We start from the raw sequence: 112,035 nt of genomic DNA, 5'->3' as shown, positions 1-112,035 counted from the left end.
ACACGCCACCGGAGGCCCCGATGGCCGAGGCGGCCACGGGACCGAGCATCTCGCGCCAGGAGAGCGTCCCGGAGCGCAGGAACTTCCCCGCCGCCATGGTGGCTCCGGTGACTGCCACCACTTTGTTGGTCCCGAGCAATGTTGGCAGCGGCGTGCCGGAAGGCAGGGCGATCATCAGCGCCGGGATCGTGATCAGGCCACCCCCGCCCACGATGGCATCAACGAAGCCCGCCAGCAGGGAGGCGAGCATGAGGAGGAGCAGGACGGGAAGACTGAGCACGGGCTCAGACTTTGAGGATCTCCGCCTCTTTGTGCTTCATGGCCTCGTCGATCTCCTTGATGTGGGCGTCCGTCAGCTTCTGGATGTCGTCCAGGCACTTCTTGGCCACGTCCTCGGAGATGTGGGCCTCCTTGGCCTTCTCAAGTTTCTTTACGTCCTCGTTGGCATCGCGGCGGATGTTGCGCACGCCGGTCTTGATCTCTTCGCCCAGCCGATGGAGCACCTTCACCAGGTCCCTTCGACGTTCCTCGGTGAGCATGGGGATGGGCAGGCGGATCACGTTGCCGTCGTTACCGGGGTTGATGCCCAGCTCGGACTTGAGGATGGCCGTCTCGATGGCCTTGATGCTGCTCTTGTCGAAGGGCTGGATCACGAGCATCCCGGCCTCGGGGACGGAGATCGTGGCCATCTGGTTCACAGGCACCACCGAGCCGTAGTAGTCCACGTGGACGTTGTCCAGCAGGCTGGCATTGGCCCGGCCGGTGCGGATGGTGGCCATCTCCTTCTTCAGCGCCTCCACGGACGCATGCATGCGGCGCTTCGTCTCCTGCAGGATGGCATCGGGGGTCTGGGCGGTCATGGGCACCTCGAAAGCACGTGAATCTCTCCTTTATACCCCATGAAGCCAGCGGTTCCATGCGTGCTAGAGTGGGGGCACTTTCCCGAGGTCCCCATGCGCATGCTCCGCCTGTTGGTCCCCTTGGCAGCCCTGGCCTTGAACGCGGCCCCGTCCGACATGGCGCTCGCCAGCGCGGATGGCTATGCCCTCAGGGGCACCCTCACCCTCCCCGGAACCAAGGGCAAGGTGCCCGTGGTCATTCTCGCCCATCAGTTCGGTGCCGACCGCACCGGCTGGGCGCCCCTGGCCGAACGGCTCGCGGCCCGTGGCATCGGCACCCTGGCCCTGGACCTCCGTGGGCATGGCGCCAGCACCAAGAAGAACGGCGTCGATGTGGCCGTCACCAGCGACTTCATGGCCTCTGCCAAGGCCGTGGGTTTCACCCAAATCCCCGCCGACCTGGCCCAGGCCGCCGCTTGGCTCCGCAAGCAGCCCGGCGTGGACGGCCGTCGCATCGGCCTTGCGGGCTCCAGCGTGGGGGCCTTCTCCGTGCTCCTGGCCGCCCCCGAGGTGAAGCCCGTGGCAGTGCTCAGCCTGAGCGCCGCCGGCACCGGCGCCTTCGGAGCGGATGCCCGGGAGGGGCTCAAGGGCGCCACCCTGCGAGGCAAGGCCTCCACCCTGGTACTGGCCTCGAAGGGTGACAAGGACGCCTTTGAGAATGCGCAGGCCCTGAAGGACCTGCCCGGCGTCTCCCTCAGCCTCAAGGAAGGTGACGAGCACGGCTTCGACTACTTCAAGACCCGCGCCGACCTCATGGCCGTCTTCTTCGGTGAGTACCTCACCTACCACCACACGGGCAAGGCCTACGTCCCCGCCGCCCCGAAGAAGCCCACCACGCCAGGCAACGTCATCAACGACCAGACCGTGGCCAGCCAGAAAGCCCAAGCCCCCAAGTAGGCTCGATCCGGAGGTCCCATGACCCCCACTCGACGCTGGGTGGTGCACCTCCTGGGCGGCATCCTCATGCTGTGCCCCCTTGCCTGCTCAGGCCCCCGGCGGCTGGAGACGCGCCTGGGCGGTCGGTCGATGGAGGACCTGCGCGCCGAAGCCCGGAAGTTGGAGGGCCGCTGGCAGGTGGAGCTGTTGCTGCCAGCCGGCACGTGGATGGTCGAGACCGGGGAGGGCCAGACCTTCGACATGATCCCCAACGAACCAAGGGCGACCCTCCGTTGGACGGTCGCCCCTGATCGCTGGTCCCAGCAGGACCGCCCTTTGCGCTTCGACCTGGTCGGAGCGGGAGGTCTGCGCCTCTCCTTTTCCGTGGTCTACCCAAACACCCTGCCAGGTGGAAATGTCATGGTGGACGTCTGGCGGGTGCTCACCAGCGTGAAGTAGCCCAGGCCCTAGTGGAACTGCTGAGCCTCGGTGGAACCCGCCAAGGCCAGCGTGGAGGCGAGGCCGCCGCTGATGGCCTGGGCCACCTCGTCGAAGTAGCCGGTGCCCACTTCCCGCTGGTGCTTGGTGGCGGTGTAGCCCTTCGCTTCGGACGCGAACTCGGCCTCCTGCAGGCGGGAGTAGGCGGTCATGTGCTCGGTGCGGTAGGCGTTGGCCAGCTCAAACATGCCGTGGTTGAGGCTGTGGAAGCCAGCCAGGGTGATGAACTGGAACTTGTAGCCCATGGCCCCCAGTTCGCGCTGGAACGTGGCGATCTCCTCATCGGAGAGCTTCTTCTTCCAGTTGAAGGAGGGCGAGCAGTTGTAGGCCAGCAGCTTGCCGGGGAACTCGGCATGGACACCCTCGGCGAACTCGCGGGCCTCTTTCAGGTCGGGCGTGGAGGTCTCGCACCAGATCATGTCGCAGTAGGGCGCGTAGGCCTTGGCCCGGGCGATGGCCATCTCGACGCCGCCGGTGATGCGATGGAAGCCCTCGGGGGTGCGCTCGCCCGTGAGGAAGGGCTGGTCGCGCTCGTCGATGTCCGAGGTGATGAGGCGGGCGGAATCAGCGTCCGTGCGGGCGATGACCAGGGTGGGCACGTCCATGACGTCCGCTGCGAGACGGGCCGCCACCAGGGTGCGGATGAAGTGGCCGGTGGGGATGAGCACCTTGCCGCCCAGGTGGCCGCACTTCTTCTCGCTGGAGAGCTGGTCCTCGAAGTGGACGCCCGCGGCGCCCGCCTCGATCATGCCCTTCATCAGTTCAAAGGCATTCAACGGCCCGCCGAAGCCCGCCTCCGCATCGGCCACGATGGGCAGGAACCAGTCCCGGGTGATGCCACCTTCGCCATGCTCGACCTGGTCCGTGCGCTGGAGAGCGTTGTTCAGCCGCTTGACCAGGGCCGGCACAGAGTTGGCCGGGTAGAGGCTCTGGTCCGGGTAGGACTGGCCCGAGAGGTTGGCGTCTGCCGCCACCTGCCAGCCGGAGCAGTAGATGGCCTTCAGCCCCGCCTTGGCCATCTGGACCGCCTGCCCGCCCGTCATGGCGCCGAGGGCGCGGGTGGGCTCCTCGTTCTGGAGCAGCTTCCAGAGCTTGCGGGCCCCCAGCTTGGCAATCGTGTGCTCGATGCGGAGGCTGCCGCGGAGCTTCTTCACGGTCTCGGCCGTGTAGGGCCGGGTGAGGCCTTCCCAGCGGTGGGCCGAGAAGTCGTCTTCGATGGGGGGGATGGGGAACTGGGGGGTCATGGGGCACCTCGGAAAGGGTTATGGGTGGCGTGATGTCAAAGATTGACCTATTCTGGTTCAAGTCAATGAACAGCTGATTTGATAGGGGTTGAATTGAAAATTTCAGTCAATTTTCTCCATTGATTCTGTAAATTGATGTAAACGAGGTCCCCATGCCATCCGCCGCGCCCACCAAGTCCGCCGCCCGTCTTGGCGCCAAGATCCGCCTCCTCCGCCGCCAGGAGGGCCTGAGCCAGGTCCAGTTGGCCGAGGCGCTCGGCATCAGCCCCAGCTACCTGAACCTCATCGAGGGCAACAAGCGGCCCCTCACCGCCCCCCTCCTCATCCGCCTGGCCCAGCAGTTCAAGCTGGACCTGAAGGCCCTGGCCCCGGAGGAGGACCAGCGCCTGTCGGACGATCTCATGGAGGTCTTCGGCGACCCTCTGTTCGAGCCGCTGGGACTGCAGGCCCAGGACGTGCGCGAGCTGGTGCAGAACAGCCCTGACCTGGCCCGCGGGGTCTTCGAGCTCTACCGCGCCTTCCAGCATGCCCAAGACAGCCTCGGCACACTCTCCTCCAAGCTCAGCGATGGCCAGGGCTTCGATCCCGAAGCCACGCGGCTGCCCTCGGAGGAGGTCGGCGACTTCATCCAGCAGGCCATGAACCACTTCCCGGAGCTGGAAGCCGAGGCGGAAGCGCTCTGGGCCAGCGCCAGCCTGGATGTCGATCACCCCTACCCCGGGCTGGTATCCGTGGTCGAGGCGCGCGGCATCACCGTGAAAATCCACCGGGTGTCCGACGGCCCGGGCCTGCTCCGCCGCTTTGATCCGGACCGCCGCACCCTCAGCCTGTCCGAGCTGCTGCCTCAGCGCAGCCGCACCTTCCAGCTGGCCCACCAGCTGGCCCTGCTCGAGCACAGCGACCTGCTGGAGCGCCTCACCGCCCACCCGCTGCTGCGCACCCCCTCGTCGAAGGCCCTGGCCCGGGTCGCGCTGGCCAACTACTTCGCCAGCGCCGTGCTGATGCCCTACGAGCGCTTCCTCAAGGCCGCCAGGTCGGAGCGCTATGACATCGACATCCTGGCCAAGCGGTTCCAGGCCAGCTTCGAGCAGGTGTGCCATCGCCTCACCACCATGCGCCGTCCCGGCCTGGAGGGCGTGCCCTTCCACTTCCTGCGCATCGACATCGCCGGGAACATCTCCAAGAGCTTCTCCGCCTCGGGCATCCGTTTCGCGCGCTTCTCCGGCGCCTGCCCCCGCTGGAACGCCCACGCCGCCTTCCTCACGCCGGGTCTCATCCGCACCCAGATCAGCGAGATGCCCGATGGCCGCAAATACTTCTGCATCGCCCGCACCCTGCAGAAGGACACCGGGGGCTACCGCGGCCAGCACGCCATGCAGGCAGTGGGCCTGGGCTGCGAGATGGGCCACGCCAAGGACCTCATCTACGCCGACGGCCTGCGCCTCGATCAGCCCCCCGTGCCCATCGGCGTCACCTGCCGCCTCTGCGAGCGCACAGACTGCGAGCAACGCGCCTTCCCGCCCCTGCAGCAGGCCTTCAAAGTCGAGGAGAACCTGCGCCGGACCAGCTTCTACGCCCGCATCGAAGGCTCTTGATCACCCCTTGGCGAGCCGCCCCGCCGGTTCCTCGATCCAGCGATGGACCGCCGCCGCCGCGAGGACGGCGAGACCCAGTGACAGCAAGAACCCGAGGCGCCCCTGCACGTGCGGCGCTACCAGCTTCATGGTGAATGGGTGGAGGAGGTACAGTCCGTAGCTCCAGGCGCCCAGGCGCGTGAGGACCTTGCCAAACCAGCCTGGCTTGCCATCCCGGGTGAAAGCCGCCAGAGCCACCAGGACGGTGATGATTAGCAGGTAGCGGTACCGGAGCCAGCCGGTCAGGGCCACCAGGTGGTCGAAGAACTGGGGGGTGGGCCGCAGCAGCAGCCACAGCAGCGGCAGGGCGATGAGCAGGGCGACCTTGGGATCCAACCGCTCCTCTGTGCGGGCGTGCAGTCCCGCCAGCAGGCCACCCCAGGCCAGCAGGAAGACCTGGTTGGGTGCCTGGACATAGGTGTGGAACTGGTTCCAGCGCGGCTGGTCCATGACGCCGTAGAGCGTGGACGGCAGGCTCCACAGCCAGAGCCCCACGGCCAGCGTCGCCAGGAACACCAGACCGCCGCGAGGGCCTGCCTTCTCCCGCAGCCAGGCCAGCGCCGGGTAGGCGTAGTAGAGCAGCGAGACCAGCCCCACGTACCAGCCGCCGGTCACCAGGGCGTGGTTGGGGTGGAAGGCGCCGAAGGTGAGCGTCAGGTTCTCGAGCAGGAAGCGGGGCGTCGGACCGGGGCCCATGCCCAGGCGGAAGGCCACATTCAGCGCGCAGGCCAGGTAGAACACTGGTGCCAGCCGCAGGAAGCGCCGGAACCAGAAGCGCCAGACCCCCTCCTTCTGAATCCGCTCCCAGGTCGCAGTACGGAAAAGTAGGAATCCGCTCAGCACGAAGAAGGCTGAAACGCCGTAGTTCCCCAGTTTCGCCAGGGCCATGTTCTGGCCTGAACCCGACTGGGTCAGGTCGTACCACACGCTGAGGTGGTAGACCGCCACGCAGAGTGCCAGGATGCCGCGAAGGGGATCCAGGAAGCCGAGGCGGCCCTTGGGCCTAGCGGTAGCGGACAATGCCCGAACCGGCGGTCAGGCGCCCCAGCACCCAGGCAGGCTCTTCGGCGGCGTGGAGCTCGTCCAGCACCTCCTGGGCCCGGTCGGCCTTCACCACGAGCACCATGCCCACCCCCAGGTTCAGGGCCTGACGGGCATCGTCGATACCAAGGCCACCCTTCTCCATGAGGAAGGTGAATAGCGCCGGAATTTGCCAGCTGGCGGTGTCGATCTCGGCATCCAGCGTTCCGGGCAGCACGCGGGGGATGTTGTCCGTGAGGCCGCCCCCCGTGATGTGGGCCATGGCCACCAGCTTGTGCGCCTTCACCAGGGGCATGACCTGGCTCAGGTAGCTGCGATGGATGGCCAGGAGGGCCTGGGCGACGGTTTGCGTGGTGCCGGGCAGGGTGTCGGCCACGCCGAGCTTCTCCAGCTCGAAGCAGACCTTGCGGGCCAGGGAATAGCCGTTGGTGTGGAGGCCCGAGCTGGGCAGGCCCAGCAGCACGTCGCCGGCGGCCATGGCGTCCAGGCGCGGCAGGAGGTCCGCCTCGTCCACCACGCCCACGATGGTGCCGGCCACATCGACCTCACCCTCGGCGTAGACGCCGGGCATCTCCGCCAACTCGCCGCCGATGAGGGCCGAAGCCGAGTTCTTGCATGCGGTGGCCATGCCCTTCACGATCTGCTCGATGACCTCGGGCTCCAGCTGCTGGGCCGCGATGTAGTCCAGGAAGAACAGGGGTCGGGCGCCCTGGACGAGGATGTCGTTGATGCAGTGGTTCACCAGATCCTGCCCCACGGTGTCCCAGATGCCAGCGCGGCGGGCCACCTTCATCTTGGTCCCCACGCCGTCCATGCTGCTGACAAGGATGGGCTTGGCCTCGGGGAACCGGGCGTCGAAGAGCCCGCCGAACAGCCCGATGTCACTGCGGACGCCGGGGGTCTTCGTGGCCTTCACGAGGGGCTTGATGCGACGCAGGGCCTCGTCCTGGCGGTTGATGTCCACGCCGCTGGACGCGTAACTGACCTTCTGGCTCATCGCCCCTCCCGAATCCACCATGATCCCACAGGGATCTTTTCCCTCCGAGGCCAAACCTTCCCGCAGGAACGGCCTATCTTTGAAGGTGTATGGACGCCCTCTCCCTCAGCCCCCTCGGTCCGGCCACCCTCAGCGGCCTGAGCGCCCTTCGCCCCCTTCAGCCCCTGCCCATCCAGGAAGCCAAGGCCCCTGGATCCAGCGCCCTGGCCATCCAGGACGTGGCCCAGGGCCTGTTCCAGCGGGCCCTCCAGGCCAGCACCGCCTTTCCGATCTCTGAACCAGGTGGTGGCAATGTCGGGTTTGGCCAGGCGGCCACGGCCTCCCTTCTCGCCTCCCTGACGGCTCCCCAGGCCCCAGCCAGCGCCACTCCCGTTCCCAACGCCACCACCCAGGCCATCTCCCAGGCCGCCCCCTCCACCGCCCCCAGTGCCACGCCCCCGGCGGCCGTCCTGACGGATACCCCCATCACCCAGGATGCCTTTGCCAACAGCTCCTCCCTGGAGTTCGCCCTGCAGGCGGCCCTGCGCTTCGGGGCCGGGGTGGCCGGCCAGGGGTCGCTTGCCGGCCCAAGTGCGGACTTGAGTACCGGTCTGATCCGGGACGCCGCCACCGTGCAACGCCTGGGCAACCTGCAAGGCCAGGCCGGAGCCCCCGGATCCGAGGCCTTTGCCCTGCCCCAGGCCTCCATCGCCCGAGTGCTGAGGAACTACGAGGTCAACCCGATGCCCGCGATCACCTCGGATGCAAGCCGAGTTGACCTCTTCGCCTAAGGTTTAATCAGGCAGAGATCAGGGCAGAAACGCCTCATTTTTCCGGCCAGACCTGCCGATGGTAACCAGGAGGAGGGTCCATGAGCGTGAATCCGATCAGTGCCCTCTCTTCCTATGCCTACCAGAGCGCCCTCGGTCAGACCGGCAGCACCAGCCAGGCCATGTCCAAGGGACTGGCTATGGTCCAGTCGCAGGTGGCGGAGGCCCGCACCCTCCTCTCGAATGCCGGCTCGACCGACCCGCTGGCCGCCCTGGCTGGGAGTTCCAGCCGCTCGGCCCTGGCCTCCTTGACCTACGCTGCCTCGGCATCGGCTGGGAACGGTTCCTCCGCCGTGCAGGATCTCTTGTCCTCCCTCAGTGGAGGCCAGGGAAAGGCCTCCTCGGCCGTCTCCCCCCTTCCCTGGTCCGTGGCCATGCTGTCGCCCTCCTCCGCCCAGGCCCTGGTGCGCTACGCCTACGACCAGAGCCAGAACCCGAATCACACCGCAGCCCAGACCGCCGCAGCCGGCCAGCAGTCACAGTTGGCCTCAGGCCTGAACCTGCTGGCCTGAACTGGAGTCGGGCAAGCGTAGACTGGCGGAACCATGTCCGAGCCGCCCGTCATCCCCTTTGATCGCGCCGCCACAGAGGCCGCCGTCCGCGCGCTGCTGTGCGGTCTCGGCCAGGATCCGGGAGCCCCGGAGCTCCAGGACACCCCCGCCCGGGTCTCGGAGTACTGGGCCGAACGGTTGGCGGGCTACGGCGTGGACCTAGGCTCCGAGCTGAAACCCCTGCCGGGCGACCTGGCACCGGTGCCGGTCATCCTTGAGCGCATCCCCTTCGTGAGCACCTGCGAGCACCATCTGGCCCCGTTTGAAGGCCATGCCACCGTCGGCTACCTGCCGGGGGAGGGTGGCACCGTGGGCCTCAGCAAGCTCGTGCGGGTGGTGCAGGCCTACGCCTGGCGCCTGCAGGTGCAGGAGCGCATGGCCCAGCAGATCGCCGAGGCCCTCCAGACCCACCTCCGACCCGCAGCCTGGGGCGTCCAGCTGGTGGCCGTCCACACCTGCATGGCCCACCGCGGCGTGAAGACTCCGGGCGTGCCCGTACGGACCACCCTGCTGGGGGGAACCTGGGGCATGACTCCACCTCCGCCCTTCCGGTCCTGAGGAGCCGCCGGTGTTTCGAGTCACCTCAGACCCTGAGCGCAACCGGCTCTACATCACCTTAGCCGGGCACATCGAGGGACCTGAGCGCCAGGAGGCCATGAAGGCCTTGATCGCAGAGACAGCCAAGCTGTCGGAAGGCTTCGGCGTGGTCAGCGACATCTCAGCCCTTCATGCTTCCAACGAGGAGGGGTTCAAGGATCTACTGCGCGTGAAGGCCGCCCTGAAGCTCAAGGGCGCCGGGCCCATCGTTCGGGTGGTGAAGATCCCCTTGAGCCGAATCCAGTTCGAGCGGATCACCGAAGCCGCGGGCTACCGCGCGGAAGAAACCCACAGCCTCGAGGAGGCGGATCGCCGCCTGGATGAGCTGCAGGCAGGGACGAAACCCTAGACCACCCCGCCGCCCCGGCCGCCGCAGAACCTCCCGGCCCACGCTTGCTGGAGCATCCAATGCAGTTCAACGAGTTCGGAAGGACGGGTCTGAAGGTCTCGCCTCTCGGGTTCGGCGCCATGCACCTCAACGATGGCCGCGTCACCGAGTCAGAGGCGGCTCACCTGCTGAACGCGGTGCTGGACCTGGGTGTGAACCTCATCGACACGGCGCGCGGCTACGGTCTGTCGGAGGAGCGGATCGGCCGCCACCTGGCCCACCGGCGCCAGGAGTTCCTGCTCTCCACCAAGGTGGGCTATGGCATTCCCGGCGTGCCGGACTGGACAGGGCCCTGCATCAAGGCTGGTGTCGAGGCCGCCCTCAGGCGCCTGCGCTGCGAGCGGCTGGACATCGTCCACCTGCACTCCTGCCCGTTGGCCATCCTCGAACGGGGCGAGGTCATCGAGGCCCTGGAGGCCTGCGCCCGGGTCGGCACCGTGGGTGTGGTGGCCTATTCCGGCGACAACGCCGAGTTGGACTTCGCCACGTTCTCCGGCCGCTTCGGCTCCGTGCAGACCTCCATCAGCCTCTGCGACCAGGGGAACCTCGACCAGCGCCTGCCCACCCTCCAGGCCCTCGGCCTGGGGGTGATCGCCAAACGCCCCATCGCCGGGGCCGTATGGGACCAGCCCCTGCGACCTGAGGCCCAGGCCGAGGGCCAGTACTGGGATCGCTGGCAGACCATGGGACTCGGCGCTCCGCCGGAGGCCCACACCTGGAATGAGCTGGCCCTGCGCTTCACCGCCCACTGGCCCGGTGTGGCCAGTAGCATCGTGGGCACCCGCAGCCTGGAGCACTTCAAGGAGAACCTGGCCTGGATCGAGAAGGGTCCTTTGTCCAGGGAGGAGGTGGAACGCTTCAGGGATGCCTACAGGCGCCATGATCAGGGTTGGCCCGGGTTGATCTGACCGCTCACCCTTACACTGTCCCCATGACCCTCCCCACCCCTGAACTAAAGCTCGGCTATGACCTGTTCTCCAAGCTGCTGAACTGGGCGGCGGGCAAGCGGCAGTCGAAGCGCCTGGAAGCCCTGAAATCGGCGGCCTTCCAGGAGCTGCTGAAGGGCGACGCGGCGAACCTGGACCTGGTGGCCTCGGTCCTCAAGGAGATCCACAAGGCCGCGGACACCTCCGCCCAGGCCATCCGCCTCGAAACCCTCTACGACACCGCCACCCAGCCCCCGGCCAAGCCCCGGAAGCCCGAGCGCCGGCGCGCCACCCCAAAGAAGCCCGCCCCCAAGAAGTCCTGACCCGGGAGTCCCCATGTCCCTCAAGCCGCTGGTAGGTCTTGCCCTCATCGCCCTCGGGGCCGCCTCCCTTGCCTGGCCAGAGCTGAGCTACACCAAGGACAGCCACGACGCCAAGCTGGGCCCCCTGGAGTTCACCCTGAAGCAGAAGGAGACCATCCGTGTGCCGGTCTGGGTTGGCCTGGCGGCCATCGCCGGCGGCACCCTGCTGGTCTGGCGCCGGAAGGGCTGAGCCATGTACAGCCTGGCTGTTCCGGTGGCCACCCCATGACAGGTGCAGGCGAACCGCCAGCCTCGCGGATCTTCGTGGATGCCGATGCCTGCCCAGTAAAGGATGAGATCTTCCGGGTCGCCCAGCGCTGCGGCCTGAAGGTGCTGGTCGTGGCGAATTCGCCCTTACGGATCCCCCGCAACCCGCTCTTCGAGGCGGTGGTGGTGGCCCGGGGCCAGTTCGATGGCGCCGACGACTGGATCGTCGAGCAGATCACGGACCGAGACATCGCGGTGACGGCGGACATCCCCCTGGCGGCCCGCTGCCTGGAGAAGGGCGCCCGGGCGCTGGACGCGAAGGGCAAGGTGTACTCGCCCGACTCCATCGGCGATGCCCTGGCGAGCCGCGAGCTCATGGCCCACCTCCGGGCCATGGGCGAGATGGGGGGCGGCCCGCCGCCCTTCACGGCCCGGGACCGCTCGACCTTTCTCCAGCGGCTGGACGACCTCATCCAGGCACAGAGGCGGGTGAAGCGGTAGACTGCAACACGGGCTGAGTCGGCTTCATCCCTTTTTGCGATCGGATCCACCATGGCCAGAAAGCCCAACTACAACTTCGAGAAGCGCCAAAAGGACCTGGCTCGCATCAAGAAGAAAGAAGAGAAGCTGCAGAAGAAGGCGCTGAAGAAGGACGCCCAGGGCAACGACATCCCCGAGACGGAAGAGTCGGAAGAGTCCACGGAAACCGGCGAAACCTCCGAGTCATAGGTCGCGGGATCTCATGGATCAGCCCACCGAAGCCTCCCTGCAGGCCCTCCTGGCCATCCCCGTCGCCGCGCTGGGGACGCTTCATGCGGGGGCTCCCTTCGTGTCCATGGTGCCTGTGGCCCTGGCTCCAGGCGGGACAGGCTTTCTCATCCATGTCAGCCGGCTCGCCCAGCACACCCGAGACATGACCTCGGACCCCCGGGTCAGCCTCATGCTCATGGCGCCGCTCACTGACCAGGACCCCCTGGCCCTGCCCCGCCTGAGCCTCGAAGGGCGGGCCGAGGTGATCACCCCGGAGTCCGGGGTCCATGCCGCCGCCGCCCAGGTCTACCTGGCCCGATTCCCGCAAGCGGAACTGACCCTCGGGCTCGGGGACTTTTCCTTCTTCCTCATCCAGATCGAGGCCGGACGGCTGGTGAGCGGGTTCGGCAGAGCCCTGAGCCTCGAAGCGAACCAGATCCAGGCAGCCCTGGCCCGGGTCTCCAGGCCCGACACTCTCGACATATCGTGATTTCAGGTCCCGGCCAGTCGTGGATTCACCCCCGCGGGCGCGCGATTAAGTTACAGAATTTGTTCAATGATTTGGTTTATTGCTCTGGCACGGGGATGGCACTACCTTGAGGCCGCCGCTCGCGGCCCACAGGAGATGCCATGTCCTTCACCGAGTCCAAGACCCACCAGAACCTCAAGGCCGCCTTTGCCGGCGAGAGCCAGGCGAACCGGCGCTACACCTGGATGGCCCAGGTCGCGGAGAAGGAGGGCCTGCCTGAGGTGGCCAGCCTGTTCAAGCACAGTGCCGATGGTGAGACCGGCCACGCCCTCAAGCACCTCATGTTCCTGGCCGCGCAGGCTGGCGACCCCGCCACGGGCCTGCCCCTGGGCGATACGCTGACCAACCTGAAGTCCGCCGTGGCTGGTGAGACCTACGAATACACGGACATGTATCCCGAGTTCGCCCGCGTGGCGCGGGAGGAGGGCCACGCTGAGATCGCCGCCTGGTTCGAGACGCTGGCTAAGGTGGAGCGCTTCCACGCAGGCCGCTTCCAGGACGCGCTGACCCGGCTCCAGGCCGGCAGCATCGCCAAGCCCGACGCCGACATCGCCAAGCACATCTGAGCCAGCCATGAACCTAGCCTTCGACCCCGCCACCGAACGAGCCCGCTTTGCAGCGCGGCTGGAGTTCCTCACCCGCCAGGCAGCCCTCCGGCTGGACTTGGCCGAGGGCATCACCTTCCAGCCTGAGACCCTCGAAAGCGTGGAGGACCAGATCGTCGAGACCCTCTGGGCCGAAGGCATTTCCCCGGAGTCGGCTTCCCTCGAGGATCTGGCTGAGGCGCGTTCCGCCTTCGCCGCCCTGACTCCGCGCCGGGAGCCGGGAGGCCAGAGCATCGTCGCCACCTTGTTCCTTGGCTTCCCGGATGAGGTGCGCCATGCACGGCTGGCCGCACTCCATGGATTCCCGGATGACCTGCGCCTGGAGCTCAGCGATGGGAAGGTGGCCGTGCCCACAGTGGACCGCGGTACCGCCGGTCCCGAGGACCGCCTGCCCTCGGTGCTGGCCCTGCGCTACCTGATTCCGGACGGCCTCAGCATTGCCGCCCTCGTCTCCAACCACCCCGAAGTCCAGGGCCGCTGGCCCGCACCTGCCGCCTGGGACTCCTGGCCTTCCTGAGGAGAGACCCATGAACCGTTCCGTCATCGATCATCTCAATGCTGAACTGGCCACCGCCTTCGTGCTGGCCCTCAATGCCAAGCGCTACCACTGGACCGTCACCGGCCCCCACTTCCGCGACTACCATCTGCGATTCGAGGATCTCTACACCGCCGCCGACAGCACCGTGGACGAGCTTGCCGAGCGCATTCGAATGGTGGGTGGCATCCCCCTCCACGCCCCGGGCCAGATCGAAGCCCAGACCAAGGCCGCCATCTCCAACCCGGCCACCCGTCTGGACCCCGAGACCATGTTGAAGGAAGCCCTGGCCAACGAAGAGGCCACGGTCTCGCTCCTGCACGAGGGCATCGAGCTGGCCAACGAAGCGGGCGACCCCGGCACCGCCGACCTGCTGACCCGCTTTGTCCAGGTGCACCAGAAGGAAGCCTGGTTCCTCCGGGAGATGCTGGCCTAGCCTGCTTTCTCCAAATTCCGACTTTTTTGGTAAACTACTGTTCCGCGATTCGCGCACCCAAGGAGAAGACCATGGCCTACACCGCCAAGTCCTATGACCACCTGAAGGGCGGGGCCCTGAAGGGGCTCAGCGACGCCCAGCTCGACCAGCACTTCACCCTCTACAAGGGCTACGTCACCAAGCTGAACGAGATCGAAGAGAAACTCGCCACTGCCGACAACACGAAGCCCAATTACTCCTTCAACGATTTCAGCGAGCTGAAGCGCCGCGAGGCTGTGGCCTTCAACGGCTCCTTCCTCCACGAGCTCTACTTCGAGAACCTGGGTGCGGACAGCGACGTCAGCGCCGGCCTCAAGGCCGCCCTGGACGCTGCCGGCGGTCAGGACAAGGTCATCGCCGACCTCAAGGCCACTGCCATGGGTGGCCCCGGCTGGGCCCTGCTCACCCGCAACCGCCGCGACGGCAAGCTGCACACCTACTTCGTCGCGGAGCACCACCTGGGCCTCCCCATCGAGCAGGACCTGCTCGTGGTGCTGGACAGCTGGGAGCACGCCTTTATGGTCGATTACGGCATCGCCCGCGCGAAGTACCTCGAGACCTTCGTCGAGAACATCAAGTGGAGCGAAGTTTCCACGCGTTTCGGCAAGTAGGAGGGCGCGGGCGGCATCGCTCCGCTCTATGCGTGCTCGTGGCTGGGCCCCCACTCGGGGGCCCGGTTTTTCTCCGGGTTGCGCCCTTGAAGTTGGCGTGACGCCGTGCGCCCGGCGGTCCTACCCTGGAGCCATGTAGCGAGGAGGCCAAGGTGGCGAAGGCAACACCCTCCGGGCAAGAGAATCCACTGGGGCCGGAGTTCTTCCGGTTCCTGAAGGACCTGAAGTCGAACAACGAGCGGGCCTGGTTTCAGGAGCACAAAGCCCGCTACGAATCCGAGACCCGTGACCCCGTATTGCGGCTCATCGCCGGGTTCGGCAGACCCCTGGCCGCGATCAGCCGTCACTTCGAAGCCGACCCGCGCCCCGTGGGTGGTTCCCTCTTCCGAATTTACCGCGATACGCGGTTCAGCAAGGACAAGGCGCCCTACAAGACCCATCTCGGCGTCAACTTCCGGCACCGCTCTGAGGCGGCCGGTGGCGTCCACGGACCCGGGTTTTACCTCCACCTCGACCCCGGCGGCTGCTTTGCCGGCGGCGGCCTCTGGCACCCGGAGCCCGAGGCGCTCTTCAAGGTCCGCCAGGCCATCGTCGCCAGGTCCGCGGCCTGGAAGAAGCTCCGCGCCTCGGGCATCGAGATCGAAGGCGAGGCCCTCAAGCGGGTACCCCAGGGCTTCGACCCGGACCACCCCTGCGCCGAGGACCTCAAGTTCAAGGACTTCTACGCAGCCACGGCCTTCACGGACGCCCAGGTGCTCGCCCCGGACTTCCCCGAGCGCCTCGCCCAGGCCTGCCGGGACGCCGCCCCCCTGGTGACCTTCCTCTGCAAGGCCCTCGACCTTCCCTTTTAATTCAGCCCTGGAGCCCCTGGGCCGACCTCGAGGCCCGCAGGACCGCGCGGAACACCTCCTCCACCCCCTGTGGATTAAGGCCTGAGGTCTCAGCCCAGGCCCTCCGGGCCTGGAGCTGAGCGGCCTCGCGCTCCGGGTCGTGAATGGGAAGGTTCAGCTCCGCCTTGGCGCGGCCGGCGCGCAGCACCAGCCCGGTGCGTCTCGCCAGCAGGGCCACCAGCTCCTGGTCCAGGGAGTCGATGTGATCGCGGGCCTCCTGCAGGGCCGGTGAGCGCGTTCCAAGATCGGGAATGGAGAGCTGCTCACCACCACCGGACTCGGCGGCCTCCGCGAGACTTTGGTGAATGGCGGAGAGCGCCTCCAACAGGCCCTCGCGGGCCCCCAGGGCGAAGGGATTCTCGTTCTGCAGGGCCGCGAAGAGATGCCCAGCGTCCTCCCGCACGGATTCAAGCGTTCGCGCAATGGCGTGGAAGGAGGGTGGCGTGAAGGGCAACTCCGCTCCGGCGCCCACCGCCAGCAGCCCCTTGGCGATGAAGAAGGTCAGGGCATGGGTCGTGGCCATCACGCGGTCATGGTCCTCGGGGCTCTGGCGCAGGACCTCGCAGCCCAGGCTTTGGAAGAGGCTCTCGACGCGCTGGGCCGCGGTCGGATGGTGCGGCGAGGCGCAGAGCACCACACGCAAGGGACGCTCGGCCCGGGCCAAGCTGACGGGTCCGAACAGCGGGTGGGTGCCCACATGGGGAATGGCCGTACCCAGGTGCTCCTCCAGGAGGGCGCAGGGCCCCACCTTCACGCTGCCCACGTCGAAGACGAGGTGGTCGGCCCTCAGGTGGGGGCGCAGGGTCCCCAGGAGACTGCCCAGCGCCGGAATCGGCACCGCCAACACCAGAGTGTCCTGGCCTTCAATCAGGTCGTGGAAACCGGCCGTGCGGTGTTCCGCAGGCACCTCCGAAGCCGGATCCCAGGCCCGATAGGCATGGCCGGCCTCGCGGAGGAGCGAACCCAGCGCCCTCCCGAAGCGGCCATAGCCCAGGATGCCGATGCGCATGAATGCTCCAGAGACAAAGGAAAAGCCTACCGCAGCGGCCCCGCCTTGGCCGCCTTGGGATGAAGGCCCGGATTCGCCCCAGAAGTTGAGCCTAAAAGCGCCGATCCCGATAGCGAAGCTTGCAGCGCACACAGCAGAACGGAGGGTAGGAGTTCCACCATGCCAGCCAGCCCAGTCGGTTCTTCCATATGGAACCGCCACTCCCGTGGCATGGCCTGGGCTTTCCTCGTGTTTACAGTCCTGGCCGTGGGGCTCGTAGGCTGGGGCACCTACTCCTTTCAGGAACGCCAGAGCCGTCGGCGTGCCCAGGAACAACTCTCCCTGGTGGCTGTCCTGAAGGCGGAACAGATCCAAAGCTGGGTGGAGTTCCAGAGGGTCAGCGCCCTGGGCTTCAGCCGCGGCACCGTCATGGCCCTGGAACTGGAAACGTGGCTCAAGAGCGGCCAAGCCTCTGAGGACGGGCAAGCCCGCTGGCTGCGGCGCCTGCAGGCCATCGCCAAGGCTCAAGGCTACGTGGATGTCACCCTGACCCGGCTCGACGGCCGCCCACTCCTGTCCAGCCGGGGCTTCGAGGCCACGCCCAACCTCCCCGAAGCGCGTTACCTGGAAGAAGCCCGGCGGACCCAGGCCCCCGTCTTCACCTCCATTCACCGGGACCTCGAGCTGCCCGGCCGACCGCTTTCCCTGGACCTGGTGGCGCCCCTGATCGCCGTGGACCAAGCAGGAAGTCGTCCGGTGGCCCTCATGCTGCTGCGGGTTGATCCGAATGCCTTCCTGTTCCCCCTCCTCAAGGCCTGGCCCATCCCCACCCTCAGCGCCGAAACCCTTCTGGTGGAGCGTCAGGGCGGGGAGGTGGTCTTTCTCAGCGAGCTGCGCAATCGCCCCAACACGGCCCTGAACCTCCGCTTACCCCTGACACAGTCTGAGGCTCTGGCAGTGCAGGCGGTCCAGGGCCGAGAAACCCTGGAAGGGCGGGACTATCGAGGCCAAGCGATCCTGGGCGCCGCCAGGGCCATCCCGGGCACGCCATGGTTCCTCGTGGCCAGGCAGGACAAGGCGGAACTCTACGGCGCCCTCTGGGGGCGGACGCTCCTGATGAGCCTGGTGGTCCTGCTCTTGCTAGGTGGTGCCTTCCTGGCCTTGCGCGCCTGGAGGAATCCCGAGCGAGCCGAGGCCCCAACGGCATCGGCGGCGGCTGCCCGAGCCCTGCGACGGCGCCTGATGGCGGTGCTCCTAGCCGGCGCACTGCTCGGGCTGTTGGGGGGCATGGTGGTGTATCGGACCTTGGCCTCGGCGGAGTTGGGGCGGCTCCGCGCCCAGGAGGCGACCACGGCACGGCTGGCCGCGGAGAAAACCGAAAGCTGGCTCCGGACCCTAACCGGAGATCTGGACTACCTCGCCAACCACGCTGGGCTCGCCGAGGCGCTTGCCACCCCATCGCCGCAGGCCACCGCTCATTTCCTGGGGGACTGGGAGGCCTTCGCCCGCGCCAAGGGGATCTACGACCAGATCCGCTGGCTCGACCCCCAGGGGATGGAGCGGGCCCGGGTGAACTACGAGGCCGGCCGACCGAAGGCCGTTCCCAAAGACCAACTCCAGAGCAAGGCCGGCCGGGACTATGTCACCGAGACGCTCAAACTGGGCCGGGGGGCAGCCTTCCTCTCGCGCTTCGACCTCAACATCGAGCAGGGCCGCGTCGAGCTGCCCCTCAAACCGATGCTCCGCCTGGCCAAGCCGCTCATCGACGCGAAGGGTGTCAAGCGCGGGGTCCTGGTGCTCAACATTTTGGGTTCCCCCCACCTGAAGGAGCTGGATCAGATTCGCGGAACCTTCGGAATTCCGCCATGGCTCGTGGACCACGAGGGCTACTGGCTCAAGGGACCCGCACCGGAGCTGGAGTGGGGCTTCATGTTCAAGCGGCCTGAGGCCTCCATGGCCAAGCGGCACCCCCAGGCCTGGGCACGGGTCCAGGCCCTGGAGCAGGGCCAGTTCGAGGACGCCGAGGGTCTGTGGTCCATTGACACCGTGCGGCCGGCCGCCGAGGCCCTGCGCGGCGAGGCTGGCTTCAGCCCCCATGCTCCGCAGGGCTTCCAAGGATCCTGGAAGCTCGTGACCTTTCTTCCCCGAGCCCAGTTCCATTCGGGCCTCCTGCCTCTCGCTCTGAAGATCCTCGCCCTGGAAGCCCTGCTGCTCAGCCTACTGGCCCTGGCGGCCTGGCGCGTGTTCCTCGCCTCCCGTCGCCAAGAGTTGGCCGAAGGATCTCTACAAGAAACCACCCTCATGCTCCAGACCGTGCTGGACACCATCCCGGCCCGGGTCTTCTGGAAGGATCGGGAGCTGCGCTACCTGGGTGGCAACCAGACCTTTGCCCAGGACGCGGGGCTGGAGAGCCTAGCAGAGCTGCCAGGGAAAGACGATTTCGCCCTGGCTTGGCCCGAGCAGGCCGAGGCCTACCGGGCGGATGACCGGGCCGTGATGGATTCGGGCCTGCCGCGCATTGGTTTCGAGGAACCCATGCCCACGCCCGATGGCCAGGTCGCCTGGGTGCGCACCAGCAAGGTGCCCCTGCGCGGGACCGATGGGGAAGTCCGGGGCATCCTGGGCACCTTCGAGGACATCACGGCCCAACGCAAGGCCGAGGCCGAGATCCGCGTCAGCCAAGCCCGTTTGAAGGCAATCTTCGACAGCGCGGGGGTGGGCATCGGCCTCATTGACACCCACGGCCGCTACGTGCAAGTCAACGCCCAGTTTGCCCAGTTCCTGGGCTATGAGCCCGAGGAGCTGCTGCAACTCACCAACCGGGATATCACTCACCCGGAGGATCGGGACGTCACCAGCCAATATGTCCAGGCCCTGCTCAGCGGCGGCCTCGGTTCCTATGTCCAGGAGAAGCGGTATCTGCGCAAGGACGGCGAGGTTGTCTGGGGTCTGCTTTCCATTTCCGCCATTCGGAATGCCCAGGGTGTGGTCCAGAACCTCATCGGCATCGTCGCGGACATCACGGCCCGGAAGCAGATGGAGGCAACGCTTTCCACCGCACAGGAGCGGCTCGCCATCGCCACTCAGGGCGCCGGCATTGGCATCTGGGACTGGGACGTGGTGACCAACGAGTTGATATGGAATGACCAGATGTACCGCCTCTACGGCATCCAGCAGGAGGACTTCAGCGGGGCCTACGAGGCCTGGGTGAACGGCCTCGACCCTGAGGACAAGGTGCGGGGAGATGCGGAGATCCAGGCCGCTCTGAGGGGCGAGCAAGAATTCGCTCCGGAGTTCAAGGTGCGCTGGCCCGATGGCACCGTGCGCCATATCAAGGCCGCCTCCCGGACCCTGCGGGACGAAGCCGGCAACCCCACGCGTATGGTGGGCATCAACTACGACATCACCGACCTCAAAGGGGCAGAAGCAAAGCTGCAACTGGCCAACTTCCAAAGCGATCAGGCGTTGGACCTCTCGCTGGCCGGATACTGGCATGCGCCCCTCGACGGTTCCGGGTGGTACAACTCCTCGGAACGAGCGGCCCGTATTTTGGGGGACCCCCCACGGGAGGGCTGGCGCTATCGCTTTGAAGAGGAATGGTTCGCCCATGTGGAAGCAGGCGATAAAGCCGCCGCAGCAGCGACAAAGGAAAACTTCATCGCTACAGCCGAAGGGCGGATTCCCCTTTGTGAGGCCATTTACGCCTATCGGCGTCCGGTCGATGGCCGCATCGTCTGGATCCACGCCATTGGGCGCCTAGTGCGAGATGCCAGTGGAAAACCCACCGATATTTTCGGTGTGGTCCAGGACATCACGGCTCTCAAGTTGGCCCAGGACGCCCTCCTCAAAGCCAAGGAAACAGCCGAAGCCGCCAGCCAGCGCTTCAGCAGCCTCTTCAATGCTTCCTCTGAGGCCTACGTCATCATCGATGAGACCGCGGCCATCGTAGACTGCAACGCCGCCTTCCTGGAGCTCCTGGGATACGCGGGATTGCCGGAGGTGGCTGGCCAGCACCCGGCAGCGCTGGCGCCGGAGCGGCAACCCGATGGCGAGCTGTCCATGGCGAAGGGCATCGAGATGGTGGCTACGGCCCTCGCGAAGAACCGGCACACCTTTGAATGGCTGTGTCTCAGCGCGTCGGGCGAGGCGATCCCCGTCGAGGTGACGATCGTGCCTGTGACGGTTTCCGGCCGACCGCACCTGATGGGCATCTGGTACGACCTCCGCAGGCGCCTCAAGATCGAGCAGGAACTCCGGGACGCCACGGCAACCGCCGAAGCCGCCAACCGGGCCAAGAGCGAGTTCCTGGCCAACATGAGCCATGAGATCCGCACCCCCATGAATGCCGTCATGGGCCTCAGCCACCTGGCACTGCGCACGGACCTCACCCCCAAGCAGCGTGACTACCTGGCCCGCATCCAGGACTCCTCCCGGTTGCTGCTGGGCATCCTCAACGACATCCTGGATCTCTCCAAGATCGAGGCGGGGAGGATGGATCTTGAACTGGCGAACTTCAGCCTTGCCAGTGTGTTCGAGCATGTCGCCAACATCGTGTCAGAACGGGCCCGGGAGAAGGGGTTGGCCGTCTGCTTCGACCTGCCCGAAGAGATCCCCACGGCCTTGATCGGAGATTCCCTCCGCCTGGGCCAAGTGCTGCTCAACCTCGCCAACAACGCCGTGAAGTTCACGGAACGGGGTTGGGTCTCCGTTTCCGCCAAGCTGCTGTCCCGCGAGAACAGTCACATCCGGCTCCGGTTCGACATCCAGGACTCCGGCATTGGCATTTCCCCCGAGGTGCTTCCCACCCTGTTCCAGCCCTTCAGCCAGGCGGACAGCTCCACCACCCGGCGCTTCGGCGGCAGCGGCCTAGGCCTCGCCATCAGCAAGCGACTGGTGGCCCTGATGGAAGGCGAGATCAGCGCCGAAAGCAAGCCCGGCCAAGGCAGCCTTTTCTCCTTCACGGTCCCCCTTCGGGTGCAGGACGCGATCCCCGTCACGGTCGCAAAGCCACCCCTTGATACGCTCGCTGATGCCCTCGCCGGGAGGCGGGCCCTGGTGGTGGACAACGATCCCTTCGCCCAGGAAACGCTGGCCGATCTGCTGGGCAGCCTGGGCCTGGTGCCGCAGACCATCGGTTCCGGGCCTGAGGCCATCGAGCTCCTGGTGCAAGCCGAGCGGCGGAACCGCCGATGCGAGGTGGTCCTCCTCGACTGGCGCATGCCCGATATGGATGGCCTAGAGACAGCTCGAATAATTCTGGGGGATCCGCGTCTGCCCGTGAAGCCCGCCCTGATCCTGGTGACGGCCTACGGAGGGGAGGAACTGAATCACCTATCTGATCTCCCCGAGTTGGATGGCGTCCTCTTGAAACCGCTGAGTCTGACCCTCCTGCGGGACACCCTCCGGGATGCCCTGGCGCACCCACATTGGTTGCCGTCGCTGCCCCCAAACTCACCCCAGACCTCGGCCGGTCTTCCTCGGACGAAGGGAAGGATCCTCCTGGTCGAGGACAACGAGACCAACCGGATCGTCGCCCAGGAGATGCTCGAAGGCGAGGGCTACCAGGTTGGGTTGGCCTTCGATGGACACGAGGCCGTGGCCAAGGCACTGGCTCCGGGAGCATCCATCGACCTGGTGCTGATGGACATCCAGATGCCCGGCATGGACGGCCTAGAGGCCACCGCCCTGATCCGGAAGACCCGCCTGGACCTCCCCATCCTCGCCATGACCGCCCATGCCATGGAGTCCGAGCGCCAACGCTGCCTGGCCGCGGGCATGAACGATCACATCCCCAAGCCCTTCGAACCCGAGGTGCTGATGGAGGCGCTGACACGCTGGCTTCACCCCGGCCAGCCGCCCCGGGCCCCGCACACCCCGCCCCCGCAACAGCCAACTCAGGCGGGGGTCCCTGCCCTCGCGACCCTCCTGTCGCAGTTCAAAGGTGATGAGCGGAAGGTGGCCCACCTGCTGGAAGTCCTGCGCGGCGACCTCTCAGCCCAGCTCACAAGGCTCCAGGAAGCCCTGCTGGAAGGAGATGCCCCCGGGGCGGCCCGCGTGGCCCATGGCCTCAAGGGCCTGAGCGGCGTGGTGGCTACGTCCGGCATCCGGGACAGCGCCTTGGCTCTGGAAGCAGCCATTCAGGCAGGGCAACCCTGGACGCCGCTTGGCCAGGACATGGCGACGATCCTTGAGTCAACCCTGCACCACCTGCCCAGGCTGGATCCTCGAGGTCCCCAGGCCCCCTCCCGGCCCGCAGGGCCTGAGCTGGATCGACTAAAGGTCCTGCTCCCCTCGCTGCTTCGGAACCTGCGCAGGAAGAGCCTCTCGGCCCGGAAGGACGTGGAGGACTTGAAGGCGCTGCTGTGGGCTGATCCTCGGATGGTGCCGTTGGAGGACTGCATGGTTCGCATGGATTTCAACGGCGCAGCCCAGATTCTCGCCGAGCTGTTCACCGCGCTTGGCCTTCCCCTGGACGTTCCCTGAGGAGGCAGCCGTGGAACCACGCAACCCCACCATCCTGGTCGCCGACGACACCCCCACCAACCTGGAGCTGGTGGACAGTGTCCTGGGCGAGGACTTCGAACTGCTCATCGCCACCAACGGTCAGGAGGCCCTGGACCTCGCCCTTGCGGAAGGGCCCCTCCTCATCCTCATGGACGTCATGATGCCGGTCATGGATGGCATCGAGGCCTGTCGCCGGATCAAGGCCGATTCCCGCACCCAGGACATTCCCATCCTGTTCCTCACGGCCCTGGCCGACACCGAGGCGCTGCTGCGGGGATTCTCGGCCGGTGGCGCCGACTACGTCAGCAAGCCCTTCCATCCCGAAGAACTGAGAGCCCGCGTCGCCACCCATGTGGCCCTCAAGCAGGCCCGGGACCAGGAGCGCGTCCTGCGGGAACAACTCGAGGAGGCCTTGGCCAGCATCAAGCAGCTCTCCGGACTGCTGCCCATCTGCGCCACCTGCAAGAAGATCCGGGATGAACAAGGCGCATGGAATCCACTGGAGGTCTTCATCTCAGAGCACTCCGAGGCAGACTTCACCCACGGCATCTGCCCCGATTGCGCCCAGGCCTTCCGGGCGTCCAACAAGCGCGGCTGAGGGCGATTTCGGGCTCAGTTTCGGGCGCAGGCCATCTGGTTCCGCCCCGCATGCTTGGCCGAATACAGGGCCTTGTCAGCGGCCTCAATGAGCTCAGCCGGATGGAATTGAAGGTTGGGCACCAGGTTGGCGACCCCCAGGGACAGGGTGACCAGGGGGGATACGGGGGAATTGGGATGACGGAGGGCCAGTTCCGCCACGGCAGCCTGGATGCGCTCGGCCACCTGACGTGCCCCGGTAGCGTCGGTTTCGGCCAGGATGCAGCCGAATTCCTCGCCCCCATAGCGGGCCACGAGGTCGCCCGGTCTCAGGACGACACTGGCCAGGGCCTGGGCCACCCTCCGGAGGCAGTCGTCGCCTGCCAGATGGCCTTCCGCATCGTTGAAGGCCTTGAAACAGTCGATGTCCATGAGGATCAACGAAAGGGGTGCTTCGCTGCGGGCACCCCGTCGCCACTCCGTTTCCAGCACCTGATCGAACTTGCGCCGATTCGCGATGCCCGTGAGCCCATCCAGGAAGGACAGTCCCGCTAGGATATCGCGCTGCCGTTTCAGTTCGAGGTGGTTGCGCACCCTCGCCTTCACCACCGCCGGGCGGATGGGCTTGGAGATGAAGTCGATGGCCCCCAACTCGAGCCCTCGGGTCTCCTCCCCCTCCTGATCCAGGGCCGTGACGAAGATGATGGGGATATTCGCCGTCGTGCGCTCGGCCTTGAGCCGCCGGCAGGCCTCGTAGCCATCCATCTTGGGCATCATCACGTCGAGCAGGATGAGGTCGGGGGTTTCCGCCAGGGCGAGTTCCACCGCCTCCTCACCGTTCACGGCAAACAGAACCTCGTAGTCTGCCTCCAGGATCATCCCCAAGAACCCGATGTTGGCCGGCGAATCGTCGGCCACCAGAAGCGTGGGTCTGAGGCTGGGCATCCGGGGCTCCAAGACGGTGGCGGCAGGCCCCTCCATGGTAGCAACGGTGCCAAGACCCAACCGGAGCCCAAGGAAGCAGGTCTACTGCAGCAAAGCCTGGATGGCCGCCACCGTGGGCACCTGACCCTGGCTCTTCACGACGCCATCCACCACCAGCCCCGGTGTAGTCATCACGCCGCGGGCCACGATGTCGGGATACTCGGTGACCTTCACCAGCGTGTAGTTCGCGCCGATTCCCCGCGCTGCCTCTTCCGCCCGTTCCGCCAACAGCTTGCACTTGGCGCAGCCGGTCCCCAGGATTTCGATCTTCATGGTGGCTCCTTCATCGGGAGGCTGAGAAGGCAATCCAGGTGCACGATCCCGACAATCTGTCCCGGCTGAGATGAGGAGTTATTTGGTGCCTTTCAAGTGGGTTTCCATGAACCGGATGGCATGACCGATCATCAGCACCTGGTTCTCGCGTTTGCCAGCGCCATGGCCCTCATCCGCGAAGATGATCAGCTCCGTGGGGGCGCCTGTCTTGATGGCAGCCTCGTACATCTGGATGGCCTCGCCCACGGGAACCCGTGGATCGGTGGCGCCCTGCTGAATCTGCAGGGGAGCCTTCAGCTTCTGGATGTGCGTGGTGGGGGAGAGCTCGGCCATCGCCTCTCCGTCCTTGGCAGGATCACCGTATTCGCTGATGCGGAGGATGCGCCGGTAGGGCGCCGTGTTCTGGATGAAGGTCACCAGGTTGCTGATTCCGACGATGGAAACGCCGGCATCGTAGGCCCCCGCGAACCGGGTCATGGCGGCCAGGGTGGCATAGCCGCCGTAACTGCCGCCCATGACCCCCACCTTGGGAGCCTTCCCGCCCACCGCGAAGGCCTTCCGGGCCCAGGTGGCCGCATCCTCGATGTCGGTCCAGACTTTCAGCCGCTTCGCGCCGTTGTCTGCATCCAGCCAAGTCTTGCCGTAGCCGTCGCTGCCGCGCACGTTGGGCTCCACGAACACGAAGCCGGCGTCCACGAAGAGCTGGGCGTAGGTGGAGAAGCCGGGCTGGGACTGGCCCTCAGGACCGCCGTGGAACTCCACGAGGACAGGACGGGGCTCGTCGCTCGTCCCGGCGGGGCGGCGGACGAACACGGGAATCTTTGTACCGTCCCGGGCGGGGTAGTACTCCAGCGCGGCAGCGGCGAAGGTGCGGGTGTCCATGCCCGGCGCGCTGGGAACGACCCAGCGGGTGAGCTGACCCTTGTCCCAGTCATAGACATACGAAGTCCGGGGCGCCTTGGCGGTGATCACGCCGAAGGTCGTCAGGCGGCCGTTCCGCGTGGTGGAGCCGTTGAACACATGATCGGCACCATCGGGCAGCCTGGGCAGCTTGATCGAAGCGAGGGTCTTGGCGTCCAGGGCGAACAGGCGGGTGTAGCCGGCCTCATTGACGGTGTAGAGGATCCGCTTCCGGGCGTCGTCGATAGAGAACCCAGAGACATCCCAGGCCAGGGACCCGGTGATGGGCTTGAGGGCGCCCTTCTCGAAGACACAGAGCCGGCGGAACTCACCAAGCTTGGGGGTCAGCACCAATAGCTGCCCGGGCTTTGCGCCATAGGTGGCCTGGTACTCTTCCGGTTTGTCTTGTCCCAGCACCGGCGTCAACTTCTTGGTTCCTGGATGCCACTCCCAGTACTCGGCGGTGAGTGACCCCGTGGCTTTGGACAGGAGCAAGGTGCCATCCGCCCGATGGTCCGCAATGGACCAAAGGCCCGGCTCGTCCAGCAGAAGCTCCCGGCTCTTCGACGCAACGTTCCAGCGGTAGATGGCGTAAGCATCGGACTTACGGTCATTGGCCGTGTAGTAGATCCAGGCCCCGTCCGAACTCATGAACTGGAAGGCGGTCTGCACCCCCTTGAGGTGCTGGATCTCCTGGAGCGCTCCGCCCGCCGCTGGCAAAAGGTAGAGGCCGGGGTTCTCCTCGCCCTTTCGATCCTGCTGCACCACGAGGAGCTTCCCATCGGGGGACACATCTGCCAGCGAGGAGCGATCATCCCCGCCGGTCAGCTGGACGGGAAAAGTATTCGGACCGTCCAGCCGCCAGATCTGGGGCGTCCCCGTGACCGACCAGCCGAAATAGAGCTTGCGGCCATCCGGGGCCACCAGGCCCATGCCCGGCGCACGCACATCCAGCATCCGCTGGATCTTGCTGGCCAGGGCCGCCGGGAGGGCGGGCGGTGCGTATTTGGCCATCATTTCCGAAGAAACGCTAGCCGCGCCATGCCCCTTGTAGGTCTGCGGCGATTCAGCCCACAGACCCAGAGATGAACAGGCAATGAAGCAGGTCAACCGGCAGAGCATGGTCATGGTTCGCCTCCCAGCCCCTGGTTATACACCCGGCAAATCGACACGGCGCACCAACCTACATCAGCAGGTTGAACAGGAACCCCACCAGGATGATCCCAAGGGCGACGACGCCCAAAAAGGTGGCCAGCAGGGTGGGCCGGAGCACCTTGCGCAGGATCACGGTCTCCGGCAGGGATAAACCGGTCACCGCCATCATGAAGGCGAGCGCGGTCCCCAGGGCGGCACCTTTGGCCAACAACACCTGCACGATGGGAATGATCCCTGCGGCGTTTGAATAAAGTGGCACGCCGATCAGAACCGCGAGCGGCACGCTCCACCAGGCCGACTTGCCCATGAACCGTGCCAGCAGTTCAGCAGGAACGTAGCCATGGAGGAAGGCTCCGACGGCGATGCCCAGGAGGACATAGAGCCAAACTTTCAGGAAGATGTCCTTCGTAGCCTGCAGCGCCAGGCTCAAGCGTTCCGTGAATCCCACAGCCTGCCCATCGGCCACCGACGCCACAAAGGGAATCTCCAGCACCCAGGGCTCCAGGTGCCGTTCCATTCGGAGCTTGCCGATGACCCAACCGGAGACGAAGGCGATGGCCACACCGGTCGTCGCATAGAGCAGGGCGATGCGCCAACCGAAGAGGCTCAGCAACATGAACAGCGCCACCTCGTTCACCATGGGGGCTGAGATCAGGAAGCTGAACGTTGCGCCCAGAGGCACACCCACCCGGACGAAGCCGATGAAGAGCGGCACGGCAGAGCAGGAACAAAATGGGGTGGCGATTCCCAGCAGGGAGGCCAGAAGATTTCCCCAGATGCCCGTGCGCTTCGCCAGGAGGTCACGGGTGCGCTCTGGGCTGATGTAGGTCTGCACGAAACTTACGCCCATCACCACGAGACCGAGCAGCATAAGCACCTTCGGACCGTCGTAGGTAAAGAAGGCCACCGCCTCGCCCAAATGGCTACCCTGTCTCAATCCGAGCGCGTGGAAGGCCAGCCAATCAGCCGCTGGCTTAAGGCTGACGTATAAGGCGAACCAGGCCGGAAGGGCGGCCAGCAGCCACCCTCCCGATGCCCAGAATCCCGGTCCCTTCGAAGGCTGAGGTTTGGGTAGCTTCGCCTCACAGGTGCACTCGTTCGAGCCGCCGGTCATGCCCTCATCCTCCACAACAGGTAGGTGCGCAACCGCAGGTCCGGCCACTCTCTGCCTTCCAGCCTTCCACCTGAATGCTCAACACGGCTCCTGCCGCCAAGGCCAGTTCTTCGGCACTGAGGCCAGGGTAGCGCGCCTTGGCCGCCTCCAGGAGTTCCGGGGAGAACATGTCCAAGCCGTAGCGCCGTTCACCCACCACGGCCACATTCTCGAACCCTGCGGCCTTGATGGCCGCCAGGTAGTCCACCTTGAGCAGCGCCCCGGCAATGCAGGCACCGTAGGCATCCATATCCTGCGCAATGACTGTTGGCAGGTGCCGCACCAGCACCAAGTCAGACACCATGAGCCGACCGCCGGGCTTGAGTACCCGATGGGCTTCCCTGAACACGCGGGCCTTATCCGTGCTGAGGTTCACCACACAGTTGGAGATGATGGCGTCCACACTGCCATCCGCCACGGGCAGGTTTTCGATATCACCCAGGCGGAACTCCACATTCGTGTAGCCGTGCGACTTCGCCAACGTGGTGGCCCGTTCGATCATCTGGGGCGTCATGTCCACGCCGATGACGTGGCCTTCGGTGCCCACGCGCTGGGAGGCGAGGAAGGCATCGAAGCCCGCGCCCGAACCCAGGTCCAGCACCGTTTCACCTGACTGAAGCGAGGCCATGGCGACGGGATTGCCACAGCCCAGGCCGAGGTTGGCGCCCTCGGGTGCAGCCGCGAGGTCCTGAGCCTCGTAGCCCAGTCGCAGACTCGGATCCTCGTCGGTGGCGCAACCACAGGAGGAAGCTGGAGGGCAGCAACTTTGATTGTTGGTGACGAAGCCGGCATAGCGCTCACGGACGGCAGCTTTGATGGTTTGGGATTCCATGCTGTTTCCTTTCGAGGGGGCAGAGATCACTCAGGACGCATGCGCATCCAGGTCTCCAGGAACGTGGAAGGTCAGTCCCCGCTGCAGCAGGGCGAAGGTTTGGCGTGTCCTTGGGGCTTGGCCTCTGAGCCGCCAGAGCAGCAATCCTGCCAGAGGTATTCCGTCAGCGCGCGCAACACGCCGAACTCGGCGCGGTATCGAAGGGTTGTGCCTTCCCTGGCCACCAGGACCAGGCCCGCCTCAGAGAGGGTGGCCAAGTGATGGCTGAGGGTGGAGGCAGGGATGTCCAGGTGGGATTGCAGTTCCCCGGCGGGCGTCCCCGCCTCAGGGCCCTGCACCACGGTGCGGAGGATGCTCAGGCGCACGGGATGGCCGAGGGCTTTCAACTGCTCTGCCGCCTGCTCCACACGCCGGGTCACGGTGCCCTCCTGCTTTAATTCTAATTTTATCGAAATAGTGCGCAAGCCCTAATTTCGAATTTTTTGGAAATTCAGGAGAGCCAAGCCCGCTCTGCACCCAGCGCCATGAGGCGACGGCGGATTTCATCACGCCCCGCCCGGAACCTGGCCCGAAGGTCCGCTGGTGTGAGCGTGGGGTCATCGCTGGCGGGATCAGGAATGGGCCAGTGCAGGCGCTCCGCCCGACCCAGGAAGGCGGGGCAGACTTCCTCGGCGCACAGGGTGATCACCAGGTCCACGGTGGCTGGATCGATCTCCAAGACGCTCTTCGAAGCGTGGACGGAGGCGTCGATGCCCAGTTCGGCCAGGGCTTCGATGGCATAGGGGTTCACGTGACTGGGCCGACTCCCTGCGCTCTGGATGCGAAAGCCTGGAAACAACTGTCGGGCTAGACCCTCGCCCATCTGCGACCGGGCGCTGTTGGCAACACAAAGAAACAGGATGGACTGAGTCATGAGAGAGCCTCTAGCGCGGGAAGAACCAAGTGCAGAGCAGCACTCCGAGGTTGGCCAGGGTCCCCGCCTTGGCATCCTCCCAGTCGAGGAGAACCATGCCCTGCGACAGCAGGGCACCCATCAGGGCCACCCAACGCCACTCCCCTCGGGCCAGCAATAACAGCGCTGCCGCGGCCACCAGGAGCAGGGCCGCCCCGAGCCAGAGCAGTCCCATGGGACGCGTGAGCCGCTTCTGGATCTGGGGTAACTCGGCCAGGCCGAAGGCCTTGGCAAACCCCATCAGGTGTATCAACCCGTGGATGAGCAGAAAACCCGCAATGGCGAAACGCATGTTCCCTCCCTAACCGCAGCAGCCGGCGTCCTTGATCTCGCCAGATTCCCCAGGGAACCAGCGCTTCTTCAGCCAAAGCGAGACATTCACCAGTCCGATGAGGGCAGGAACCTCCACCAGGGGGCCAATGACTGCCGCGAAGGCTGCCCCATGACCCAGACCGAAGGTCGCCACAGCCACGGCGATGGCCAGCTCGAAGTTGTTGCTGGCCGCGGTGAAACTCAGTGTCGCGCTCTGGGGATAGTTGGCCCCGGCCTTCTTCGACAGCCAGAAGCTGGCCAGGAACATCACCACGAAGTAGATCAGCAGCGGCAGCGCCACCCGCAGCACATCGGTGGGATGCGCGATGATCTGCCGACCCTGGAGGCTGAACATGGCGATGATCGTGAAGAGCAGCGCGATCAGGGTGATGGGACTGATCTTCGGGACGAACACGCGGTGGTACCAGTCGAGCCCTTTGAGCTTGCCAAGCACCTTCCGCGTGAGAAACCCGGCCATGAACGGAATGCCCAGGTAGATGAAGACGCTGATGGCGATCTGCTGGATGGTGATGTCCACCCGGGCGCCCTGCAGGCCCAGCTTCGCGGGCAGTACCGTGATGAAGAGCCAGGCGTAGACGCTGAAGAACAGCACCTGGAAGATCGAGTTGAAGGCCACCAGGCCGGCGCAGTACTCCGTGTCCCCCTTCGCCAGGTCATTCCATACGATGACCATGGCGATGCAGCGGGCCAGGCCGATGAGGAGCAATCCGGTCATCAGCTCCGGTCGGTCCCGGAGGAAGAGGATCGCCAGACCCGCCATGAGCAGAGGGCCGATAACCCAGTTCTGCACCAGGGAGAGGACGAGCACCTTCCGGTTCTCGAAGACCAGGTGCAGTTCCTCGTAGCGGACCTTGGCCAGGGGCGGGTACATCATCACGATGAGACCGATGGCCAGGGGCACGCTGGTGGTGCCCACATTCCAGGCATTGAGGGCCGTGTTGAAGCCCGGTAGGAAGCGGCCCAGCAGGATGCCCAGCGCCATGGCCAGGAAGATCCACAGGGTCAGGTAGCGATCCAGGAAGGACAGGCGGCCGGTGGACATGAGAATGACCTACTTGCAGTCGCAGTCGTCGCCGCAGGCACCCTTCTCTTCGCCCTTCTCCTCGCAGGCGCAGGAGCCGCCGCAGCAGCCACCGCCCTCGGTCAGGGTGGATTCGGCCAGGGCCATCATGATCGAGTGGGGATCACCCTTCACCCGCAGGGCCATGTTCACGGCCTCGATCATGGCCTCCTTGGACACACCCAGGGCCTCCAGGCGCGACTGATGAGCACGGAAGGCGCGCTCTGCGTTGGCGCCGATGGCGGCGCCCAAGGCGACGAGGTTGAGGGTGATCTCGCTGAGGCCGGTCTCAAGCTGGGGATCGGTCTGGGTGGTCATGGAGGCTCCTGGTGATGGTGAGGGGATCAGGCTGGGTTGGAGATGGGTTCGGGGCAGTGGTTGGGATCGCAGGCTTCGCAGCGCAGGGCTAGGGCCTGGGTGCGGTCGCGAGCCAGGTCCGCTTCGGCCGCGGCCATGAGGGGCCAGAGGGCCTCGACCATCGGCCGGGTCTCGGCTTCATCCGCGAGGGCCACGTGGACCCAGCGGCCCACCTTCCGCTCCCGCACCAGGCCCGTGCGGCGCAGGGCCGTCAGGTGCTCCGACACGGTGGAGGGGGCCAGTGCCAGCACCTCGGCCACCTCGCAGACGCAGAGCTCGCCGCCCTGCAGGAGGGCGAGGATGCGCAGGCGCACGGGATGGGCCAGGGCTTTGAGGGTGTCCACGAGGGGACGGAGGGATTCAGTCATCATTTCTCGTTTTTCCGAAACAATTCCAGTCTACGACGAAATCACTTCTCCTTGTCGTGCCTCACTAGATGAGGTTACCTGTTGACACCCCTCCAGGAGCCCCCATGCCGCGGTCCACCCCCGCCTGTCTGTTGCTGGCCCTCGCCACGGTCCTGCAAGCCCAGAACCCCGCCCGGAACGCGCCAGCGCCGCCGTCGCCGGTTCCGGTCCTGGCCAGCTACCCCGACACGCCCGCAGGCAAGCTGCTGAAGGAGATCAAGGAACACTCCGAGGTGGTGGCCCGGGTCGAGCACCTCGCGGACCAGATCGGCCCACGGCTCACGGGCTCTGAGCAGCTGCGCCGGGCCCAGGCCTGGGCCATGGCCGAGATGAAGAAGCTGGGGGCTGAGAATGTCCACGAGGAGGCCTACGAGTTCGGCCTGGCCTGGACCCGGGGCGTGGACAGCGCCCGGCTCCTCACCCAAAACGGCCTGCGCTTCCGGGTGGACCAGCTGGCCTGGTCGCCGGCCACCAAGGGCCCCATCCAGGGTGAGGTAATGCTGGTGGATGCCCGCAACCTCGACGAGCTGCAGGCCTTCAAGGGTCGGCTCCGGGGCAGGATCCTCCTGCGCTCGAATCCCGGCGACAAGCGTCCCCCCCTGCCCCGCCGCGACCGGGGCGACATGGCGGCCTTCCAGTCCCAGCAGGCGGCCATGACCCAGTTCCTCCTCGACGAGGGCGCCGCAGCGGTCCTTTCCATGTCTCCCCGGAAGAACGGCCTCGGCTTCACCACCAGCGGTCCGGGTCGGGATCCCGGGAAGCCGGCCCTGCCTTCCGCCTACGTGCCCCAGGAGCCCTACAAGATGCTGCTGCGGCAGGTGGCAGGAAAAGAGCCCGTCCGGCTCGAGCTCAGCCTAGACGGCAGCTTCTCGGCCAAGCCCGTACAGGCCTACAACGTGGTGGGCGAGGTCCGCGGCTCGGAGAAACCCAACGAGGTCGTGATCATCGGCGGCCACCTGGACAGCTGGGACCTGGGCACCGGGGCCACCGACAACGCCACCGGCACCTCGGTCTGCCTCGAGGTCTTGCGGGCCCTGCAGGCCACTGGCCTGAAGCCGAAGCGCACCCTCCGCGTCATCCTCTGGAGCGGCGAGGAGGAAGGTCTGCTGGGCTCCAGGGCCTACGTCGAGGCCCACAAGGCCGAGTTGGACGCCATCCAGGCCGTGCTGGTCCACGACATGGGCACGGGCATGGTGAGGGGCTTTGACCTCCAGGCGCGGGAGAACAGCCGTGGCCTCATGGCCCAGGCCATCGCCCCCCTGAACGACCTGGGCGTCCGGGAGCTGCCCCTCACCGTCATGAACGGCACGGACCACGCCCCCTTCGACCGGGCGGGCGTGCCCGCCTTCGCGGCCATCCAGGAAATCGTCGATTACTTCGAGGGCACCCACCACAGCCAGATGGACTTCCCGGACCATGTGCAACCAGACCAGCTCATCCAGGGGGCCCAGGCCATGGCGGTCACGGCCTGGGAACTGCTGAACATGGAGGCCCGCCTGCCCCACGGCGTGGTGGCGCGGCCTGCCCGGCCCAACGCCGAAGCACCTGCCCCTCGCTGAATCCGGTTCGAATTCTCGCCCCGGCTACTGCCGCGTCATTTCCGCTCGGGCGAGCCGGGTGAGGTTCGCCAGGGCATCGGCGGGCCCCATGATCAGGAGCTCATCCCCCGCCTGGAACCGCTCATCGCCGGAGGGGTTGAAGCGGAGCCCCGCGCCGGGGTGGACGAGGCCCACGAGCAGGGAGCCGGTGGCGTGGCGCAGCCGGGCCTCTCGCAGGGTCTGGCCCACCAGGGGGCTGCCCGCCGCGATGGTGATGCGCTCCAGCCCAAGCTCGAACTGCTCCTGCTGGAGTACGATGTCGAAGAAGCTCATCATCTCGGGCTTGAGCAGCAGGCCCGCCATGCGGCGCCCGCCGATCTCGTAGGGGCTCACGATGTGGTCGGCGCCCGCGGCCTTGAGCTGGCGCTCGGTGCCCAGCTTCGCGCTGCGGGCCACCACGGGGAGATTCGGGCGGAGCTGCTTCACCGTGAGGGTCACCAGCACGTTGTCGGCGTCCGTGGTCAGGGCCGTGATGAGTCCCTTGGCGGACTGGATGCCGGCCCGCTGGAGAATCAGCTCATCCATGGCATTGCCGTAGAGGATCAGCTCACCGGCGAACCGGGGGCTGCGGCCCTTGGTCTCGTCCTGCTCAATGATGACGAAGGGCACACCGGCCTTCTTCAACTCCCAGGCGGCCTGGAAGCCCATCTTCCCGAAGCCGCAGACGATGACGTGATCCTTAAGGTCGTCCAGGCGTTTCTGCATGCGGCGCTCCATGAGATACCCCCGGAGGTCACCCTCGAGGAGCAGGGCCGTGAGGTTGGAGATGGCGTAGGTGGCCACACCCAGGCCCACGATGAGGTAGAAGATGGTGAAGATTTTCGTGCGGGCGTTCACTTCGCCCAGTTCCCGGAAGCCCACGGTGAACAGGGTGGTGATGGCCATGTAGAAGCTGTCGAGGTAGTTCAGGTGCGAGAGGAGGTGGTAGCCCAGGGCCCCGGCGAAGATGACCACGGCCAGCAGTACCAAGGCGTACCGCAGGCGCTTGAGGGGTGCATCGGCATCATGGTTCGGGACGTAGGGGAAGGGCGTGTGTATTCGCATCTCAGCCAATCCCCTGTCGGATGGCGAAGTTGGCGGTAGCCAGCGTCACGAGGTGGTCGCCACAGGTGAGGCGGCACTCGAGAATGGCCCCCCGGCCCGAGAAGCGAATGACCTTGCCCTCGGCCCGGACCTCACCCTTCGCGGGTTCCAGGTAGCGCACATGCAGGTCCGAGGTGGCGAAGGGCATGGCCCCATCGAAGGCGGTACTGAGCGCCAAGGCGCTGACCATGTCCGCCACAGTGGCCAGCACGCCGCCGTTCACCGTGCCCCGGGCCCCGTTGACCACCGCCTTGGTGGGTTGCAGCACCATGACCGCCCGGCCTGGATCGACCGACTCGATGGTCAACCCCCAGCCGCTGATGAGTGGCCAGGGATGGAAGCGCGCGCAAAGTCGCTCCAGGAGATCCGGAGCCAGGGTCTCTGGGATCTGCGGCTTGGCCATGCTTGAGTGTAGCCGCCGAAGGCCTGAAAGCCCGGTGATACCGAAGGTCAGAGGCCCAGGGTGCCCTTGAGGGAGCGGGCCATGCCCTGGAAGACCTTGGTCTGGGGGCTGTCCGGATGCGCCGCCACCAGGGGCTGGCCGGAGTCGCCACCCTCGCGGATCGACAGGTCGATGGGAACCTCTCCCAGGAAGGGCAGGTTCATGCGGGCTGCCGCGGCCTTGACGCCGCCATGGCCGAAGATCTGGGTCTCCTTGCCGCAGCCCGGACAGAGGAAGCTGCTCATGTTTTCGATGATACCGAGGATGGGCACCTTCACCGTGCCGAACATGCCGATGGCCTTCTTGGCATCGAGGAAGGCGACATCCTGGGGCGTGCTGACGATGACGGCGCCGTCCACCTGGGCGTTCTGGATAAGGGTGAGCTGCACATCGCCCGTGCCAGGCGGCAGGTCGATGAGCAGCACGTCGAGGTCGCCCCAGGCCACGTCCTTCAGGAACTGCTGGAGGGCCTTGTTGAGCATGGCGCCGCGCCAGATGACGGGGCGGTCCTCCTCGATGAGCACCCCCATGGACATCACCTTGATGCCGAACTTCTCCAGGGGCAGGATCTGACCGTCCGGCGTGCCGAGCGGCGAGTCCTTCAGGCCCAGCATCATGGGGATGGAGGGGCCGTAGATGTCGGAATCCAGCAGGCCCACCTTGAGACCCTGCTGGGCCATGGCCACGGCCAGGTTCACGGTGACGGTGCTTTTCCCCACGCCGCCCTTGCCGGAGCCCACCACCACGCAGCGCTTGATGCCAGGGATGAGGTTCTTGAACTCCACCTGGGCGGTCTTCTCCCAGCCGATCTCGATCTCGGCCGAAGCCACCCCGGGCTGTTTGAGGATCAGGTCCTCCAGGGCCTGCTTGATGACCTGCACCCGGTCCTGGTAGGCCTCGAGGAGTTGCAGCAGCACCGTGACCTTGCCCTCGGTGACATCGATGCCCTTCACGGCCTTAAGGGTGGTGAGACTGGCGTTCGTCCCGGGAACCACATAGGCATTGAGGGCCTCAAAGAGGGCGGCGCGGCTGATTTTCGTCATGCGTGTCTCCAGCCCCCCAGTTTGACACGGGCTGGTTGGAAGTCTGAACAGCCAAGCCTGAAGGCCCGTGTCGTCTGAGCTACGCATCGATTCCCTGCGCGGCGCCACATCAGGTCTGACCCCATGCCCAGCGGTGCGCTCCCGGGTGAAACCTTGTTGCGGTGGTTTCTGCCCAAAGCTGGTGGCAGAATGCGTAGGCTCGTTCGCAGCTGACCCATGCATCTGCAATCAAGTTCCCGTGACACCTCCCGGCACCATCTGGTGCCCCCTGTCGGAAAGGTCGCCGTCATGATGTCTCTGTCTTCCTCCCGTTCCCCTCGCGCCTACCTGGCCGGGCTGCTCCTGGCGGGTTCCTGCCTGGCCCAGGAACCCAAGCCCACTCCGACTCCGGAGCCTGCGCCAGCTCCGGCGCCTGCTCCAGTTCCAGTTCCGGCTCCGACCCCAACTCCCGCACCGGCTGGCGAGAAGCCGGCCCAGGCACCCGAGGCCACCCCGCCGCCAGCGGCCGTCGCCCCCACCGAGGCCAAGCCCGCCGAAGTCCCCAAGCCTGCCGAGACCGCTGCGGTCGCCCGCCTGGTTTGCTACCGAGAGAAGAGGTTCGCCGGCTCCGCACTGCATCACAGCATCTTCCTGGACGGCGTCGAGATCGGCGACCTGAACAATGGCACTTACTTCATCATCAAGGTCGCCCCGGGCGAGCACAAAATGCACGCCGACGAGAAGAAGGATGAGTTCGCGTTCACCGTGGAGGCCGGCAAGACCTACTACTTCAAGACCGAGATCCAGATGGGCTTCTGGAAGGGACATGGAAAGATCAGCCCCGTCGAGGCCGCCTTCGGTGCGGGCGAGTTCACCAAATGGAAGGGCGAGGACCGGCTCAAGTACACGCCTGCAGCCGACCTGAGGAAGGTCGACATGCTCGAGATGCCCTGACCCTCTGAAGGGATGGACGGATTCCAGGGGGCGGGCCTGTGGGTCCGCCCTCTACCTGTACCCACCTCGCTCAGATGTCCGGATCCAGGGGTCCGAGCTTCTGGGTGAGGGCCCCCACGCCGCTGGCGAGGAGGGTGTGCTCGTAGATCCGCAGCTGGCTCCGCAGCGGGGGATCCTGGGGATCGAAGCCGCGATGCCGCACCTCGCCATTGGGCCCGAGGACGCGCCCCTTCAGCGTGTCATGCAGCTGCAGCTCGACCATTTCCATGACCTGGGCGGCGAGCAGCGGATCCACCAGGGGGAAGGCCAGCTCCACCCTGCGATCCAGATTTCTGGGCATAAGGTCGGCACTGGAGAGCAGGGTGTCGGGCTGCCCATCGTTGGCGAAGTGGTAGATCCGGGCATGCTCCAGGAAGCGGTCCAGGATGGACAGGGCGCGGATGTTCTCAGACAGCCCCGGCACGCCGGGCCGCAGGCAGCAAGTCCCCCGCACGATGAGATCCACCTTTACTCCCTCGCGGCTGGCCTCGTAGAGCATCTGGATGAGCTGGGGATCCACCAGGGCGTTCATCTTGAGGACCATGCGGGCCGGCCGGCCCTCCCGAGCGTGGCCGATCTCCCGCTGGATGCGGGCCTTGAGGGCCTTCTTCAGGTGCTGGGGCGCCAGCAGGATCCGGTGGAACCGCGGCGGCCGTGTGTAGCCCGTGAGCATGTTGAACAGGTTCGACAGGTCCTCGCCGAACTCGGGCCGGGCGGTGAGTAGGCCCACGTCCGAGTAGAGCCTGCTGGTGCGCTCGTTGTAGTTGCCGGTGCCCAGGTGGCAATAGCGCTTGATGCCGCCGGCCTCCTGGCGCACCACGAGGCAAGCCTTGCAATGGATCTTGTGGTTGGGCAGGCCGTAGACCACGTGGACGCCGGTCTTTTCGAGGCGCCGGGCCCAGGCGATGTTGGCGGCCTCGTCGAAGCGGGCCCGCAGTTCCACGATGGCCGCCACCTGCTTACCCCGCTCCGCAGCCCGCTCCAGGGCCGCGGCCACCGGGCTATTGGCCGTCACGCGGTAGAGGGTCATCTTGATGGCGAGGACCTTCGGATCCTCCGCCGCCTCGCGGACGAAGCGCACGACGCTGTCATCGAAGCTCTGGTAGGGATGGTTCAGCAGGATGTCGTTTCGGGAGATGGCATCGAAGATGTTGCCGACCTGGTCCAGCTGGGGCACGGGCAGGGGCGGCAGGGGCATGTCCTTGAGTTTGGGCAGGTCCAGCTGGCCGTAGAGCTGCATCAGGTCCGAGAAGGCCGTGAGGCCGGAGCAGGGATAGAGGTCCTCCGGGCTGAGGTCCATCTCATCGATGAGCAGGTCCAGCACCTTGGAGGACAGCCCGTGCTCGAACTGGAGCCGCACGACGGCACCCCGACGGCGGTCGCGGAGACCCTCCTCCACGGTCTTGAGCAGGTCCTCGGAGGGGTCCTCCTCCACCGGCAGGTCCGAATCGCGGGTGACGCGGATGGCGTGGCAGCTCTTCACCGTGTAGCCCAGGAAGAGCCGCGACAGGTGGTGCCGCACCACGTCCTCGAGCATGACGAAGCAGTGGGATCCCGGCGCCGAGGGCACCCGGAGGAAGCGCGAGGCCAGGCCCGTGGGCACGTGGATGAAGGAGAGTTCGGAGGCGGGCAGGTCACCGTCCAGCAGGTCCTCGTCCGGCTCCAGTTCCACGACAAGCACCAGGGCCCGGTTGCCCAGGCGGGGAAAGGGGTGCCCCGTATCCACGGCCAGGGGGGTGATCAGGGGCAGCAGGCTGCGCTCGAAGTAGTCCAGGACGAAGGCGCCCTGGGCTTCATCGAGGTGGGCCGGATCCAGGACGCGGATGCCTGCCGCCTCGAGCTGGGGCTCGAGAATCGCGTGAAACAGCTCGTGCTGCCGGGCGGAGTAGGAGTGGATCCGGGAGGACACGCGCTCCAGCAGCTGGCGGGGCGTCAGGCCATCCGGCCCGGGTTGGGTGATGCCCGCGTCGATCTGGCGCCAGATGCCCGCCACCCGCACCATGAAGAACTCGTCCCAGTTGCTGGACACGATGCTGAGGAACTTCACTCGCTCCAGCAGGGGCACGGTGGAGTCCTCGGCCTCCTCCATCACCCGAGCGTTGAAGTCCAGCCAGCTCAGCTCGCGGTTGAGCAGCTCTTCGGGGCGGGGGATGGGATGGTGCACGGCAGAACCTCTCGGGCCGCAGTCTACCGCCCGCGTGTAACAGACTGATGGTACAGCCGATGGTGCCCTCGACCTGGAGATCTTCCTTGGTTTTCCTGGGGTTTTCGGGCAGAATCGGTGGTTCGGCCCTCCACGGGGAGGCCCCGACCGGTCCGCCCGGACCCATCCCAACGAGAGGGCAGCGTATGGCTGCCAGGTAGGAGGAACGAATGTCCCAGGAAGTCCTGATCGTCCCCAAACGCGATGTCTTCGGCAAGGCCGCCATCCGTGATCTAAAGAAGAACGGCCTGATCCCCGCCGTGGTCTATGGCCTCACCGAGCCCCCCGTCGCCATCGCCATCAGCCCCAAGGCCGTGGCCCGCGTGCTGGCCAGCGACACCGGCATGAACTCCGTGATGTTCCTCCAGCGCGAGGGCACCGACATCAAGCGCCACGTCATCATCAAGGACCTGCAGCGCGATCCCATCACCAGCCGCCTCCGCCACGTCGACTTCATGCGCGTGGACATGACCCTCAAGGTCCGCGTCAAGGTGCCCGTCCGCTTGGTCGGCACCGCCATCGGCGTGAAGGGCATGGGTGGCGTCCTCGACTTCGCCCACCGCGAGATCGAGATCGAGTGCCTGCCCAGCCTCATCCCCGCCCACATCGATGTGGACGTCACCAACCTCGCTGTGGGTGACGCCATCCGCTTCGAGCAGATTGTCCTGGGGCCCAACGTGGTCATCACCGGCGACGCCCACCAGGTGGTCTGCTCCGTCCACGGCAAGGCCGCCGAGGAAGAGCTCGTGGCCCCTGTCGCGGCCGCCGAGCCCGAGGTCGCCAAGAAGGGCAAGAAGGACGACAAGAAGTAAGCCCATCAGTCATTCATTCCTGCGCGGGCGCCGTTTGGCGCCCGTGTTGTATAAAGGCTCCTATGTGGACCCTTGTGCCGCTGGGTAACCCCGGCCCCGAATACCAGGACACCCGCCACAACCTAGGTCGCCTACTCCTACAGCGCTGGCTGGCGGACCGGAACCTCGCGCCCGTGCCCACGAAGCGCTTCCCTTCAGGCACCCTTTACCCCCTGACCGGCCAGCTTCAAGCCCTCGTCCCCACCACCTACATGAACCTGTCTGGCGAGGCCTGCCTACAGGCCTCGGCGGCGGGGATCTATCCGCGCCGGCTGATCCTGCTCCATGACGACAAGGACCTGCCCCTGGGCGTGGGCCGGTTCCGCCTGGACGGCTCGGATGGCGGCCACAATGGCCTGCGTTCGGTCTTCGAGTGCCTGGGCACCGAGGAGATTGCCCGGCTGCGCCTGGGCATCGGGCCCTTCGAGCGCCCCCTGGCCGACTTCGTGCTCGGCCACTGGACCGACCCGGAGTGGGAGCGCCTCGACGCTCTCGACGCCCCCTTCGCCCGGTTCCTCGAGTTGCTGAGCGCTGCCGAGACGCTAAGTGGTCTGGGAAACCAGGTGAATCCGGCGGGGTTTTGGAATCTGGTTCGAGATCCTGAGTGACAAGGGTCCTCTCCGGGGAGCCCCGCGCCAGGATCTAGGGGGCCCACCTGCCGCAGAAAGGGTGCACAACTGGCCCCCTCCGCCCCCCTCAGAGCAAGGCCGAGGATTGGACACTGGCGACGTCATTGATGGCCGGCGAAGGCTGTTGTAGCCGGGCCGCGGTGGAGGCACAGGGGGAATTGCGGGACGGGAAATCTATTGACGGTGGTCTGCTCGGGGATTGCCCGCAGCGCTCAGCAATACGTTTCGCGACATTTCGACGACATCGGTCTGCGAAATGGGCCATTTGAAACTCAATTCATTGACGGATCGACGATAGGCGGCCTAAAAGCATGACGATTCGTTGCAGGACGGAGAGGGTGTGAAATACAATTTCTACTTCCTCTTCATAGGCCATTCCGCATGAAAAAAGTCTGGTTCAATCTCTTTCAAAGATCCCGCTGGCTGGGTCTCCTGCTCCTCGTGTGCCTCTGGGCCTGTGGCGGTGGAGGCGGTGGCAGCAGCAACCCTGGGGGGTTCACCCTCACCAGCCACTCCGCCAGCTTCACTGCCAGGCAAGGTGGCTCCCCCGTGCCCGCTTCCCTGGTCATCAACATGCATGTCACGGGCACCAAGGTGGCCTATGTGGGGGCCGGAACCACCAACGGCACAAGCCTTCCCAGCTGGCTGGGAGTTGGCATGACTGGCGCCGGCACCGAATACGCAGTCACCATCACTGTCAACTCGACCCAGATGCCTCCAGCCACCTACACGGCCACCTTCCAGGTGGGCACGGGCGACGCCAATGGCAACATCCTGGAAACCCAGAACATCACGGTGACGCTCACCATCGCCGACGTCGTGGCCATCACCTCGCCCGAGATCACCCAGAGTTTCTTGTATGGCGGAGCCAGTGAGACCTCCAGCCACAGTGTGGCCATCCATGCACCCAGCCGAGATTGGACGCTGTCCAGCAGCGCAGCGTGGCTGCAGGTGCCTTCGGGCACGCTCAACGGCAACCAAACCATCGGCGTCACCGTGGATGCCAGCAGCCTTACGCCCGGCACCTACCACGCCACGCTGACCGCCACGGCCAAGCTCGATGCATCCGATACGGCCAGCCTCCCAGTCACCGTGGTGGTGTACGCCCCGACCTTGACTCTGAGTGGGACAACCCTGGTATTCGGCGGCAGCGACGGCCGGCTAGCCCTGACGGCCCAAACCCAGGCCTTCGCCCTTGGCTCCGGCAGCGCGTCCCACGCCTACACGGTGACGGCACAGACCAGCGGCGGGGGCAATTGGCTCAAAGTCAATCTCGGCAGCGGCCTCGTGAATAGCGCCGGCGCCTTGGTCCAGGTGTCCGTGGATCCAACGGGCCTGAGGAGCGGCACCTATGAAGGCGACCTGCAGGTCACGGTCCAGGTCAAGAGTCAGACTTTGCAGGCCACCCGCCATGTGGTCCTCAACCTGGATGCCAACCGCCTCGTGCCAGCCACCCTGGGCGTCGCCTTCAGCAAGCTTCCAAGCCACAGTGTGCTGACCCGCAGCATCTCGATCCTGTCCAACCTTGGGCGGACCAATGTGCCCTGGACGGCCACGTCGGACAGCGCCTGGCTCACCGTCACGCCTTCCGGTGTCACCGGCGGCGCCTTGACCCTCACCGCCGACCCGGCGGGCCTGGCCGCGGAGACAACACACTTCGCCACAGTGACCCTGGGATCCGGCGACGCCTCCGTGGAGAACCAGCCCACCATTCGGGTGGGCCTGCACATCACCTCCCATGACGCGTCGACGGTCACCCTCGACTATCCCGCCACCCATCAGGCTGCCAGCCCCGTGGAACCCCTGCTGGCACTGAACGATGGGGTTGCGCCCGAAGTCCGCCTCTACAACGCCTTCGACGGCACCCTGGTGCGCACCCTGAGCAACGTGGCGGCCGCTCCCGGGAACATGACCTTCAGCGAGGATGGTCGCATGCTGTTCGTGCACGACCCCACGAACCTGGGCGTGGTGGCCGTGGACCCGGTCGATGGCACGAAACTGCACACCTTCCATTCATCCGAATGGGTACAGGCGGTGACCGTCTTTCACCCTGCAGGCATCCCCATGCTCATCGTACCCGGTGGCATCGCCTACGACCTGACTTCCAACACGATCATCCTCAGCCTGAACCTCAACCTGCTTGGCAGTTCCCTCACCCTGAAGCCATCGCCGGATCAGACCATGTTGGTGACCCATTGGGGTGGCGCCATGAAGGTGGACTGGACCGCCCTGAACGGCGGCCTGCTGACCGCATCTTGGGGGGCCAACGCCCTCGATGTCTCCGGCCGTGAGGGGGAGGCCTGCTTCAGTGCCAATGGAGATCGGATCTACACCGCCAGCGGTGGCACCTACGATTTCCCCGCCACGGCCGTGGCCACAAACACCCTCATTCAGCGGCTGCCTGGCGCGCCCTACCCGAACGCCATGGTGAGTTCCTGGAACGGTCTGGTGGTCGGGGGGATCGACGGCTACTACGCCCTCCAGGACATCTTCTGCTACGACGGTCCTTCAGGCATTGGCCGCGGCAACCTGAGTTCCAACAGCTCGACCTATGCCTACCGCAGCCTCCGCCACCGAGGTCTGGCCCTCAGCGCGGACGGCCTCAGGGTATTCAGCCTGTTCCTGCCCAGCTCGGGCTCAGCCGGCGTCTACCTCCAGGACCTGCCGAGCAACTAATCCCAAGCAGTCGGGCCACCGCCTGTCGCTGGATCGTGGCGACGGGCAGTGGTTCCGGGTGGCCCGAGCTGCTCCGCAGGTCCCCCCTCCTCGCTTGGGCTGGGGTGGCCGCTCGTCAGGACTTTTCATTGATTTCAAGCTCTTTCCGGGCGAAACTGTTCCTTCGCGTCCTCCGCTGGAGGGCTCTTCCTTGCTCCCTGGAACACCAAAGGGGGCTTCACATCCACAAGGAGGACAGATGCGTCGCTACGAGACCATCTTCATCGCCTCCCCCACGCTGACGGACGAGCAGAGCGATGAGCTCGTCAAGATGTATGAGGGGATCATTGCCGAGCAGGGTGGCGAGCTGCTCAAGACCGACAAGTGGGGCCGCAAGAAGCTGGCCTACGAAGTCCAGAAGTTCAGCGAGGGCTACTACACGCTCTTCGAAATGAACGCCGGCCCGACGCTCATCGCCGAGCTCGAGCGCCGCTTCCGCAACAACGACGCCGTCATCAAGTACCTGAGCGTGCGCATGGACGTGGCCGAGAAGGCCGCGGGCCGCACCAAGCAGCGCATCGAGCGCGAAGCCAAGCGCAAGGCCCAGGCCGGCATCAAGGAACGTTCCGCTGAAGAGGTGATGGGATGAAGCGCCGCGCCGATGCAAAGAAGGGCAAGCCCAAGAAGAAGAAGGCTTTTGGGGGACGACGCGCCAAGTTCTGCAAGTTCTGCGTCGAGAAGTCCCTCATGATCGACTACAAGGACGTGAAGACCCTCCAGGCCTTCACCCCCGAGCGCGGCAAGGTCCTGCCCCGCCGCACCAGTGGCGTCTGCGCCGTCCACCAGCGCGAGCTGGTCGAGGCCATCAAGCGCGCACGGAACATTGCGTTCCTGCCCTTCGCCACCGACTAGTTCCGGCTCCAGAAGCATGCGCAAAGGGACCCGCTCGGGTCCCTTTGCTTTTCCAGACAGGGCCAGGGATTCGGAATTCCGCCGAAAGTTCCTTTTTGAAAGACTCCTCCGCATTGGTAGGTTGGAAGGGTACCGATCCGGAGGCCGCCATGCCCGTCGTGAACCCCACCCAATACGTGAAGATGCTCGAGAAGGCCAAACAGGAGAAGTTCGCCTATCCCGCCTTCAACGTCACCTCGACCGAGACGGCCAACGCCGTCCTCCTGGGCCTCAAGACCGCCGGCGCGGACGGCATCGTCCAGGTGTCCACGGGGGGTGCCGAGTTCATCAGCGGCTTGGGTGTGAAGGACATGGCCAAGGGCGCCATCGCGCTGGCGGACTACGTCCACTACATGGCCCAGCACTACGAGGTGAATGTGGCCCTGCACACGGACCACTGCGCCCCGAAGTATCTCGAAGGGTTCGTGTTGCCCCTCATCGCCGAGACCGAAGCCCGGCGCGCCGCCGGTCGTCCGAACCTGTTCAACGCCCACATGTTCGACGGCTCTGAGCTGGCCCTGTCCGACAACATCGTCAAGTCCGCGGAGCTGCTCAGGCGCTGCGCCGCCAGCGAACTCATCCTGGAAGTGGAGATCGGCGTGGTGGGTGGCGAGGAGGATGGCCACGACACCAGCCACGTGGGCAAGGACAAGCTCTACACCACGCCCGAGGACATGGTGGCCACCCACTCGGCCCTCGCCCCCATCGGCCGCTACATGCTGGCCGCCACCTTCGGCAACGTGCACGGCGTCTATAAGCCGGGCAATGTGGTGCTGAAGCCCAGCATCCTGCGCGATGGCCAGGCCGCCATCGCCAAGGCCTGTGGCGGTGCCAGCTCCCTGCTGGTCTTCCACGGCGGATCGGGCTCCAGCCTCGATGAGATCCACGAGACGCTCGATTACGGTGTGATCAAGATGAACATCGACACCGATACGCAGTACGCCTTCACCCGCGCCATCGCCGACCACATGTTCAAGAACTATGACGGTGTGCTCAAGGTGGACGGCGAGGTGGGCAACAAGAAGACCTATGATCCCCGCCCCTACATGAAGAAGGCCGAGCAGAGCATGGCCGACCGCGTCATCCGCGCCTGCCACGACCTGCGCTGCGCCGGCAAGAGCATGGGCCGGATCTGAAGGCTGGGGACACACTCGGCTTCTGAATAAGCCACCCCAGCGAACTCTCCTCAAATCTGGCGGTTGCGAATTCCCAATCTAGAGGTCGGCTGAAAGGGCCCAAGCGTCAGGCTCGCACCCGAAAGGTGCCCGGTCGCCCGATAGGTCGGAAATAATTGAATCCTCTGGTTACCTATGCCTTGGGCAAGCGGGTATATTCTGAGTCCACTTCCGATTCTCCTTCTAAATTCCCTCACCAGGTTGGTCTTGGATGAACCTGCGCTCCACGGCACTTTCTCTGGCAATCCTTTCGCCACTGCTGGCCTCTGGCTTGGCAGCCCAGGTGCCCGTCAAACCCGAGGATGATCGCCCGGACGACCTCCTGGACATCCTCAATACCCCCATCGTGAGCGCCTCCAAACGAGTCCAGAAGGCCCTGGAGAGCCCCCAAGCCATTGAGGTCATCACCCGATCGCAGATCCAGCGGATGGGCGTCTACCGACTGCAGGACGTGCTGCGCCAGGCCACCTCCGTCAGCCTGCTGGATATGGATCCGCAGAACACCTACGCAGGGGTCCGAGGGAACCTGACGGAGGGTTACCCCAAGAACATCCAGGTCCTCATCGATGGCGTGCCCTTCTACAACTCGGTGCGGGGTGCCGTGGACCTTGACAACCTGCCCATCCCCCTGGGCCTGATCGAGAAAATCGAGATCGTGCGTGGTCCCTCCTCCCCGCTATACGGTGCGGGGGCTGTGGGGGGTGTCATCGCCATCTACACACGAAAGGCCAGCGAACCGTCCTTTTCGGCCCACCTGGGCGTGGCGGAAGGAAAGCAGCACTACACCGGCGACCTGACCCACCAGCTAGGTCGCCTGAATCTGGCTTTCGGATTTGACGGGGGCTCCAGCCAGGACAGTGGCTTCCCCTATCGCCCCCTGGGAGCCGTGAGCGCCTTTCTGCGCCCGACCCCTGTCCAGGCCGAGCAGCTTACCCATGACGCTTCCCACCAGTCCAAGGGCTTGCTGCGGGGTGACTACAGCCTCGGGGCCACCATCCTTTCCTTCTCTGCCGGCGCATCCAAGAAGGTCACGGGTACCAACTTCGGGAGCGGCTTCGTCATCCCCTATGAACGCTTCGAAACCGAGTTCTCCAAGTTGGGCTGGCAGCAGACATGGGTCGGCAGCCTTCGGACAGAACTCACTGTCCATTCCCTCGGCCTCCGTTCCGTGACTGGAGATTTCCTCGCCCCTGAATCCACCTTGATCAATTACGACAGCAAGCAGGTGTCCTTCCAGGTCAACGCCGATCCCGCTGGGAATCTCCACCTCGTGGCAGGCTGGGATGCGCGCAACTCCAAGTCCTCGTCCGTCCTCGGTGGACCCATCAGGGGAGCCCGGGATCAGGCCTGGGGCATCTTTCTGCAGGGGGACTGGGAGTTCCTGCCCGCCTGGGCCATCAGTCTGGGTGGCAGATACGAGAAGGACTCCATGGGCGGAAGCCACGCCGCACCCCGGGCCATCCTGAGCTACAAACCATCGGAGAACAGCCATCTGCGCTTCGGTTATTACACGTCCGCCCGAAGCCCCCAGGTCCTAGAGGCTCGCATCTCAGCCACCACACCCTCGAGGATCATTCCAAACCCTGATCTGAAATTCGAACAAATCGACAGTATTGAACTTGGGTACCGTCAGGCCTGGCATGGCTGGACGCTCGACACCACGGTCTTCGAAATGACCTTCGATGACCTGATCGCACGCAGGACCGTGCTCCCCACGCCGCCCCCATCGGGCACACGACAGTATGTGAACATCTCGGGCCAGTCCAAGAACCGAGGGATTGAGTTGATGCTGCAGAAAACGCTGGGTCAGCTGACCCTGGGAGGCAATGCCACCTTCCTGTCCTTCAAAGACAAGGACCACCTCGATTACGTCTACACCGCCAAGGAGACGGCAAACCTGTTCGCCAGCTTTGTCCAAGGAAGCCTGAACGGTTATGCCGGGCTCCAATACATCGGTGGGCATCGGATCGGGAACTACCTTGGGACCCCCACCTTCGAGGAGATCGGTGCACGTTTGCGAGGGCAGGTGAACCTCAACTGGGACCTTTCGAAGCACCTGACCCTCTCGCTTTACGGCCTCAACCTCGGCGGTCAGCACGATGCCAAGGGTGCCGGAGGTGCCTTGCAGTCCCCCATCCTCCGAGGCACCAGCCGTGAGGTTGGCGCCTCGATCGGCCTCCATTGGTAGGAGTGGAACGGGCGACGGAGTTGAATGTGCTTCGATCTTGGCTGAGACATGGTCTGACGATGACCCTCGCTTTTGCCTTCAGGGCGAGTGGGGTTCTTGTCCTCAGCTCCAGCCTCTTCGCCAATTCAGCGATGCTGAATGCAGAGGGGAAGACCGAGAGTGAAGTCCGTGCGGCATTCCTCGTGGTCTTCGCCAAGTACACCCAATGGCCCGACCGCATCCTGTCTGCAGAGGGTGAAGATTTCGTGGTGGGAGTCCTGGGCGACGACCCCCTGGTGACCGCCCTGAAGGCCCTTCATGACGGCCGGGTGATGGGGCGGAAGCTGGTCGTCAAGCGATTCAGCACCCCCGCTGACGTCCAGAGGTGTCATGTCCTCTTTTTCCCAAAGGGACAAGAACAGCACTTCCCGGGAATGCGGGACAAGCTTGCCGCGCAGTCGGTGCTCACGGTCGGGGAGACACCCCGTTTTTGCGAGCTCGGCGGCGCCCTCGGCCTGGTAGAGGAATCGAGTCGACTCCGGTTCATCGTTAACCTCACTGCCCTTGAGCAGGCTCATCTCCGAGTGGAGCCCAAGGCCCTGAGGTTGGCCAAAAGCATCATCTCCAAACCATCGGCACAGCCATGAGGTGGATGAGCCCGCTGTCCCTTCATCGAAAGCTGGTCCTGGGGATCATGCTCACGGCAGGTTTGGCGCTCCTGCTGGCCTTGGGGGCCTTTCTGGCCATCGAGGCCACGAGCTCCCGTGAATCGGCCCAAAGGGAGCTGGCCGTCTTGGCAGATGTCCTGGGGGAGGGAGCCACGGCCTCCCTGGAATTCCGGGACGCCCAAGAGTCCGAGCGCCTCTTGGCTTCACTAAGGTTTCAGCGCCCAATCGAGATGGCGGTCCTCTTCGACCGGAACGGGCAGCCCTTCGCGCACTATCGCCGGGAAGGTATATCCGCGTCCCGCCTGCCCCTCCGCCCCCCCAAGGCTGGCCGCGCCTTTGAGGACGGAGGCTACCATCTGTCCCATCCCATCGTCCGTCAGGGGGAGTTTCTCGGGACTCTGTACCTCAGGTCGGACCTCTCCTACGTCTATGCCCGGATGCGCTGGGGACTGCTGGTCGGGTTTTCCCTCACCCTGATGATCGCGGGAGGCGCCTTGGCCTTCGCGCTCCGGGTGGGTCGCGTCGTGGCGGATCCCATCTTGCGATTGGTCGATGTGGCTCGCCGGGTCGCCGAGCATGGTGATTTCGGCGATCGGGTGGTTCGGGAGAGTCAGGACGAAGTGGGCCTTCTGGTTGATGCTTTCAACCGCATGCTGGACGAACTGCGGGCTCGCCAGTCAAGGCTGCTGGAGGCCCAGCAGATGGCGCACCTTGGGAACTGGATGGTCGCCCCTTCCACCCATCAGGTGGAGTGTTCAGAGGAAGTCCTCCGGGTGTGCGGAGTCAATCAACTGCCAACCACCCTGGAAGGCTTCCGGCCACTCATTCATCCGGAGGATCTCCCTCAGGTCCAGGGAGCGCTCCAGGCCGTCCTCTCCAGGGGCGAGTCCCTCTCCCTGGATCATCGGCTCAGCCTCCCTGACGGGTCCACCCGCTGGGTGCATTCGACGGCAGCCACCTTCCGGGAGGCCTCGGGCGAGTTGGTGCTGCGCGGCACCCTCATGGACATCACGGATCGGAAGCAGGCGGAATTGGCCCTTCGGGCAAGCGAGCATCGTCTCAACGAAATTCTCAATTCCATCGATGCCTACATCTTCATCAAGGATAGGAATTTCCGATTCACTTATGTGAACCGCAAGGTCTGCGAGCTCTTCGGTCTGCCCGCTGAGGAAATCGTTGGCAAGGACGATTCCGCCTTCTTCTCGGGTCCCTCGTTGACGGAGATCCAGCAATTCGATCGCCGGGTCATCGAGCAGGGCGAGACCATTGCCACCCAGGAAACGAATCTCAGGCCTTCCGACGGGAAGCCACGCACCTTCTGGTCCGTGAAGGTCCCCCTGAAGGATCAGGAGGGTTCGATCTATGGCCTCTGTGGCACGTCCACTGACATTACAGCGCGCAAGCTGGCCGAGGATGAGAGGGAGAGACTGCAGAACCAACTGCAACAGGCCAGCAAGATGGAGAGCCTCGGAAGCCTAGCCGGAGGGGTCGCCCACGACATGAACAATGTCCTCGGCGCCATCCTCGGCATGGCTGAGCTGGGCATCGAAGATCAGCCCGAGGGCAGCCAGGGATACCGGTCCCTGGACACCATCATGCGGGCGGCTCAACGCGGTGGAAAGATGGTCCAGAGCCTGCTCAGATTCGCCCGCCAAAGTCCCGCCGAGCTGCAAGAGCTCGAAGTGAACACCATTCTGCGGGAGGAAGTTCATCTGCTGGAGCGCACCACCCTTGCCAAGATCCGCTTGGACCTTGAGCTGGCCGAAGACCTGCGCCCCATCCGTGGCGATGCCAGCGCCCTGACCCACGCCTTCATGAACCTCTGTGTCAATTCCGTGGATGCCATGCCTGAGGGCGGAACGCTGACCCTGCGCACCCGGAACGTGGACAACCACTGGATCGAGGTCGGCATCGAGGACAACGGGACGGGAATGCCCAAAGAAGTATTGGATAAGGCCCTGGATCCGTTTTTCACCACCAAGGGGATCGGAAAAGGGACTGGGCTGGGTTTGTCCCTGGTCTACAGCACCGTCAAATCCCACCAAGGGCAGTTGGAGCTTCAGAGCGAACCCGGAGTGGGCACCCGTGTGAGGATGCGGTTCCCATCCTGCGATATCACGGCCCCGACCGAGGCGGCACTGGAGGATCCTCTCCCCACGTGCGCCCAGAGGGCCCTGCAGGTGCTCCTGGTGGACGACGATGACATCCTCCGGGGCGCCCTCACGGCGATCTGCAAAAAATTGGGTCACAGCGTGACGGCTGTTTCCAGCGGCGAAGAGGCCCTGGCGGTGCTCGAGACGGGGGCTGAACCGGATTGGGTCCTCCTGGACATGAACATGCCCGGCTTGGGCGGGGCTGGGACTCTGCCGCGCCTTCGTGCCATCTGCCCACATGTCCCGGTCCTACTTGTCACAGGACGGGCAGACCAGGCCGCAATCGACCTGGTGGGGAGCCATCAAGGCGTCACTCTGCTGGCCAAACCCTTCAGTATTGGGACGCTTCAGCAGCACCTCGACTCCCTCGGGGGGGCGATTTCATGAAGGCCCTACCCGCCAGCCTCGTCCCGGTTTGCCGCACGAAGCAGCGGAGGAAGGGGGCTCTGGCACCTGGCGGGAAAGGCCCTGGCGGCCCCCCTCTGAGACTGAGGTAACCTGAAGCCATGTCCGAGCCCACGCCAGTCCTGAAGCTGCCCATGCCCCTCCGCCGCCAGAAGGCCCTCAAGGCTGCCTGGAAACCCCTGCTCGTCCAGTGGCTGGTGCCCGGGGGCGGCTACTGGTTGATCGGCGAGAAGGGCCGGGCCAAGGCCTTCTTCGGCGTGTGGGTGCTCTTCTGCGTGCTCGGCGCCCTCCAGATGCAGCTTGGCGCCGTGGCCGGCGTCAAGGGCGGCATCTTCGTGCCCGTGCAGGGCTCCTGGCTGCCCACCCTGGGCGCCCTGGGCACCCTGGGCATCGGCCCCCTCTACGGCGCCTTCGCCGCGGCCTTCGGCGGGGCGGGCACAGAGCCCGTGCGCACCCTCACCCAGGAGTATGGCGCCACTTACGTGATGGTCGCCGGGCTGCTCAACTGGCTCTGCTGCTTCGATCTCTGGGACCGCATCACCGGGCGCTGGATCTTCCGACTGCCCAAGGACGAGCAGATCCAGAAGGCCAAGGACCTCGCTAGCCCTCAGCCTTGAGGCTCTTGGCCAGCAACTGGGTGCGGATGAACACGTCGATATCCCCGTCCAGCACCTTCTGGGTCTGGCTGGTCTCGGCGCCGGTGCGGTGGTCCTTCACCATCTGGTAGGGCTGGAGCACGTAGCTGCGGATCTGGCTGCCCCAGGCCACGTCGGCCTTGTCGCCGCTGGCTGCGGCCACCTTGTCCAGGAACTTCCGCTGCTCGAGTTCATACAACCGGCCCTGCAGCACCTTCAGGGCCGTCGCCCGGTTCTTGATCTGGCTGCGTTCGTTCTGGCAGCTCACCACGATGCCCGTGGGCAGGTGGGTGAAGCGCACGGCGGATTCCGTGCGGTTCACGTGCTGGCCCCCGGCGCCGCTGGCCCGGAACACGTCGATTTTCAGATCCTTCTCAGGGATGTCCACGTTGATGGTGTCATCCAGCTCGGGGCTCACGTACACGGCGGCGAAGCTGGTGTGGCGGCGCTTGGCGGAATCAAAGGGGCTGATGCGCACCAGGCGGTGGACGCCAGCCTCGGCCCTCAGGTAACCGTAGGAGAAAGGCGCATCCACGATGAAGGTGGCGCCCTTGATGCCCGCCTCTTCGCCATCCTGGTAGTCGATCATCTCCGTGGCCCAACCCTTGGCCTCGCAGAAGCGCAGGTACATGCGCAGTAGCATCGCCGCCCAGTCCTGGCTCTCGGTGCCGCCCGCTCCTGGCGCGATGGCCACGATGGCGTGGTTGTTGTCCAGCTCGCCGCTGAGCATCATGCGCAGTTCGGCGTCCTCGACGGCCTTGCGCAGGTCGCCTTCGACGGCCTCGACCTCCGTCAGCATGTCCCCGTCCTCCCGGGCCAGCTCCAGGCCCGTTTCCAGGTCTTCGACCCCGGTGGAGAGGCGCTTGGCGAGGGCGATGTCGTTGGTGATGGAGCCTCGTTTCTGGAGGAGCGGCTTGGCGGCATCCGGATCGTCCCAGAACCCCGGGGTGGTGGTCCGTTCCTCGATCTGTTCCAACTCCAGGGCCTTGCGTTCGGGGTCCAGGTGGGCGACCAGCTGCTGGACGCGGGGTTCCAGCTCGTTCTTGGCCCGCACCAGGCTCTCGAAATCCATCGTCTGCCTCTCCGGCCCCGTAATCTCGGGGAACCTTTGAGTTTAAGGCAAGAAGCTCCAGGCCGTCCCCACGCTATTCTGGTTGGATGTCTGGATTCATCCCCGTGATCCCCGCCGACCTGGAGCCCACCTTGCGTGGGGTCCTGTCCGGGCATGGAGGGGTGCCTCTGGCCTGGGCCCGGTGGGAGCACCCTCAACCCAAAGGCCGGGTGGTGATCGCCCACGGCTACGGTGAGCACGGCGAGCGCTACCGGCACGTGGCCCACTGGCTGCACGGACTCGGCTGGTCCGTCTCCAGCATGGACTTTCGCGGGTTTGGCCGCTCCGGGGGCATCCGGGGCGATGCCGTGGGCATTCGCGCTTTCGTGGACGATCTCGCCCTCTTCCTCCGGCAGGAGCGGCGCCACGACGCCTCCCGCGTAGGCGCCAGCGCCCGCGTGGTGGATGGTGTGCCCATGCCGCCCCTGCCCGTCTGCCCCCAGGTGATCCTCGGCCACAGCTTCGGCGGACTCATCGCCCTCCTCACCCTGCTCTGGCATGCGGACACCCTGGATGGCCTGATCCTCTCCAGCCCCGCCGTCTCCGTGAAGTCCAACTCCAAGCTCCTCGTGGTCCTGTCCCGCCTGCTGCGCTGGGTCATGCCCCACCGTCCCGTCCTGCTGCACGGCGACAAGAGCCGCGTGTGCTCCGACCCCGTCCTCGTCCAGCGCTACGAGGCCGACCCCCTCTGCCACCGTTGGGCCACGGCCGCCTTTGGCGCCGCCCTAGATGAGGGCCGGGCGGAAATACTACCCCTGGGCCATGAGCTGGACCGCCCGATCCTGCTGCTGGAATCCGGGACGGACACCGTGGTGGATCCAGACGCCTCCGACGCCCTCTGGTCCTCGGTCCGTCCTGAGCTCCTGGAGCGGCACCGGCTGCCCGACTTCCTCCACGAAGTCTTCCACGACCGACTCCGGGCCCAGGCCCAGGCCCTGACCGAACCCTGGCTCGAATCCTTGCAACAGGCCTGGAACCCATCCCCCCGTCCCGTCATGACTGAAGTGCTGTCTCCGGAGTCCGCATGAAGCGCATCCTCACCGCCCTGACCCTGACCGCCGCCCTGGCCGGCCTGGGATTGGGCTGCAAGAAGCCGAAGGCCGTCGACAAGGGCGTCACGGCCACAGAGCTGCTGGCCACCGCCGACAAGCTGATGAAGCAGGGCAAGTTCAACGAGGCCCGCACGACCCTGCGGCACCTGGAACAGTACCTGCCGGGATCGGCCGAGTTCCCCAAGGCCAAGCTCATGCTGGGCGACAGCTTCTTCTTCCAATCCAGCCCCAGCTACCCCGAAGCCGAGGTCGAGTACGCCAGCTTCCTGAACTACTTCCCCCGGCACGAGCTGCGGGACTATGCCATGTACCACCGGGCCCTGTGCCACTTCTCCTCCATCGAGAGCGCCGAGCGCGACCAGACTGAGACGCGCAAGGCCCTGGCCGGCTTCCAGCAGCTGCTCGCCGAGGCCCCGGGGAGTCCCTATGCCGGAGAGACCCGGGCCAAGATCCTCCAATGCTGGCGCCGCATCGCCGAGCATGAGCTGATCGTCGGCGTCTTCTACGTGAACACCTATTTCTACCTCGGTGCCGAGCGCCGGCTCAAGAGCCTGCTGGAAACCTATCCCGACTATGTGGACCGGGAGCGGGCCTACTTCTACCTGGGCGAAGCCATGCGCCAGCGCCTCCTCGCGGACGGGGATTTCGCCCAGTTCAACAAGGATTACGCCGCCAAGCTCGGGAAGGAGGACCTGCTGACGCTCACCAAGGAGCAGGTCGAGCAGTACGGAAAGGACTTCCGGGCCTTCAGCGAGGAGCAGATCAAGGGCTACCGTGCTGAGGCCAAGAGCTACTACCAGAAGCTGGTGGAGAGCTACCCGGGCTCGGAGTGGGCTCGGCGCGCGGCCGACCGCCTCATCACCATGGGCACCACGGCTGGCATCAAGGAAGAGCTGGATAGCTGATGCTGTCCGGGGGTTCCTCGCTGACGCGAACACCCCCGGGCCCCCGCTGAAGGGGCGGGCCAAGCCCGCCCCTTCAGCCATGACCCCATCCTGGAGGCGCCCCATGGACCTGAGCACCCTCGGCCTCGGCACCTACCTCGGCCCTGCCACGGATGCCGCCGACGCGGCTTACACCGAGGCGGCAGGCGCCTTTTTCGCCGCCGGTGGCACCGTCTTCGACACGGCCGCCAACTACCGCGGCGGCCGGTCGGAGCGCGCCCTGGGCGCTGCGTTCAAAAAACTTCCCAGGGACGGCTTCTTCGTCTCCACCAAGGCGGGCTACATCCCCATGCCCGACGCTCCCGATCCGGAGGAGGGCCCCCGCGCCTGGTTCCACCGGGTGTTCGAGGCGCCCGGCATCCTCTCCCCCGAGGACCTGGTGGATGGGTGCCACGCCATGACACCCCGCTACCTGGCCCACCAGCTGGAGCTCAGTCGGCAGGCCCTGGGCCTTGAAACGGTGGACCTGTTCCACCTCCACAACCCGGAGCAGCAACTGGCCCACCTGGGACCCGAGGCGTTCTACGCCATGATCGAGCGGGCCTTCGAGGCCTGCGAGGGCTTCGTGGCGGCCGGGAAGATCCGCGCCTATGGCGTGGCAACCTGGAACGGCTTCCGGGTTCCGCCTGGTCAGGAGGGGCACCTCAGCCTGGCGGGGCTACTGGGTGCCGCCGTGGACGCCGGGGGCCGGGACCACCACTTCCGCTGGATCCAGCTGCCGCTCAACCTGGCCATGCCCGAAGCCTACCTGGCCCCGACCCAGCCCATGGGCGGCACCGCCATGACCCCCCTGGCTGCCGCCCAGGCCGCCGGGCTCTCCGTGCAGACCTCAGCCTCCATCATGCAGGCGCGAATCCTCCGCCAGCTGCCCGATGGCTTCGCCGAAGCCCTAGGCCTCCAGACGCCGGCCCAGGCCGCCCTCCAGTTCACCCGCTCCTGCCCGGGGGTGACCACGGCCCTCTGCGGCATGGGCCGCGCCGTCCACGTGGCCGAGAATGTGGCCGTCATGGCCGCGCCGAAGCTCGACCCCATCGCTCTGGGAAGCCTCTTCGGATGATTCTCCTGGCCATCACCCAGGGCCTCGGCTTTGACCCCAGGACCTGGCGCGCGGTCCTCGCCAGCGGAGTGGATGCCTTCCTGATCCGAGAGCAGGCCCTGTCCGCGCGCGCGCTCCTCGATGCGGCCCGCTGGTGCCAGGACACCGCTCCCGAGGTGGAGCTCTGGCTGGGCGGCCGCCTGGAGGTGGCCCTGGCCGCTGGCTGTGGCCTGCACGCACCGGAAGCCTATCCGCAGGTCGACCCCGGCCTCGTGCCCCTGTCCCGCCCCCTCCACGATGAGGGACAGTGGCTTGCCCGCAGTGCCGTGGACCAGTTGCTGGTCGCGCCCGTCTTCGCCACCCCCGGCAAGGCCGCCCCCTGGGGATTGCAGCGCCTGCACCACTTCCTCGACGGCCTCCCTGTTTCAGGCCCCCGATTGCTCGCCCTTGGTGGCGTGGCTCCGGACACCGCCCCCGGGCTCCGGCACCCCCGCCTGGCCGGGATCGCCGCCATCCGCCCCTTCTGGGGTGGCGATCCCGCTGGGGCCGTGGCCCAGTTCCGGGGGCGCTGGGCGGATCGACCGGACGATGGGACCCCACTGTTATCCTGAAGTCGAGGGAGGGGCCATGGACTTGCCAGATCACCTGCATCACCTGGTGAGCGAGCTGGGCGATTCCCTGGTCAAGGCCCTGTCCGAGGACGACCACTGCCGTGACCTCGCCTTCCAGATCCAGGCCAAGGGCTATGGGCTGATGCTCATCCTGGAGGCCTCCCCCGTGAGCATCGGTCCCCGGGAAGCCTCGAGTTCCGAGGATGCGGAAGCCTCCCTGCCCTTCTCCGAGGACGACCTGCACCTCATGAAGTCCTTCAAGATCCGGATGGACTGAGCATGCTCGCTCCATGGGACGCCCCGGCACCCGAAGCCGGACCCGCTTCGCGTCCCAACGCCGCGGGCCTCTGCCGGGCCGAGCTGGGCTCGCTGCTGACGGATCTGGGCGAACCGGGCTGGCGCGGGAAGCAGGTCTTCTCCGGCCTGCTACGTCAGCGGTGGACGCGGTGGGAGCAGTTCACCCACCTCTCCAAGGCCCTCCGGACGAGGTTGGAGGCGGAGGTGGACCTGGCTTGGCCGAGCATCGTCCAGAGCCAGCCTTCTGCGGACGGTTCCACCAAGCATGTCTTCGAGTTGCTCGACGGCCGCCAGATCGAGGGCGTCCATATGCCCTATGAGGATCGGGTGACCCTCTGCCTCTCGAGCCAGGTGGGCTGCGCCATGGGGTGCACCTTCTGCGCCACGGGGCAGATGGGCATCATCCGCAATCTGACGGCGGCCGAGATCGTGGGCCAGGTGGTGGCCATGCTGAACCACCAAGGCCACGCAGAAGGCCGGCCCATCAACCTGGTCTTCATGGGCATGGGCGAACCACTGCACAACTTCGACAACCTCATGGCCGCCTTCGAGACGCTCACGGATCCGGAGGGTCTGGCCATCCCGCCCCGCCGTATCACGGTGTCCACCTCGGGCCTGGTGAGCGGCATCGACCGGCTGGGCGCCTGCACCCGCCGCCCGCGGCTGGCCCTCAGCCTGAACGGCACCACGGACGCCCACCGCTCGGCCATCATGCCCGTGAACCGCGTCTGGAACCTCGAGGCCCTGGCGGCGGCCCTGGGCCGCTTCCCCCTGCAGTCCGGCGAGCGCATCACCCTGGAATACGTGCTGCTGAAAGGCGTGACCGATGGCCTGGAGGACGGCCGCCGCCTGGTCGCCTTCGCCCGCCGCTTCCCTGCCAAGGTGAACCTAATCCCCTTCAATCCGCACGAGGGCTCCGGCTTCGAGCCCCCCGAGGAGGCCCGAATCAGTGCGCTCTGCCGCCTGCTATCGGAGGCGGACATCCCGGTCAGCGTCCGCCGCAGTCGCGGCCAGGATGTGGCCGGCGCCTGCGGCCAGCTGGTGCGACAGCCCCGGCGAGGTTCCTGAGCTGACTGGCAGCGGTTTCAGGCATCCTGAAGCGATGCCCGGCCCGCCACTGTCCCTTTTCCGTCTCCTGGATCAGCTCCTGGAGGAGGACGGGACTGTCTCGGTGCGCGAGTTGCTGGATCACGCCGGCGAGCAGACCTATGGGCTTGCCCTACTGATCCTGGCGCTCTTGACCTTCATCCCCGGGGTGGCCAACGTCCTGAGCCTCGGCACCCTAGCCCTCGGCCTGCAGCTGTGGTGGGGGCGTGCCCACCTCTGGTTGCCGGAGCCTCTGCAGCGTTTCGAAATGCAGCGGGGGCGGGTCAAGGAACTGCTGGCCCAGGTGGAGGCGCGCATCGCCTGGCTCGGAACAAGAACGGCCCCACGTCAAACTCCGGGACGGCGCACCCTTGGCTTCCTGGTGAGCTGGACCGCCTTCCTGGCCGCCCTGCCAGTGCTGCTGCCCTTCGCCAATGTCCTTCCAGCCATCGGCTTGGTTCTCCTGGGCGTGAGCCTCCTCGAGGAATGGCCCCTCCTCGCCTGGCTGGGGGCCGGCTTCAGCCTGGTGACCACCATCTACTTTGCCCTCTCCGCGCAGCTGGTGATCGAAGCCACCCGCGCAGCCCTGCGCGCCCTGCTGCCATGAGGTTCGACGCCCTCACCCTCTTTCCCGAGTTCTTCGAGGCGGCCCGGCTGGGCATCACCGGTCGCGCCTTCCGGGAGCTGGGTCATGGCCTGCATACCCACAGCTACCGGCCCTTCGCTGGCAACGCCTTCGGCCACGTGGACGACGCCCCCTTTGGCGGCGGCCCCGGCATGGTGCTGCGCCCCGAGGTGTTGCGCGACACCCTCGCCTCTGTACCGCGGCGGGGTTCGGGCCGCGTCATCCACTTCAGTCCGGCCGCCCCGCCCCTCACCCACGCCAGGGTGCTGGAACTGGCGCGCCTGGATCAGCTGCTCCTTGTCTGCACCCGCTATGAGGGGCTGGACCAGCGCGCCGTGGAGGCCTGCATCGACGAGGAATTCAGCATCGGCGAAGCCGTGCTCAGCGGCGGGGAGCTGCCGGCCCTCTTCCTCATCGACGCCGTCTGTCGCTGGCTGCCCGGCGTGCTGGGCAATGAAGCCTCCGCCGAACAGGACAGCTTTGCCACGGGCCTGCTTGACCACCCGCACTACACACGGCCAGCCAGCTTCGGGGGCCTAGAGGTGCCCGCCGTCCTCCAGGGCGGCGACCACGGGGCCATCCGGCTCTGGCGCCTCCGCGAGGCCATGGCCAGGACCAAGCGGCTCCGGCCCGACCTGTGGGTGGCCTACCTCAAGGAGCGACTCTCCGGCCTGGACCGCCCCGCCCAGTGGTGCGCCTGGCAGGTGGAGCATCCCGAGGACTGGGAGCGACCGAAGCCCAAGGGGTGGAAGGGGTGGCAGTCTGAATGACCGCTTCCCTTTCCCCAGGGTTCCGCTAAACTATTGGACTCCCCGTCTGGGGACTTTCGAGCCATGTCCACTCTGGGACCGCTGGCCCAGGAGCCCACATGAGCCACATCATCGATCAGCTCGAAGCCAGCCTGCTTCGCCATGACCTGCCCCGCATCCAGCCCGGCGACACCGTCAAGGTGCACGTGAAGGTGAAGGAAGGCGAGAAGGAGCGCATCCAGCTCTTCCAGGGCATCGTCATCGGCATCAAGGGCGGCGGCATGCGCACCTCCTTCACCGTCCGCAAGGTGGCGAGCGGCGTGGGCGTGGAGCGCATCTTCCCCCTGAACAGCCCCACCATCGACAAGCTGGAAGTCATCCGCCATGGCAAGGTCCGCCGCGCCAAGCTCTACTTCCTCCGCGAGAAGCTCGGCAAGGCCGGCCGTCTCAAGGAGCGCCGCACCGACGGCGGCGTATAACCCCTCCTCCTGCGTGGTCGAAAGGCGCCCATCCGGGCGCCTTTTCGTTGTTGGATAATCCCCAAGCCAAAGTGACTAACCCGAGCTAGATCTTAATTTCTAGCTGGGCTTTTTCTGCACTAATCCTGCTCCATTGCTGGCCTTCTGTGGGAAAATGATCCCGGGCACCTCAGCTGATCCAGCCATGGCAGCCAATCCCGGAGGAATCATGAAAACCTCGTCGCTTCCCATCCTGGCCATCCTGGCCTCTGCAGTCGTGTCCCTTCAGGCCGAGGCACCCAGATACGGCGTGCAGGGTCTGGTCAACGTGCCCCTGGGCGACCTCAAGAGCTATGTGGACAGCAAGCCCGGCCCCGGGATCGGGGTCCATGGGACCTTCGACCTGGGCGACGGGCACATGGTGCGGCCCCGCCTCGACTACAGCATCTATCCGGAAGCCTCCTTCGCCACCGTGAAGCAGACCGCCTCCTACCTCAGCCTGGGAGGCGACTACCTCTACTTCATCGCGGGCAAGCCCGAGGGCCTCTACCTCACCGCCGGTCTGGCCGCCATTCGCTGGTCCTTCGAACACAAGGACCCCACCTCCAAGGTGAGCAGCAACACCACCAAGGCTGGCCTGGCCTTCGGCGTCGGCTACCAGTGGAACGCCACCGTCGGCACCGAGGCCCGCTGGCTGCACTCCCAGGTGGCCAGCGGCTTCACGGCGGATGCCCTGCAGGCCGGCATCACCATCCGGTTCTAGGGCAAGCCCCGGACGACCTTGGCCTCTGGCACACCCGAGTTGCCAGGCTTCGGACGGTGGAGCCTCTCCCAGCTTGGGGTGGCCATCACAGACACCTCCTGGGAAGTGGTGCGATGATCGGCCTCACGCCAAGGGTCGTGACCGTGGATACCAATGCACCTGCCCATTCTGCCCCTGCCCGGCTGCTGCTGGTGGGGTTTCCCGCGGACGCTCAGGCCGAACTCCGGCGAGTCTTTGGTGCGTCGGGAGAACCTGACCTTTCCTGTCTGGACATCACCCACTGGACTGAAGCAGAACTCGACGCATTCGAAGGACGAACCTCGGATGCACTGATTCTCCGGGCTTCAAAATCCACTGCGGACTGGGTCAACCGCATCAGGACCTTCCGAGCGCACCATGCGAGTCTGCCCGTCCTGGTCCAGATTCCCCGGAGCCAGCAGGGCCTAGGGGACACTTACCTCCAGGAAGGTGTGCAGGAGATCTATGCCACCGCCACCCAGGCACCCGGGGCTCTTCGCCGTGCCCGGGCAAGACTCGCCTCCCAGCGGGGACCGACTCCAGCTCAAGCGGGCGCCTTCAAACGGGAGGAATCGCAATACAAGTTCGAAGGGCTCTTCCATAACCTGTATGACTGGATCTATGTCCTAGGCATCTCCGAGCAGGGCGAGATGACCTTCGAAACCGTGAATCCACCCCTGCATGCGGCGGGCAGCTTCCTCAACCCGGACTTCGCCGGACGCTCCCCGGAGTCCTGCCTGAGCCATGGCAGCGCGGGCCAGCTCATCTCTCATTTCCGCAGGGTCCTCGAGGAGGGCGCTCCGCTCCAGTTTGAAGAAGAGCACCTCGTCACCCAGGAAATCCGAACCTTCCAGACGATCCTCACCCCCGTTCGGAACAAGTGGGGCCGCATCCACCGCATCGCCGGCATCTCCCGGGACATCACGGCCCTGAAGGTGGCTCAGGCCGAGCTGAGGGCCAGTGAAGAACGCTTGAACCACGCCCTGGAAGGAACCCAGCAGGGGCTGTGGGACTGGAATCTCGAGTCGGGAAGCATGTACCGAAGCCCCCGCTGGTTCGGAATGTTGGGCTATGAAACAGGAGCCATCCAACCCACCCTGCAGGCTGGCTTTGAGCTCATTCATCCGGAAGACCGGCTCCAGACCGAGGCTGCGCTCAACGCCCACCTGGAAGGTCGGCTTCCCGGGTTGCAGGCCGAATACCGGTTGCGGACCCGTTCCGGGGATTGGCTATGGGTGTTTGATGCGGGCAAGGTCGTGGCGTGGCGCAGTGATGGCAGCCCCGCCCGAATGGCCGGCATGTGCACCGACATCTCAGAGCGCCGGCGCGCGGAGGAATCCCTTCGCGCCCTCGTGGGAGGCGTGGTGCATGAGATCCGGAACCCGGTCTACGGCATCTCCATCAACCTCGATGCCCTGGAGGCCACCTTCGGGGACGAACCCCGCTACCGCTCCTTCCTCGGAGCCCTGCGGGAGAGCGCAGAGCGCATCCAGGGGCTCATGAACGATCTGCGGGACTACGGCGAGCCAAGGACGCTCAACCCGGAGCCCTGCCGCGTCCGGACCCTGCTCGATGACGCGGTCCGGACCTGCGAGGCCTTGAGCCGCTCCAGAAACTGCAAGGTGCGGCTGGCCCTGGATGACGAGGCGCTGGTGCTCCCGCTGAACGCGCGGCGCATGCACCAGGTCTTCAGGAACCTGCTGGAGAATGCCCTCCATCATTCCCCGGACCAGGGAACCGTCTCCGTCCGTGGGCGCCACCTCCGCGACCAGGGGCACGACTGGTGGGTCTTCTCGGTCGAGGACGAAGGCGCGGGCTTCGAGGCGGAGAGCCTGGCCCGAGCTTTCGAGCCATTCTTCACCCGCCGGAAAGGGGGCACCGGCCTGGGCCTCTCCATCGTGAAGCGCGTCGTGGAGGAGCACGGGGGAACGGTCTCCGTGGAGAACGGCCCCGCCGGCGGCGCCCGGGTCACCCTCCAGTTGCCCGCCCCCCGTCGCCGGATGGAACTGATCGGAGAAGCCCGTGCCTAAGCCGAAGATCCTGATCATCGAGGATGATCCCGCCGTCCGCCACGGGATGACCGCCTACCTGCGCGCCAACGACATGGAGGTGGACGAATCGGACACCTGCCAGAAGGCCACCGAGTTGTTCCGGGCCGGGGGCTATGACGTGGTGGTCGCAGACTACAGCCTTCCCGATGGAACCTCGCTCGACCTCCTGCCGCAGTTCAAGCGCCTGAGCGAGGACACACCCTTCATCATCCTTACGGCGCACGGCTCCATCGATCTCGCAGTGCGGGCCATCAAGGAAGGGGCCGAGCAGTTCCTCACCAAGCCCGTGGAATCCAAGGCCCTGCTGGTGCTGGTCCGCCGGCTGCTCCAGCAGCAGCGGCTGCGCAAACGACAGGAAGTGGCGACAAGAGAGCAGCCCGGTCCCCTGAACCCCTTCCAGGGAACCAGCGCCTTGATCCGCCGCCTGGAAGAGCAGGCCGGCCTGATGCTCGAGTGGGACAGCCCGGTCCTGATTCTCGGGGAAACGGGCGCGGGCAAGGGTGTCCTGGCCCGCTGGCTCCACGCCAACGGTCCACGGCGGGAAGAAACCTTTGTGAACCTGAACTGTGCGGGCCTCACCCGGGAACTCCTCGAATCCGAGTTGTTCGGCCATGAGCGGGGGGCCTTCACGGGCGCCATCAATGCCAAGCAGGGCATGCTGGAAGTGGGACACCGCGGCATTGTCTTCCTCGACGAGATCGGTGACATGGATCCCGCCATCCAGCCGAAGCTGCTGAAAGCCCTCGAGGAGAAGACCTTCCGCCGCCTCGGGGACGTCCGGGACCGCCATGTGGACATCCGCCTGATCGCCAGCACCAATCGGGATCTTGAAGAGATGGTCCATGCCAAGACTTTCCGCGACGACCTTTATTACCGGGTCAGCACCCTTACCCTGCGCATCCCCCCCCTGCGAGAGCGCCCCGAGGACATCCTCCAACTGGGCGCGACCATCCTGCGCAGTGTCTGCAGGCGAATGGGCCGGCCCGAAGTGCAACTCAGCCCCAAGGCCGAAAGCGCCTTGCAGGATTACGTCTGGCCGGGCAACTTGCGCGAGCTGTCCAACGTGCTGGAGCGGGCCATGGTGCTACAGAAGGGCGACCGACTTGAGGTGGGCGATCTGGGGCTGGACGGGAGGAGACCCTCCCAGGGAGCCGCGGAAACCGAGTTGGTGACCATGAAGGAGATGGAGCGTCTCCATATCGAGCGGGTGCTGCAGCGCTGTCATTCCAACGTGACCGAGGCGGCCCAGATCCTTGGCATGGCCCGCCGGACCCTCTACGACCGGTTGAAGGTCCTGGGCATTGCCATCGGCAAGGACTGAGCAGGAGCCTGCCCGGTCCACGCGGGATGTCGCGCGGGGCGCAGAATGGCACTCGATCAAAATAGTTAATAAATACTTATTTAACAACTATTTAACCCATAAGGTATGAAATGGCTTAGGGATTGCACCTGGACCGGATCCCCTCTCAGGTCGACGCCTGTTCCGAGGGGACTGACCGCACTCCCACACCCCTCTGGAGGCACGAGATGAACTGGAAGAAGCATCTTTTCCTGGCCGCAGTGATCGGAACCACCCTCGTGGCCCAGGACACCAAGGAGGTCGAGACATTCATGAAGGAGGCCGTGACCTTCGCGAAGGCCAATCCAAAGGAGGCCTTTCTGAACGAAGTCACCAGGCCCACGGGCCGCTTCAATGTCCAGAAGACGAAGCGCCTCTACCTCACCGTGTACGACGAAGCGGGCATCGTCCTCGCCCATGGGAAGAAGACCCAGGAGATCGGCGTGAACCAGCTGGAGGCCAAGGACAAGAACGGTAAGTCCTACATCAAGGACCGCATCGACCTGGCTAAGAAGAAGGGGGGCGGGTGGACCGAGGAGACGAAGCTCAATCCCAAGACCATGCAGGTCCAGGTCAAGAGGAGCCTGGTCAGCTTCCAGGGCGGGATGGTGATCTGCTGTGGGGTCTACGAGCAGTGACCTTCAGTGCCTCGGCCTTGTGAGCGAAAGCCCGCACAGCTCGTGCGGAAATTCGCGCTAGGCCCCTCGGCAGGAGGCCGCGGCGATTCGTAAGCCTCAGAAACTACACCAACCAACCATTGGGTAGAGAATGGCGCGGGGATTGCTCATCATGCGAACCCCCCAGATGTTCCTGGGCCCATCCATGCACGCTTTCCTCGACTGATTCCTCAGTCGGATGACTTTGTCCAATCTCTTATGGAGGCAATACCATGATCAAGTCACTCGTGGCAGGTTTGTTGGTGGCGGGACTTGCGGGCAGCGCCTTGTGCCTCGAAGCACAGGACTCCAAGCCATTGTATGTCCGCCAGATCCAGGCCCACCCTGCCCCCAAGCTCGATGACGTGGCGGGACGGGAGTACAAGTTCCTGATCGATCCCGCCAAGACCAAGGCCTCGCCTGCTGCTGCCTTCAAGGACATCTGGACCAAGCTTCAGGCCGCCGCGGCCAAGCAGGGGTTCACGGTGACCGAGAAGGATAAAAACCCGTTGAAGGTGGAGATGACCACCAAGGAGTACTTGGATACGGCCGATCAGGCCCTGTGGAAGAAGGGCTACCTCATTCGCATCACTACCAAGTACAAGGCAGGCATGGCCGAGGACAAAGGCAAGGTGACGGTGAAGGCCATCTTCGAGAACCTCGACAAAACCCTTGCCGCGCCCCTGACCGTCGTCGGCATCAAGGGGGAGTCCGAATGCCAGGACAACGTGGGGATGGCCGCCGGAGGCACCCTGAAGGGCTATGTGGAGAAGGGCGCTAGCTTCACCATCACCCTGTCGGACCTCGGCAAGATGACCCTTGGGGACTTCGGAAAGTACATGCCCGAGTTGCTGGCGCTGGGACTGCCCTCAGACACCAGGCTGGTGTCCAACAAGGCCTACTCCTATCGCGCTCGCCCCGGATTCATCGTGCTGCCGGGCACCGAACCCTGCGGTGTCTCCATGGAGGGCTGGACCACGAAGGAAGACGGCCCGATTTTCCTCTACGACTTCTCGTACGGCTATGAGGATCTCACCCTCTACGAAAACCCCGAGACCCACCAGGAAGGCGAGCGCTTCATGACCAAGGTGCTCTTCAGCGAACTGGGCGGCCTCGCTCTGCCGGACGACGGCAAATGGGGCGGCTCCAAAGTGCGCGTCTTCATGAACCGGCCCATCACAAAGTAGGACCTCAGGCCTTGGTCCAGTTTCCTATCCACCACCCCTAAGGAGAATGCCCACGATGAATATGCACACCCTCCAGAACGCAGCCCGCCTCCTGCTGGCCTGCTCCTTCCTGCCTCTGGCCGCTCAGGAGCCCGAGCAGCTGGACAAGCAGTTCGGCCTCCTCTCTCAGCCTGCCTACATCAAGCACTACGAGGCGGACAAGACGGGCAAGGTCATCCTGAACCCCTACCTGCAGGTGGCGAGCAAGGACTACCCGGCCATCCTCGATGTGAAGATGGCACCCTACAACTGGGTCATCGACGCCACGGGTCGCGTGGGCATCATTCCCGAAGCCCCCCATCCCCTCGGCCGGACCTATGAAAAGGGCTTCTTCCGCCCCGAAGACCAGTCCAAGCGTAAGCCCGGCACCCGCGAAAACTTCGGCCACGTCTCTGCCCTCGGCGGCGCACCTGGCCGCATCAGCGGCGAGATCCTCTACGACAAGGCATCCAATTCCTGGACCATCAACAACAAGTCCGGACGCTACACGAAGCACAACACGGACCGTACGCCTGACCAGCTCGTGAACGCCGCCACCCTCATCCGGGGGATCGTCGATCCAGGCAGCGCGTCCTGGGGCCCGGTCTTCTTCCTCCTGGATTACGCCCACGAATCCGTCCAGGAGGTGCTCCTGAAGGATCCCAAGCTCGCCTACGATGACACAGCGAAGAAGAGTCGCCCCCACATCATCGTGCTGCCCGCCGCTCCGGTGGAGCCCAAGGTCGAGAAGGCCGCGGAAGCCGCACCCAAGGTCGAGGCCGCACCCAAGCCGGTCGTGGAAGCTGCGCCCAAGGCGGAGGCCCCCAAGGTGAAGAAGGCCAAGAAGCCGAAGGCCGCCAACAACGACGATCCCTCGTGACCTGTGCCTGATCCCACCCTAGTGAATCCAGGAGATATCCACCCATGAAAAACCGAATCATCACTTCCCTCGGGTTCGCCCTCGCCCTCACCGCGATGGTCCCCCTCGCCGGCCAGGGCGTGGTCACCCCGGTGGTCTATGTCGTCAAGGGCGAGAAGAACTTCAAGACCGCCTACGATCCGATCAACGTTGACGGCACCATGAACGCCATCATCGAGATTCCGGCGGGAACCACCGCCAAGATCGAGACTCTGGACAACGGCACGATGGAGCTGGAGCAGAAGGACGGTGTCCCGCGCTTCGTGAAGTACCTAGCCTATCCTGCCAACTACGGCCTCATCCCCCGCAGCGTGCTGCTCAAGTCCAAGGGTGGCGACGGCGACCCCCTGGATGTCATCGTCCTGGGCCCCGCCATCCCCACCGGAACCATCGTCAAGTGCCGCCCCCTGGGCGTGCTGAGCCTGGTCGACAACGGGGAGGTGGACGACAAGATCGTGCTCGCACCCGTGAACTCCATCTTCGGTTCCCTGAAGGGCATCGAGGAGCTCGACAAGAAGTTCCCCGGCGTGACCAGCATCATCCAGACCTGGTGGACGTCCTACAAGGGCTACGGCAAGGATGGCAAGCTGCAGCTGAGCTCCAAGGGCTTCAAGAGCCGGGCCGCCGCCATCAAGATCGTCGGCGATGCGGTCCTCGACTACGAGATCTCGGTCACCACGGATGCGGATCGGCGCGCCCTGGATGAAAAGGGCAATCCCCGCCTCTACCGCTGGCCCGGCGCGAAGAACCTTGGCGAGTAGGTCTATTGCGTGAATCATGGGGGGCGGCGCCATGCCGCCCCCCACTTTTTTCGGGAGGACCATGCTCAGAATCCTGCTGCTCTCCCTGGTCCTATCGGCGGGGCTCCTGGCCCAGGACACAGTCATCGTCCTGCTGCGCCATGCCGAGAAGGCCCACAAGGGTGACAGCGCGGAGCTTTCCGAGGCGGGGCATCGACGGGCTGCGCGGCTGCCAGCCCAGCTCATACCCTACAAGCCGTCGGCCCTCTTCGCCTCGAACCTCCGCAGAACCCAGCAGACTCTGGAACCCCTTTCGAAAGCTCTGGGCCTGCCCTTGCAGGTCTATGTGCGGGGCGAGGAGCGGGCCCTGGCCCGGCGCATCCTCGCCTTGCACCCGGGCGAGCGTGCCGTCGTCTGCGCCCACTCGGACACGCTGATGACCTTAGTTGAAGCGCTGGGCCACTCGGAACCCTTCCCTGAAGTCACCGGTTACGATCGCATCTGGGTGCTTCGGATCAAGGAGGGCGGGACATCGGCGACCCTTGAGGAGCACGACCAGGTGTCCGTGGGGGTTGAGGCACCACCGCCTGCCGGGGCGATGCGGCGATGACCCCTCCTCGATTCGCGCCTCAGACTGCCAGGATCAGAACGATCGTGTTCTCGGCGGTGCTGGCCTCGACCTTGCCCACCCTGGCATGGGAGCCCCGGGGTCACCGACTCGCCGCCGCAGCCTCACTCCAAGCTTTGCCGCCTGAATTGGCACCCTGGTTTTCGGGACAAGAGGCCGCCTTCATCCAGGCCTCCCTGGAGCCTGATCTCTGGAAGGCCGACGATGCCTCTGAGGTCGGGCGTCACCGGATCGCCTGTGAAACCTATGGAGGCCCGGGGAAAGTCCCCCTCCAGGAAGCTACTGCCAGGGCGCAGGTGGGCGCCTTTGCCTTCGAACAAGCTGGACAGCTCCCCTGGGTCATCGCCGAGCGGCATCGACGGCTGATGGAGGCGTTCAAGGTCGGCGACGCTCCCCGGGTGGTCCTAGAGGCCGGCTGGCTATGCCATTACGTGGCCGATGCCCAGGTTCCCCTGCATACGACCCGGGATCGCAACGGCAAGGCCACCCGCCAGAAGGGCATTCACAAGCGCTGGGAAGGTGACCTAGTGGAGCACGGCGTGACCTCCTTGGCGGCCCCAGCCGCCGCCATAGCCCCTGCCGATCTGCCAGCCACCATTGCGGGGTGGATCAGGGAAAGTTACAGCCTGATTCCCGCGCTGCTTGAGGCGGATCGGCAGGCTGGTCGCGCTGCTAAAGGAGATTCCGAAGCGCACACCAAGGCCCTCTGGTCGTTGCAGAACCGTCAGGTCCTCCAACAACTCAGCCGCGCGGCGGAACGGAGCGGCGGCTTGGTCCTTTCAGCTTGGGTGCAGGCCGGGAGACCTCGGCCTTGAAGCACTGAGCGGCTCGACCACCCCAGTGAGCGGAGACCCGCATTACCCGTGCGGATTTTCGCGCACAGCCTCCGTGGGCACGCCCCCGGCAGCGGCCATATGTCAGGCTACATGGGCAATTAACCTTGCCATCCGGAATGGCCCATGATTTGCACTGGATGACCACAGCCCGTCCAGAGGTACGAGGGCTCCCACCTCCATCCACCTCATCGCCCAGGCACCCAGACGGTGCCGCCCCCCCTAGAGGAGTTTGCATGAAAGCCATTACCTCCCCACTGATCTTTGCCCTGTTGGCCGCGCCACTGGCCGCGCAGACGCAGGCGGATACCGACAAGCGCATCGCCGATCTGGAGAAGCAGGTTGCCAAGCTCTCCAAGGTCGAAACCAAGAAGGACGATGCCAAGGATGGTGGTTTCTCAGTCAAGTTCGGCGGCCGGTTCCACCTGGATAGCACCTACTTCAGCGGCAACGAGAACCGCCTGACCAATGGCACCTTTATGCGGCGCGCCCGCATTAGCTTCAAGGTGGGTCTGGGCAAGGACTGGGTTGGCGAAGGCGATGTCGATTTCGCGGAAGCCGCCGTCAACATCAAGGATTTGTGGGTTGGCTACCAGGGTTTCAAGAACAGCCTCATTCAGGTGGGCCAGTTCAAGCAGCCCTTCGGCATGGATACCCTCGGCTCCTCCAACGCCACCTGGCTCATGGAGCGCTCCTACAGCGACGTCTGGGCCTTGGATCGCCATGTGGGCATCGGGTACCAGACCTGGGGCGAGCGCTGGCAGGCGAAGGTCGGCTTCTTCGGTCAGGCCATCAACGACACGACCGATGAACAGTCCGCCGCCGACGAGAATGTCGATTCCACAGGCCTCCTCAAGACCTACAAGATCTCCGGCGACCACGGCTACGGCTACGCGGCCCGCTTTAGTGTCGCTCCGATCCTGATTTCCGAAACCAAGGCCATGCACCTGGGTGTGGCGGCCGTGAAGCGCACCCCCAATGCCAGCGCCCCTGGGGTGTATGCGGTGGACTTCTCCGGTCGCCCCGAGCAGAACAAGGTCTGCAAGGAGAAGTTCCTGAACGCGGCCGTGACCAATGTCGACAACTGGATGCAGACCGGCATCGAATTCGCGGGTGTATGGAAAGCCTTCTCCTGGCAGAGCGAATACCAGCAGACCAAGGTGAACCGCCGGGGCACCCAGATGCAGAAGTGGAATGGCACGGCCCTGGTGGCCACCTCCGCCGCCGAGCAGCTCGCCAGCACCGTGGATCACAAGTTCTCCACCTACTACGGCCAGGTGTCGTGGATCATCGGTGGCCAGCGCACCTATGAAGCAAGCGAGGGTCTCTTCGGCAAAGTGGTCCCCTCCAAGAACGGTGCCTGGGAAGTGGTTCTGCGCTACAGCAAGATGGACCAGAACGATCTGACGGACGTCGATCCCGTGAAGGGCGGCGTGGCCTCGAACACCACCCTCGGCCTGACCTACTACCTGAACAAGGGGGTCCGCTTCATGCTGAACTACACCATGGTGGACAACGGTGAGAATGCCATGGCCAACAAGGCCTACAGCCCCACCGGCGTGAAGCTCGTGAACGATGACTTCAACATCATTTCCATGCGCGTTCAGGTGAACTTCTAGGATTCGCCGCCTGGTTCGGGAGGGGTCCTCGCTCGAGGCCCCTCCCGACTGACATCAGGTCTCCCGTCGATCTCTCCAGGATGCCCTCCCATGCCCCACGAACTCCCGAGCTGCGGTGCTCCGGTCCTCATTCCCCGCTGGGAATGGCGAACCTTCGCCCCGGCCTTGGATGCCGCCGGGGCGCTTAAGGAAATGGGGACCCGACTGGACTCCTCTGATCACCGGGAGATCAGTCTGATCTGCCTGACCAGCTCTCATGACGTGACGATACGAGATCGCCGTCTGTCCCTAAAGTGGCGAAAGCAGGTCGGTCAGCAAGGCCTGGAACTCTGGGATGTCGTGCTTGACGCCGACTTCCCTTGCGCTCAGGAAACCGTGCGGAGACTCTTCGATGCGTGGGACATGGCTCTTCCGTCCCTGCATCGAGCGAATTACACCATCAATGCCTTCCTGGATGAGGTCATCCGAATCCACCCGAACCTCAGAGTGGTCGAAATTGAGAAGCACGCTGAACGCTTCGCCGTGGAGGGCGCGCGGTGCGAGTGGACCCACCTGCTCGCCAACCAGACCCCATGCGAGTGCCTCTTCATCGAGCACGAGGATCCCAGTCTCACCCTCCAGGTCGTACGGCGCCTTGGTCTCCAGGCCCGACCGCACGCCAGCTATCCCTCGGGCCTGAAAACCGCCCTCCACTTTGACACCCAACACTGACTACCCACCGGAGCCCCCATGGCCAAGGAAATCGAACGGAAGTACCTGATCAATCGCGCTGCGTGGACCCCGCAAGGCGAGGGCATCCACTTCAAGCAGGGCTACCTGAACGCCCAGAAGGAGCGCGTCGTCCGCGTGCGCATCGAGGGCGCCAAGGCCAAGCTCACCATCAAGGGCATCACCACCGGCGTGACCCGCTCAGAATTCGAATACCTCATTCCCGTGGAGGACGCAGCCATCCTTCTTGACAACCTGTGCGAGCAGCCCCTCATCGACAAGCACCGCCACAAGGAAGTCCACGGCGGCAAGACCTGGGAGATCGATGTCTTCCATGGCGAGAACGAAGGTCTTGTGGTGGCCGAGATCGAGCTGGCCTCCGAGGATGAGAAGATCGAGTTCCCGGCCTGGATCGGCGAGGAGGTCTCAAGCGATCCCCGTTACTTCAACTCCAACCTCCTGAAGCATCCCTTCAAGAACTGGACCAAGGCTTAACTTCCACACGCGGGCCACCCCAAAGGTGGCCCGCCCATTCCAGGTATTGCATGGCAGCCGAAGCCGAATCTGCAACCAAAACCCCGTCGCTCCAAGAACTCCTGGACATGGAGAAGATGACGCTCTCCTCCAAGACGAGGGAGGCACAGAGTCCCACGGAAAAGTGGATGAGGTATCTGGGGTTCCCCGGTGGAATCCTCCTCTTCCTCATCATTCTCTTCCTCCCGCCCGGGGCCGGACTCAGTGCTTCGGCCCAGTCCGGCGCGGCCTGTTTCGCCCTGGCCCTGGTGTGGTGGGTGACGGAGCCGTTTCCCACCTACGTCACGTCGCTCGTCTTGATGTTCCTGCTCCTGGTGACACGCACCTCCAATGCCAAGGCCATCATGGACGTCCTGGGCATGGAAGTGATTTGGCTGAACCTGCTGGCTTTCATCCTGAGCTCCATGCTCGTCAAGACGCGCCTGGCCAAGCGCATGGCGCTCTGGCTGGTGGTGCGCTTCGGGCACAAGGCCACCTGGGCCCTGCTGGCCTTCCTGGTCCTGCAGCTGGTCTTGGCCCCCCTGATTCCGGCCACGGCGGCGCGCTGCGTCATGACCCTGCCCCTCATGATCGTGGTGGCGACCATCTACGGCTCCACGGAGGCCACGCCAAACGCCTTCGGCAAGAACCTCATGCTGCTGAACCTGGCATGCATCTCCGTACTCTCCTCGATCACCATGACCGGGAGTTCCGCGAATCTGATTGCCGTGGGGCTGATCCAGAACATGGGCGGCCACCGCGTCTACTACATGGACTGGATGCGCGTCGGCGCCCCGGTGGCCATCCTGACCATGGTCCTGATGTGGATCCTGGGCCAGAAGCTCCTGTTCCGGATGAAACCAGAAGAGCAGGTGCCCCAGGTGGAGGGTGGACTCGAGCTGGTGCGCAAGCAGCACGAAGCCATGGGCCCTCTCAGCTTCCAGGAGAAGAAGGCCATCGCCATCTTCGCTCTGGTGCTCTTTCTCTGGATGACCGACATCTTCCACATGCGGTGGTTCGGTGTGGAGATCAGCGCGCCCTTTGCGGCCCTGCTGGGCGCGGTGATCGTGCTGTTCCCCCGCTGGGGCATCCTCTCCTGGGCCGAGGCTGACATCCCCTGGCATCTGCTCATCTTCAGCGCGGGCGCCTACGCCGGCGGCCTGGCCCTGGACGATACCGGTGCCGCGGAATGGGGCGTGCGGATGCTCTTCGGAGGTATGAACCTCAAGGGTGTGCCCTTCGGCGTTGCTTACACGGTGGTGATCTCCGTGATGATGTACAGCCACCTGCTGACGACGTCGAAAACGGTGCGGACCCTGATCATGCTGCCGATCATCATCACCCTGGCCAAGGCCCTGGGCTGGAACCCGCTCGCCTTCGCCCTGCCAGCCGCCCTCTGCATCGATTGGGTGGTGGGCCTCCCCATCAGCGGCAAGCCCAACGTGATCCTCTTTTCCACGAACCAGTTCACGGTCTCCGACAACTTCAAGTACGGCATGCTCACCTGCACCCTTGGGGTGGTGATCCTGGTGATTTCAGGCGCCACCTGGTTCCACTGGCTGGGCATCACCCCCGCTTTCTGGTCGGTGGCGCCATGAGCATGCTGCGGCTGGCAATCCTCCTGCTTCTGCCGTCGATCCTGCTGGCCACGACCAGGATCGACGCCTACACCATCAAGCTTCAGGCCCTCAAGGAGGGCGGCGGTCAGGCCATGGCCACCGTGACGCTGGTGGGTTGCACCCCCGGCAACCTGCTCCTGCCCCTCGGCTTCCACGCCCCGGAAGGGCTGAGACTCGAGGAATCCCCCGCCGGCGTGAGGCTGGAGATGGGCCCCCGCGACGGTATGACTAGTCTCCACCTCCTGTTCCCAGAGAGAATGCCCCCCCAGGCCACTCTGCGATTCTCGTTCACCGTGAAGGAGGTCTTCCAGGTCCTTCAGCTTGCCCCGGGCGAGAAGAGCATCTTGCCCAAGGGCAGCAGGCTTTTCCGGCACGCCTTCGTGAACACCCAGGAAGCGCCCATCGGCATCTACCGTCTGGAATTCCTTTTCCCTGAAGGGCTCATGGCCCAGGCGATCCGTGAGCAGCTGCCCAAGCCGAAGAAGAGCGAAGTTCTGCCCCGAGTGCTCCTGTCGAAATCGGCGGGGCTCCAGACGGCCGTCCTGCAGTTCTCGAACCTGCGCCAGGGCGATGACACCTCCATGACCCTCGAGTTGGTGCCACACCGGCGCAGCCTCGGCTGGCTACTGGTAGGCCTGCTCCTGGGTGGCCTCTACCTCTTCAAGTTCAGGGACCTCATCGCAAAGAAGCGCCCTGATCCCGCTCGCTAACCCCCCGTTTCCGCCGGCGACCAAGCTCGTTTCCCAGGAGGTCTGATTGCCCTCAACCCTGCTACTTCAGTTCCTCATCACCGTCGCGCTCTGCGTGGCGGGTGTTCTGGGTTTGGCCTTCTTGTTCGCCACTCTGGCTCCCTGGATCCAGCGCTGGTTCAGGGCCCTGATCAAGAACGTCGTTCCCAACAGCAAGAACTGACCCCTCATCAAGGCCCCGCCAGCCCAGCCATGCCACGGAGACCCGTTTGCTTCCACCCCAGGCGTTCCCCTTCCTCCTCACCGTCGCCATCAGCACGCTGATCGGCATCGGCCTGCGCGATTACTACGAGCAGGAAGGAAAGCGGGACACCTTCGGCACGGTGCGGACCTTCATCTTCCTGGGCCTGTTGGGGCACATGCTTTACCGGGTTCCCGTCATCGGTCCCTATGCCTTTCTGGTGGGCATGGTCGTCGTGGGTCCCTTCCTGCTGGTCTACTACAACAACAAGGTGGCTCAACAGAAGAGCCCTGGGCTCATCGGTGTCCTCATCGCGCTGCTGACCTACGGTGTGGGTCCGGTGGTGATCCACGAGCCACACTGGTATCTGGTCGCCTTCGCCATCACCATCCTCTTCGTTCTCCATTCCAAGGGGCGCATTCGGCAATTCACGGACCGCCTGGAGACCGGCGAGGTCGTCACAGCGTGCAAGTTCCTGGCCATCGCCGGAGTGATCCTCCCCCTCATACCCGCTGTCCCGCCAACTGAGGGCTGGGTGGGGCGCCTCTTCAGCGTCCTCCCCGTCGGGCCCCATCAGATCTGGATGGCCGTGGTTGTCACCACCGCCATCTCCTACTTCGGCTACGTGCTGCAGACCTACCTCTATCCCAAGAAGGGACTGCTATTGACAGGCCTCATCGGCGGTCTCTACTCCAGCACCATGACGGTCCTGGTGATCTCCAAGAAGACCCGGGGGCATGAGGACCAGGCCCGGGAGGCGGCAGCGGCCATCATGCTGTCCACGCCCACCATGTATCTGCGGATCCTGTTCCTGGTGGCTGCCTTCATGCCGTTGGGAGCGGTGCGGTTGCTGCCGCCCTTCCTGCTGTTCTCCGCCCTGTCCGGGGGCTACGCCTGGTGGTTGCGCCGCGGCGAGCCCGGCGCCGCCGTGCCGGAGCCAGCGCCTGATGTGGAGGTGAAGGAGAAGAACCCCCTGGAGCTCAACGCTGCCCTGCTCTTCGCACTGATGTTCGTGACGGTGTCCCTCGTCACCAAGTACGTTCTCCTCTTTTACAAAGAGTTGGGCCTGCGAATGTTGTCCTTCCTGGTCGGCGCCTCGGACATCGTGCCTTTTATCGTGTCGGTTCTGCAGGGGAACCTGGGGATCGGATCCGGCCAGATCCTCCAAGCCATCGTCATCGCCACAGCCTCCAACAACATCATGAAGACCGCCTACGTCTTCACCTTCGGTCACCGCCAGACCGCGCGCCTCACGGCCCTCGGCATGGCCGGCATTGTCGCACTGTCCTTCCTTTACGCCGGCCTGGCCCTCTAGGCCCAGCGGTCCTACCCTGCCACTGATTCTCAGGGCACTCACACCCGGATGGTCCTTCCATCCCAATTCACCAGGAGCACCACCATGGCCGATCCGTTTGCCAAGAACGCCGCCACCACCGCCGAAGACGCCCTCAAGCTCATCCCCCGCGCCGAGTTCCGAACCTTCGGCCAGGGCGTCATCGAGCTGGTGAAGGAGAAGATGTGGAACGGCAAGACCGTCCTCTTCCAGGCCCGCCGCATGCCCATGGAGACCTACTTCCTGAGCGCGAAGACCAACGAGGCAAACGTGAAAGTTCGGGATGGCCTACTGGACATCAAGACGAAGGTGGGTGAGACCCCCGAGGGCTACGAGATCTTCCAGCCCCGCGGGAAGTTCCAGTTCCCTGTGAAGAAGGAGGATCTGGCCACCATCCTCTCCCACCTCAAGGCCGAGATGAACCTGACCCAGGACATGTATACCATCGATGAATTCATCGCCATGGCCCGCCAGCACGCCGACCTCGTCCCCGTCACGGTCGAGAAGATGCGCTACGGCTTCACCATCGACGGCATCATCTGTGAGTACGCGCAGGTCTGGTTCAACGGCGCCATGGTGGAGACGGCCTGCGCTGAGAGCGAGAACTACGCCGGCATGCGTCAGGTCATCGAAGGACTGGGCATCGCCGCCATGCCGAACACCAACTACCTGAAGGCCGCCAAGAAGGTCATGGGCATGGAGTAGGGGCCTTCCCGCCCCGGCCCCACCTCTGGGGCGGCTTCGGGGGGAGCCGCCCCAGGGTCATTGGGTCCGTCCATTCACCGCTGCCATGCCAGTCCCCCATTCAGATCCGCCCCGGAGTCCGACATGCTGCCCCCCCAAGTTGCGCCCTTCCTCCTGACCCTGGCCATCAGCACGCTGATCGGGATCGGGCTGCGGGACTACTACGAGTCCGAGAAGAAGTTCGACACCTTCGGCACCGTCCGCACCTTCGTCTTCTTCGGCATGCTGGGCTTCATGCTCTACCAGATCCCGGGAGTCGGGCAGTTCGCCTTCCTGCTCGGCATGGCGGCCATCGTCCCCTTCCTGCTGGTCTACTACAGCAACAAGGTGCGCCAGAAGAAGAGCCCGGGCCTCATCGGCGTGCTCATCGCCCTCCTCACCTACACCACGGGCCCGGTGGCGCTCAACCAGCCCCACTGGTTCCTGGTGCTCTTTGGCGTCTCGATCCTCTTTGTCCTGCACTCCAAGGGCCGCATCCGCGTGTTCACGGATCGCCTGGAGACCGGGGAGGTGGTCACGGCCTGCAAGTTCCTGGCGATCGCCGGCGTGATCCTGCCCTTGATCCCGGCCGTCTCACCCACCCTAGGCGCCATGGGCCGTGTGTTCAGCGTCCTTCCCGTGACGCCCCGGCAGATCTGGATGGCCGTGGTGATCACCATGTCCATCTCTTACCTCGGCTACGTTCTGCAGACCTACCTCTTCCCGCGCAAGGGCCTGATGCTGACCGGCCTCATCGGCGGTGTGTACTCGAGCACCGTGGCTGTCCTGGTCCTCGCCAAGAAATCCAAGCGCTACCCCGGACACGATGACGAGGCCGCCGCTGCGATCTTGCTGGCGGTATCCATGATGTACCTGCGTTTGCTGGTCCTGGTTTCGATCTTCCGCTTTGGGCTGGCTTTCCAGGTCGGCCCCGCCCTGCTGGTGCTCGCTGGCCTGGCCGCGGGCCACGCCCTCTGGATCCGGCGCAAGGAACCCGTTGTTCTTCCCCCCCTCATCGAGGACATCCAGACGCAGGCCAGTGATGAAGCGGCCCCAGGCACCTTGCCCGAGGGCCACGAGCCCGCCCTGCGCAAGAACCCCCTAGAGATCAACTCCGCCCTCTTCTTCGCCTTCATGTTCGTGGCCGTGTCCCTGGCGACCAAATATGTGCTCATCTACTACAAGGGCCTGGGCCTTCGCATGCTGTCCTTCCTGGTGGGTTGCTCAGACATAACGCCCTTCGTCATCTCTGTGCTGCAGGGGAACCTTGGGATCGGCACCCCCCAGATCCTGCAGGCCATCATCATCGCCAGTGCCAGCAACAACCTCTTGAAGGTGGCCTACACCTACATGTTCGGCACCCGGCGGACCGCCAATCAGGCAGCCATTGGCATGGTGCCCCTGGCAGCCATCTCCATGGTCTACGCGATCCTCGCCCTGCGCTGATCCAGGCGCCACCGCGCAAGGAGCCCCCGTGAACCACCTCAGCTTGATTCTGTTATTCACGATGGCGCTGGGTGGCACCCTCTGGAGTGCGGTTCCTACTTTCCGGGTTCTCGAGAAGGGCAAGACCCCGTCCTTCTCGAAGACCGGCCCCCGCCGTCAGGACCTAAGCGGTGCGGTCTGCGTCGATGGGCGCGCCTACCTCGCCTACGACGGCGGGCAGAATTCTGAGCACCCCGAGATTCGACTCGCTTCTCTGGATCGAATCACTCAGCCGGGTATCGTCTTGAACCGCGTGGTTGGCCAGAAGGACTTGGAGGGCGTCACCTTCCACAATGGGCAGTTCTTCGTGCTTTCTGGGCTCTCCCAGGCCGATGAGGACACCGAGTCCTATCGCCTGCTCACCTCCTTCACGCTTGACCCCACAGGACGGTTTGTCCGGCAGGAACGCTCGGTGGTCATTCGCGACCTCCTGCTTGAGGCGCTCAAGGACCTCCCTGATGAGCGCTGGTATTCCAGGGTTGCCGCCACCTTCGGCGTAAAGGGTGGCCTCAGCGCAGAGGGCCTATCCTGGGTACCCGGCCAGCCAGAGACCCTGGTGATCGGCCTTCGCTCGCCCCTCTACGGAGCAGGGTTCGGGGATCCAACCTTTGGGAAGGCGTATGCTCTGGATCGCGGCAAGGCCCTGCTGGCCTTCGTCACAAAACCCTTCTCCGATCGCCCCAAGTTCCGCCTGCAGCCCATCGACTTAGGTGGCCAGGGAATTCGGGACATCCAGTTTATTCCGGAATTTGAAGCCTACCTGGTGATTGGTGGCCCCGTAGACAAGGCCCCGGACTTCTCCCTTTGGCTTTGCCGACCCAACGGGGAAACCGAGCGGATCCTATTGCCCGAGTTGAGAAGCCTCTGCCGGCCCGAGGCGATCATGTACGTCCCTGGCAAGAATGAAATTTACCTCTTCAGTGAAGAGGGGGGGGCCTTCTGCGAATCACCCCAGTACACCTACCTTCGTCTAGGATTTTCGACCCTTGGCGAGCCGTGATTTGATAGCCCCCCTAACCTAAATTCTTGGGAAAAAGTGTCGATGACATGACCGAGTGGATCAACTCCAACTCTATAAATATATAAATGGAAGGCCAGCCATGGCACTCACGAGGTTCTCCCTCACCAACAGTCTCCAGGGCAAGTTCATCGCCCTGTTCGGCAGCCAGGCGGTCCTGCTTCTAGTGGTGTTCACACTGGGACTGGCGGGATTGAGTCGCCTCAAGAAAGGTCAGGTAGAACTGGGGGCCAACCTACCTAAGGCAGCGGTGGCCGCACGGGTACTCCACGACTCGGATGTGCTAAGGGTGATCCATGTCTCTCTGTTGGGGGGCGGTCGAAGCCCAGATTATGTCGACAAGCGCCTTAAACGGCTCAAAGAGGTTGAAGATGCCCTGGTCCTGTCCCTTGCGGAGATGGAACGCCTGAGCTGGGCGGACTCCGAGCGGGAGAAAGTCAGCACCATCGTCACTGGGATGCGAAAGTACATGGAGGCATTCCCGCCGCTACTGGTACGCGCGAAAAGGGCCACAATCGATGAGATCCCCGAACTCATCGAAGCCAACACCGGTTTCCGCAGGGAAGGCTACAACCTGCTACTTGTGCTCCTTCAGAACATCCAGGACCAAGGCGCAAAGCAGGTAGAGCGGGATTTGGCCTCCAGCCTGGTCAGTGAACGGTGGATGCTAGTCGGGCTGGTCGCCGCAATCCTCGTCGGGCTTGGCATTTCTCGTGCGGTCAGCCTGCAGGTCCGACGACAGGCGATGTCCCTCAAGTCCACCATGGCAGCCCTAGGCGGAGGCGACCTGACCCAGCGCTGCCCAGTGCAGACTCGGGATGAACTGGGCGAAGCCGCAGAAAGTCTCAATCAGGTGATCGACCAGCTGAGCAGGGACATCCAGGCCATCACGGAAGCCACCGACCGCACCGCCTCCTCCGCAACCGAGCTCTCAGCCACGGCCTCGGAGGTCAACCAGACCGTGGACGAGATCAGCCGGTCAGCCGGAGAGCAACAAACTGCCGTGTTCCTTGGCACCGAACTGCTCCGCCAGATGAAGGGGCTTTCTGAGACCGTGAGTGAAGGCTCCGAGCGACTCGCTGTGCTGGCCGCAGCCTCCAAGGAAGTCGGCGAGAAGGGACACTTCAGTGCAGAAGAGTCTGACCGGGCCATGGCCGCTATCCAGGAAAGCTCCCAGAAGGTCAACCGCATCATCACCGTGATCGCGGACATCGCCCGGCAGACCAACCTCCTCAGCCTGAACGCCGCCATCGAAGCTGCCAAGGCGGGACAACAGGGCAAGGGGTTTGCCGTGGTCGCGGAAGAGATCCGCAAGCTCGCGGAACGCAGCGCCACCGCCGCAAAGGAGATCGGGGCCCTCATCGGCGAGAGCAGTGAGCGGGTTCTGCTCGGTTCAACGGCGGCTGCCCAGGTGAGTGCCTCGCTGGACCGCATCCAGGAGAATATTCACGAGACCGGCAATCACGTTGGGGATATCAGCGGGGCCATGGTGCAGCAGTCTTCGTCCGTCGGCCAACTCCAGCGGCAACTGGATCTGGTGTCCAGCCTCACGGAACGGAATGCCTCGGCCACCGTGCAGCTGGCCTCCGCCATGCAGGAGACCTCTCGGACCACCGAAGACCTGGCGGGCCTAGCCTCTGAACTCCGGATCCTGACCCACCGGTTTAGGATCAGTTAAGGTTCCAGTGTCACCGCTTAGATCAGCCCCACTAGCTACAGTCCATACTCCTTCCAGCGTCGCGCCACCCGATCCAGGAGTTCCCCTGGGTACACCAGGTCCCGGGGCCACTCCCGGACGTAGCCATCCCAGGGGCGATTCTTGCGGGTGGCGTCGATGCCCACTTTGCTGCCGAAGGCGAAGCGATCTGCAGCGTGGTCCAGCACATCCAGCGGGCCTTCGGTGAACAGCATGTCGCGCTTGGGATCCACGTTGCTGGTGAGGCGGAAGAGGACCTCATTCAGGTCGTGGGGATCGATGTCTTCGTCCACCACCACAATGCCCTTGGTGAACATGATCTGGCCCGTACCCCAGATGGCGTTCATGACCTTCTGCGCATGGCCCGGGTACTCCTTGCGGATGGAGAGGATCACCAGATTGTGGAAGGCGCCCGCGGCCGGCAGGTGCATATCGCGGATCTCTGGAAGCACCATGCGCAGAAGGGGCAGGAAGATGCGCTCCGTGGCGAGGCCCAGGTAGGCGTCCTCCTGGGGCGGGCGGCCCACAATGGTGGCAGGGAACACGGGGTTCTTCCGCATGGTGATGGCTTCCACGTGCAGCACGGGGTAGTCGTCAGCGAGAGAGTAGTAGCCTGTGTGATCGCCGAAGGGGCCCTCCCGGCGCAGCTCGCCGGGGTTCACGTAGCCCTCGATGACCAGCTCCGAATCGGCGGGCACTTCCAGGTCGTTGGTCACGCAGGACACCATCTCGATGCCCTCGCCCCGCAGGAAGCCCGCGAACATCACCTCGCTGAGGAAGGGCGGCAGGGGCGCCGTGGCGGCGTAGGTCAGGGCCGGATCACCCCCGAAGCTCACGGCCACGGGCATGCGCTCGCTCTTGTCATAACCGTGGCGGTTGCGGGCGCCATCATGGTGCAGCTGGGTGTGGAAGCCCAGGGTGCGGTCGTCGAAGACCTGCAGCCGGTAGAGGCCCACGTTGCGGTGGCCCGTCTGCTTGTTGCGGGTGTGGCTCATGCCCAGGGTGATGAAGGGGCCGCCATCCTCAGGCCAGGTGGTCAGCACGGGCAGGTCGGTGAGCTTCACCTGGTCGCCCTTCAGGACGATCTCCTGGCAGATCCCGCGCTTGACGGTCTTGGGCATCCAGTTGCCCACCTCGGCCAGCACCGGCAGCTTGGCCAGCTTCTCGAAGAAGCCCGTGCCGGGCTTGGGCATGGCCTCCTGGACCAGCTTCTCGATGCGATCGGCGATGGCATCGAGCCCTCGGGGCTCTTTGTCCACACCCAGGGCCATTTCCATGCGCTTGAGGCTGCCGAAGACGTTCATTGCCACGGGCATGGCCTTGGCGGTGGGCTTTTCGAAGACCAGGGCCTTGCCGCCGCCGGGCTCCTTGGAGATCCGGTCCGCGATGGCACCCATCTCTAGAAAGGGATCCACCTCCACCCCCACCCGGGCCAGTTCACCGGCGGCCTCGAGCTGTTTCAGGAAGGTCTGGAAATCACGGCCCATGGGATGCTCCAGCCTCGATCATCCCACCCGAGGGGGATTCCCAGGAACCCAATGCCCCGTCGTTCAGGAATTTCCCTTGAGACGACAGGGGTTTTCCCGCATACTGATCGACCTTGCCCTGGCCGTGGGCTCCCAAGCGCATCCGATGGACTGCCGCCCACACGCCCCAAACATAGAGGTTCCAATGTTCGCAATCATCAAGACCGGCGGGAAGCAGTACCGCGTCGCCGAGGGCGATGTCCTCCGCGTGGAAACGCTGGAGCAGGATCCCAAGCAGGCCGTCACCTTCGACCAGGTGCTCCTCATCGACAACGACGGGGACCTGAAGATCGGCAAGCCCACCCTGGCCGGCGCCACCGTCGAGGCGGAGGTCATCACCCATGACCGCGCCAAGAAGGTGATCATCTTCAAGAAGAAGCGCACCACCACCTACCAGCGCACCCAGGGCCACCGCCAGAACTACACGGAAGTGCGGATCAAGTCCATCAAGGCCTAGGCTCTTTCCCGTCCCTGAACTTCTGACCACCCGACATTCAGATCATCCGAAAGAGGTTTTCCCATGGCTCACAAAAAAGGCGTAGGTTCAAGCCGCAACGGTCGCGATTCCCACTCCCAGCGCCTCGGCGTGAAGGAGTTCGGCGGTGAGCAGGTCACCGGCGGCTCCATCCTCGTCCGCCAGCGCGGCACCAAGTTCAAGGCCGGCATCAATGTCGGCATGGGCAAGGACCACACCCTGTTCGCCCTCATCGATGGCAAGGTGCGCTTCCAGGACAAGGGTCAGTCTGGCCGCTTCATCCACATCGATCCCATCGAAGGTTGATGTTGTCCGGGGAGCTGCGCTGCGCATGCCCCCGGGACCTCCATGCACAGGCCGGGCGGAGCCCGGCCTGTGCTTATTACTACCCACCCAGGAAGTGAAGACCCACCATGTTCCTTGACCAAGTCCAGCTCCGCGTCACTGCCGGTCATGGTGGTGCAGGCGCCATGAGCTTCCGCCGCGAGAAGTTCGCCCCCGAGGGCGGGCCCGATGGCGGCGACGGCGGCAAGGGCGGTTCGATCACCCTCCGGGCCAACCGGGCCCTGAACACCCTCAATCCCTACCGCCAAAAGCGGGAGTTCACCGCTGAGCGTGGCCGTCAGGGCGAAGGCGGCATGCGCCATGGTAGCGACGGCGCGAGCATCCTGCTCGAAGTGCCCCTGGGCACCGTCGTGAAGGATGGTGAGACCGGCGAAGTGCTGGCTGAGCTATTGGCCGATGGTGAGGACGTCTGTGTGGCCCGCGGGGGCCGGGGCGGACTGGGCAACACGAACTTCAAGAGCTCCACCAACCGCACGCCCCGCCACCACCAGCCCGGCGAGGAGGGCGAGGCCCGCGTCCTCGACCTGGAGCTGAAGCTCATCGCGGATGTGGGACTGGTGGGCTATCCCAATGCGGGCAAGAGCACACTGGTGAGCCGCCTTAGCGCGGCCCGACCCAAGATCGCCAACTACCCCTTCACCACCCTCGAGCCCCAGCTCGGCGTGGTGAGCCTGGACCGCTTCGGCGGCGACCTGCTGGATAGCTGGGTCATCGCCGACATCCCGGGCCTCATCGAGGGCGCGGCCTCCGGTGCGGGCCTAGGGATCCAGTTCCTCCGCCACGTGGAGCGCACCCGCATGCTGCTCCACCTGGTGGACCTCTCCGACCCCATGGAGGAGCCCGCCGAGGCCGTCCGCATCATCGAAGGCGAACTGGAGGCCTTCAGCCCCGTGCTGGCCGCCAAGCCCCGGTGGCTGGTGGGCACCAAGCTAGACGCCCTGCAGGACGACGCCCGCCGCGAGGCCTTCGTGGCCCTCTGTGCGGCCCGGGGCCAGGAGCCCCTCTTCATCTCCGGCGTCACCGGCGAGGGCCTGCGCGAGCTGGCCTTCGCCGTGGACGATGCCCTGAAGGTCATGGCCGGGCAGAAGAAGGCCACCCCCAAAGACGAGGTCTGGTAGTGCGCATCGGCCTCCTTGGAGGGGCGTTCAACCCTCCTCACGAAGGCCATCTGAAGCTGGCGCGCCTAGCCCTGGAGCACCTGAATCTGGACGAGCTGCGCTTCGTCCCCACCGCTCTGAGCCCCCACAAGCCCAATGCGGGCGACCCGGGTGCAGACGCTCGCTTGCGCCTGCTGGTCGAGGCCCTGACCGGCTTCGACCCCCGCTGCCGGGTGGAGCCGCTGGAACTCCAGCGCGGCGGCACCAGCTACACGGTGGACACCCTGGAAGCCCTCACCCAGCGTGAACCCGGTGCGTCCTGGATCCTCCTCATGGGCAGCGACCAGCTGCCAGGCCTCGCCACCTGGCGCCAGCCGGAGCGCATCTTTGAGCTGGCTTCGGCTGCCGTGGCGCTCCGCCCTGGGGCCCCCTTCCTGCTGCCGGAGGTGCCGGGGCTCCACCCCTCCGCCACCTGGAGCGGTCGGCCCGGCGAGCTGGTGGCCCTGCCCGCCACCGAGCTGGACCTAGCCTCCTCAAACCTCCGGACCCATCTGCAAGCCTCGCCGGACGAGGATCCCGGGGGAATTCCCCCCCGAGTTCTGGGTACCATCCGAACCGAAAACCTGTATCGTTAGTCTGCTCTGGAGCCCGCATGACCCTTGATTCCCGGCTCGCGACCGTCGTCGACGCCGCCCGGTCCAAGAAAGCCTTCCGTATCCGCCTCGTGGACGTGAGCCAGATCGCCAGCTTCACCGACACCATGGCCTTCATGAGCGGTGGCAGCGATCGCCAGAACCGCGCCATCGCGGAAGCCATCGAGGATGCCCTGAAACTGGCCGATGAGCGCCCCATCTCCCGCGAGGGCGAGGCCAACGGCAACTGGGTCCTCCTGGACTACGGCAACCTCGTGGTCCACGTCATGGACGAGGAGACCCGCCGCCACTACAACCTTGAAGGTCTCTGGAGCACCGGCCTCGAGCTTGAGTTGCCCGCCGAGGCCCACCCCGAGTCCGAAGTCCGCTCCTAGGAGACGACCTCCATGCCCGCCACCCCGATCAATCCCTACGAAGCGATGCAGGCCCGGTTGCGGGTGGCCGCCCAGCTCTACGGTCTGGATGATGCCCTGTTCAAGGTGTTCATGGCCCCCAACCGGTCGATGATCGTGAGCCTGCCCGTGCTCATGGACAACGGCCACTGGGAGGTCTTCACGGGCTACCGCGTCCAACACAACGTGGCCCGGGGCCCCGCCAAGGGCGGCATCCGCTACGACCTGAACGTCAGCCTCGAGGAGATCAAGGCCCTGGCCGCCTGGATGACCTGGAAGTGCGCGGTGGTGGACGTACCCTTCGGCGGCGGCAAGGGCGGCATCGTGTGCGACCCCAACCGCCTCAGCGTGGGCGAGAAGGAGCGGCTCACCCGCCGCTACATCGCCGAGATCATGGACATCATCGGCCCTGACCGGGATGTGCCAGCGCCCGACATGGGCACCGACGCCCAGACCATGGCCTGGGTGCTCGACACCTACAACATGCACGTCCGACGCACCGAGAACGCCGTCGTGACCGGGAAGCCCCTGGGCCTGGGCGGCAGCCTGGGACGCACGGAGGCCACCGGCCGCGGCGTGCTCATCACCGCCCGCGAGGCCATGCAGCGCCTGGGCAAGCCTCTCGCCGGCGCCACCGTGGCCGTCCAGGGCTTCGGCAACGTGGGCAGCCAGGCCGCGCGCCTGCTGCATGAGGCCGGTGCCCGGATCGTGGCCGTCAGCGACCTCAAGGGAGCCATCAAGAATGACCGCGGCCTCGACGTTCACGCCCTGCTGAAGCACGTGGCCGAAGCAAAGACCGTGACCGGCTTCAAGGGCTCGGAGCCCATGGAGGCCGCCTCGCTCCTGACCCACGCCGTGGACATCCTGGTGCCCGCCGCTTCCGAGAACCAGATCACCGAAGACAACGCGGCCCACGTGCGGGCCAAGATCATCGTGGAGGGCGCCAACGGGCCCACCACCCCAGAGGCCGATCCCATCCTGCTCGAACACGGGGTTCTCGTGGTGCCGGACATCCTGGCAAACGTCGGCGGGGTCACGGTCAGCTACTTCGAGTGGGTGCAGAACCGCCAGGGCTTCTACTGGCGGGAGCGCGAGGTCAACGAACGGCTTGTGGACTACATGACCCACGCCTTCCAGGCCACCTTCGCCACCACCGACAAGTACAAGACCAACCCCCGCATCGGCGCCTACATCCTGGCTCTCGACCGCGTGGCCCAGGCCATGAAGTACCGCGGATTCTACGCCTAGCTCTGCGAGCAGTTAGGATGAAGGAGATCCCACCTCCCCGAGTCTGCCCTTGGCCCGCACGCGTTTCCAGGATCCCTCGACCGCCGTTCCCCTCCGGGCCCTGCCGGCGGCAGCGCTGCGGGCGGTGCTGGCCGAGGGCTATTCCGGGCGGCAGTTCAAGCGCGACCTGACGGCTGGCTTCCTCGTGGGCATCGTGGCCCTACCCCTGGCCATGGCCCTGGCCATCGCCGTGGGCGTGCCGCCCCAGCAGGGCCTCTACACCGCCATCGTAGCCGGGTTCATCACGGCCCTGCTGGGGGGCTCCAGGGTCCAGGTGGCCGGTCCCACGGCCGCCTTCATCGTCGTGCTGGCACCCCTCTATATAAAGTTTGGCCTCTCGGGTCTGCTCATGTCCGGCCTCCTGGCCGGCCTGATGCTCATCGGCATGGGCCTGCTCCGCATGGGCAAGCTCATCGAGTTCATCCCCTTTCCCGTGACCACCGGCTTCACCTCGGGCATCGCCACCGTGATCGCCGTCCTCCAGATCAAGGACCTGCTCGGACTGAAACTTGACCATGTCCCAGACCACTTCATCGAGCGACTCGGAGCCATGGGCCGGGCCTGGCACACGATCTCCCCCTGGGAGCTGCTCATCAGCCTGGGCACCCTGGCCATCCTGCTCATCCCCCGGCTGCCCAAGCGGCGCCTCGTGCGCCTCCCGAAGCTCCTTCGGAAGATCCCCGCGCCGCTCATGGCCCTGCCCCTGGCGGCCCTGGCCGCCTGGATTCTGGGGCGCTGGGTTCCGGGCTTCGCCGTGGACACCATCGGCAGCCGCTTCCACACCATGGTGGATGGCCACCTGGTGGCCGGCATCCCCCAGGTGCTGCCTTCCCTGATCTGGCCCTGGAACGCTCCCGGTGTGGATGGCCAGGCCATGGGCCTCAACCTGGGCACCATCCGGATGTTGCTGCCCAGCGCCTTCGCCGTGGCCATGCTGGGGGCCATCGAGTCCCTGCTCTCCGCCGTGGTGGCCGACGGCATGGGCCGCACCCGCCACGACCCAGACGCGGAGCTGCTGGCCCTGGGCGTAGGCAACGTCATCACCCCCTTCTTCGGCGGCATCCCCGCCACCGGCGCCATCGCCCGCACGGCCACCAACTTCCGCTTCGGGGGTCGCACCCCCATCGCCGCAATGGCCCACGCCCTGACCATCCTGCTGGCCATCCTGCTCCTGGCGCCCCTCATCAGCTACCTGCCCATGGCCAGCCTGGCGGCCCTGCTGCTGCTGGTGGCCTGGAACATGTCAGAGGTCGAGCACTTCCTCCACACGGTGAGGGTGGCCCCCAAGAGCGATGTGGCCGTGCTGCTCACCTGCTATTTTCTCACTGTCATCTTCGACATGGTCATCGCCGTGACCGTCGGCATCGTGCTGGCTTCGCTGCTCTTCATGCGGCGCATGGCCATCGTGGCGGAAGGTCACCTGAGCCGCCCCGACCACCGTTCCCTGCCCGGCCCTCTGCCTGAAGGCGTGGTGATCTACGACCTCTCCGGCCCCCTTTTCTTCGGCGCGGCGGAGCGGGCCCTGAACGCCATGCGGGCCATCGCCGCCGACGTCCGCGTGATCATCTTTCGTATGGAGCAGGTGCCCAGCGCCGATGTGAGCGGCCTGGTGGCCATGGAGGGCGTTCTGCGCGAGATGGAGCGCCAGCACATCAAGGCCATCTTCGTCGGTCTCCACGGCCAGGCCCTCAGTGTGTTCGAGCGGGGCGGCCTCAAGGACAAGGCGGGCGAGGTGGCCTTCTGCGCCACCATGGTCGAGGCCTTCAAGGTCATGAACGCGAAGCTCCACACCTACAAGCGCCGGAACCTCGGCCCCATCAGCTTCCAAGTCCTGCACCGCGAGAAGACGCGGAAGGCCATCTCTGATCAGAACAGTCGCAACAACGCGACGTAGCCGCTGACCGTTTTCACTCCGGCGATGTCGCTCTGCAGGCCGAACCCCAGGTCCACCCGCACCGAGGTGAACCACCAGAAGCCGGGCAGGTCCCCGGTGAGGCCCAGGCCGGACACGCCATAGGTCTTACCGTCACCGAGGCCCCGGGCCCGGGCGTGCTCGAGGCTCACCGAAAGCCTGAGGCTGGGTCCCGTGGGGATCGCCACTCTGGTCTTGGCGTAGGCCACTTGGTCGGCGGCGATGGCGTTGGAGCGGATGCCGGCGATGCGGACCATGGAGCCCATCCCGCCCACGTCCAGCGAGTTGAAGCGGTCGAAGGCGCGGCCGCCCACCCAGCCGGCCTCACCGCGGAGCCAGAACCCGGGCTTCACTTCCCAATCCAGCCCGAGGCTGCCGCCCCAGCGCCGGAAGTCCCCGCCCTCAGGCACGACCTGAGGCTCTGCCACCGTGCCGTAGCTGCCCTCGGGCCGTTTCCCCCAGCCGTGGAAGCCGCGGAGCTGAAAGCCCCGGAACAGCCAGGAACCCTGCAGGGTGCCCACCTTCGTGAGGCCCGAGGGCGGCAGGACATAGCCCGGCGTGCGGTACTTGGTCTCCCCCTCGCTGTAGTCGTCGTAGAGGAAGTCGCCACGGCCTTCCAGCCGGAAGCCCAGGCCCAGATCGCGGCCCAGCTCCACACCGACCATGCCAAAGCGTCGCCCCACACCATCCTTGTCTGCCAGCTTCCCATCCACCACCGGCCGGTCCGTGCCCTTCAAGAGCAGGCCCAGGGCGTTGGCGCTCACATCGAACCCGCCCAACCCGCGGGGAATGGCAAGGTTGACCGTGTTGAAGACGCCCGCCACGAGGGCGTTCAGCTGCACCCCTTTGCCGAAGGCGTTGTAGTCGAAGTAGAACAGGGCCGCCAGGGGCATCACCGAAGGCGACGTGCCTGGGTCCACCAGCACCCCGCCACCCAGCGCGCGGCCGCTGGTCTTGGCCTTCTCGTCGATCTTCCGAGTGCCGTCCTCCTGGCGGGTGAAGTAGCGGGCGCCCTCCGGCGTCACTTTCAGCATGGTGGCGCTCGAGGTGCGAGCCGCCTCCCGCTCGGCCAGGAACCGGTCGCTGTTCAGGTTGAAGTCGCGGTAGGTGAAGCGCCGCTGCACCTGCACCACGCCGTCGGTGCTCACCCAGCGCTCGTAGGTCTTCACGGCCACGGGGCGCCACACCCCCAGGGCCACGGTGCCATAGGTGAGGATCTCGCGCTCGCTCTTCACGGTGCCCGGCAGGTCGTTACGTTCGCGGCGCTCCACGAGAATCTTCCCGGTGGCCTCCTCCACTTCCAGTTCCCCCGTGTAGGCCAAGGGGTCGGGGCTCACGGGCTCGAAGCGTAGCAGGCGCCGGCCGGGGCCGGCGGGTCCGCCATCCCGGTAGCGGTAGCGCTCCGTCAGGCTGAGGGCCACGGGCAGGGACACGGACTGGCGGCTTTCAATGAGGGGCAACTGCACCTCGCCCGAGAGGTTGGCCTTCACCCCGTTCAGCCGCACCTCCTTCTGCAACAGCTCGGGCCAGTCCCCGGCCTGTTCGAAATAGCCGAAGGTGAAGCCAATGTCCCCACCAGGGCCCCGCGAGCCTTGGATGTGCAGGTCCAGGTCGGCCTTGGCCTGGAGGGTCCGCACGCCCGCCCTTGAGCGCAGGTGGGCGGCCCGAACCTGGGCCAGTAGCGCGCCCACGTCGTAGGCGTCCGCCGCGGTCACCGACACCTCGTGGCGCTCCTTGGGCAGAGGCACGGCACTCCAGGCCCCCTCGGCAAAGGTCCAGCGTTTGGCCTCGCCAGCGCGGTTGCGCAGGGTGAGGTCACCCACCCCACCCTCGACCTCCACGAAGCCGGGAGGGATGAGGGCGGCGAGTTGCGCGGAGGAGCCCCCGGCCGGCACCACCAGCCGACCCCCATCGCCCATCAGGGTCGAGGCCTGGGCGCCAGGGTCCTTCGGCAGCCAGAGGGTCCAGGGGCGGCCCGGGAAAGTCTCCTGGGCCTGGGTCAGCTGGGCGCGCCAGAGGGCTGAGTCCACGTTCAAATCGGAGGGCAGCAGAGCCCCGCCATCAACCGCACCCCAGGCCGTCTCATCCAGGATCGAAGCCGCCTTGGGATCGAAGGCCAGGTAGAGCCGCTGGCCCGGGGACTGGGCCTTGAGGGCCTGGGCGGCCGCCAGCAAGAGCGGGATTCGGGCCTCCCCGAGGGGCAGGCGGAGCCGCACGGCCAGGGCCTCTCGAAGCGGCGCCACCAGCGGATTCCAGCGTTGCCGTGCGGCCTCCACCTGGGTGGCATCGCGGTTGTCCCGTGGCAGCAGCACGGAAGAATCGGCCCCGGTCAGGTCCAGGTCCACGGGTTGCGCCTCGTTCACCCGCAGGGGCGCCGCCGGAGGTGCCTGGGCGGCCAGTGACAAGGTGATTACGGGTATCAAGGCAAAGATAGGGCGCGGCACGATGCCTCCGGGTCATGGAAGCCTACCGCGGCGACCCCATTCCGGGTTATCCGGTATCCTCGAAGGTCTATGCGATTCACGGTCCGACTCACCCATGCCAACGGGGAAGTGCTGGTGCGCGAGTTCGAGGCGGACAGCGCCGAGAGCCTGCGCGCCCGCGTCCTCGCCGAGGGCGGCTTCCCCCTTGAGATCACCCGGACTGATACCGCCTTCCGCAGCCGCAACCAGCTCAAGACCGAGTCCCTAGTGCTCTTCAACCAGGAGCTGCTGGCCCTGCTGAGGGCGGGCATCCCCCTCCTGCAGTCCCTGGAGCTGCTGGTGGGCCATGGCAAGGATGCCCAGTTGCGCCGCAGCCTCAGCCAGGTGGTGGAGCTGGTCCGGGAGGGCATGTCGTTCTCCGAGGCTCTGGAGCAGGCCGGATCGTTTCCCCCCATCTACCGCAGCAACGTGGTCGCGGGTGAGCGCAGCGGCACCCTGCCGGAGGTGCTGGCCCGCTGGCTGTCCTTCCAGAAGTTCGCGCAGACCAGCCGCCGCCGCATCATCGAGGCCCTCTTCTATCCCACCTTCCTGGTCCTGGTCCTGATCCTGGCCCTGGGCGTGATCTTCAACGTGGTGCTGCCCCGGTTCGCCGAGTTCTACGCAGGCGGCGACATCGAGATGCCCTTTTTCACCCGGATCCTGCTGGGCGCCGGGAAGTTCGTCAGCTCCACCCTCTGGCTGCAAGGCCTCATCCTCGTGGGCCTGGTTGTCCTGGGTCGCTGGATGGTGGCCTCCGAGGCCGGCCGCAAGCTGGCCGAGCGGCTGCTGCTGATGCTCCCCAAGGTGGGCACCCTGTACCGCATGTACCATTCCAGCGTCTTCTGCCGGACCCTGGGCGTGCTGCTGTCTGGTGGACTTCCGGTCGTCCAGGCCCTGGAGGTCGTGCAGCGCACCAGCCCCAGCGAGCGCATGAAGGCCGGACTGCTCATGATCACGGACAAGGTCCGGGCGGGCAGCAGCCTGCACCTGTCCCTGGAGCAGGCCAAGGTCCTGGATCCTCTGGCCGTGGAGATGATCCGCGTGGGCGAACAGAGCAGCGCCCTGCCCGAGATGCTCGACCACGTGGCGAACTTCTTTGATTCCGAAGTGGAGAAGGCCACCACCGCCGTCACCAGCCTCATCGGTCCCGTGCTCATCCTCTTCATGGGCGTGGTCGTCCTAGGCCTGCTGCTCGCCATTTACGTGCCCCTCTTCAACGCCAGCAGCATGGTGCGATAGCAGCCTTACCTGTATTTTCGCTTGAGCCACTTCTGCGGGTCCTGGGGCTGGGCCTGGTGGCGGATCTCGAAGCCCAGGCGCGGGCCGTCCACCGTGTCGCCTACGGCGCCCACGGTCTCCCCGGCCTTGAGCACCTGGCCCTTGGTGACACCCAAGCCCAGCAAGTGGGTGTACAGCGTGAACCAGCCACCACCGTGGTCGAGGATCACCATGGGGCCGTAGCTTTGGTAGTAGTCGGAGAAGGCCACCTTGCCATCGGCCACGGCCGCCACGACGGCTCCCCCGGCCGCGCTGATGAGCAGGCCGCTCTGCATGGTCTTGGTCCTGAAGCGCGGATGCAGGTGCTCTCCAAATCCCAGGGCCAGGGTGCCCTCCACGGGCTGGGGCAGGTCGCCGCGTAGTCCGGCGAAGGCCATCATGGGCTCGAAGGCTTCGCCCTTCGGCTTGCTGAGCAGACCCGCCAGCAGCCGCTCCAGCTGCACTGCCTCCTCCGCCAGCTCAGCCTGGGCCTGCTTCTGCGCCACCTCGTCCTTCTGCAGGCCATCGAGGAAGCTGTTGAGCTTGTCCTCCTGGAGCCGCAAGGCGGCCTGGAGCTGGGCAGCTTCACGCTCCTCCATCGCCAGGCGTCCCAAAACCTCCTTCAGAGCCTTCTCCTTCGTGGCCAGGTCCCCCTGCAGCCGCTGGATCTGGCCCAGTTGCTTGCGCTCCTGAAGTCGCGCCCAGGCCAGCATGCGACCCCGCACCAGCCACGCCTCCAGATCCTTGAAGGTGACGTAGAGCGCGATGTCGCCCCAGGGGCCTAGGGCCTGCATCCAGCGCACCTGCTTGCGAAGGCTCCCTTGCAACCGCAGCACCTCGCCCTGGATCCGGGTCCGCTCGCGGCCGATGACATGCACCTCGTTCTGGGCTTGGTCCCGGCGCAGGCGGGCGCCCTCCACCTGGGCCTTGGCCCGGTCGCGCTGCAGCGAGATGCCCTGGATCTCCACTAGCACGCCCTTGCGCCGCTTCTTCAGGGAGGCCAGTTGCTGGTCCACCTGGCCCAGGCGGCCCTGGATGGCCGCCAGCTTCTGCCGCAGCTCTGCCGGATCCTGGGCGCTCTGGGCCGCCAGGATCGCCGGGACGAGGACTGCGGCCAGTGGTCGCACGCTCCTACTTCCGCCCACCCGCCGGAAGCAGCATGGCCAGGGCACCCAACACCAGGGGTCCGCCGATGGACAGCGGCAGGGCCAGCGGCGAGAAGGGATCCGAAGGCAGCTGGGCCATGGGCAGCAGGCGCACGACGACCTCCAGCACCTTCACCTGGCCGGCGCTCCAGCCCAGGTCCTGGCCGAAATCGAGGAAGAAGCTGAGGCGGGGCCCCAGCTCCCGGAGCAGCAGGGTGAAGAGGAGCGCTAGGCCGGCGCTGGACTTCAGCACACGGGAGAGCACCACGGCCCACAGCAGCATCTGGAGTCCCAAGAGCAGTCCATGCAGATCCGCCCGTAGCAGCTCCGGCGGCCAGGCCTCACCGATGAGGCGCCAGCTCAGGGCCCAGACGGGAATCAGCGCCACCTGCGACAGGAAGAGGCCGTGGGCGAAACCCAGGCCCGTCCCCACGAAGAAGCCCTTGAAGCGCCCACCCCGGGCGGCGGCGGCCGTCCACTGGCTCACGGGGCCGAAGGCCCCCAGCAGCACCACCAGGGACACCACCCAGTACATCACGCCCTGGATGTTGCCCAGGGCGTAAGAGCGCAGCGAGTCGGCGCCCAGGGGGATGGCAGTGCCGAAGAGCAGGATCTGGGAGCCACCATCCCCCTGCTGGCCCCGCACCGCCATGACCACCAGCCCCGTGACGAACAGGCAGGCCAGCACCCAGCCGATGCGCAGCTTTGAACTTCCGAACCGATCCATGAAGGCTCCACAGGATCCTTCGAGTGTAGGGCAGGACGCCCTCAGCGCGCCGCCAGCACCCGCACCAGGTGGGCCTTCACCTCGGCCAGCCGCTCGGGCAGCACCGCCACGAACACCGTGTCATCGCCGGCGAGGGTGCCCATCAGACCCGGCACCGGATCACCGTCGAGGCTGAGGCCCAAGGCCTGGGCGAAGCCGGGGGCCGTGCGCAGCACCAGCAGGTTGGGCGGGGCCTCGGTGATGCTCACCTCCGGAAGGACCTGGCCGCCCGCTTCCACCCGTCGGTAGCGGCCCTGGACCTTCTGCACCCCCAGCCGCTTCAGCCGCCGGGACAGGGTGGACTGTGTCAGCTCGTGCCCCTGGGACAGCAGCCGAGCCTGCAGGTCCCCCTGGTCGGTGATGGGGGCACCGTCCAGCAGCTGGAGGATGAGGGAATCCAGGTCCATGCATGGATGATGCATGAAATTGCATATTCCAACAAGGTCGAATTTCAAAAAACACATGAAATTCACAGAAATTTATGCTTGAATCGCTCATTTAGACGCGCATAATATGCAATCTGCCGCTTGGTTATGCACCATCCATGCGCGCATATGCACAGGATGCCTGCATGACCGCCACCCTTCCGATCCCCGCCCTGCTCCCCACCTACGCCCCCTATCCCTTCCCCCTGGTGCGGGGCGAAGGCGACCGGGTCTTCGACGACCAGGGGCAGGGCTGGTGGGACTTCTACGGCGGCCACTGCGTGTGCGCCACGGGCCACAGCCACCCCAAGGTGGTGAAGGCCTTGGCCGAACAGGCCGCCACCCTCCTCTTCTACTCCGCCGCCGCGGCGCTGCCAGTGCGAGACGAGGCCGCAGCGAAGATCACCGCCTTCGCCGGCATGGACTCGGTCTTCTTCTGCAACAGCGGAGCCGAGGCCAATGAGAACGCCCTGAAACTGGCGCTTCTGCTCACGGGACGCAAGACTCTGGGCGCCTTCCAGGGCGGCTGGCACGGCCGCACGCTGCTGGCCCTCTCCGTCACCGACGATCCCAAGATCACGGAGCCCTTCGCGGATCAACTGGTGCCCTGTCGGCGCTTGCCCTTCGGCGACCTCGCGGCCTTGGCTGCGGCCGATTTCTCCGACCTCGCTGGCGTCATCCTCGAGCCCATCCAGAGCATGGCCGGCATCAAGACCGCCTCCCGGGAGTTGTTCCAGGCCCTGCGGGCCAAGTGCAATGCCTCGGGCACCCTGCTCATCTTCGATGAGATCCAGACCGGCATGGGCCGCCTGGGCACACCGTTTGCGGCCCAGCTCTACGGCGTGCGGCCCGACCTCATCACCTCTGCTAAGGGGTTGGCCTCCGGCGTGCCCATGGGCGCCCTACTCATGACCGCCGCCGTGGCCGCCAAGCTTAAGGGCGGCGACCTGGGCAGCACCTTCGGCGGCGGACCACTGGCCTGCGCTGCGCTGCTAGCCACGGTCGACGTCATCGCCCACGAAGGCCTGATGTCCAACGCCATGGCCGCCGCGGCCCGGCTGCGGAAGGAGCTGGTGGGTTCCGTGGTGACCGAAGTCGTGGGCGAAGGCCTGCTGCTGGGCCTGCGCAGCGCCCACGCCGCGGCCCTCAAGAAGCACCTCCTGGCCCACCACCTCCTCGTCGGCGGCTCGGGCGACGCATCGGTGCTCCGCCTCATGCCGCCCCTCAATGTCAGCGACGAGGCCCTGAGCGCCCTCATCGCCGCCATCCACGCCTTCCTGCCGGAGCCGACATGAAGCACTTCACCCGCATCTCCGACCTGGGGCCCGCCGGGGTCAAGGAGACCCTCGCCACCGCCGCCACCTGGAAGAAGAACCGGCCCGGCGCCATCTTCATCGACCGCATCCTGGGCATGGTGTTCTTCAACCCCAGCCTGCGCACCCGGGCCAGCTTCGAGGCGGCCATGCTGCGCCACGGTGGCCACGCCATCGTGCTGGAGGTGGGCGCGGGCACCTGGAAACTGGAGGACCGCGACGGGGCCGTCATGAACGAGGACCGCGCCGAGCACGTGCGCGAGGGCGTGCCCGTGCTGGGTCGCTACGCGGACCTGCTGGCCGTGCGTACCTTCAGCCACGGGAACGGCGATGCGGAAGACGAGGTCGATCCTGTCATCAACGCCTTCCGGCGCTTCTCCACCGTGCCGGTGCTGAGCATGGAGAGTGCCCGCGAGCATCCCCACCAAGGCCTCGCCGACCTGCTCACCATTCAGGAAGCCCATGGCAGCACCAAGGTGCCCGTCACCCTCACCTGGGCTCCCCACATCAAGCCCCTGCCCAAGGCCGTGCCCAACTCCTTTCTGCTCACGGCCGCGGCCTGCGGCGCCGAGATTCGCGTGGCGCACCCCAAGGGCTACGAGCTGAGCGCCGAAGTCCGAGCCGAGGCCGAAGCCTACGCCGCCGCCACCGGCGGAAAAATCACCTACACCCACGACCAGGACGCCGCCCTGGAGGGCAGCGCCGCCGTCTACGCCAAGGCCTGGGGCCCGTCCACGGAATCAGGCTTCGCCGCCGCGCCAATGGCCGATCTCGGTGCCTGGATGCCCACGGCAGCCCACATGCAAAAGGCCGCCAAGGAATCCATCTTCACCCACTGCCTGCCGGTGCGCCGCAACCTCGAGGTCCACGACAGCGTCCTCGACGGCCCCTGGAGCCGCGTGGTCGATGAAGCCGAGAACCGCTTCCACGTCCAGCGAGCCACCATCCACGCCTTGCTGTCGCAGTCCTAGTCCCCCGTCCCGAGGTTACAGATGCCACTCTCCCCGAACCCCTACGCCGCCCTCAAGGAAGCCTCCCAGTACGTCCGGTTATTCCGTGGCAAGACCTTCGTGGTGAAGGTGGGCGGCGAGGTCATCGCCGAGCCCAAGATCCGGAAGGCCCTCTGTGAGCAGATCGCCCTGCTCTGGTCCTTTTCCATCAAGGTGGTTGTGGTGCATGGTGGCGGTGCCGAGCTGGATGCCGTCTGCGCCTCCATGAACATCCCCGTGGAAAAGGTGGCCGGCCGGCGCGTGACGAGCCCTGCGGTCCTGGACGCCGCCAAGATGGTCTTCGCCGGCCAGGTGCACATGGACCTGCTCTCGGAGCTGCAGGCCGCGGGCGTGCCCGCCGTGGGCCTCACCGGCCTGGATGCGGGCCTCGTGAAGGCCCATCGCCGCCCGCCCGTGGCCGTGATCCCCGATGGGGCCACCGAGCCCCAGCTGGTGGATTACGGCCTGGTGGGCGACATCGATGCCATCGATCCCCATGTGCTCAGCCACCTGCTCGAGGGGGGCTTCGTGCCGGTGGTGGCGCCGCTCTCCGGGGGGGAGGACGGCGCCATCTACAACACCAATGCCGACACCATCGCCGCGAGCCTGGCCACCGCGCTGAGCGCTGAGAAGTTGTTCTTTCTGTTGTCGGTACCGGGTCTGCTGAAGGATGTGGCCAGATCCTCGTCCCTCATTCCCCACGCCACTCTGGAGGAGCTGGCTGGCCTGGAAACCACGGGCGTGATCACCGGGGGCATGCGCCCCAAGATCACCGCCGTGAAGGCGGCCCTTCATGGCGGCGTGCCCAGCGCCCACCTGGTGAGCGGCCTGGCCCCAGACGCCCTGCTCGCGGAGATCTTCACCAATGAGGGCAGTGGCACCATGATCGTGCCTGGCCTATCAGTCGGAGTCGCTGGATGAGCCCCGCTGAGCTGCTCACGCTCCTGGTCGGCACGCCCAGCGTGTCCGGCGAGGAAGGTCCGCTTGCAGACCTGGTGCAGGACCTCCTCACCACCCGGGGCTTCCAGGTCCAGCGCCAGGGGCACAACCTCTGGTTCAGCTTCGGGAAGCCCGGCGGCTCCCGGCTCCTGCTCAACTCGCACCTCGACACGGTGCCCCCCTGCGCGGGCTGGGAGGGGGATCCCTTCACGCCCGTCTGGAACGGCACCCGCCTCCAGGGCTTGGGTTCCAATGACGCCAAGGGCTGCGTGGCGGCCCTCCTGCTCACCGCCTTCGAGCTGTCGAAGCAGACCCTTGACGGGGAAGTGATGGTGGCCCTCACCGCCGAGGAGGAGACCGGTGGCCAGGGCATCGCCACCATCCTGGGCCAGCTCGGTGCCTTCGATGGCGCCGTGGTGGGCGAACCTACGGGCCTGCGCATCTGCGCGGCCCAGCGCGGCCTGCTGATCCTCAAGTGCACCGCCCGGGGCACCAGTGGCCATGTGGCGAACGCCCAGATGCTGGGCGCCGAGAATGCCATCCACAAGGCGGCCCGGGACATCGCCAAGATCGCCGCCATGGACTTCCCGGCCCACCCGCTGCTGGGCTCCCAGAAGGCGCAGGTCACCCAGATCCAAGGCGGCCTGCGTCGCAACCAGGTGCCGGATGCCTGCGAGTTCTACGTGGACCTGCGCACCAGCCCCGAGCAGGATCACGATGCCCTCGCGGCGGGCTTCCAGCGGCAGTTGGAGAGCGAGGTAGCCATCCACTCCAAGCGCTACCTGGCCAAGGGTACAGACTCCGGCCACCCCATCGTCCGGGCCGCCCTCGCGGCCGCGGGCAAGGCCGGCCCCGTGGGCTCTGGCACCACCTCGGACTGGGCCTTCCTGGGGAACATCCCGGCGGTGAAGGCCGGGCCCGGCGACACCTTTCGCAGCCACACGCCCAACGAGTACCTGACCCTGCCTGAGCTCGAAGCGGGCGTCGCCTTCTACGCCCAGTTGGTCTCCACGTTCTTCAAGCTGCAGGTGCACCATGAAGCCTGACGCGTCAACCCTCTGGGCCAAGGACCTCCCCATGGACGTGGCGATCCATCGGTTCACCGTTGGCGAAGATCCGGACACGGACCTGACCCTGCTGCCCTGGGACTGCCTTGGCAGCGCGGCCCACGCCAAGATGCTGGCCGCCACCGGCCTGCTGGAACCCGGTGACGCCGCGGCCCTGGTACGCGGTCTTAAGCGCATCTCGAACCTGGCCCGGCAGAACGCCTTCCCCATTCCGCCCCACCTGGAGGACAGCCACACCGCCATCGAGGCCGACCTCACCCGCAGCCTCGGCCCCGTGGGCCAGCGCATCCACCTGGGTCGCTCGCGCAATGACCAAGTCATCCTCGCGTTCCGACTCTTCTTGCGGGATGCCCTGCTGCGCCTGGGCCTCCGTGTGTCCGACCTGGCCCAGGCGTTCGTGGCCTTCGCGCGGGTGAACCAGGACGTGCCCCTGCCGGGCTACACCCACCTGCGCCGAGCCATGCCCAGCACCTTCGGCATGTGGGCCGCGGCCTTCGCGGAAGGACTGCTGGAGGAGTTGGAGGCGCTACAGTCCGTCTACCAGCGCCTGGATCGCTGCCCGCTGGGCTCAGCTGCGGGCTTTGGCGTGCCCCTGCCCATTGATCGCGAGCTCACTGCCAAGCTGCTGGGCTTCTCCAAGGTGCAGCGCAGCCCCATCGACGTGCAGAACAGCCGGGGCCGGCACGAGACGGCCATGCTCCAGTGGGCCGCCTCCACCGGCGGCGTCATCGAGAAGTTCCTCTGGGACGTCTCGTTCTACACCACCGAGGAATTCGGCTTCCTCAAGCTGCCGGACGCCTTCACCACTGGCTCGAGCATCATGCCCCAGAAGAAGAACCCTGACGTGGTGGAGCTGGCCCGGGGCCGCTGCCGCGAGCTTCGCGGCACGGCGGGCCTGGTGGAGCAGGTCGCCTCGGGCCTGCCCTCCAGCTACCACCGGGACCTGCAGCTGCTCAAGCGCCCCGTGATTCTGGGCCTGCGGCAAGCGGACGAGCTCTTCGGGGTGCTGGTGCGCCTCATCCCCGCCCTCCAGGTGAATGCCGAGGCCACCACCATCGCCAGCACTGACGAGCTCTACGCCGCCCACCAGGCTTTTGTCTACGTGCAGGGCGGCCTGCCCTTCCGCGAGGCCTACCGCAAGGTGGCCCAGCAGCTGCAGGACGGCACCTTCGCCCCGGATCGCGCCGCCCTCACCGCCACTCACCTCGGCGGCGCCGGTAACTTGGGCCTCGACGACCTCGCCGCCGACCTTTCTTCCTCCAGGGCGTGGATCGAAGGCAAGCGGGACATCCACGCTGAAGCTGAGGCCGCCCTCTGGACCGCCTGAAAGGAAACCCCATGAGCAAGCTCGCCGTCCTCGCCTTCTCCGGCGGCCTCGACACCTCCTTCTGCGTGCTCTACCTCAAGGAGCAGGGCTACGACGTGGCCACGGTCACCGTGAACACCGGCGGGTTCTCGCCGGAAGAGCTGGCCCGCATCGAGGCCGCCTCACCCAAGCTAGGCGCCCTCAGCCACACCACCGTCGATGCCCGGGCAGGTCTCTTCGAGGGCTACCTGCGCTACCTGGTGTATGGCAATGTGCTGCGCGGCCAGATGTATCCCCTTTCGGTATCGGCCGAGCGCGTCTGCCAGGCGCGCGCGGTGGCCGAGCTCGCCAAGGAGATGAAGGCGGATGCCATCGCCCACGGCTCCACGGGTGCGGGCAATGACCAGGTGCGCTTCGACGTGGCCTTCCGGGCCCTGGCGCCTGAGCTGGAGATCCTCACCCCCATCCGCGACCTGGGGCTGTCCCGGGCCGAGGAGATGACCTACTGCGCCGAGCGCGGTCTCGTCTTCCCCGAGAAGACCAGGGACTACTCCATCAATGAGGGCATGTGGGGCACCAGCGTAGGCGGCCGCGAAACCCTCGATGCCTGGACTACCCTGCCCGAGGCGGCCTTCCCCGGTGGTGTCATCGGCGCCCTGGCACCGAAGACCCTGACCCTCAGCTTCGATGAAGGCGTGCCGGTGGCCCTCGACGGCCAGGCCATGGATCCGGTCACCCTCATCGCCCAGCTCAACGCCATCGGCAAGCCCTACGGCATCGGCCGCGGACTTCATCTGGGCGACACCATCCTCGGCATCAAGGGCCGCGTGGGCTTCGAGGCCCCGGCGGCGCACCTGCTCATCGGCGCCCACCGGGAGTTGGAGAAGCTGGTTCTCAGCGGCAAGCAGCTCTTCTGGAAGGAGTCCCTGGGGAACCTCTACGGCAGCCTGCTCCACGAGGGCCATTTCTTCGATCCCCTGGCCCGGGACCTGGAGGCCTTCCTGCTGTCCAGCCAGGAGCGCGTCTGCGGCGAGGTGCGCCTCACCCTGCACCCCCGCACCTTCGTGGTGGAGGGCGTGCAGTCGCCCTACTCGCTGATGGACCCCCGCATCGCCACCTACGGCGAGGCCAACAAGCTGTGGACCGGTGCCGAGGCCGCAGGCTTCGCCAAGGTCTTCGGCGTCCAGCAGACCCTCACCCTCAAAGCCAAGCCCAACTGATCGCCCGAGGTCCTCATGAGAATCCACGTCGACAAGCTCGCCTCGGTCACTCGCAACCTGCGGCTGGGCCGCACGCTCACCCTCGGCAGCGAGATCCTGCTCGAAGAGGGCTCCGTCATCGCCTGCAAGGTGCGGGGCGAGAAGAGCACCTACAACCAGCTGGAGGACCCCCACGGCCGCATGAGCACCTTGCATGACGGCGACATCCTGGTGGGCGCCCTGGGCCATCGCAACGCCCTGCAGGGCTACGAGGGCGTCATGCCCCAGAGCCTGAAACCCGGTGACACAGTGAACCTGCTGAACATGGGCGGCGTCATCGGCCAGTGTCTTTCGCACAACCCCGACGTGGGAAAGCCCTTCGAACTGGAGGTGCTGGGTCAGGTGCTGGTCTTTCCCGAGTTCCAGTCCCGCGCCGGCCAGCCCGCCCACATCCGCATGGGCGCCCTCAAGGGCACGGGCCTCGTGGCCCACTGCCCGGTGGTCTATGTGGCGGGCACCTGCATGAACGCGGGCAAGACCGCCGCCGCCTGCGCCACCATCCGCCAGCTCAGCCGCGCAGGCTACCGCGTGGGCGCCTGCAAGCTCACGGGGGTCTCGCTCATGCGTGATGCCCTGGCCATGCGCGACTACGGCGCAGAGGTGGCCCTGGACTTCACGGATGCGGGCATCGTGTGCACCGATGCGGGCAGTGCCGCCGGCGTCTCGCACGTGATCTTCTCGGAATTGGCCTCCCACGGTGTGGATGTCATCGTGGCCGAGACCGGCGACGGCATCATGGGCGAATACGGCGTGCAGGCGATCTTGCAGGATGCCGAGCTCATGGCGCTGAGCGGTGTGTTCATCGTCTGCGCCAACGACCCTGTGGGCGCCGCCGGGGCCGTCCACGATCTGGACGCCACCTACGGCATCAAAGCCGACCTCATCGCGGGGCCCGCCACGGACAACCGCGTGGGTGAGCGTTTCGTGGCCACCCTGGGCCTGCCCGCCCGCAACGCCCGGGCCGATGCGGACGCCCTCGGTCGCTTCGTGCTCGACCTCCTCGAGCCCAAGCTCGCGGCGAAGGCATGAGCTCCGTCGACGCCCTCATCCTCGGCGCCTCCGGCTACGGCGGCGGAGAGTTGCTCCGCTGGCTCTCCAACCATCCAGCCGTGACCTCAATCCGTGGCACGGCCCGCAGCCATGCGGGCAAGCCCTTCTACGCCCAGCATCCGAACCTGCGCAGCCTGGTCGAGGGCACCTTTGAGGCCGCACCGGACTGGGCGGCCCTGACCCAGAGTGACGCCCCGGTGCTGTTCGCGGCCCTGCCCCATGGCGAGTTTGCGAAACAGTGGCCCGACTTTCAACGCGAATGGGATCGGTTAGGACTCACGGACAAGCTCACCATCATCGACCTTTCCGCCGACTTCCGCCTGGATCCGGCCTGGATCTACGGCCTGGTGGACTGGCAGCCCGAGCGCATGCGGGGCGCCCGGCGCATCGCCAATCCCGGCTGCTTCGCCACGGCCCTGCAGCTGGCCCTGCTGCCCCTGGCCCAGTGGCAGCCCGCCTTCGTGGCCGTCACCGCCGCCACAGGCTCAAGTGGATCAGGTGCTGCGCCATCTGACACCACGCACCACCCCACCCGGGCGAACGACTTCCGGGCCTACAAAGTTCTGGGCCACCAGCACGAGGCGGAAGTGCTGCGCACCCTGGCGGCGGAAGGCTGGGAGGCACCCCTCAGCTTTGTGCCCCTGAGCGCGCCCATGGTTCGGGGGATCTTCGCCACGGCCCAGTTCCCTCTGCCCGAGGGCCTGGATGAAGACGCCCTTCGGGGCCACTACGCAGCTTTCTACCGGGATCGCTTCTTCGTGCGCCTGGTGGAGGGCAGCCCCCGTGTAGCCGCCACCACGGGCAGCGCCTTCGCCGACCTCGGCGTCGCCGCCCGGAACGGGCACGGCGCCGTCATGGTCGCCCTCGACAACCTGGGCAAGGGCATGGCGGCGCAGGCGGTGCAGAACCTGAACCTGGCCCTGGGGCTACCCGAATGGACCGGCCTGAAGGCAGGCTCGACCTTCCCCAGTTAAGGCCGGGTCAGCCTTATTTCACCACCAGCCAGGCCTTCCGCCCCTTCTTCAGGGCGCGGAGGAGGGTGGCCATGGCGTCGGCGGCGTCGGTGGGAGTCTGGGTGCCGGTGCGCTCGTCGAGGAGCATGACCTGGCCGGGGGCCACGGGGGGCAGGGTGAAGGCGGGAAACTGCCCGGAGTCCTCGTCCATGGACTCGGGCCGGGGACGTCGTGCGACTTCCTCCATGAAGCCGAGACCACTGTCCAGGCACGCCAAGCTCACGCTGTAGTGTTTGGCCAGCGCGCCCAGTGTGACGGCGCTGGGTCGGGTGCGGCCCACCTCCCAGCTGCTGATCATGGCCTGCTCGCAGCCAAGGGCCTGGCTTACCTCCACCTGAGTAAGGCCGGACTGCTTGCGCAGCCAGCGCAGACGCTCCGCCAGCGTGCGCGGCTGCGTCGGCATGGGCGAGGTCTCGTAGGGGCCGCGGGTGGGCATGCCTCCATTGAAGCCCCGGAGGGCCCGCTAGTCCAGAGATACAGTCGCAATTCCTGCGATTGTAGGGACCAAGTAGGGTGCGAATTTTGCCAACCGCGGGTATCCAGGTTCCCGCCGTTCCGCTAGAAATAGAGGGATCCACTGCACGCCATGACCTTCTTCGAACATGACTCCTCCACTGAGCCCGGGACGATGCCGTCCTGGGCACGGTCTGCGGACTGCGTGGCGGTGGACCGCTACCTGCTGGGGCCGGAGCTGGGCCGGGGTGGCATGGGCCGCGTGCACGCGGCCTGGGATCCGGTGCTCAAGCGCGTGGTGGCCGTGAAGCTACTGCTGGGCCACGATCCCGACCTGCACCTCCGCCTGCTGCGAGAGGCACGCACCCAGGCCAAGCTCGACCACCCGGGCATCTGCCGAATCCATGACCTGGGCCACGCGGAGGGCCGCCCCTACATCGCCATGCAGCTGGTGCAGGGCCGCTCCCTGGTGGACCTGCGCCCGGATCTGGACTTCCGCGCCATGGCCGCGGTGCTGGCGGACGTGGCGGACGCCATCCACGCCGCCCACCAGGCGGGCCTGATCCACCGCGATCTGAAGCCGGCGAACATCCTCGTCGAGCAGCACCCCGATGGCATCCTGCGCCCCTGCGTGGTGGACTTCGGCCTGGCGCGGGACCTCACGGCCCTGGACCAGACGCTCTCCTGGGCGGTGATGGGCACACCGGCCTTCATGAGCCCCGAACAGACGCAGGGCGAGGCCCTGGGCCCGAGCACGGACATCTACAGCCTGGGCGCCACGCTCTACGCGCTCATCACTGGCCAGCCCCCCTACGAGGGCTCCACCCTGGCCGGCCTCATCACCAACCAGTCAGACTCCGGCGTGCGGGCCGTGCGGCGCCTCAACGCAGCGGTGCCGAGGGACCTTGAGACCATCACCCTGAAGTGCCTGGAGCGGGAACCCGTCAAGCGCTACGCCACGGCCCGTGCGCTGGCGGAGGACCTGCGGCGCTTCCTGGCGGGCGAGCCCATCTTGGCCCGCCCCGTCGGTCCCATCGGCAAGTTCTGGCGCTGGTCGAAGCGCCGCCCGGCCCTGGCCACCACTGCCGCGACGGGCCTCCTCGCCTCGGCCCTCCTCCTGGGTTGGAACGGCCACATCCGAGCCACCTCGCGCCTGCGAGAGGAGGCGGCCCAGCGCTTCGCACTGGAGATCCGCGACGCCGAGCACCTGCTGCGCATCGAGCGCATGATGCCCCGGCACGACATCCGGCCGGCGGAGGCGCGGCTGCGGGCCAGGCTCGCCGTGATCCGCAGAGAGATGGCCGGGCTGAGGCCGCCTTCCCAGGGCCCAGGCCACTACGCCCTGGGCCGGGGGCATCTGGCCCTGCGGGAGTACGTCGAGGCGATCCGGAACCTCGAAGCGGCCTGGGCCTCCGGGTTCCAGGCCCCGGAAGTGGCCTATGGGTTGGGGCTCACGCGGTTGCAGCAATACGAAGATCTGAGACTCCAGGCCATCGGACGCCACGAACCAGAGGAAACCCGGCAGAGGCTCAAGCGGGACCTCGTGCCGTCGGCCCTGGCCTGGATGGCCCGAGCCAGGGGGGCAACCATCGACCACCCGGAGTATGGGGCGGGCCTGGCTGCCCAGGCCGAGGGCCGACACGCGGAGGCAGATGCCCACTTCGCCCGGGCCCTGGACCAGGCACCCTGGTTGTACGAGGCCTGGATCGCACGCGCCCTCACCGTAATGGATGAATGCTACGCCTCGGGCGCCCCCCCCACCCTCGAGGCGGGCCGACAGGCCCTGGCGACAGGCGAGGGCTACCTGCGGCGGGCCCAGCAGCTCGCTCCTAGTGACGACGAAGCGTTGTACCAGCACGCCTACCAGATCATGGGCGCCGCCGTGTCCCGGGCTGCCCGGAGTGAACGAAGCGTCCATCCCATCGAGGAGGCGCACCGGCTCCTGGAGCAGGGCCTCACAATCCGCCCGGATTCAGAGAAGATTCGGGTGTTCCTGCCCAACATCACCCTGCAGATGGGCTTCCTCCTCCTGTCCAGCGGGGGAGACCCGGGCCCCGTGGTCGGGCGCACGGCCCTCCAACTGGAGGCAGGAGCCTCCCGTGAAGCGTGGTCCCATGAGATGGACTGGATCATCACCAAGGGCACCCTGCATCACCTCTGGTGGGTGGTGGCCGAAGCGGACCAGCGGTTCGGCCGGTCCCCCAGGGAGGCCCTGGCGCACGCCAAGCGGTGGCGGGACCAGGTGGCTCCGGACATCCACCATGCGTTCACCCGGCTGATCGAAGCGAAGGACCTGGCGGACCGAGGACAGAATCCCTCAAGGCTCTACCGGGAAGCCGAGGAGAGTCTGGGAACCATCCGCACCGCCCCCGAGGGGGAGGCCAATCCCTTCTGGCACAGCACCCTCGGGCAGGCCCTCTTCGAGCAGGGCCAGTGGGAGTGGGCTGCCCGGAAGGGGGGGCGGGCCACCCTGGAGCGGGCCATCGCGCAGCTCGAGGGCAACCTGACCCGGGACCCGCGCTTCGCCTACACCTTCTACCATCTGCCCCGGGCCCATGCCCTGCGGGCACGCATGGCCCTCACCGCGGGGCAGGATCCCTGGCCCCACGTGCAGGCTGCTATTGCCACGGGGAGGCAGGGCGTGGCCATCAATCCGGCCAATGCCAACCTCCATCTGGCCATGGCAGACGCCCTCCTGGCCGAGGGTCAGGCGAGGCTCGCCGGGGGACTCGACGCCACGCCCACCTGGGCAGGCTGCCGCGCGGCCCTCTCCGCGGGGGAGCAGGCCAATCCCCGGGACTTCCGGTTCAAGGTGCTGCACGCCGAGATGGAACTGGCGGAGGCCGAGGCGCATGGAAGGGCTGCCGGGCACCTCCAGGCCGCCCGGGCCGCCTGCCAGGCCGGGCTGATCCTCAAGCACGACGAGCCGCAGTTCCGCCGCCTACTGGCTCGGCTGGGTGGCTCGGAAGCAGCTGTCTCTCCTGCAACTCTCGACCCTTAGGTCCATTTATAGACAACACTTCGGGCTGTGGGATGATGGTTTCCCCCTTTCCGGAGCATCCATGAATCCTTCCCTTCTCACCCGCGAGGCCCTCGGGCAGTTCGCCAGCGAGAGCCGCGCGGCCTTCGAGGCGGAGCTGAAAACCCTGGTGGAGATCCCCTCCATCAGCGCCGACCCGGCCCGGCAGGGCGATGTGCGGCGCGTGGCGGAGGCGGCCCGCGCACTGTTCGAGCGGCACGGCGGCAAGGCCGAGATCCTGGAGACCAGCGGAAACCCGCTGATCCACGGCTGGTTTGGCGAGGATCCCAGCCTGCCCACCATCACCGTCTACAACCACATGGACGTGCAGCCTGCCAATGAGCCCGAGTGGACGGCGGAGCCCTTCACATTCGTGGTGGATGGCGACACCTACCGTGGCCGCGGCAGCACGGACGACAAGGGCCCGGCTGTGACGGCCTTCTTCGGCGCCCTGGCGGCCCGCCGGGCAGGCGTGCCCCTGAACATTCACTTCCTGTGGGAGACCGAGGAGGAGATCGGTTCCCCGAGTTTCGCGGGCGGCCTGAACCGGCACAAGGAGCGCCTGAAGACCGATGCCATCGTCGTGAGCGACACGGTCTGGATCACCCGCGGCAAACCCAGCACCCCGGCTGGTCTGCGTGGTCTCAAGGGCTTCCGGCTCACCCTGGAGACTGCCGACCATGACCTGCACAGCGGCGTGGTGGGCGGCGCGGCCCGCAACCCCCTGGCCGAGCTCATCAAGGTGGTAGCCGCGATGATGGATGGCGAGACCGGCAAGGTGAAGATCCCCGGGTTCTACGACGAGGTGGTGAAGCCCTCGAAGAAGGAGCTGGAAGAGTGGGCGAACGCGGGGTTCAGCGTGGAGACCTTCAAGAAGGACCACATGATCACCGGCATGCGCACCGAGGACCCCCTCAAGGTCATGAAGCGCGTGTGGGGCCGCCCCACCATGGAGGTGCATGGCGTGGTCGGCGGCTACACGGGCCCCGGCATCAAGAGCGCCGTGCCGCCCCGGGCCGAGGTCAAGATGAGCTGCCGCCTAGTGCCGGACATGGACGAGGCCAAGACCATTGGCCGTGTCCGCGCCTTCGTCAACGAGCACTTCCCCGACGTGCAGTTCCACGAGGAGCACGGCCTGGCGCCCTTCAAGGGCCATGTCACCGGCCCCTACGCCGAGGCCATCAAGGATGCCTACAAGTTCGCCTTCGACGCCCCCTGCTCCTTCACCCGTGAGGGCGGCAGCATCGGCGCCGTGAAGACCATGGAGGACATCCTGGGCTGCGAGGTCTTCTTCCTCGGCCTGAGCCTGCCCAGCCACGGCTACCACGCGCCGAACGAGAACTACGACTGGGAGCAGGCCGGCGGCGGCATCGCGGCCTTCGCGCACTACTTCCAGACCGTGAGCGGAATCAAGAACTGAAGGCGATCCGAATCGAACCAGGGCCCCGGGGACAACTCCCCGGGGCCCTGTTCGTGGCACGGGCCCTCAGGCTCCGGGTTCCAGCAGGATCCTGAACTTCCGGTCGAGCCGCGTGACTTTCAGCGCCCCCCGCAGGTGCTCGCCGGGGTTCAGCAGGACCAGCTTCCGCCCCAGGGCCTCGGCACTTTCCTGGATGTCCAGCAGCGCGTTAGGGGTGGGAGTGTCCAGGGTGTGGACGCCGGAGAGATTCAGAAGCATTTCGCCTCCGGGGCCAGCACCAGCCCTTGGCCATTCATTGGTACAGATGATGCGGACCGTTAGGGTGGCAATGCAGTGTCGGCAAATTGATTGTAGAAAGGAGCATAAAAATTCGACCGACCATTCTCAGAACGTTCCCTGCACCAGTCCTCCATCCACCAGCAGGCTCTGGCCGGTGAGGTAGCTGGCCGGGCCACTGCACAGGAAGGCGATGACTGCGCCCACCTCGGCGGGCTCGCCGATGCGCCGGGCGGGGATGGCGGCGGCCTGGCGGCGGAAGTGCTCCTCGACCGTGATGCCCTCGGCCTGGGACTTCACCTCGGCCAGGTGGTGCTGGCGATCGGTCATGACATGTCCCGGCAGCAGGGCGTTGACGGTGATGCCGTCGGCCGCGGTCTCCAACGCCAGGGTACGCGTGAGACCCGAGAGGCCCGCCCGCAGGGTGGAGCTTATGGTGAGCAGCGGGTAGGGCTGCTTGGCCACCAGGCTCGTGATGTGGACGATGCGGCCCCACTGCCGTGCTTTCATGGCCGGCAGCACCAGGCGGGTCATGCGCACCACGTTCAGCAGGGTTGAGTCCACGCCCGCGGCCCAGTCCGCATCGCTCAGGTGGTCGAAGGTGGCGGCCTTGGGGCCGCCGGTGTTGGTGACGAGGATGTCCACCGGGCCCAGGCCTGCAACCGTGGCCGCATGCCAGCCCGCCAGATCTTCCGCAGTGGAAATGTCCGCCACCACCGCCAGGGCCGGAACGCCCAGGGCCTCAAGTTCAGCGCGGGTGGTCTCCAGCGCCTCGGCGCCCCGACTGCAGATGGAGACCGCGCAACCCTCGGCCGCCAGCGCCAGGGCCGCCGCCCGGCCCAGACCCTTGCTGCCCGCCGCCACCATGGCCACCTTGCCCCGAATACCCAGGTCCATGTCGACCTCCAGACTTTCAGGATAGGCCCTCACGGTCCGGGCAAGGACGGATCAGGATCGCTCCCGTTCGGCCCTTCCTCACTTCATGGAGGCCCGCAGCTCCACCAGCACCTGGTCCGCCGCGTCCACCCGGATGAGCCCCAGCCGTGGGTATTCAAGGTCGAGGATGAGGAAGATGGTGATCGCGGAGAGGGCCGCGAAACCTAGCATGTGGGCCCAGCTCCGCACCCGGCCCTCGGCCATGCCATGGCCTGCAAGCAACGCACTGGCCAGGGACAGCAGGGCGAGCATCACGTAGACCACGCGGGGAGGGTGTTGGTTCATGGCCATCGCGCGGGTCGTGGTGATGTCGATCATCTCGTTCAGCGCGGGCAGCACCAGCACGGGGACCGGAGCCTGGCTGTCCTTGCCGCAGGCCGCCACCGCCTCCGACCAGATCACCCCCTGCAGGTGGTTGGCTCGCGCCAGGGCGGCCTTCGAGGCCTGGGATTCCGGTGGATTCTGGAAATGGGCCAACCGTGCATCGAGATAGCGCCGGAAGTCCTCCCGGATGGCTGGCTGGGCCGGTGCAGGCAGCAGGTCCAGCCTCAGATAGGCCGTGCCGATGGCGTTGGCCTCCTGGGCCACCAACTGGCGCCTCCCGTCGAAGCGGGAGGCGGCCCCGGAGAAGGTGAAGGCCATGAGCAGGCCCATGAGCCCGAAGACAGCACCCTCCAGGGCGCCCAGGTTCCTCCGGGCACTGTCCGGGTCCCGGTCCAGCTGTCGGCGACCGAGGCGTCGACCCACCTCCTGGAACCCGAGCATGCCCAGGAACAGGGCCATGGCGATGAGCAAGGTGCTGAAAGTGAAGGCCATCGGCAGGTTCTCCGGCAGGAGGTGGCCACATGCTAGCACTGGGAGAGGAGGGCCCCGGAACCCGAGCACCCCGGTGACCTTTTGACAAAGGTCCAGCCCCGTTGCACTTTGGGGCATGAGCCGAGCGCCCTCGCGTCTTCCCCTCGTGCTGCTGGTCGCCGTGGCGGCCGCCTTCCTGCTGCTGGGCTACGCGCCCAAGGCGGACCGCTTCACGTGGTTCATGGAGAACGTCCCGGTGATCGTCGGCCTGCCCGTGCTCATCCTGACCCATCGACGCTTCCCGCTCACGAACCTGCTCTACGTCCTGATCGCACTGCACGGCCTGGTGCTCATGGTGGGCGGGCACTGGACCTATGCCGAAGTGCCGGCGGGCCACTGGGTGAAGGATTGGCTGCACCTGGCGCGCAACCCCTACGACCGGCTGGGCCACCTCTTCCAGGGTTTCGTGCCGGTGCTGATCTTCCGGGAGGTGCTGCTGCGGAAGGGCGTGCTGCAACCAGGTCTCTGGTCTGTCGTCGTCCTGATCCTCATGGTGCTGGGGCTCAGCGCCGCCTACGAGCTGCTGGAGTGGCAGACGGCCGTGTGGACCGGCAGCTCGGCCGATGCCTTTCTGGGCACCCAGGGCGACCCCTGGGACACCCAGTGGGACATGGCCTGTGCCCTGATCGGGGCCAGCCTGGCCCTGGCAGCCCTCTCCAAAGTTCATGATCGATGCATGAATTCGTCAGCCAACCATTAATGTAAACCAGAAAAGACCGATACAGGTTTTAAGGCACCCCGCCCCGATACCAGGGAGCAACCATGGTCTTGGAGGAACAGTCCGGCCCAGCGGCAAGGACCCATTTCGCGACGGCGGATCGGGCCACCCCTGAGGAACTGCGTCGGGAGGCGGAGGCCTGCCTGGGCCATCCGGTGGCCGGATTCCTGATGCAGGCCCTGGATGGGCTGGTGCTGATCCTGGATGTCCATCGCCAGGTGCTGGCCACCAACGAGAGGGTGCTTCAGGTGGTGGATGGCACGCCTGACGCCACCCTGGGCCGTCGCCCCGGCGAGGTCTTTGGCTGTATCCATGTGCCGGACAGCCCCAGCGGATGCGGCACCAACCATGCCTGTGCCCACTGCGGGGCGGTGCTGGCGGTCCTGGAAGCCCAGCGGACCAATGAACCCGTCCACTCCGAGTGCCTCCTCACCCTCCGGAATGGGGAGCACACCGAAAGCGTCGAGTTCGAGATCGTGGCCAGCCCATTGACCGTCGGTCCACACCAGTTCATCGCCGTGGTGCTGCACGACCTCAGCGCCGTGAAGCGACGCGATGCCCTGGAGCGGCTCTTCTACCACGATGTGGCCAACCTCATGCAGGGCATCCGGGGCTGGGCGGACCTGCTGGCCTCCGGCGTCAGCACCTCCCGAGACACCGCCCAGAAGCTTGCCCACTTGACCGACCTGCTGGACCGGGAGCTGAAGAGCCATCACGCCTTGGCCCAGGCCGAACATGGCGAGCTGAAGCCCCGGGTGCGGGCCGTCCTGCCCCTGGAGATCCTGGTGGATGTGGGCGACTTGCTTAGTCGGCATGCACTGGCCCGGGACCGGGATGTGGAGATTCGTCCTGCTCCGGAGGCGACTATCCATACGGACCCCGAGCTGCTGTCGCGAGTAGTGCTGAACATGGCGGTGAACGCCGTGGAGGCCTCCTTCATGGGGGAGACCATCACCCTCTCCGCCCAGTTTGAAGGACCGGACATCCGCTTCCAGGTCCACAACCCCGGCGAGATCTCGGAAGAGATCCGGACCCGGATCTTCCAGCGCTCCTTCAGCACCAAGGGCACCGCTGGCAGGGGCCTGGGCACCTATGCCATGAAGCTCTTCGGCGAGAAGGTCCTACGCGGGAAAGTGGGCTTCGACACCGGGCCCGGGGGCACCACCTTCTGGATCCTGATCGCCCGTTAGCTCAGGGCTGGCTGGGGCGCGGCGCGGCCGGGGGCAGGCAGCCCTGGGCCTGTCCCAGGCCCTTGAGATAGGCGCGCCGCACGATCCCCGCCGCGATGGCCTTGGTGACCTGCCGCGAGGTCCTCTCGGCACCCGTCAGCTTCCGCACCCAGCCCCGGAAGGGGATCAGTGCCTCGGCGCTGCTCTTCACGGCACCG

Annotated in this window: 113 protein-coding genes (2 of these 113 cut by a window edge); 81 read left to right on the top strand and 32 right to left on the bottom strand. The window is 65.9% G+C overall.

Annotation, left to right across the window (positions count from 1 at the left end; translation table 11 throughout):
* On the bottom strand, positions 1 to 280 hold the start of the coding sequence (locus WAS25_RS01850) for a TSUP family transporter (protein ID WP_422309742.1). Its footprint begins 494 nt before the window's first position; 280 of the gene's 774 nt are visible here — the first part of the coding sequence; its start codon is at positions 278 to 280; its stop codon lies off the left edge, out of view.
* Between the two features lie 4 nt (positions 281 to 284).
* Positions 285 to 860: a ribosome recycling factor gene (gene frr / locus WAS25_RS01845; RefSeq protein WP_422309741.1), complete on the bottom strand. Its 576-nt coding sequence runs from the start codon at positions 858 to 860 to the stop codon at positions 285 to 287.
* Positions 861 to 953: 93 nt separating this feature from the next.
* Here frr and WAS25_RS01840 point away from each other — a divergent pair, with 93 nt between their 5' ends.
* Together WAS25_RS01840 and WAS25_RS01835 are read left to right on the top strand one after the other, a co-directional pair.
* The gene (locus tag WAS25_RS01840; RefSeq protein WP_422309739.1) at positions 954 to 1,796 is read left to right on the top strand and encodes an alpha/beta hydrolase family protein; all 843 of its coding nucleotides are present in this window, start codon (positions 954 to 956) and stop codon (positions 1,794 to 1,796) included.
* 18 nt (positions 1,797 to 1,814) lie between these two features.
* Complete coding sequence (locus WAS25_RS01835) at positions 1,815 to 2,234, top strand: hypothetical protein (RefSeq protein ID WP_422309737.1); 420 nt, start codon at positions 1,815 to 1,817, stop codon at positions 2,232 to 2,234.
* A gap of 8 nt (positions 2,235 to 2,242) precedes the next feature.
* On the opposite strand, the gene aceA is transcribed toward WAS25_RS01835, so the two are convergent.
* Complete coding sequence (aceA, locus tag WAS25_RS01830; RefSeq protein WP_422309736.1) at positions 2,243 to 3,517, bottom strand: isocitrate lyase; 1,275 nt, start codon at positions 3,515 to 3,517, stop codon at positions 2,243 to 2,245.
* 152 nt (positions 3,518 to 3,669) lie between these two features.
* Here aceA and WAS25_RS01825 point away from each other — a divergent pair, with 152 nt between their 5' ends.
* Positions 3,670 to 5,112: a helix-turn-helix domain-containing protein gene (locus tag WAS25_RS01825; protein ID WP_422309734.1), complete on the top strand. Its 1,443-nt coding sequence runs from the start codon at positions 3,670 to 3,672 to the stop codon at positions 5,110 to 5,112.
* Here WAS25_RS01825 and WAS25_RS01820 read toward each other — a convergent pair whose 3' ends face one another.
* Positions 5,113 to 6,171, bottom strand: coding sequence for an acyltransferase family protein (locus WAS25_RS01820; protein ID WP_422309732.1), 1,059 nt, complete (start codon positions 6,169 to 6,171; stop codon positions 5,113 to 5,115).
* Positions 6,155 to 7,189 carry a phosphoribosylformylglycinamidine cyclo-ligase gene (gene purM / locus WAS25_RS01815; protein WP_422309731.1) on the bottom strand — a complete coding sequence of 345 codons (1,035 nt, stop codon included), beginning with the start codon at positions 7,187 to 7,189 and terminating at the stop codon, positions 6,155 to 6,157. Before purM ends, WAS25_RS01820 begins: the two co-directional genes overlap by 17 nt.
* An 89-nt stretch (positions 7,190 to 7,278) precedes the next feature.
* Between purM and WAS25_RS01810 the strand changes: the two genes are divergently transcribed.
* The 15 genes from WAS25_RS01810 to WAS25_RS01740 all read left to right on the top strand — a co-directional run bounded on the left by WAS25_RS01810 (position 7,279) and on the right by WAS25_RS01740 (position 15,385).
* Entirely contained in the window at positions 7,279 to 7,959 is a 681-nt protein-coding gene (locus WAS25_RS01810) for a hypothetical protein (RefSeq protein ID WP_422309729.1), read from the top strand.
* Positions 7,960 to 8,039: 80 nt separating this feature from the next.
* Positions 8,040 to 8,510, top strand: a complete 471-nt coding sequence (locus tag WAS25_RS01805) for a hypothetical protein (RefSeq protein WP_422309727.1) — start codon at positions 8,040 to 8,042, stop codon at positions 8,508 to 8,510.
* A 33-nt stretch (positions 8,511 to 8,543) separates the two neighbouring features.
* Entirely contained in the window at positions 8,544 to 9,107 is a 564-nt protein-coding gene (folE, locus tag WAS25_RS01800; RefSeq protein WP_422309725.1) for a GTP cyclohydrolase I, read from the top strand.
* A gap of 10 nt (positions 9,108 to 9,117) precedes the next feature.
* Positions 9,118 to 9,495 carry a hypothetical protein gene (locus WAS25_RS01795; RefSeq protein WP_422309723.1) on the top strand — a complete coding sequence of 126 codons (378 nt, stop codon included), beginning with the start codon at positions 9,118 to 9,120 and terminating at the stop codon, positions 9,493 to 9,495.
* A 59-nt stretch (positions 9,496 to 9,554) separates the two neighbouring features.
* Positions 9,555 to 10,442, top strand: a complete 888-nt coding sequence (locus tag WAS25_RS01790) for an aldo/keto reductase (protein WP_422309721.1) — start codon at positions 9,555 to 9,557, stop codon at positions 10,440 to 10,442.
* Between the two features lie 23 nt (positions 10,443 to 10,465).
* Positions 10,466 to 10,783: a hypothetical protein gene (locus WAS25_RS01785; protein ID WP_422309719.1), complete on the top strand. Its 318-nt coding sequence runs from the start codon at positions 10,466 to 10,468 to the stop codon at positions 10,781 to 10,783.
* Between the two features lie 13 nt (positions 10,784 to 10,796).
* Positions 10,797 to 11,012 (top strand): hypothetical protein, encoded by a 216-nt coding sequence (locus WAS25_RS01780; RefSeq protein ID WP_422309717.1) that lies wholly within the window; start codon positions 10,797 to 10,799, stop codon positions 11,010 to 11,012.
* A 35-nt stretch (positions 11,013 to 11,047) separates the two neighbouring features.
* Positions 11,048 to 11,530 carry a YaiI/YqxD family protein gene (locus tag WAS25_RS01775; protein ID WP_422309715.1) on the top strand — a complete coding sequence of 161 codons (483 nt, stop codon included), beginning with the start codon at positions 11,048 to 11,050 and terminating at the stop codon, positions 11,528 to 11,530.
* Positions 11,531 to 11,581: 51 nt separating this feature from the next.
* Positions 11,582 to 11,758, top strand: coding sequence for a hypothetical protein (locus WAS25_RS01770; RefSeq protein WP_422309713.1), 177 nt, complete (start codon positions 11,582 to 11,584; stop codon positions 11,756 to 11,758).
* A 13-nt stretch (positions 11,759 to 11,771) separates the two neighbouring features.
* On the top strand, positions 11,772 to 12,269 hold the full coding sequence (locus tag WAS25_RS01765) for a HugZ family protein (RefSeq protein WP_422309711.1): 498 nt from the start codon (positions 11,772 to 11,774) through the stop codon (positions 12,267 to 12,269).
* A gap of 140 nt (positions 12,270 to 12,409) precedes the next feature.
* Positions 12,410 to 12,874 (top strand): rubrerythrin family protein, encoded by a 465-nt coding sequence (locus WAS25_RS01760; protein ID WP_422309709.1) that lies wholly within the window; start codon positions 12,410 to 12,412, stop codon positions 12,872 to 12,874.
* 7 nt (positions 12,875 to 12,881) lie between these two features.
* On the top strand, positions 12,882 to 13,430 hold the full coding sequence (locus tag WAS25_RS01755) for a DUF3501 family protein (RefSeq protein ID WP_422309707.1): 549 nt from the start codon (positions 12,882 to 12,884) through the stop codon (positions 13,428 to 13,430).
* A gap of 10 nt (positions 13,431 to 13,440) precedes the next feature.
* Complete coding sequence (locus WAS25_RS01750) at positions 13,441 to 13,884, top strand: Dps family protein (protein WP_422309705.1); 444 nt, start codon at positions 13,441 to 13,443, stop codon at positions 13,882 to 13,884.
* A 71-nt stretch (positions 13,885 to 13,955) separates the two neighbouring features.
* Positions 13,956 to 14,534 (top strand): Fe-Mn family superoxide dismutase, encoded by a 579-nt coding sequence (locus WAS25_RS01745; protein ID WP_422309703.1) that lies wholly within the window; start codon positions 13,956 to 13,958, stop codon positions 14,532 to 14,534.
* A 152-nt stretch (positions 14,535 to 14,686) separates the two neighbouring features.
* On the top strand, positions 14,687 to 15,385 hold the full coding sequence (locus WAS25_RS01740; RefSeq protein WP_422309701.1) for a DUF2461 domain-containing protein: 699 nt from the start codon (positions 14,687 to 14,689) through the stop codon (positions 15,383 to 15,385).
* Between the two features lies 1 nt (position 15,386).
* Here WAS25_RS01740 and WAS25_RS01735 read toward each other — a convergent pair whose 3' ends face one another.
* Positions 15,387 to 16,433 carry a prephenate dehydrogenase/arogenate dehydrogenase family protein gene (locus tag WAS25_RS01735; protein ID WP_422309699.1) on the bottom strand — a complete coding sequence of 349 codons (1,047 nt, stop codon included), beginning with the start codon at positions 16,431 to 16,433 and terminating at the stop codon, positions 15,387 to 15,389.
* A gap of 159 nt (positions 16,434 to 16,592) precedes the next feature.
* Between WAS25_RS01735 and WAS25_RS01730 the strand changes: the two genes are divergently transcribed.
* Positions 16,593 to 22,895, top strand: a complete 6,303-nt coding sequence (locus tag WAS25_RS01730; RefSeq protein ID WP_422309697.1) for a PAS domain S-box protein — start codon at positions 16,593 to 16,595, stop codon at positions 22,893 to 22,895.
* Between the two features lie 10 nt (positions 22,896 to 22,905).
* Positions 22,906 to 23,514 carry a response regulator gene (locus WAS25_RS01725; RefSeq protein WP_422309695.1) on the top strand — a complete coding sequence of 203 codons (609 nt, stop codon included), beginning with the start codon at positions 22,906 to 22,908 and terminating at the stop codon, positions 23,512 to 23,514.
* 14 nt (positions 23,515 to 23,528) lie between these two features.
* Here the strand turns inward: WAS25_RS01725 and WAS25_RS01720 are convergent, their stop codons facing one another.
* The 11 genes from WAS25_RS01720 to WAS25_RS01670 form a co-directional block, all read right to left on the bottom strand.
* On the bottom strand, positions 23,529 to 24,437 hold the full coding sequence (locus tag WAS25_RS01720) for a diguanylate cyclase domain-containing protein (protein WP_422309693.1): 909 nt from the start codon (positions 24,435 to 24,437) through the stop codon (positions 23,529 to 23,531).
* An 81-nt stretch (positions 24,438 to 24,518) separates the two neighbouring features.
* The gene (locus WAS25_RS01715) at positions 24,519 to 24,749 is read right to left on the bottom strand and encodes a thioredoxin family protein (protein WP_422309691.1); all 231 of its coding nucleotides are present in this window, start codon (positions 24,747 to 24,749) and stop codon (positions 24,519 to 24,521) included.
* A gap of 78 nt (positions 24,750 to 24,827) precedes the next feature.
* Positions 24,828 to 26,777 carry a S9 family peptidase gene (locus tag WAS25_RS01710; RefSeq protein ID WP_422309689.1) on the bottom strand — a complete coding sequence of 650 codons (1,950 nt, stop codon included), beginning with the start codon at positions 26,775 to 26,777 and terminating at the stop codon, positions 24,828 to 24,830.
* A gap of 55 nt (positions 26,778 to 26,832) precedes the next feature.
* A complete protein-coding gene (locus WAS25_RS01705; protein WP_422309687.1) occupies positions 26,833 to 27,918 on the bottom strand; it encodes a permease in 1,086 nt (361 codons plus the stop codon).
* 4 nt (positions 27,919 to 27,922) lie between these two features.
* On the bottom strand, positions 27,923 to 28,789 hold the full coding sequence (arsM, locus tag WAS25_RS01700) for an arsenite methyltransferase (RefSeq protein ID WP_422309685.1): 867 nt from the start codon (positions 28,787 to 28,789) through the stop codon (positions 27,923 to 27,925).
* 71 nt (positions 28,790 to 28,860) lie between these two features.
* On the bottom strand, positions 28,861 to 29,208 hold the full coding sequence (locus WAS25_RS01695; RefSeq protein ID WP_422309683.1) for an ArsR/SmtB family transcription factor: 348 nt from the start codon (positions 29,206 to 29,208) through the stop codon (positions 28,861 to 28,863).
* Between the two features lie 71 nt (positions 29,209 to 29,279).
* On the bottom strand, positions 29,280 to 29,702 hold the full coding sequence (locus WAS25_RS01690; protein ID WP_422309681.1) for an arsenate reductase ArsC: 423 nt from the start codon (positions 29,700 to 29,702) through the stop codon (positions 29,280 to 29,282).
* Positions 29,703 to 29,712: 10 nt separating this feature from the next.
* Positions 29,713 to 30,033, bottom strand: coding sequence for a hypothetical protein (locus WAS25_RS01685; RefSeq protein ID WP_422309679.1), 321 nt, complete (start codon positions 30,031 to 30,033; stop codon positions 29,713 to 29,715).
* 9 nt (positions 30,034 to 30,042) lie between these two features.
* The gene (gene arsB / locus WAS25_RS01680) at positions 30,043 to 31,116 is read right to left on the bottom strand and encodes an ACR3 family arsenite efflux transporter (protein WP_422309677.1); all 1,074 of its coding nucleotides are present in this window, start codon (positions 31,114 to 31,116) and stop codon (positions 30,043 to 30,045) included.
* Between the two features lie 9 nt (positions 31,117 to 31,125).
* A complete protein-coding gene (locus WAS25_RS01675; RefSeq protein WP_422309675.1) occupies positions 31,126 to 31,452 on the bottom strand; it encodes a hypothetical protein in 327 nt (108 codons plus the stop codon).
* Positions 31,453 to 31,478: 26 nt separating this feature from the next.
* The gene (locus tag WAS25_RS01670) at positions 31,479 to 31,859 is read right to left on the bottom strand and encodes an ArsR/SmtB family transcription factor (protein WP_422309673.1); all 381 of its coding nucleotides are present in this window, start codon (positions 31,857 to 31,859) and stop codon (positions 31,479 to 31,481) included.
* Positions 31,860 to 31,963: 104 nt separating this feature from the next.
* On the opposite strand from WAS25_RS01670, the gene WAS25_RS01665 reads away from it, so the two are divergent.
* Positions 31,964 to 33,457 (top strand): M20/M25/M40 family metallo-hydrolase, encoded by a 1,494-nt coding sequence (locus WAS25_RS01665; RefSeq protein WP_422309672.1) that lies wholly within the window; start codon positions 31,964 to 31,966, stop codon positions 33,455 to 33,457.
* Positions 33,458 to 33,481: 24 nt separating this feature from the next.
* Here WAS25_RS01665 and WAS25_RS01660 read toward each other — a convergent pair whose 3' ends face one another.
* The 3 genes from WAS25_RS01660 to WAS25_RS01650 are packed head-to-tail and all read right to left on the bottom strand — an operon-like array spanning position 33,482 to position 36,064.
* Positions 33,482 to 34,540 (bottom strand): potassium channel family protein, encoded by a 1,059-nt coding sequence (locus WAS25_RS01660; RefSeq protein WP_422309670.1) that lies wholly within the window; start codon positions 34,538 to 34,540, stop codon positions 33,482 to 33,484.
* Position 34,541: 1 nt separating this feature from the next.
* Positions 34,542 to 34,982, bottom strand: a complete 441-nt coding sequence (locus WAS25_RS01655; protein ID WP_422309668.1) for a PaaI family thioesterase — start codon at positions 34,980 to 34,982, stop codon at positions 34,542 to 34,544.
* Between the two features lie 47 nt (positions 34,983 to 35,029).
* Positions 35,030 to 36,064, bottom strand: coding sequence for a P-loop NTPase (locus tag WAS25_RS01650; protein ID WP_422309666.1), 1,035 nt, complete (start codon positions 36,062 to 36,064; stop codon positions 35,030 to 35,032).
* A 288-nt stretch (positions 36,065 to 36,352) separates the two neighbouring features.
* On the opposite strand from WAS25_RS01650, the gene WAS25_RS01645 reads away from it, so the two are divergent.
* A complete protein-coding gene (locus WAS25_RS01645) occupies positions 36,353 to 36,997 on the top strand; it encodes a DUF2846 domain-containing protein (protein WP_422309665.1) in 645 nt (214 codons plus the stop codon).
* Between the two features lie 70 nt (positions 36,998 to 37,067).
* Here WAS25_RS01645 and ppk1 read toward each other — a convergent pair whose 3' ends face one another.
* On the bottom strand, positions 37,068 to 39,200 hold the full coding sequence (ppk1, locus tag WAS25_RS01640; protein ID WP_422309663.1) for a polyphosphate kinase 1: 2,133 nt from the start codon (positions 39,198 to 39,200) through the stop codon (positions 37,068 to 37,070).
* 209 nt (positions 39,201 to 39,409) lie between these two features.
* Here ppk1 and WAS25_RS01635 point away from each other — a divergent pair, with 209 nt between their 5' ends.
* From WAS25_RS01635 to WAS25_RS01590, 10 genes are all read left to right on the top strand, one after another.
* A complete protein-coding gene (locus WAS25_RS01635; protein WP_422309661.1) occupies positions 39,410 to 40,051 on the top strand; it encodes a 50S ribosomal protein L25 in 642 nt (213 codons plus the stop codon).
* Between the two features lie 62 nt (positions 40,052 to 40,113).
* Positions 40,114 to 40,698 (top strand): aminoacyl-tRNA hydrolase, encoded by a 585-nt coding sequence (gene pth, locus WAS25_RS01630; RefSeq protein WP_422309659.1) that lies wholly within the window; start codon positions 40,114 to 40,116, stop codon positions 40,696 to 40,698.
* A 570-nt stretch (positions 40,699 to 41,268) separates the two neighbouring features.
* Positions 41,269 to 43,395, top strand: coding sequence for a BACON domain-containing protein (locus tag WAS25_RS01625; protein ID WP_422309657.1), 2,127 nt, complete (start codon positions 41,269 to 41,271; stop codon positions 43,393 to 43,395).
* 238 nt (positions 43,396 to 43,633) lie between these two features.
* Positions 43,634 to 44,023: a 30S ribosomal protein S6 gene (gene rpsF / locus WAS25_RS01620; RefSeq protein ID WP_422309655.1), complete on the top strand. Its 390-nt coding sequence runs from the start codon at positions 43,634 to 43,636 to the stop codon at positions 44,021 to 44,023.
* Complete coding sequence (gene rpsR, locus WAS25_RS01615) at positions 44,020 to 44,286, top strand: 30S ribosomal protein S18 (RefSeq protein ID WP_422309653.1); 267 nt, start codon at positions 44,020 to 44,022, stop codon at positions 44,284 to 44,286. Before rpsF ends, rpsR begins: the two co-directional genes overlap by 4 nt.
* 149 nt (positions 44,287 to 44,435) lie before the next feature.
* Entirely contained in the window at positions 44,436 to 45,461 is a 1,026-nt protein-coding gene (gene fbaA, locus WAS25_RS01610) for a class II fructose-bisphosphate aldolase (RefSeq protein WP_422309651.1), read from the top strand.
* 250 nt (positions 45,462 to 45,711) lie between these two features.
* Positions 45,712 to 47,688, top strand: coding sequence for a TonB-dependent receptor plug domain-containing protein (locus tag WAS25_RS01605; RefSeq protein WP_422309649.1), 1,977 nt, complete (start codon positions 45,712 to 45,714; stop codon positions 47,686 to 47,688).
* 26 nt (positions 47,689 to 47,714) lie between these two features.
* Positions 47,715 to 48,314 carry a YfiR family protein gene (locus WAS25_RS01600; RefSeq protein ID WP_422309746.1) on the top strand — a complete coding sequence of 200 codons (600 nt, stop codon included), beginning with the start codon at positions 47,715 to 47,717 and terminating at the stop codon, positions 48,312 to 48,314.
* 5 nt (positions 48,315 to 48,319) lie between these two features.
* On the top strand, positions 48,320 to 50,875 hold the full coding sequence (locus WAS25_RS01595; protein WP_422309647.1) for a PAS domain-containing protein: 2,556 nt from the start codon (positions 48,320 to 48,322) through the stop codon (positions 50,873 to 50,875).
* 119 nt (positions 50,876 to 50,994) lie between these two features.
* On the top strand, positions 50,995 to 51,510 hold the full coding sequence (locus WAS25_RS01590; RefSeq protein WP_422309645.1) for a DUF6677 family protein: 516 nt from the start codon (positions 50,995 to 50,997) through the stop codon (positions 51,508 to 51,510).
* Here the strand turns inward: WAS25_RS01590 and prfB are convergent.
* A complete protein-coding gene (gene prfB / locus WAS25_RS01585; RefSeq protein WP_422309643.1) occupies positions 51,494 to 52,600 on the bottom strand; it encodes a peptide chain release factor 2 in 1,107 nt (368 codons plus the stop codon). The genes WAS25_RS01590 and prfB overlap by 17 nt on opposite strands.
* Before the next feature lie 86 nt (positions 52,601 to 52,686).
* On the opposite strand from prfB, the gene WAS25_RS01580 reads away from it, so the two are divergent.
* The 29 genes from WAS25_RS01580 (at position 52,687) to WAS25_RS01440 (ending at position 80,275) form a co-directional block, all read left to right on the top strand.
* Entirely contained in the window at positions 52,687 to 53,667 is a 981-nt protein-coding gene (locus tag WAS25_RS01580) for an alpha/beta hydrolase (RefSeq protein ID WP_422309641.1), read from the top strand.
* Positions 53,664 to 54,596 carry an outer membrane protein assembly factor BamD gene (locus tag WAS25_RS01575; RefSeq protein ID WP_422309639.1) on the top strand — a complete coding sequence of 311 codons (933 nt, stop codon included), beginning with the start codon at positions 53,664 to 53,666 and terminating at the stop codon, positions 54,594 to 54,596. The genes WAS25_RS01580 and WAS25_RS01575 overlap by 4 nt, the downstream gene beginning before the upstream one ends.
* Positions 54,597 to 54,699: 103 nt before the next feature.
* Entirely contained in the window at positions 54,700 to 55,692 is a 993-nt protein-coding gene (locus WAS25_RS01570) for an aldo/keto reductase (RefSeq protein WP_422309637.1), read from the top strand.
* Positions 55,689 to 56,282 carry a thiamine phosphate synthase gene (locus WAS25_RS01565; protein WP_422309635.1) on the top strand — a complete coding sequence of 198 codons (594 nt, stop codon included), beginning with the start codon at positions 55,689 to 55,691 and terminating at the stop codon, positions 56,280 to 56,282. Before WAS25_RS01570 ends, WAS25_RS01565 begins: the two co-directional genes overlap by 4 nt.
* A 16-nt stretch (positions 56,283 to 56,298) precedes the next feature.
* A complete protein-coding gene (locus tag WAS25_RS01560; protein ID WP_422309633.1) occupies positions 56,299 to 56,559 on the top strand; it encodes a hypothetical protein in 261 nt (86 codons plus the stop codon).
* A gap of 2 nt (positions 56,560 to 56,561) precedes the next feature.
* Positions 56,562 to 57,647, top strand: coding sequence for a 23S rRNA (adenine(2503)-C(2))-methyltransferase RlmN (gene rlmN / locus WAS25_RS01555; protein WP_422309631.1), 1,086 nt, complete (start codon positions 56,562 to 56,564; stop codon positions 57,645 to 57,647).
* Between the two features lie 34 nt (positions 57,648 to 57,681).
* Positions 57,682 to 58,272 carry an exopolysaccharide biosynthesis protein gene (locus tag WAS25_RS01550; RefSeq protein WP_422309629.1) on the top strand — a complete coding sequence of 197 codons (591 nt, stop codon included), beginning with the start codon at positions 57,682 to 57,684 and terminating at the stop codon, positions 58,270 to 58,272.
* The gene (gene trmD, locus WAS25_RS01545; protein ID WP_422309628.1) at positions 58,269 to 59,060 is read left to right on the top strand and encodes a tRNA (guanosine(37)-N1)-methyltransferase TrmD; all 792 of its coding nucleotides are present in this window, start codon (positions 58,269 to 58,271) and stop codon (positions 59,058 to 59,060) included. Before WAS25_RS01550 ends, trmD begins: the two co-directional genes overlap by 4 nt.
* A 98-nt stretch (positions 59,061 to 59,158) precedes the next feature.
* On the top strand, positions 59,159 to 59,518 hold the full coding sequence (gene rplS / locus WAS25_RS01540; protein ID WP_422309626.1) for a 50S ribosomal protein L19: 360 nt from the start codon (positions 59,159 to 59,161) through the stop codon (positions 59,516 to 59,518).
* 208 nt (positions 59,519 to 59,726) lie between these two features.
* Positions 59,727 to 60,260, top strand: coding sequence for an outer membrane beta-barrel protein (locus tag WAS25_RS01535; protein WP_422309624.1), 534 nt, complete (start codon positions 59,727 to 59,729; stop codon positions 60,258 to 60,260).
* 113 nt (positions 60,261 to 60,373) lie between these two features.
* A complete protein-coding gene (locus WAS25_RS01530; protein ID WP_422309622.1) occupies positions 60,374 to 62,308 on the top strand; it encodes an ATP-binding protein in 1,935 nt (644 codons plus the stop codon).
* Positions 62,301 to 63,650, top strand: a complete 1,350-nt coding sequence (locus WAS25_RS01525) for a sigma-54-dependent transcriptional regulator (protein ID WP_422309620.1) — start codon at positions 62,301 to 62,303, stop codon at positions 63,648 to 63,650. The genes WAS25_RS01530 and WAS25_RS01525 overlap by 8 nt, the downstream gene beginning before the upstream one ends.
* A gap of 206 nt (positions 63,651 to 63,856) precedes the next feature.
* Positions 63,857 to 64,306, top strand: coding sequence for a cache domain-containing protein (locus tag WAS25_RS01520; RefSeq protein ID WP_422309618.1), 450 nt, complete (start codon positions 63,857 to 63,859; stop codon positions 64,304 to 64,306).
* A gap of 251 nt (positions 64,307 to 64,557) precedes the next feature.
* Positions 64,558 to 65,511 carry a hypothetical protein gene (locus WAS25_RS01515; protein ID WP_422309616.1) on the top strand — a complete coding sequence of 318 codons (954 nt, stop codon included), beginning with the start codon at positions 64,558 to 64,560 and terminating at the stop codon, positions 65,509 to 65,511.
* A 46-nt stretch (positions 65,512 to 65,557) separates the two neighbouring features.
* Entirely contained in the window at positions 65,558 to 66,409 is an 852-nt protein-coding gene (locus WAS25_RS01510; RefSeq protein ID WP_422309615.1) for a hypothetical protein, read from the top strand.
* A 44-nt stretch (positions 66,410 to 66,453) separates the two neighbouring features.
* Positions 66,454 to 67,209 carry an inorganic diphosphatase gene (locus tag WAS25_RS01505; RefSeq protein ID WP_422309613.1) on the top strand — a complete coding sequence of 252 codons (756 nt, stop codon included), beginning with the start codon at positions 66,454 to 66,456 and terminating at the stop codon, positions 67,207 to 67,209.
* A 61-nt stretch (positions 67,210 to 67,270) separates the two neighbouring features.
* Entirely contained in the window at positions 67,271 to 67,798 is a 528-nt protein-coding gene (locus WAS25_RS01500) for a SixA phosphatase family protein (RefSeq protein WP_422309611.1), read from the top strand.
* Positions 67,799 to 67,944: 146 nt separating this feature from the next.
* Positions 67,945 to 68,631 (top strand): hypothetical protein, encoded by a 687-nt coding sequence (locus WAS25_RS01495; RefSeq protein ID WP_422309610.1) that lies wholly within the window; start codon positions 67,945 to 67,947, stop codon positions 68,629 to 68,631.
* A gap of 254 nt (positions 68,632 to 68,885) precedes the next feature.
* Positions 68,886 to 70,268: an OprO/OprP family phosphate-selective porin gene (locus tag WAS25_RS01490; protein ID WP_422309608.1), complete on the top strand. Its 1,383-nt coding sequence runs from the start codon at positions 68,886 to 68,888 to the stop codon at positions 70,266 to 70,268.
* 90 nt (positions 70,269 to 70,358) lie between these two features.
* Positions 70,359 to 70,979 (top strand): hypothetical protein, encoded by a 621-nt coding sequence (locus WAS25_RS01485; RefSeq protein WP_422309607.1) that lies wholly within the window; start codon positions 70,359 to 70,361, stop codon positions 70,977 to 70,979.
* 18 nt (positions 70,980 to 70,997) lie between these two features.
* Positions 70,998 to 71,471 (top strand): CYTH domain-containing protein, encoded by a 474-nt coding sequence (locus WAS25_RS01480; protein ID WP_422309605.1) that lies wholly within the window; start codon positions 70,998 to 71,000, stop codon positions 71,469 to 71,471.
* A gap of 116 nt (positions 71,472 to 71,587) precedes the next feature.
* Positions 71,588 to 73,087, top strand: a complete 1,500-nt coding sequence (locus WAS25_RS01475) for an SLC13 family permease (RefSeq protein ID WP_422309603.1) — start codon at positions 71,588 to 71,590, stop codon at positions 73,085 to 73,087.
* Positions 73,084 to 73,818 (top strand): hypothetical protein, encoded by a 735-nt coding sequence (locus tag WAS25_RS01470; protein WP_422309601.1) that lies wholly within the window; start codon positions 73,084 to 73,086, stop codon positions 73,816 to 73,818. The genes WAS25_RS01475 and WAS25_RS01470 overlap by 4 nt, the downstream gene beginning before the upstream one ends.
* Before the next feature lie 46 nt (positions 73,819 to 73,864).
* A complete protein-coding gene (locus WAS25_RS01465; protein ID WP_422309599.1) occupies positions 73,865 to 74,020 on the top strand; it encodes a hypothetical protein in 156 nt (51 codons plus the stop codon).
* 46 nt (positions 74,021 to 74,066) lie between these two features.
* Positions 74,067 to 75,353, top strand: a complete 1,287-nt coding sequence (locus tag WAS25_RS01460; protein ID WP_422309598.1) for an MgtC/SapB family protein — start codon at positions 74,067 to 74,069, stop codon at positions 75,351 to 75,353.
* 84 nt (positions 75,354 to 75,437) lie between these two features.
* Positions 75,438 to 76,076 (top strand): hypothetical protein, encoded by a 639-nt coding sequence (locus WAS25_RS01455; RefSeq protein WP_422309596.1) that lies wholly within the window; start codon positions 75,438 to 75,440, stop codon positions 76,074 to 76,076.
* A gap of 123 nt (positions 76,077 to 76,199) precedes the next feature.
* Entirely contained in the window at positions 76,200 to 77,540 is a 1,341-nt protein-coding gene (locus tag WAS25_RS01450) for an MgtC/SapB family protein (protein WP_422309594.1), read from the top strand.
* 28 nt (positions 77,541 to 77,568) lie between these two features.
* The gene (locus tag WAS25_RS01445) at positions 77,569 to 78,579 is read left to right on the top strand and encodes a hypothetical protein (RefSeq protein WP_422309592.1); all 1,011 of its coding nucleotides are present in this window, start codon (positions 77,569 to 77,571) and stop codon (positions 78,577 to 78,579) included.
* A 100-nt stretch (positions 78,580 to 78,679) separates the two neighbouring features.
* Entirely contained in the window at positions 78,680 to 80,275 is a 1,596-nt protein-coding gene (locus WAS25_RS01440; RefSeq protein WP_422309590.1) for a methyl-accepting chemotaxis protein, read from the top strand.
* Between the two features lie 35 nt (positions 80,276 to 80,310).
* Here WAS25_RS01440 and WAS25_RS01435 read toward each other — a convergent pair whose 3' ends face one another.
* Positions 80,311 to 81,780: a menaquinone biosynthesis decarboxylase gene (locus WAS25_RS01435; protein ID WP_422309588.1), complete on the bottom strand. Its 1,470-nt coding sequence runs from the start codon at positions 81,778 to 81,780 to the stop codon at positions 80,311 to 80,313.
* A gap of 184 nt (positions 81,781 to 81,964) precedes the next feature.
* Here WAS25_RS01435 and rplU point away from each other — a divergent pair, with 184 nt between their 5' ends.
* The 7 genes from rplU to dauA all read left to right on the top strand — a co-directional run bounded on the left by rplU (position 81,965) and on the right by dauA (position 87,962).
* Positions 81,965 to 82,276 (top strand): 50S ribosomal protein L21, encoded by a 312-nt coding sequence (rplU, locus tag WAS25_RS01430; RefSeq protein ID WP_422309586.1) that lies wholly within the window; start codon positions 81,965 to 81,967, stop codon positions 82,274 to 82,276.
* A gap of 63 nt (positions 82,277 to 82,339) precedes the next feature.
* Positions 82,340 to 82,600: a 50S ribosomal protein L27 gene (rpmA, locus tag WAS25_RS01425; RefSeq protein WP_285576631.1), complete on the top strand. Its 261-nt coding sequence runs from the start codon at positions 82,340 to 82,342 to the stop codon at positions 82,598 to 82,600.
* Between the two features lie 107 nt (positions 82,601 to 82,707).
* Positions 82,708 to 83,757 (top strand): GTPase ObgE, encoded by a 1,050-nt coding sequence (gene obgE / locus WAS25_RS01420; RefSeq protein WP_422309584.1) that lies wholly within the window; start codon positions 82,708 to 82,710, stop codon positions 83,755 to 83,757.
* Positions 83,757 to 84,371 (top strand): nicotinate (nicotinamide) nucleotide adenylyltransferase, encoded by a 615-nt coding sequence (gene nadD / locus WAS25_RS01415; protein ID WP_422309582.1) that lies wholly within the window; start codon positions 83,757 to 83,759, stop codon positions 84,369 to 84,371. The genes obgE and nadD overlap by 1 nt, the downstream gene beginning before the upstream one ends.
* A 17-nt stretch (positions 84,372 to 84,388) precedes the next feature.
* Complete coding sequence (rsfS, locus tag WAS25_RS01410) at positions 84,389 to 84,763, top strand: ribosome silencing factor (protein ID WP_422309580.1); 375 nt, start codon at positions 84,389 to 84,391, stop codon at positions 84,761 to 84,763.
* Positions 84,764 to 84,775: 12 nt separating this feature from the next.
* Positions 84,776 to 86,029 (top strand): Glu/Leu/Phe/Val family dehydrogenase, encoded by a 1,254-nt coding sequence (locus WAS25_RS01405; protein ID WP_422309578.1) that lies wholly within the window; start codon positions 84,776 to 84,778, stop codon positions 86,027 to 86,029.
* Between the two features lie 49 nt (positions 86,030 to 86,078).
* On the top strand, positions 86,079 to 87,962 hold the full coding sequence (gene dauA / locus WAS25_RS01400; protein WP_422309576.1) for a C4-dicarboxylic acid transporter DauA: 1,884 nt from the start codon (positions 86,079 to 86,081) through the stop codon (positions 87,960 to 87,962).
* Here the strand turns inward: dauA and WAS25_RS01395 are convergent.
* Positions 87,935 to 90,424: a hypothetical protein gene (locus WAS25_RS01395; protein ID WP_422309574.1), complete on the bottom strand. Its 2,490-nt coding sequence runs from the start codon at positions 90,422 to 90,424 to the stop codon at positions 87,935 to 87,937. The two genes, dauA and WAS25_RS01395, sit on opposite strands and share 28 nt — an antisense overlap.
* Positions 90,425 to 90,493: 69 nt before the next feature.
* Here WAS25_RS01395 and WAS25_RS01390 point away from each other — a divergent pair, with 69 nt between their 5' ends.
* Entirely contained in the window at positions 90,494 to 91,681 is a 1,188-nt protein-coding gene (locus tag WAS25_RS01390) for a type II secretion system F family protein (protein ID WP_422309572.1), read from the top strand.
* Between the two features lie 5 nt (positions 91,682 to 91,686).
* Here the strand turns inward: WAS25_RS01390 and WAS25_RS01385 are convergent, their stop codons facing one another.
* Genes WAS25_RS01385 through WAS25_RS01375 form a run of 3 tightly spaced genes read right to left on the bottom strand, consistent with a single transcriptional unit; the run spans position 91,687 to position 94,032 of the window.
* Positions 91,687 to 92,826 carry a murein hydrolase activator EnvC family protein gene (locus WAS25_RS01385; protein ID WP_422309570.1) on the bottom strand — a complete coding sequence of 380 codons (1,140 nt, stop codon included), beginning with the start codon at positions 92,824 to 92,826 and terminating at the stop codon, positions 91,687 to 91,689.
* 4 nt (positions 92,827 to 92,830) lie between these two features.
* Positions 92,831 to 93,571, bottom strand: a complete 741-nt coding sequence (locus tag WAS25_RS01380) for a hypothetical protein (protein WP_422309568.1) — start codon at positions 93,569 to 93,571, stop codon at positions 92,831 to 92,833.
* A 41-nt stretch (positions 93,572 to 93,612) separates the two neighbouring features.
* A complete protein-coding gene (locus tag WAS25_RS01375; protein ID WP_422309566.1) occupies positions 93,613 to 94,032 on the bottom strand; it encodes an arginine repressor in 420 nt (139 codons plus the stop codon).
* Between the two features lie 149 nt (positions 94,033 to 94,181).
* Here WAS25_RS01375 and WAS25_RS01370 point away from each other — a divergent pair, with 149 nt between their 5' ends.
* From WAS25_RS01370 to argC, 8 genes are read left to right on the top strand one after another with little or no spacing between them, the layout of a single operon-like run.
* Positions 94,182 to 95,330 (top strand): aspartate aminotransferase family protein, encoded by a 1,149-nt coding sequence (locus WAS25_RS01370; RefSeq protein ID WP_422309564.1) that lies wholly within the window; start codon positions 94,182 to 94,184, stop codon positions 95,328 to 95,330.
* The gene (locus WAS25_RS01365; RefSeq protein ID WP_422309562.1) at positions 95,327 to 96,319 is read left to right on the top strand and encodes an N-acetylornithine carbamoyltransferase; all 993 of its coding nucleotides are present in this window, start codon (positions 95,327 to 95,329) and stop codon (positions 96,317 to 96,319) included. The genes WAS25_RS01370 and WAS25_RS01365 overlap by 4 nt, the downstream gene beginning before the upstream one ends.
* A gap of 21 nt (positions 96,320 to 96,340) precedes the next feature.
* Positions 96,341 to 97,258, top strand: coding sequence for an acetylglutamate kinase (argB, locus tag WAS25_RS01360; RefSeq protein ID WP_422309560.1), 918 nt, complete (start codon positions 96,341 to 96,343; stop codon positions 97,256 to 97,258).
* On the top strand, positions 97,255 to 98,322 hold the full coding sequence (locus WAS25_RS01355) for a M20/M25/M40 family metallo-hydrolase (protein WP_422309558.1): 1,068 nt from the start codon (positions 97,255 to 97,257) through the stop codon (positions 98,320 to 98,322). The genes argB and WAS25_RS01355 overlap by 4 nt, the downstream gene beginning before the upstream one ends.
* On the top strand, positions 98,312 to 99,670 hold the full coding sequence (gene argH / locus WAS25_RS01350) for an argininosuccinate lyase (RefSeq protein ID WP_422309556.1): 1,359 nt from the start codon (positions 98,312 to 98,314) through the stop codon (positions 99,668 to 99,670). Before WAS25_RS01355 ends, argH begins: the two co-directional genes overlap by 11 nt.
* 11 nt (positions 99,671 to 99,681) lie before the next feature.
* Positions 99,682 to 100,869, top strand: coding sequence for an argininosuccinate synthase (argG, locus tag WAS25_RS01345; protein ID WP_422309555.1), 1,188 nt, complete (start codon positions 99,682 to 99,684; stop codon positions 100,867 to 100,869).
* A gap of 15 nt (positions 100,870 to 100,884) precedes the next feature.
* A complete protein-coding gene (locus WAS25_RS01340; RefSeq protein ID WP_422309553.1) occupies positions 100,885 to 101,937 on the top strand; it encodes a hypothetical protein in 1,053 nt (350 codons plus the stop codon).
* Positions 101,934 to 102,932, top strand: coding sequence for an N-acetyl-gamma-glutamyl-phosphate reductase (argC, locus tag WAS25_RS01335; protein ID WP_422309551.1), 999 nt, complete (start codon positions 101,934 to 101,936; stop codon positions 102,930 to 102,932). The genes WAS25_RS01340 and argC overlap by 4 nt, the downstream gene beginning before the upstream one ends.
* A 13-nt stretch (positions 102,933 to 102,945) precedes the next feature.
* Here argC and WAS25_RS01330 read toward each other — a convergent pair whose 3' ends face one another.
* Positions 102,946 to 103,407 carry a helix-turn-helix domain-containing protein gene (locus WAS25_RS01330; protein ID WP_422309549.1) on the bottom strand — a complete coding sequence of 154 codons (462 nt, stop codon included), beginning with the start codon at positions 103,405 to 103,407 and terminating at the stop codon, positions 102,946 to 102,948.
* 150 nt (positions 103,408 to 103,557) lie between these two features.
* On the opposite strand from WAS25_RS01330, the gene WAS25_RS01325 reads away from it, so the two are divergent.
* Positions 103,558 to 106,425, top strand: a complete 2,868-nt coding sequence (locus WAS25_RS01325) for a protein kinase domain-containing protein (RefSeq protein ID WP_422309547.1) — start codon at positions 103,558 to 103,560, stop codon at positions 106,423 to 106,425.
* 61 nt (positions 106,426 to 106,486) lie between these two features.
* A complete protein-coding gene (locus tag WAS25_RS01320) occupies positions 106,487 to 107,863 on the top strand; it encodes a M20/M25/M40 family metallo-hydrolase (protein ID WP_422309546.1) in 1,377 nt (458 codons plus the stop codon).
* Between the two features lie 66 nt (positions 107,864 to 107,929).
* Here the strand turns inward: WAS25_RS01320 and WAS25_RS01315 are convergent, their stop codons facing one another.
* The 3 genes from WAS25_RS01315 to WAS25_RS01305 all read right to left on the bottom strand — a co-directional run bounded on the left by WAS25_RS01315 (position 107,930) and on the right by WAS25_RS01305 (position 109,891).
* Positions 107,930 to 108,121, bottom strand: a complete 192-nt coding sequence (locus WAS25_RS01315; protein ID WP_422309544.1) for an STAS domain-containing protein — start codon at positions 108,119 to 108,121, stop codon at positions 107,930 to 107,932.
* A 126-nt stretch (positions 108,122 to 108,247) separates the two neighbouring features.
* Entirely contained in the window at positions 108,248 to 109,036 is a 789-nt protein-coding gene (locus WAS25_RS01310) for an SDR family oxidoreductase (RefSeq protein ID WP_422309542.1), read from the bottom strand.
* A gap of 78 nt (positions 109,037 to 109,114) precedes the next feature.
* Positions 109,115 to 109,891 (bottom strand): DUF4239 domain-containing protein, encoded by a 777-nt coding sequence (locus WAS25_RS01305; RefSeq protein ID WP_422309541.1) that lies wholly within the window; start codon positions 109,889 to 109,891, stop codon positions 109,115 to 109,117.
* A gap of 115 nt (positions 109,892 to 110,006) precedes the next feature.
* Between WAS25_RS01305 and WAS25_RS01300 the strand changes: the two genes are divergently transcribed.
* Positions 110,007 to 110,630 (top strand): DUF2238 domain-containing protein, encoded by a 624-nt coding sequence (locus WAS25_RS01300; RefSeq protein WP_422309539.1) that lies wholly within the window; start codon positions 110,007 to 110,009, stop codon positions 110,628 to 110,630.
* A 62-nt stretch (positions 110,631 to 110,692) separates the two neighbouring features.
* Positions 110,693 to 111,838 carry a sensor histidine kinase gene (locus tag WAS25_RS01295; RefSeq protein WP_422309537.1) on the top strand — a complete coding sequence of 382 codons (1,146 nt, stop codon included), beginning with the start codon at positions 110,693 to 110,695 and terminating at the stop codon, positions 111,836 to 111,838.
* A gap of 1 nt (position 111,839) precedes the next feature.
* Here the strand turns inward: WAS25_RS01295 and WAS25_RS01290 are convergent, their stop codons facing one another.
* Positions 111,840 to 112,035, bottom strand: partial view of a hypothetical protein gene (locus WAS25_RS01290; RefSeq protein ID WP_422309535.1) — the final stretch only. 326 nt of this gene lie beyond the right edge of the window; the window shows 196 of its 522 coding nt (coding positions 327–522); its start codon lies beyond the right edge, outside the window; it ends in the stop codon at positions 111,840 to 111,842.

Source organism: Geothrix sp. (genome assembly GCF_049292215.1).
GTDB lineage: Bacteria > Acidobacteriota > Holophagae > Holophagales > Holophagaceae > Geothrix.
This window is presented reverse-complemented; position numbering and strand designations above follow the sequence as displayed.

Coding starts and splice junctions, on each gene's coding strand:
- frr (WP_422309741.1), bottom strand. CDS start 860: ATGACCGCCCAGACCCCCGATGCCATCCTGCAGGAGACGAAGCGCCGC.
- WAS25_RS01840 (WP_422309739.1), top strand. CDS start 954: ATGCGCATGCTCCGCCTGTTGGTCCCCTTGGCAGCCCTGGCCTTGAAC.
- WAS25_RS01835 (WP_422309737.1), top strand. CDS start 1,815: ATGACCCCCACTCGACGCTGGGTGGTGCACCTCCTGGGCGGCATCCTC.
- aceA (WP_422309736.1), bottom strand. CDS start 3,517: ATGACCCCCCAGTTCCCCATCCCCCCCATCGAAGACGACTTCTCGGCC.
- WAS25_RS01825 (WP_422309734.1), top strand. CDS start 3,670: ATGCCATCCGCCGCGCCCACCAAGTCCGCCGCCCGTCTTGGCGCCAAG.
- purM (WP_422309731.1), bottom strand. CDS start 7,189: ATGAGCCAGAAGGTCAGTTACGCGTCCAGCGGCGTGGACATCAACCGC.
- WAS25_RS01810 (WP_422309729.1), top strand. CDS start 7,279: ATGGACGCCCTCTCCCTCAGCCCCCTCGGTCCGGCCACCCTCAGCGGC.
- WAS25_RS01805 (WP_422309727.1), top strand. CDS start 8,040: ATGAGCGTGAATCCGATCAGTGCCCTCTCTTCCTATGCCTACCAGAGC.
- folE (WP_422309725.1), top strand. CDS start 8,544: ATGTCCGAGCCGCCCGTCATCCCCTTTGATCGCGCCGCCACAGAGGCC.
- WAS25_RS01790 (WP_422309721.1), top strand. CDS start 9,555: ATGCAGTTCAACGAGTTCGGAAGGACGGGTCTGAAGGTCTCGCCTCTC.
- WAS25_RS01785 (WP_422309719.1), top strand. CDS start 10,466: ATGACCCTCCCCACCCCTGAACTAAAGCTCGGCTATGACCTGTTCTCC.
- WAS25_RS01780 (WP_422309717.1), top strand. CDS start 10,797: ATGTCCCTCAAGCCGCTGGTAGGTCTTGCCCTCATCGCCCTCGGGGCC.
- WAS25_RS01775 (WP_422309715.1), top strand. CDS start 11,048: ATGACAGGTGCAGGCGAACCGCCAGCCTCGCGGATCTTCGTGGATGCC.
- WAS25_RS01770 (WP_422309713.1), top strand. CDS start 11,582: ATGGCCAGAAAGCCCAACTACAACTTCGAGAAGCGCCAAAAGGACCTG.
- WAS25_RS01765 (WP_422309711.1), top strand. CDS start 11,772: ATGGATCAGCCCACCGAAGCCTCCCTGCAGGCCCTCCTGGCCATCCCC.
- WAS25_RS01760 (WP_422309709.1), top strand. CDS start 12,410: ATGTCCTTCACCGAGTCCAAGACCCACCAGAACCTCAAGGCCGCCTTT.
- WAS25_RS01755 (WP_422309707.1), top strand. CDS start 12,882: ATGAACCTAGCCTTCGACCCCGCCACCGAACGAGCCCGCTTTGCAGCG.
- WAS25_RS01750 (WP_422309705.1), top strand. CDS start 13,441: ATGAACCGTTCCGTCATCGATCATCTCAATGCTGAACTGGCCACCGCC.
- WAS25_RS01745 (WP_422309703.1), top strand. CDS start 13,956: ATGGCCTACACCGCCAAGTCCTATGACCACCTGAAGGGCGGGGCCCTG.
- WAS25_RS01735 (WP_422309699.1), bottom strand. CDS start 16,433: ATGCGCATCGGCATCCTGGGCTATGGCCGCTTCGGGAGGGCGCTGGGT.
- WAS25_RS01730 (WP_422309697.1), top strand. CDS start 16,593: ATGCCAGCCAGCCCAGTCGGTTCTTCCATATGGAACCGCCACTCCCGT.
- WAS25_RS01720 (WP_422309693.1), bottom strand. CDS start 24,437: ATGCCCAGCCTCAGACCCACGCTTCTGGTGGCCGACGATTCGCCGGCC.
- WAS25_RS01715 (WP_422309691.1), bottom strand. CDS start 24,749: ATGAAGATCGAAATCCTGGGGACCGGCTGCGCCAAGTGCAAGCTGTTG.
- WAS25_RS01710 (WP_422309689.1), bottom strand. CDS start 26,777: ATGACCATGCTCTGCCGGTTGACCTGCTTCATTGCCTGTTCATCTCTG.
- WAS25_RS01705 (WP_422309687.1), bottom strand. CDS start 27,918: ATGACCGGCGGCTCGAACGAGTGCACCTGTGAGGCGAAGCTACCCAAA.
- arsM (WP_422309685.1), bottom strand. CDS start 28,789: ATGGAATCCCAAACCATCAAAGCTGCCGTCCGTGAGCGCTATGCCGGC.
- WAS25_RS01690 (WP_422309681.1), bottom strand. CDS start 29,702: ATGACTCAGTCCATCCTGTTTCTTTGTGTTGCCAACAGCGCCCGGTCG.
- WAS25_RS01685 (WP_422309679.1), bottom strand. CDS start 30,033: ATGCGTTTCGCCATTGCGGGTTTTCTGCTCATCCACGGGTTGATACAC.
- arsB (WP_422309677.1), bottom strand. CDS start 31,116: ATGTCCACCGGCCGCCTGTCCTTCCTGGATCGCTACCTGACCCTGTGG.
- WAS25_RS01675 (WP_422309675.1), bottom strand. CDS start 31,452: ATGACCACCCAGACCGATCCCCAGCTTGAGACCGGCCTCAGCGAGATC.
- WAS25_RS01670 (WP_422309673.1), bottom strand. CDS start 31,859: ATGACTGAATCCCTCCGTCCCCTCGTGGACACCCTCAAAGCCCTGGCC.
- WAS25_RS01665 (WP_422309672.1), top strand. CDS start 31,964: ATGCCGCGGTCCACCCCCGCCTGTCTGTTGCTGGCCCTCGCCACGGTC.
- WAS25_RS01660 (WP_422309670.1), bottom strand. CDS start 34,540: ATGCGAATACACACGCCCTTCCCCTACGTCCCGAACCATGATGCCGAT.
- WAS25_RS01655 (WP_422309668.1), bottom strand. CDS start 34,982: ATGGCCAAGCCGCAGATCCCAGAGACCCTGGCTCCGGATCTCCTGGAG.
- WAS25_RS01650 (WP_422309666.1), bottom strand. CDS start 36,064: ATGACGAAAATCAGCCGCGCCGCCCTCTTTGAGGCCCTCAATGCCTAT.
- WAS25_RS01645 (WP_422309665.1), top strand. CDS start 36,353: ATGATGTCTCTGTCTTCCTCCCGTTCCCCTCGCGCCTACCTGGCCGGG.
- WAS25_RS01635 (WP_422309661.1), top strand. CDS start 39,410: ATGTCCCAGGAAGTCCTGATCGTCCCCAAACGCGATGTCTTCGGCAAG.
- pth (WP_422309659.1), top strand. CDS start 40,114: ATGTGGACCCTTGTGCCGCTGGGTAACCCCGGCCCCGAATACCAGGAC.
- rpsF (WP_422309655.1), top strand. CDS start 43,634: ATGCGTCGCTACGAGACCATCTTCATCGCCTCCCCCACGCTGACGGAC.
- rpsR (WP_422309653.1), top strand. CDS start 44,020: ATGAAGCGCCGCGCCGATGCAAAGAAGGGCAAGCCCAAGAAGAAGAAG.
- fbaA (WP_422309651.1), top strand. CDS start 44,436: ATGCCCGTCGTGAACCCCACCCAATACGTGAAGATGCTCGAGAAGGCC.
- WAS25_RS01605 (WP_422309649.1), top strand. CDS start 45,712: ATGAACCTGCGCTCCACGGCACTTTCTCTGGCAATCCTTTCGCCACTG.
- WAS25_RS01595 (WP_422309647.1), top strand. CDS start 48,320: ATGAGCCCGCTGTCCCTTCATCGAAAGCTGGTCCTGGGGATCATGCTC.
- WAS25_RS01590 (WP_422309645.1), top strand. CDS start 50,995: ATGTCCGAGCCCACGCCAGTCCTGAAGCTGCCCATGCCCCTCCGCCGC.
- prfB (WP_422309643.1), bottom strand. CDS start 52,600: ATGGATTTCGAGAGCCTGGTGCGGGCCAAGAACGAGCTGGAACCCCGC.
- WAS25_RS01580 (WP_422309641.1), top strand. CDS start 52,687: ATGTCTGGATTCATCCCCGTGATCCCCGCCGACCTGGAGCCCACCTTG.
- WAS25_RS01575 (WP_422309639.1), top strand. CDS start 53,664: ATGAAGCGCATCCTCACCGCCCTGACCCTGACCGCCGCCCTGGCCGGC.
- WAS25_RS01570 (WP_422309637.1), top strand. CDS start 54,700: ATGGACCTGAGCACCCTCGGCCTCGGCACCTACCTCGGCCCTGCCACG.
- WAS25_RS01565 (WP_422309635.1), top strand. CDS start 55,689: ATGATTCTCCTGGCCATCACCCAGGGCCTCGGCTTTGACCCCAGGACC.
- WAS25_RS01560 (WP_422309633.1), top strand. CDS start 56,299: ATGGACTTGCCAGATCACCTGCATCACCTGGTGAGCGAGCTGGGCGAT.
- rlmN (WP_422309631.1), top strand. CDS start 56,562: ATGCTCGCTCCATGGGACGCCCCGGCACCCGAAGCCGGACCCGCTTCG.
- WAS25_RS01550 (WP_422309629.1), top strand. CDS start 57,682: ATGCCCGGCCCGCCACTGTCCCTTTTCCGTCTCCTGGATCAGCTCCTG.
- trmD (WP_422309628.1), top strand. CDS start 58,269: ATGAGGTTCGACGCCCTCACCCTCTTTCCCGAGTTCTTCGAGGCGGCC.
- rplS (WP_422309626.1), top strand. CDS start 59,159: ATGAGCCACATCATCGATCAGCTCGAAGCCAGCCTGCTTCGCCATGAC.
- WAS25_RS01535 (WP_422309624.1), top strand. CDS start 59,727: ATGAAAACCTCGTCGCTTCCCATCCTGGCCATCCTGGCCTCTGCAGTC.
- WAS25_RS01530 (WP_422309622.1), top strand. CDS start 60,374: ATGATCGGCCTCACGCCAAGGGTCGTGACCGTGGATACCAATGCACCT.
- WAS25_RS01520 (WP_422309618.1), top strand. CDS start 63,857: ATGAACTGGAAGAAGCATCTTTTCCTGGCCGCAGTGATCGGAACCACC.
- WAS25_RS01515 (WP_422309616.1), top strand. CDS start 64,558: ATGATCAAGTCACTCGTGGCAGGTTTGTTGGTGGCGGGACTTGCGGGC.
- WAS25_RS01510 (WP_422309615.1), top strand. CDS start 65,558: ATGCCCACGATGAATATGCACACCCTCCAGAACGCAGCCCGCCTCCTG.
- WAS25_RS01505 (WP_422309613.1), top strand. CDS start 66,454: ATGAAAAACCGAATCATCACTTCCCTCGGGTTCGCCCTCGCCCTCACC.
- WAS25_RS01500 (WP_422309611.1), top strand. CDS start 67,271: ATGCTCAGAATCCTGCTGCTCTCCCTGGTCCTATCGGCGGGGCTCCTG.
- WAS25_RS01490 (WP_422309608.1), top strand. CDS start 68,886: ATGAAAGCCATTACCTCCCCACTGATCTTTGCCCTGTTGGCCGCGCCA.
- WAS25_RS01485 (WP_422309607.1), top strand. CDS start 70,359: ATGCCCCACGAACTCCCGAGCTGCGGTGCTCCGGTCCTCATTCCCCGC.
- WAS25_RS01480 (WP_422309605.1), top strand. CDS start 70,998: ATGGCCAAGGAAATCGAACGGAAGTACCTGATCAATCGCGCTGCGTGG.
- WAS25_RS01475 (WP_422309603.1), top strand. CDS start 71,588: ATGACGCTCTCCTCCAAGACGAGGGAGGCACAGAGTCCCACGGAAAAG.
- WAS25_RS01470 (WP_422309601.1), top strand. CDS start 73,084: ATGAGCATGCTGCGGCTGGCAATCCTCCTGCTTCTGCCGTCGATCCTG.
- WAS25_RS01455 (WP_422309596.1), top strand. CDS start 75,438: ATGGCCGATCCGTTTGCCAAGAACGCCGCCACCACCGCCGAAGACGCC.
- WAS25_RS01450 (WP_422309594.1), top strand. CDS start 76,200: ATGCTGCCCCCCCAAGTTGCGCCCTTCCTCCTGACCCTGGCCATCAGC.
- WAS25_RS01440 (WP_422309590.1), top strand. CDS start 78,680: ATGGCACTCACGAGGTTCTCCCTCACCAACAGTCTCCAGGGCAAGTTC.
- WAS25_RS01435 (WP_422309588.1), bottom strand. CDS start 81,780: ATGGGCCGTGATTTCCAGACCTTCCTGAAACAGCTCGAGGCCGCCGGT.
- rplU (WP_422309586.1), top strand. CDS start 81,965: ATGTTCGCAATCATCAAGACCGGCGGGAAGCAGTACCGCGTCGCCGAG.
- rpmA (WP_285576631.1), top strand. CDS start 82,340: ATGGCTCACAAAAAAGGCGTAGGTTCAAGCCGCAACGGTCGCGATTCC.
- obgE (WP_422309584.1), top strand. CDS start 82,708: ATGTTCCTTGACCAAGTCCAGCTCCGCGTCACTGCCGGTCATGGTGGT.
- rsfS (WP_422309580.1), top strand. CDS start 84,389: ATGACCCTTGATTCCCGGCTCGCGACCGTCGTCGACGCCGCCCGGTCC.
- WAS25_RS01405 (WP_422309578.1), top strand. CDS start 84,776: ATGCCCGCCACCCCGATCAATCCCTACGAAGCGATGCAGGCCCGGTTG.
- WAS25_RS01390 (WP_422309572.1), top strand. CDS start 90,494: ATGCGATTCACGGTCCGACTCACCCATGCCAACGGGGAAGTGCTGGTG.
- WAS25_RS01380 (WP_422309568.1), bottom strand. CDS start 93,571: ATGGATCGGTTCGGAAGTTCAAAGCTGCGCATCGGCTGGGTGCTGGCC.
- WAS25_RS01375 (WP_422309566.1), bottom strand. CDS start 94,032: ATGCATCATCCATGCATGGACCTGGATTCCCTCATCCTCCAGCTGCTG.
- WAS25_RS01370 (WP_422309564.1), top strand. CDS start 94,182: ATGACCGCCACCCTTCCGATCCCCGCCCTGCTCCCCACCTACGCCCCC.
- WAS25_RS01365 (WP_422309562.1), top strand. CDS start 95,327: ATGAAGCACTTCACCCGCATCTCCGACCTGGGGCCCGCCGGGGTCAAG.
- argB (WP_422309560.1), top strand. CDS start 96,341: ATGCCACTCTCCCCGAACCCCTACGCCGCCCTCAAGGAAGCCTCCCAG.
- WAS25_RS01355 (WP_422309558.1), top strand. CDS start 97,255: ATGAGCCCCGCTGAGCTGCTCACGCTCCTGGTCGGCACGCCCAGCGTG.
- argH (WP_422309556.1), top strand. CDS start 98,312: ATGAAGCCTGACGCGTCAACCCTCTGGGCCAAGGACCTCCCCATGGAC.
- argG (WP_422309555.1), top strand. CDS start 99,682: ATGAGCAAGCTCGCCGTCCTCGCCTTCTCCGGCGGCCTCGACACCTCC.
- WAS25_RS01340 (WP_422309553.1), top strand. CDS start 100,885: ATGAGAATCCACGTCGACAAGCTCGCCTCGGTCACTCGCAACCTGCGG.
- argC (WP_422309551.1), top strand. CDS start 101,934: ATGAGCTCCGTCGACGCCCTCATCCTCGGCGCCTCCGGCTACGGCGGC.
- WAS25_RS01330 (WP_422309549.1), bottom strand. CDS start 103,407: ATGCCCACCCGCGGCCCCTACGAGACCTCGCCCATGCCGACGCAGCCG.
- WAS25_RS01325 (WP_422309547.1), top strand. CDS start 103,558: ATGACCTTCTTCGAACATGACTCCTCCACTGAGCCCGGGACGATGCCG.
- WAS25_RS01320 (WP_422309546.1), top strand. CDS start 106,487: ATGAATCCTTCCCTTCTCACCCGCGAGGCCCTCGGGCAGTTCGCCAGC.
- WAS25_RS01315 (WP_422309544.1), bottom strand. CDS start 108,121: ATGCTTCTGAATCTCTCCGGCGTCCACACCCTGGACACTCCCACCCCT.
- WAS25_RS01310 (WP_422309542.1), bottom strand. CDS start 109,036: ATGGACCTGGGTATTCGGGGCAAGGTGGCCATGGTGGCGGCGGGCAGC.
- WAS25_RS01305 (WP_422309541.1), bottom strand. CDS start 109,891: ATGGCCTTCACTTTCAGCACCTTGCTCATCGCCATGGCCCTGTTCCTG.
- WAS25_RS01300 (WP_422309539.1), top strand. CDS start 110,007: ATGAGCCGAGCGCCCTCGCGTCTTCCCCTCGTGCTGCTGGTCGCCGTG.
- WAS25_RS01295 (WP_422309537.1), top strand. CDS start 110,693: ATGGTCTTGGAGGAACAGTCCGGCCCAGCGGCAAGGACCCATTTCGCG.